This window comes from Corallococcus silvisoli, from assembly GCF_009909145.1.
Classification (GTDB): Bacteria; Myxococcota; Myxococcia; order Myxococcales; family Myxococcaceae; genus Corallococcus; species Corallococcus silvisoli.
On the sequence record NZ_JAAAPJ010000010.1, the window covers coordinates 287,382 to 387,510 of the forward strand.

The 100,129-nt window shown below is 71.1% G+C and carries 88 protein-coding genes and 1 other RNA gene (1 of these 89 running past the window's edge); 57 read left to right on the plus strand and 32 right to left on the minus strand.

Translation table 11 applies throughout. The annotated features are described in order from the left end of the window. Window positions 1–826, plus strand: the 3' portion of a protein-coding gene (locus GTY96_RS21465) for a sigma-54-dependent transcriptional regulator (RefSeq protein WP_161665644.1). Its footprint begins 617 nt before the window's first position; the window shows 826 of its 1,443 coding nt (coding positions 618–1,443); its start codon lies off the left edge, out of view; it ends in the stop codon at window positions 824–826. Between the two features lie 490 nt (window positions 827–1,316). Here the strand turns inward: GTY96_RS21465 and GTY96_RS21470 are convergent, their stop codons facing one another. From GTY96_RS21470 to GTY96_RS21485, 4 genes are all read right to left on the minus strand, one after another. After that, complete coding sequence (locus tag GTY96_RS21470) at window positions 1,317–2,084, minus strand: ABC transporter permease (RefSeq protein ID WP_161665645.1); 768 nt, start codon at window positions 2,082–2,084, stop codon at window positions 1,317–1,319. Next, a complete protein-coding gene (locus GTY96_RS21475) occupies window positions 2,081–3,061 on the minus strand; it encodes an ABC transporter ATP-binding protein (RefSeq protein ID WP_161665646.1) in 981 nt (326 codons plus the stop codon). Before GTY96_RS21475 ends, GTY96_RS21470 begins: the two co-directional genes overlap by 4 nt. Beyond that, window positions 3,042–3,956: a tetratricopeptide repeat protein gene (locus GTY96_RS21480; protein WP_161665647.1), complete on the minus strand. Its 915-nt coding sequence runs from the start codon at window positions 3,954–3,956 to the stop codon at window positions 3,042–3,044. Before GTY96_RS21480 ends, GTY96_RS21475 begins: the two co-directional genes overlap by 20 nt. Window positions 3,957–4,054: 98 nt before the next feature. Then, on the minus strand, window positions 4,055–4,654 hold the full coding sequence (locus tag GTY96_RS21485; RefSeq protein ID WP_328700960.1) for a type IV pilin protein: 600 nt from the start codon (window positions 4,652–4,654) through the stop codon (window positions 4,055–4,057). A 231-nt stretch (window positions 4,655–4,885) separates the two neighbouring features. On the opposite strand from GTY96_RS21485, the gene GTY96_RS21490 reads away from it, so the two are divergent. From GTY96_RS21490 to GTY96_RS21575, 18 genes are all read left to right on the plus strand, one after another. Then, on the plus strand, window positions 4,886–6,055 hold the full coding sequence (locus GTY96_RS21490; RefSeq protein WP_161665648.1) for a prepilin peptidase: 1,170 nt from the start codon (window positions 4,886–4,888) through the stop codon (window positions 6,053–6,055). Window positions 6,056–6,077: 22 nt separating this feature from the next. Further along, entirely contained in the window at window positions 6,078–7,196 is a 1,119-nt protein-coding gene (locus GTY96_RS21495; RefSeq protein ID WP_143900113.1) for a sensor histidine kinase, read from the plus strand. A gap of 34 nt (window positions 7,197–7,230) precedes the next feature. Continuing rightward, window positions 7,231–8,643 carry a sigma-54-dependent transcriptional regulator gene (locus GTY96_RS21500; protein WP_161665649.1) on the plus strand — a complete coding sequence of 471 codons (1,413 nt, stop codon included), beginning with the start codon at window positions 7,231–7,233 and terminating at the stop codon, window positions 8,641–8,643. A 231-nt stretch (window positions 8,644–8,874) separates the two neighbouring features. After that, a complete protein-coding gene (pilM, locus tag GTY96_RS21505) occupies window positions 8,875–9,957 on the plus strand; it encodes a type IV pilus assembly protein PilM (RefSeq protein ID WP_014399064.1) in 1,083 nt (360 codons plus the stop codon). A 29-nt stretch (window positions 9,958–9,986) separates the two neighbouring features. Then, a complete protein-coding gene (locus GTY96_RS21510) occupies window positions 9,987–10,667 on the plus strand; it encodes a PilN domain-containing protein (RefSeq protein WP_161665650.1) in 681 nt (226 codons plus the stop codon). Between the two features lie 22 nt (window positions 10,668–10,689). Then, a complete protein-coding gene (locus GTY96_RS21515) occupies window positions 10,690–11,274 on the plus strand; it encodes a type IV pilus inner membrane component PilO (RefSeq protein ID WP_143900106.1) in 585 nt (194 codons plus the stop codon). Window positions 11,275–11,318: 44 nt separating this feature from the next. Beyond that, entirely contained in the window at window positions 11,319–11,882 is a 564-nt protein-coding gene (locus GTY96_RS21520; RefSeq protein ID WP_186001845.1) for a pilus assembly protein PilP, read from the plus strand. A gap of 58 nt (window positions 11,883–11,940) precedes the next feature. Then, on the plus strand, window positions 11,941–14,733 hold the full coding sequence (gene pilQ, locus GTY96_RS21525; protein WP_161665651.1) for a type IV pilus secretin PilQ: 2,793 nt from the start codon (window positions 11,941–11,943) through the stop codon (window positions 14,731–14,733). Between the two features lie 32 nt (window positions 14,734–14,765). Further along, window positions 14,766–15,422 (plus strand): hypothetical protein, encoded by a 657-nt coding sequence (locus GTY96_RS21530; RefSeq protein ID WP_161665652.1) that lies wholly within the window; start codon window positions 14,766–14,768, stop codon window positions 15,420–15,422. Window positions 15,423–15,454: 32 nt separating this feature from the next. Beyond that, complete coding sequence (locus tag GTY96_RS21535; protein WP_143900098.1) at window positions 15,455–15,817, plus strand: roadblock/LC7 domain-containing protein; 363 nt, start codon at window positions 15,455–15,457, stop codon at window positions 15,815–15,817. A gap of 151 nt (window positions 15,818–15,968) precedes the next feature. Continuing rightward, window positions 15,969–16,550, plus strand: a complete 582-nt coding sequence (gene efp / locus GTY96_RS21540) for an elongation factor P (RefSeq protein ID WP_120602972.1) — start codon at window positions 15,969–15,971, stop codon at window positions 16,548–16,550. 39 nt (window positions 16,551–16,589) lie between these two features. Further along, entirely contained in the window at window positions 16,590–17,177 is a 588-nt protein-coding gene (gene accB, locus GTY96_RS21545; protein WP_143900096.1) for an acetyl-CoA carboxylase biotin carboxyl carrier protein, read from the plus strand. 73 nt (window positions 17,178–17,250) lie between these two features. Further along, window positions 17,251–18,636, plus strand: a complete 1,386-nt coding sequence (gene accC, locus GTY96_RS21550; protein WP_143900094.1) for an acetyl-CoA carboxylase biotin carboxylase subunit — start codon at window positions 17,251–17,253, stop codon at window positions 18,634–18,636. A 192-nt stretch (window positions 18,637–18,828) separates the two neighbouring features. After that, entirely contained in the window at window positions 18,829–22,002 is a 3,174-nt protein-coding gene (gene sgmX, locus GTY96_RS21555; protein WP_161665653.1) for a type IV pili formation protein SgmX, read from the plus strand. A 27-nt stretch (window positions 22,003–22,029) separates the two neighbouring features. Further along, window positions 22,030–22,971, plus strand: coding sequence for an ExeA family protein (locus GTY96_RS21560; RefSeq protein WP_143900091.1), 942 nt, complete (start codon window positions 22,030–22,032; stop codon window positions 22,969–22,971). Between the two features lie 49 nt (window positions 22,972–23,020). Next, a complete protein-coding gene (locus GTY96_RS21565; RefSeq protein ID WP_201756285.1) occupies window positions 23,021–26,896 on the plus strand; it encodes a translocation/assembly module TamB domain-containing protein in 3,876 nt (1,291 codons plus the stop codon). A 14-nt stretch (window positions 26,897–26,910) separates the two neighbouring features. Further along, entirely contained in the window at window positions 26,911–29,973 is a 3,063-nt protein-coding gene (locus tag GTY96_RS21570; protein ID WP_161665655.1) for a POTRA domain-containing protein, read from the plus strand. Between the two features lie 14 nt (window positions 29,974–29,987). After that, on the plus strand, window positions 29,988–30,518 hold the full coding sequence (locus GTY96_RS21575) for a hypothetical protein (protein WP_143900085.1): 531 nt from the start codon (window positions 29,988–29,990) through the stop codon (window positions 30,516–30,518). Between the two features lie 19 nt (window positions 30,519–30,537). Here GTY96_RS21575 and GTY96_RS21580 read toward each other — a convergent pair whose 3' ends face one another. The 3 genes from GTY96_RS21580 to GTY96_RS38305 are packed head-to-tail and all read right to left on the minus strand — an operon-like array spanning window position 30,538 to window position 33,613. After that, a complete protein-coding gene (locus GTY96_RS21580; RefSeq protein ID WP_143900082.1) occupies window positions 30,538–31,641 on the minus strand; it encodes an Ig domain-containing protein in 1,104 nt (367 codons plus the stop codon). Further along, window positions 31,638–32,393: a hypothetical protein gene (locus GTY96_RS21585; protein WP_161665656.1), complete on the minus strand. Its 756-nt coding sequence runs from the start codon at window positions 32,391–32,393 to the stop codon at window positions 31,638–31,640. Before GTY96_RS21585 ends, GTY96_RS21580 begins: the two co-directional genes overlap by 4 nt. Then, on the minus strand, window positions 32,390–33,613 hold the full coding sequence (locus GTY96_RS38305; protein WP_328700961.1) for a hypothetical protein: 1,224 nt from the start codon (window positions 33,611–33,613) through the stop codon (window positions 32,390–32,392). The genes GTY96_RS21585 and GTY96_RS38305 overlap by 4 nt, the downstream gene beginning before the upstream one ends. Window positions 33,614–33,771: 158 nt before the next feature. On the opposite strand from GTY96_RS38305, the gene GTY96_RS21595 reads away from it, so the two are divergent. Then, complete coding sequence (locus GTY96_RS21595; RefSeq protein WP_143900076.1) at window positions 33,772–34,401, plus strand: RNA polymerase sigma factor; 630 nt, start codon at window positions 33,772–33,774, stop codon at window positions 34,399–34,401. 32 nt (window positions 34,402–34,433) lie between these two features. Further along, window positions 34,434–35,165: a hypothetical protein gene (locus tag GTY96_RS21600; protein WP_235685761.1), complete on the plus strand. Its 732-nt coding sequence runs from the start codon at window positions 34,434–34,436 to the stop codon at window positions 35,163–35,165. 107 nt (window positions 35,166–35,272) lie between these two features. Here GTY96_RS21600 and GTY96_RS21605 read toward each other — a convergent pair whose 3' ends face one another. After that, window positions 35,273–35,545 (minus strand): hypothetical protein, encoded by a 273-nt coding sequence (locus GTY96_RS21605; RefSeq protein WP_161665659.1) that lies wholly within the window; start codon window positions 35,543–35,545, stop codon window positions 35,273–35,275. A 258-nt stretch (window positions 35,546–35,803) separates the two neighbouring features. On the opposite strand from GTY96_RS21605, the gene GTY96_RS21610 reads away from it, so the two are divergent. Both GTY96_RS21610 and GTY96_RS21615 read left to right on the plus strand, forming a co-directional pair. Then, window positions 35,804–37,135, plus strand: coding sequence for a lysophospholipid acyltransferase family protein (locus tag GTY96_RS21610; RefSeq protein WP_161665660.1), 1,332 nt, complete (start codon window positions 35,804–35,806; stop codon window positions 37,133–37,135). A gap of 123 nt (window positions 37,136–37,258) precedes the next feature. Next, window positions 37,259–38,212: an NAD(P)/FAD-dependent oxidoreductase gene (locus GTY96_RS21615; protein WP_161665661.1), complete on the plus strand. Its 954-nt coding sequence runs from the start codon at window positions 37,259–37,261 to the stop codon at window positions 38,210–38,212. A gap of 317 nt (window positions 38,213–38,529) precedes the next feature. Here the strand turns inward: GTY96_RS21615 and GTY96_RS21620 are convergent, their stop codons facing one another. The 8 genes from GTY96_RS21620 to GTY96_RS21655 form a co-directional block, all read right to left on the minus strand. Then, entirely contained in the window at window positions 38,530–39,357 is an 828-nt protein-coding gene (locus tag GTY96_RS21620; protein ID WP_143900067.1) for an AraC family transcriptional regulator, read from the minus strand. A gap of 114 nt (window positions 39,358–39,471) precedes the next feature. After that, the gene (locus tag GTY96_RS21625; protein ID WP_143900065.1) at window positions 39,472–40,749 is read right to left on the minus strand and encodes a spinster family MFS transporter; all 1,278 of its coding nucleotides are present in this window, start codon (window positions 40,747–40,749) and stop codon (window positions 39,472–39,474) included. Further along, on the minus strand, window positions 40,746–41,681 hold the full coding sequence (locus GTY96_RS21630) for a Ppx/GppA phosphatase family protein (RefSeq protein ID WP_161665662.1): 936 nt from the start codon (window positions 41,679–41,681) through the stop codon (window positions 40,746–40,748). The genes GTY96_RS21625 and GTY96_RS21630 overlap by 4 nt, the downstream gene beginning before the upstream one ends. A gap of 14 nt (window positions 41,682–41,695) precedes the next feature. After that, entirely contained in the window at window positions 41,696–42,883 is a 1,188-nt protein-coding gene (locus GTY96_RS21635; protein WP_161665663.1) for an aminotransferase class V-fold PLP-dependent enzyme, read from the minus strand. Window positions 42,884–42,941: 58 nt separating this feature from the next. Then, window positions 42,942–44,231 (minus strand): DPP IV N-terminal domain-containing protein, encoded by a 1,290-nt coding sequence (locus GTY96_RS21640; RefSeq protein WP_161665664.1) that lies wholly within the window; start codon window positions 44,229–44,231, stop codon window positions 42,942–42,944. Then, a complete protein-coding gene (locus GTY96_RS21645; protein WP_161665665.1) occupies window positions 44,228–44,998 on the minus strand; it encodes a cell envelope integrity protein TolA in 771 nt (256 codons plus the stop codon). The genes GTY96_RS21640 and GTY96_RS21645 overlap by 4 nt, the downstream gene beginning before the upstream one ends. Before the next feature lie 3 nt (window positions 44,999–45,001). Then, window positions 45,002–45,493 carry a protein TolR gene (tolR, locus tag GTY96_RS21650; RefSeq protein WP_143900056.1) on the minus strand — a complete coding sequence of 164 codons (492 nt, stop codon included), beginning with the start codon at window positions 45,491–45,493 and terminating at the stop codon, window positions 45,002–45,004. Between the two features lie 12 nt (window positions 45,494–45,505). Continuing rightward, window positions 45,506–46,222 (minus strand): MotA/TolQ/ExbB proton channel family protein, encoded by a 717-nt coding sequence (locus GTY96_RS21655; protein ID WP_143900054.1) that lies wholly within the window; start codon window positions 46,220–46,222, stop codon window positions 45,506–45,508. A gap of 153 nt (window positions 46,223–46,375) precedes the next feature. Between GTY96_RS21655 and GTY96_RS21660 the strand changes: the two genes are divergently transcribed. Further along, window positions 46,376–47,389, plus strand: a complete 1,014-nt coding sequence (locus tag GTY96_RS21660; protein ID WP_143900052.1) for a hypothetical protein — start codon at window positions 46,376–46,378, stop codon at window positions 47,387–47,389. Window positions 47,390–47,517: 128 nt separating this feature from the next. Beyond that, window positions 47,518–48,333, plus strand: a complete 816-nt coding sequence (gene murI / locus GTY96_RS21665; RefSeq protein WP_143900050.1) for a glutamate racemase — start codon at window positions 47,518–47,520, stop codon at window positions 48,331–48,333. A 28-nt stretch (window positions 48,334–48,361) separates the two neighbouring features. Here murI and carF read toward each other — a convergent pair whose 3' ends face one another. Next, a complete protein-coding gene (carF, locus tag GTY96_RS21670; RefSeq protein WP_143900048.1) occupies window positions 48,362–49,219 on the minus strand; it encodes a plasmanylethanolamine desaturase in 858 nt (285 codons plus the stop codon). A 256-nt stretch (window positions 49,220–49,475) separates the two neighbouring features. On the opposite strand from carF, the gene GTY96_RS21675 reads away from it, so the two are divergent. The 10 genes from GTY96_RS21675 (at window position 49,476) to GTY96_RS21720 (ending at window position 60,717) form a co-directional block, all read left to right on the plus strand. Further along, window positions 49,476–50,048 (plus strand): nickel-dependent hydrogenase large subunit, encoded by a 573-nt coding sequence (locus tag GTY96_RS21675; protein WP_143900046.1) that lies wholly within the window; start codon window positions 49,476–49,478, stop codon window positions 50,046–50,048. Window positions 50,049–50,142: 94 nt separating this feature from the next. Then, on the plus strand, window positions 50,143–50,835 hold the full coding sequence (gene ftsE / locus GTY96_RS21680) for a cell division ATP-binding protein FtsE (protein WP_143900045.1): 693 nt from the start codon (window positions 50,143–50,145) through the stop codon (window positions 50,833–50,835). Next, the gene (locus GTY96_RS21685; protein ID WP_143900043.1) at window positions 50,832–51,734 is read left to right on the plus strand and encodes a cell division protein FtsX; all 903 of its coding nucleotides are present in this window, start codon (window positions 50,832–50,834) and stop codon (window positions 51,732–51,734) included. The genes ftsE and GTY96_RS21685 overlap by 4 nt, the downstream gene beginning before the upstream one ends. Beyond that, window positions 51,731–52,867 carry a murein hydrolase activator EnvC family protein gene (locus GTY96_RS21690; RefSeq protein ID WP_201756264.1) on the plus strand — a complete coding sequence of 379 codons (1,137 nt, stop codon included), beginning with the start codon at window positions 51,731–51,733 and terminating at the stop codon, window positions 52,865–52,867. The genes GTY96_RS21685 and GTY96_RS21690 overlap by 4 nt, the downstream gene beginning before the upstream one ends. A gap of 88 nt (window positions 52,868–52,955) precedes the next feature. Further along, a complete protein-coding gene (locus tag GTY96_RS21695) occupies window positions 52,956–53,816 on the plus strand; it encodes an alpha/beta fold hydrolase (protein ID WP_161665667.1) in 861 nt (286 codons plus the stop codon). Between the two features lie 86 nt (window positions 53,817–53,902). Next, window positions 53,903–55,249 (plus strand): S41 family peptidase, encoded by a 1,347-nt coding sequence (locus GTY96_RS21700; RefSeq protein ID WP_186001843.1) that lies wholly within the window; start codon window positions 53,903–53,905, stop codon window positions 55,247–55,249. A gap of 67 nt (window positions 55,250–55,316) precedes the next feature. Continuing rightward, window positions 55,317–57,203 carry a PEGA domain-containing protein gene (locus tag GTY96_RS21705; RefSeq protein ID WP_161665668.1) on the plus strand — a complete coding sequence of 629 codons (1,887 nt, stop codon included), beginning with the start codon at window positions 55,317–55,319 and terminating at the stop codon, window positions 57,201–57,203. 2 nt (window positions 57,204–57,205) lie between these two features. Beyond that, window positions 57,206–57,493 (plus strand): hypothetical protein, encoded by a 288-nt coding sequence (locus GTY96_RS21710; protein ID WP_143900035.1) that lies wholly within the window; start codon window positions 57,206–57,208, stop codon window positions 57,491–57,493. A gap of 385 nt (window positions 57,494–57,878) precedes the next feature. Next, window positions 57,879–58,850: a D-alanine--D-alanine ligase gene (locus tag GTY96_RS21715; protein ID WP_143900033.1), complete on the plus strand. Its 972-nt coding sequence runs from the start codon at window positions 57,879–57,881 to the stop codon at window positions 58,848–58,850. A 343-nt stretch (window positions 58,851–59,193) separates the two neighbouring features. Then, a complete protein-coding gene (locus GTY96_RS21720) occupies window positions 59,194–60,717 on the plus strand; it encodes a cellulose synthase family protein (protein ID WP_143900031.1) in 1,524 nt (507 codons plus the stop codon). An 89-nt stretch (window positions 60,718–60,806) separates the two neighbouring features. On the opposite strand, the gene GTY96_RS21725 is transcribed toward GTY96_RS21720, so the two are convergent. Further along, complete coding sequence (locus tag GTY96_RS21725; RefSeq protein ID WP_186001842.1) at window positions 60,807–61,331, minus strand: hypothetical protein; 525 nt, start codon at window positions 61,329–61,331, stop codon at window positions 60,807–60,809. Window positions 61,332–61,414: 83 nt separating this feature from the next. On the opposite strand from GTY96_RS21725, the gene GTY96_RS21730 reads away from it, so the two are divergent. After that, window positions 61,415–62,422, plus strand: a complete 1,008-nt coding sequence (locus tag GTY96_RS21730; RefSeq protein WP_143900028.1) for a PEGA domain-containing protein — start codon at window positions 61,415–61,417, stop codon at window positions 62,420–62,422. A 36-nt stretch (window positions 62,423–62,458) separates the two neighbouring features. Here GTY96_RS21730 and GTY96_RS21735 read toward each other — a convergent pair whose 3' ends face one another. Next, window positions 62,459–63,052 carry a hypothetical protein gene (locus GTY96_RS21735; protein ID WP_328700962.1) on the minus strand — a complete coding sequence of 198 codons (594 nt, stop codon included), beginning with the start codon at window positions 63,050–63,052 and terminating at the stop codon, window positions 62,459–62,461. 51 nt (window positions 63,053–63,103) lie between these two features. Between GTY96_RS21735 and GTY96_RS21740 the strand changes: the two genes are divergently transcribed. Then, complete coding sequence (locus tag GTY96_RS21740; protein ID WP_161665669.1) at window positions 63,104–64,945, plus strand: M1 family aminopeptidase; 1,842 nt, start codon at window positions 63,104–63,106, stop codon at window positions 64,943–64,945. A gap of 15 nt (window positions 64,946–64,960) precedes the next feature. On the opposite strand, the gene ftsY is transcribed toward GTY96_RS21740, so the two are convergent. Continuing rightward, entirely contained in the window at window positions 64,961–66,520 is a 1,560-nt protein-coding gene (ftsY, locus tag GTY96_RS21745) for a signal recognition particle-docking protein FtsY (protein ID WP_143900024.1), read from the minus strand. 68 nt (window positions 66,521–66,588) lie between these two features. On the opposite strand from ftsY, the gene GTY96_RS21750 reads away from it, so the two are divergent. After that, window positions 66,589–67,152 carry a hypothetical protein gene (locus tag GTY96_RS21750; protein WP_143900022.1) on the plus strand — a complete coding sequence of 188 codons (564 nt, stop codon included), beginning with the start codon at window positions 66,589–66,591 and terminating at the stop codon, window positions 67,150–67,152. A 10-nt stretch (window positions 67,153–67,162) separates the two neighbouring features. On the opposite strand, the gene rnpB is transcribed toward GTY96_RS21750, so the two are convergent. Next, window positions 67,163–67,556, minus strand: an RNA gene (gene rnpB / locus GTY96_RS21755) — RNase P RNA component class A. Window positions 67,557–67,728: 172 nt separating this feature from the next. On the opposite strand from rnpB, the gene GTY96_RS21760 reads away from it, so the two are divergent. From GTY96_RS21760 to GTY96_RS21790, 7 genes are all read left to right on the plus strand, one after another. Further along, entirely contained in the window at window positions 67,729–68,178 is a 450-nt protein-coding gene (locus GTY96_RS21760) for an AAA family ATPase (RefSeq protein ID WP_161665670.1), read from the plus strand. Then, a complete protein-coding gene (locus GTY96_RS21765; protein ID WP_161665671.1) occupies window positions 68,165–68,932 on the plus strand; it encodes a tRNA(His) guanylyltransferase Thg1 family protein in 768 nt (255 codons plus the stop codon). Before GTY96_RS21760 ends, GTY96_RS21765 begins: the two co-directional genes overlap by 14 nt. A gap of 265 nt (window positions 68,933–69,197) precedes the next feature. Then, window positions 69,198–69,695, plus strand: a complete 498-nt coding sequence (locus GTY96_RS21770) for a hypothetical protein (RefSeq protein WP_143900017.1) — start codon at window positions 69,198–69,200, stop codon at window positions 69,693–69,695. A 45-nt stretch (window positions 69,696–69,740) separates the two neighbouring features. Further along, on the plus strand, window positions 69,741–71,564 hold the full coding sequence (locus GTY96_RS21775) for an Hsp70 family protein (RefSeq protein ID WP_161665672.1): 1,824 nt from the start codon (window positions 69,741–69,743) through the stop codon (window positions 71,562–71,564). 10 nt (window positions 71,565–71,574) lie between these two features. Next, on the plus strand, window positions 71,575–73,089 hold the full coding sequence (locus tag GTY96_RS21780; RefSeq protein WP_161665673.1) for a S16 family serine protease: 1,515 nt from the start codon (window positions 71,575–71,577) through the stop codon (window positions 73,087–73,089). Beyond that, entirely contained in the window at window positions 73,086–75,365 is a 2,280-nt protein-coding gene (locus GTY96_RS21785) for a DnaJ domain-containing protein (protein WP_161665674.1), read from the plus strand. Before GTY96_RS21780 ends, GTY96_RS21785 begins: the two co-directional genes overlap by 4 nt. Next, on the plus strand, window positions 75,362–77,146 hold the full coding sequence (locus GTY96_RS21790) for a tetratricopeptide repeat protein (RefSeq protein ID WP_161665675.1): 1,785 nt from the start codon (window positions 75,362–75,364) through the stop codon (window positions 77,144–77,146). The genes GTY96_RS21785 and GTY96_RS21790 overlap by 4 nt, the downstream gene beginning before the upstream one ends. A gap of 68 nt (window positions 77,147–77,214) precedes the next feature. Here the strand turns inward: GTY96_RS21790 and GTY96_RS21795 are convergent, their stop codons facing one another. Both GTY96_RS21795 and GTY96_RS21800 read right to left on the minus strand, forming a co-directional pair. Then, window positions 77,215–77,862 (minus strand): ribonuclease HI family protein, encoded by a 648-nt coding sequence (locus GTY96_RS21795; protein WP_143900008.1) that lies wholly within the window; start codon window positions 77,860–77,862, stop codon window positions 77,215–77,217. A 30-nt stretch (window positions 77,863–77,892) separates the two neighbouring features. Next, window positions 77,893–78,630 (minus strand): zinc ribbon domain-containing protein, encoded by a 738-nt coding sequence (locus tag GTY96_RS21800; RefSeq protein WP_143900006.1) that lies wholly within the window; start codon window positions 78,628–78,630, stop codon window positions 77,893–77,895. Between the two features lie 299 nt (window positions 78,631–78,929). On the opposite strand from GTY96_RS21800, the gene GTY96_RS21805 reads away from it, so the two are divergent. Together GTY96_RS21805 and GTY96_RS38310 are read left to right on the plus strand one after the other, a co-directional pair. Continuing rightward, complete coding sequence (locus tag GTY96_RS21805) at window positions 78,930–79,595, plus strand: cupredoxin domain-containing protein (protein WP_328700963.1); 666 nt, start codon at window positions 78,930–78,932, stop codon at window positions 79,593–79,595. A 215-nt stretch (window positions 79,596–79,810) separates the two neighbouring features. Next, a complete protein-coding gene (locus GTY96_RS38310; protein WP_268903961.1) occupies window positions 79,811–79,942 on the plus strand; it encodes a hypothetical protein in 132 nt (43 codons plus the stop codon). 157 nt (window positions 79,943–80,099) lie between these two features. Here GTY96_RS38310 and GTY96_RS21810 read toward each other — a convergent pair whose 3' ends face one another. Further along, complete coding sequence (locus GTY96_RS21810) at window positions 80,100–80,396, minus strand: TIGR02300 family protein (RefSeq protein WP_143900004.1); 297 nt, start codon at window positions 80,394–80,396, stop codon at window positions 80,100–80,102. A 139-nt stretch (window positions 80,397–80,535) separates the two neighbouring features. On the opposite strand from GTY96_RS21810, the gene GTY96_RS21815 reads away from it, so the two are divergent. Continuing rightward, the gene (locus tag GTY96_RS21815; protein WP_161665677.1) at window positions 80,536–81,825 is read left to right on the plus strand and encodes a GYF domain-containing protein; all 1,290 of its coding nucleotides are present in this window, start codon (window positions 80,536–80,538) and stop codon (window positions 81,823–81,825) included. A gap of 130 nt (window positions 81,826–81,955) precedes the next feature. Here GTY96_RS21815 and GTY96_RS21820 read toward each other — a convergent pair whose 3' ends face one another. From GTY96_RS21820 to GTY96_RS21830, 3 genes are read right to left on the minus strand one after another with little or no spacing between them, the layout of a single operon-like run. Beyond that, entirely contained in the window at window positions 81,956–82,195 is a 240-nt protein-coding gene (locus GTY96_RS21820; RefSeq protein ID WP_161665687.1) for a DUF3006 domain-containing protein, read from the minus strand. A gap of 17 nt (window positions 82,196–82,212) precedes the next feature. Continuing rightward, window positions 82,213–83,577 carry a ComEC/Rec2 family competence protein gene (locus tag GTY96_RS21825; protein WP_161665678.1) on the minus strand — a complete coding sequence of 455 codons (1,365 nt, stop codon included), beginning with the start codon at window positions 83,575–83,577 and terminating at the stop codon, window positions 82,213–82,215. Next, entirely contained in the window at window positions 83,574–84,833 is a 1,260-nt protein-coding gene (locus tag GTY96_RS21830; protein WP_328700964.1) for a ComEC/Rec2 family competence protein, read from the minus strand. Before GTY96_RS21830 ends, GTY96_RS21825 begins: the two co-directional genes overlap by 4 nt. A gap of 111 nt (window positions 84,834–84,944) precedes the next feature. Between GTY96_RS21830 and deoC the strand changes: the two genes are divergently transcribed. From deoC to GTY96_RS21850, 4 genes are all read left to right on the plus strand, one after another. Then, on the plus strand, window positions 84,945–85,802 hold the full coding sequence (gene deoC / locus GTY96_RS21835) for a deoxyribose-phosphate aldolase (RefSeq protein ID WP_161665679.1): 858 nt from the start codon (window positions 84,945–84,947) through the stop codon (window positions 85,800–85,802). Window positions 85,803–85,822: 20 nt separating this feature from the next. Then, a complete protein-coding gene (locus tag GTY96_RS21840; RefSeq protein WP_143900000.1) occupies window positions 85,823–86,218 on the plus strand; it encodes a TraR/DksA family transcriptional regulator in 396 nt (131 codons plus the stop codon). A gap of 30 nt (window positions 86,219–86,248) precedes the next feature. Beyond that, on the plus strand, window positions 86,249–87,976 hold the full coding sequence (locus GTY96_RS21845) for a phospho-sugar mutase (protein WP_143899998.1): 1,728 nt from the start codon (window positions 86,249–86,251) through the stop codon (window positions 87,974–87,976). Window positions 87,977–88,044: 68 nt separating this feature from the next. Further along, window positions 88,045–88,683 carry a hypothetical protein gene (locus tag GTY96_RS21850; RefSeq protein WP_186001839.1) on the plus strand — a complete coding sequence of 213 codons (639 nt, stop codon included), beginning with the start codon at window positions 88,045–88,047 and terminating at the stop codon, window positions 88,681–88,683. A gap of 46 nt (window positions 88,684–88,729) precedes the next feature. Here the strand turns inward: GTY96_RS21850 and GTY96_RS21855 are convergent, their stop codons facing one another. The 5 genes from GTY96_RS21855 to GTY96_RS21875 form a co-directional block, all read right to left on the minus strand. Continuing rightward, on the minus strand, window positions 88,730–89,902 hold the full coding sequence (locus GTY96_RS21855; RefSeq protein ID WP_161665680.1) for a sensor histidine kinase: 1,173 nt from the start codon (window positions 89,900–89,902) through the stop codon (window positions 88,730–88,732). A gap of 357 nt (window positions 89,903–90,259) precedes the next feature. After that, entirely contained in the window at window positions 90,260–91,189 is a 930-nt protein-coding gene (locus GTY96_RS21860) for an ABC transporter permease (protein WP_143899994.1), read from the minus strand. Then, window positions 91,182–92,309: an ABC transporter permease gene (locus tag GTY96_RS21865; protein ID WP_161665681.1), complete on the minus strand. Its 1,128-nt coding sequence runs from the start codon at window positions 92,307–92,309 to the stop codon at window positions 91,182–91,184. The genes GTY96_RS21860 and GTY96_RS21865 overlap by 8 nt, the downstream gene beginning before the upstream one ends. Beyond that, the gene (locus GTY96_RS21870) at window positions 92,302–93,918 is read right to left on the minus strand and encodes an ABC transporter ATP-binding protein (protein WP_161665682.1); all 1,617 of its coding nucleotides are present in this window, start codon (window positions 93,916–93,918) and stop codon (window positions 92,302–92,304) included. The genes GTY96_RS21865 and GTY96_RS21870 overlap by 8 nt, the downstream gene beginning before the upstream one ends. Window positions 93,919–93,956: 38 nt before the next feature. Beyond that, the gene (locus tag GTY96_RS21875) at window positions 93,957–95,150 is read right to left on the minus strand and encodes a BMP family lipoprotein (RefSeq protein ID WP_143900527.1); all 1,194 of its coding nucleotides are present in this window, start codon (window positions 95,148–95,150) and stop codon (window positions 93,957–93,959) included. Between the two features lie 89 nt (window positions 95,151–95,239). On the opposite strand from GTY96_RS21875, the gene GTY96_RS21880 reads away from it, so the two are divergent. The 5 genes from GTY96_RS21880 to GTY96_RS21900 all read left to right on the plus strand — a co-directional run bounded on the left by GTY96_RS21880 (window position 95,240) and on the right by GTY96_RS21900 (window position 100,056). Beyond that, window positions 95,240–96,544, plus strand: coding sequence for a thymidine phosphorylase (locus GTY96_RS21880; protein WP_161665683.1), 1,305 nt, complete (start codon window positions 95,240–95,242; stop codon window positions 96,542–96,544). A gap of 34 nt (window positions 96,545–96,578) precedes the next feature. Further along, window positions 96,579–97,739, plus strand: coding sequence for a molybdopterin-synthase adenylyltransferase MoeB (moeB, locus tag GTY96_RS21885; RefSeq protein WP_143899987.1), 1,161 nt, complete (start codon window positions 96,579–96,581; stop codon window positions 97,737–97,739). Between the two features lie 136 nt (window positions 97,740–97,875). Then, on the plus strand, window positions 97,876–98,247 hold the full coding sequence (locus GTY96_RS21890) for a PilZ domain-containing protein (protein WP_143899985.1): 372 nt from the start codon (window positions 97,876–97,878) through the stop codon (window positions 98,245–98,247). A gap of 58 nt (window positions 98,248–98,305) precedes the next feature. Beyond that, window positions 98,306–98,710, plus strand: a complete 405-nt coding sequence (locus GTY96_RS21895; protein WP_143899983.1) for a cytidine deaminase — start codon at window positions 98,306–98,308, stop codon at window positions 98,708–98,710. Between the two features lie 11 nt (window positions 98,711–98,721). Beyond that, entirely contained in the window at window positions 98,722–100,056 is a 1,335-nt protein-coding gene (locus tag GTY96_RS21900; protein WP_143899980.1) for a 5'-deoxyadenosine deaminase, read from the plus strand. Window positions 100,057–100,129: the final 73 nt, after the last annotated feature.

Genomic DNA, 100,129 nt, shown 5'->3' on the forward strand with positions numbered 1-100,129 from the left:
CTTCAACTGCGCGGCCCTCAACGAGGGCGTGCTGGAGAGCGAGCTGTTCGGCCACATGAGGGGGGCCTTCACCGGCGCCACCCATGAGCGGCCGGGCCTGCTCGTCTCCGCGGGCGAAGGCACGGTGATGCTGGACGAAGTGGGGGAGATGCCCCTGTCCACGCAGGTGAAGCTGTTGCGCGTGTTGCAGGAGCGCAAGGTGAAGCCGGTGGGCAGCGCGGCGGAGATTCCCTTCCATGCGCGCGTCATCGCCGCCACCAACCGCCGGCTGGAGGCGGAGGTGCAGGCGGGCCGCTTCCGCGAAGACCTCTTCTACCGGCTCAACGTCATCACGCTGGAGCTGCCCCCCCTGCGTGAGCGTGCGGAGGACATCCCGCACCTGGCCACGTTCTTCCTGTCCCGGCTGTCGGAGGAGCTGGGGCGTCCGGGCCTGAGGTTCGCGCCGGAGACGCTGGTGCTGATGGAGCGCTACGCCTTCCCGGGCAACGTGCGCCAGTTGCAGAACATGGTGGAGCGCGCGGCCACGTTGTCGGACTCGGACGTGCTGGGGCCCACGACGCTGCCGCCCTCCGTGCGGGGCGAGACGGAGCCCCAGGTGCGCGCGGGTGACGGCGGCGAACCCATGCTGGGGCAGGGCTTCAACCTGGAGCGGCACCTGGATGACCACGAACGCCGGCACCTGCTGGCCGCGCTCAAGCAGGCGCAAGGGGTGAAGACGCGCGCCGCGGAGCTCCTGGGCCTGTCGTTCCGTTCGTTCCGCTACCGGCTCGCGAAGCACGGGCTCACGGACGAACTGGATGAGCCGAGCGGGACGCGCACCGGTTAGTTCCCTCCGGAAGTCGCGAGCGAAGACGGAGTCCGCGGAGCGCTCCCGCACGTGTGCGGGCCGGTGGGCGCGCGGGAGATGCGAACGCGCCGCTGAAGGATGCGCTCTGGCCGCCAGACGGACCTGATGCCCGCGTGCAAGGCCCTGGCGCGGGCCGATGCCGCGGTCTCCGCCCCACCTCGGGGAGCGCACTCCGCTTCGGTCCGCAGGACCGGCCGGAGGGCTGGGGCGCGACCAGGTGCGCAGGGCAATGTCAGCGACGCGCCTCAACCCGGCTGGAGCGCGCCGCTGGGCGGGCAATCTGTCCCCCTCCTCCCCGCCGATGTGGCGGTGCGTGCGGTGGTGGTGCCCGCCGGCCACTATGTGGTGGCGCTGTGCGACCGCACCCCTGGTCTCACCGCGGGCCTGTCGTTGGGCGCCGCGGCGTGGCTGGGGTTGGCCCTGCCTGTCTGGGGAAGCGCTTCGGCCTTGGGCGGTGTCCCGCGGCGGCTTAGCGGAAGTCGCGCCGCTCGAAGATGAAGATGGCCAGCGTGGTGAGCACCAGCGTCCAGGCCAGGCTGTAGCCCACGCCTGACAGGAACGTGGAAGCGTCCACCGGCAGCGCGTACGTGGCCTGGGGCCGGAAGTTCACCCGCTCCAGGTTGGGCAGCAGGTAGTAGAGCGCCTTGCCAATGCCTCGGACCGCAATGCTCTCCGAGCGGTTTGCGAGCGTGTACAGGTCACCCGTCAGGTGCCCGGTGAAGTACATGCCCGTGGTGGCGATGGCGGACACCGCCGGCCCCGCGAAGCTGGAGAACAGGATGCCCACGCTGCTGATGATCAGCAGCTCGAACCACAGCCCCACGCTCGCGAGCAACTGGGTCGTGGTGACGTCCGCGCCGAAGAGCAGGAGCTCGCCCAGGAAGACAAGCGTCATCGCGACCAGCAGCACCCCCAGCGTCAGCATCGTGCCCGCGAGGCGCGCGAGCAGGAACTGACGGCGCGACACGGGCTTGCTCACCACCAGGAAGATGGTGCGCCGTTCAATCTCCCGGCTGAGCAGGCTGCTGGACAGGAAGATGGTGAGGAAAACGAGGATGATGCTCATCATCCCCAGTCCGAAGTCCGTCAGCACGCGGTCGAAGGTCGCGACCGTGACCTCCGTCACCAGGGAGGAGGACAGCAGCACCACGGCGGCGAACACGCCCACCACCACCGTCACCCGGTTGCGGCGCGCCTCGCGAAAGCCGTTCCACATCATCGCCGAGAAGGCGCTCACGTGTTGATCTCCCCACCCACGCTGGTCGCGCGGCCTGATTCCTTCAGCGCGTTCATGAACAACTGCTCCAGGGAGAACGTCGCCGGCTGCATCCGGTTCACCCGGCCGCCCGCGCCCAGGACGCCACCCAGGAGCCGCTGGCTGTCCACGTCCGCCACCTGCAACATCACGCGCCCGTCGAGCGCCTGCAGCGACTCCAGCGGTACGCCCAGCCCGCGAACCTCGTCGGGCTTCATCCCCTCCACGACGACCTCCACGGTGGGGACCTGCGCGGACACCAGCTCCTGCACGCTGCCCTCGCGCACCCGGCGGCCGCCCACCAGCACCGCCAGCCGGTCGCAGAGCGACTCCACGTCCGGAATGATGTGGCTGCAGAACAGCACCGTGGTGCCCTTGTCCCGCTCCGCCAGGATGAGGTCGCGCATCTGCCGGCGCCCCAGCGGATCCAAGCCGCTCGTGGGCTCATCCAGGATGAGCAGCTTCGGCCGGCCCACCAGCGCCTGCGCCAGGGCCACGCGCTGCACCATGCCCTTGGAGTAGCGGCGGATCTGCAGCTTCTCCGCGCCCGCCATCTCCACCGCGCCCAGCACCTCCGTGACGCGCACGTCCAGGTCGTGGCCGCTGAGGCCCGCGAGCTGCCCCGCCAGCGTCACGAACTCCCGGCCCGTGAGGTACTCGTACGGGGCGGGGTTCTCCGGCAGGAAGCCCACCAGCCGCCGGGTGGCCGCGTCCTCCACCGGCTGTCCGAAGAGCCGCGCGGTGCCGCCGCTGGGGCGCACCAGGTTCATCAGGATCTTGATGGTGGTGGACTTGCCGGCGCCATTGGGGCCGAGCAGGCCGTAGATCTGACCGGTGTCCACCTGCAGATCCAGTGACTGCAGGGCCCGAACGGTGCGGTTGAACCAGAAGCCGACCTTGTACGTCTTCTCGAGTCCCTGCGTCTGGATGGGCGGGGCTTCAGGGCTGGGATTCGTCATGGCTCGTGACTCGGGGCTGGGGCGTCAGATTGTCGCCGTCGTCGGTGCGTTCATCCTGGATGAGTTCCATGCGGAAGCGCACGGCGTCTGAGTAGGCGCGGCCATCCTCGCCCACGAAGAGCTTGCCTCCCAGTGGATCCTCCGGAACCTGGGGAAGGTCTCCGGCGGCGACCAGCGCGGGAAGGTTGTCGGGCAGGTGGCCCTCGCGGGCGCGGTAGCTCGCGATGGCCGTGTCGATGGAGCGCAGCACGCGCTCCTGGAGGATCTCCTGCACGCGGCGAGCGTAGAACTCTCGCGTCTCCTCGTCCGTCGCGCTGTCGCGCAGGGCCATGCTGAGGGACAGGCCGCTGTCGAAGTCACCCGACTGTGCATACAGCCGCGTGGCGAGCGCGGAGTACCACGAGGGGGCGTCAGGACGCTGGGACATCGTTTTGATGATGTCCGCCGCTTCCTTGTACTTCTTCTCGAAGAACATCAGATTGTACGCCAACTGGAAGGAAAGCCGCTGGTTGTCCGGCAGGTGCTGGAACCCCTTTCGGAGGATCGCGCTGGACTCCGTGACGTTGGTGTACTCGCCCTTGCCTCGGTGCACCGGCATCGTGATACCCGAGTAGAAATAAGCCTGCCAGAAGGCGGGATCCAGGTCGGTGACGAGGTCCGCGTAGTCGTAGATATGGCGGTACTCGTCCGGCCGGTTCGCCGCCCCGATGCGATTGAGCATCATGATCCAGAAGTAGTCGGTGACCAAGCCCTGCTGAGACTTGAAGAGCGTCTTGAGCAGTCCGGGGCGGGGCAACAGCGGGCCACCCCCCTGCCTGGAGACGGGCCGGGGGGGCGCGGACAACAGCGCCACGATCAGCACGCCCGGGACGAATCGCAGGTACATCTTGTCCATGGTTGACCCAACGAAAAAGGAGCGCCCGAAATGCCCGGGCGCTCCTTGGATTCTGCCATCACCCGCTTCTGCTGGGGATGGTTTGAAGAATCAAATGACTACGGGCAGCTCACGTCGTTGTACGCGTTGCCCGGCTCGCCGGCGGCCACCAGGGTGGAGTCCACGCCGCAGGTGTTGGCCAGCGTCTCGCCCAGCGGGTTGGAGGTGATGCCCCAGGCGTCGCCCTCGGGGTCGTTGTCGACGTTGCCGACGGCGTTCGCGCTGAACCAGCAGTTGGGGCAGTTGGCGACCGAGGTCTGCACGCCCAGGGCGGCGATCGAGTTAATGGCGGTGGGCGGGGTGAGGAACTTGGCGGAGTCCTGGCCAATGCAGCCCAACTTGGCGCGCGCAGCGCGCCCGTTGGCGGGGGTAGCCTCCGCGCAGCCGGGGATCAGGCCGTAGCTGTAGCGGTTCGCGGGCTCCGGATCGAAGCCGATGACCGTGAAGTCGGAGGAGTACTTGTCCTTCTCACCGAAGAACGACTTCTGGGCCGTGAAGATGGCCTTGAGGTTCGTCTTCGCCTCGGACTGCTTCGACTTCGCCTGGAAGCGGATGAAGTTCGGGATGGCGATGGCGGCCAGGATGCCGATGATGGCGACCACGATCATCAGCTCGATGAGGGTGAAGCCACCCTTCTTCCGGAAGAGACGGTTCATCATGTTTGGGAACTCCGCGGCAGGGGCAGAGGGGGGTTGGACGACGGCGGGAACGTTAGCACGAAGAGTGCCATGCCCAACAATCCCGCAACCCACGGGATTCCCAGGGCAGGCAGGGGAGGGTGGGGATGGATCGGCGGGATGCCTGCCAAAAATTGTCACCAGCGCTGACGGTTTTCGTCTTCCACCGCGAAGTCGCCAGGTTCGGAGGGCGCGGGTAGGATTCCGGGCTCCGTGACGTTCACCTACGCGCCGGGCTGGGCCGAGCCCCTCTTCATCCTCTTCCTGTTCTTCCTCGGCCTGTGTATCGGCTCCTTCCTCAATGTCGTCATCGCGCGGGTGCCCGAAGGCCTGAGCATCGTGCGGCCGGGGTCGCGCTGCCCGAAGTGCGGGCACGTGCTCTCCTGGTACGAGAACATCCCCGTGCTGTCGTGGCTGGGGCTGCGCGGGAGATGTCGCGGCTGCGCCATGCCCATCTCCCCGCGCTACGTGCTGGTGGAGCTGCTCACGGGCCTGTTGTTCCTCGCGTGCCTCAAGCGCTTCGACTGGACGTACGCGCTGGTGCCCGCGCTGGTGCTGGTGTTCCTGCTGGTGCCCCTCACCTTCATTGATCTGGAGCATTGGATCCTCCCGTTCTCGCTCACCCTGCCGGGCATCGCCGCGGGCGTGTTGCTGGCGATTCCCCGGGGCTCGGGCGCGGTGGTGCAGGCCGTGGTGGGAGCGGCGGTGGGCTTCGGGGCCTTCCGGTTGATGGAGTACGTGGGCTGGCGCCTGTTCAAGCGCGAGGCGCTGGGCGGTGGGGACAAGTTCCTCGTCGCGCTCTTGGGCGCGTTCCTGGGCTGGCACTCGCTCCTGGGCATCCTCTTCTTCTCGTCGCTGCAGGGCTCCATCGTCGGCGTGGCGCTCCTGGCCCTCACGGGCCGGGCGGGTCCACGAGGCGCGGCCGAACAGACCGGGGAGAAGGGGGCTGAGTCCGCGCCGCCGGAGGTCCACGCCGAGGCGCGGGCGGCGGAAGCCCCTCCACCTGGGTCCGGGATCGGCGACGCGCAGCGGGCCCACCCTCCCCAGGGACCGGATGCCGACGCCCCCGTCACCCCGACCGTCGCCGCGACACCCGAGGGCGAGGAGGAGGAGCCCGAGTCCACGATGACGTGGGACTTCACGAAGCCCGGGCTTCCCCTGTGGAAGCGGGTGTTGCTGGTGCCCTGGTGCCTGCTCTTCCAGCCCATCCCGGACGCACCGCTCGACGAAACCGGCGAAGAGGAGGAGTGGGTCCCCGGTCCCACCAACATCCCCTTCGGCCCATGGCTCGCGCTTGCGGGGCTGGAGGTGATGCTGCTGGGACCGTGGCTCGCGCGCGTGCTGCCGTTGGATGTGGCGCTGATGCTCGGTGGGACCCGGTGAGGGGCCCGCCGCCGGTGCAGGGATGAAGTGGCGCATCGCCAGCGTGGCCTTCCTCCTGGGCTCGCTGTCCACGGGGCTGTCGTGGCTGACCCTGCAGCCGGTGTTGATCCGCCTGCTGGACATGGCGCGCCGACTGGCACTGCCGGGGTCCCTGGACATGGAGGCGCTGTCGCGGATCCGCGCCTTCCTTCCGCTGGCGTTGGGTCTGGACCTGCTGGTGCTGACCGTCCTCGCGTACGGGGTCCTGGACCTCGCGGTGGGCCGCCCGCTGCGCGCCACCGAGAAGGCCGTCGCGCAGCTGGGCCGGCTCCAACTGGATGTGCCGCTGACGGGGCAGGGCGGCCCGCTCGTGGCGCGCATCCAAAGTGAACTCCAGCGCATGGCGGAGGCGCTGCGCCAGGAGCAGGCACTCACCCGCTCCCAATTGGAAGCGCTGCGCGAGGCGAACGCGCGGCTCGCGAGGGCGCAGACGGAGCTGGTCGCCTCCGAGCGGCTGGCCACGGTGGGAAAGCTGGCGGCGGGGGTCGCGCACGAGGTGGGCAACCCGCTGGCGGGCATCCTCGGCTATCTCTCCCTGGCGCGCTCCAGGGCGCGGGAGCCCGAGCTGAAGGACTTTCTTGAGCGCATCGACCACGAGGTGCTGCGCATCGACCGCATCGTGCGAGGGCTCCTGGACCTGGGCCGTCCCGCCAGCACCCAGCCCGGGCCGGTGGACGTGGGGCAGGTGGTGGAGACCTGCGTGCGCCTGGTCCGGGCCGGGCCGGAGCTGGACCGGGTCGACGTGATGTTGGACGTGACGCCCGGCCTGCTGGCCCGCGCGGATCCAGGCCCGCTGTCGCAGATCCTCATCAACCTGCTGCTCAACGCGGCCCAGGCCATGGGGGGCGAGGGCCGGGTGCGCGTCTCCGCCCGGCGCGAGGACGCGCTCCTCCACATGGAGGTGGAGGACAGTGGCCCGGGCTTGTCGCCCGAGGCGAGGGCGCGCCTCTTCGAGCCGTTCTTCACCACCAAGGGGCGGCAGGGCACGGGCCTGGGGCTCGCGGTGTCCCTGAACCTGGCCCAGGGCATGGGGGGACGGCTGGACGCGCGCGACGGCGCGGGTGGCGGCGCGTGCTTCCGGTTGTCCCTGCCGGCCGCCTGAAGGCGCATCCGGGCGTATGATGGGCGGCACCCCCATGCCCCTCTTCCGCACCATCCTCGTCGCTGACGACGAGCCGTCCATCCGCCACATCCTCACCCTGGTGCTCACCGACAAGGGTTACGACGTGCGCGCCGTCGCGGACAGCGATGAGGCCCTGCGCGAATTGTCCGCCCGCGCCTACGACGTCCTCCTGACCGACGTGCGCATGCCCCGGCGCGACGGGCTGTCGGTGTTGCGGGCGGCGCTCGCGGACCATCCCGGCCTCACCGTGGTGGTGATGAGCGCGTATGGCTCCCAGGAGCAGGCGCTGGAGGCGGTGCAGGCGGGGGCGTACGACTACGTCCAGAAGCCCTTCAAGCCAGAGGAGATCGTCCTCGTCCTGCGCAAGGCGGAGGAGCGCGAACGGCTGGTCCGCGAGAACCGGCGCCTGCACGAAGCGCAGCTGCCTGGCGCGTCCGGGGGGCACATCCTGGGCCATAGCGCCGCGCTCCAGACGGTGCTCAAGCAGGTGGCGCGCGTGGCGCCGGTGGACACCACGGTGCTCATCTCCGGGGAGAGCGGCACCGGCAAGGAGCTCATCGCGCGCGAACTGCACGGCAAGAGTCGCCGCTCCGCCATGCCCTTCGTCGCGGTCAACTGCGGCGCGATCCCCCACGGACTCCTGGAGAGCGAGCTGTTCGGCCATGCGAAGGGCGCGTTCACCGACGCGCGCACCGCCCGCCGGGGCCTGTTCGCGGAGGCCGACGGCGGCACGCTCTTCCTTGATGAGGTGGGCGAGCTGCCCCTGGGCGCGCAGGTGAAGCTCCTGCGCGTGCTCCAGGAGGGGGAGATCCGCCCGGTGGGCGAGAGCCGCGTGGAGCGCGTGGACGTGCGCGTGGTCGCCGCCACGCTGCGCGACCTGGGCAAGCTGGTGGAGAAGGGCGAGTTTCGCGAGGACCTCTACTACCGCCTCAACGTCGTGAACCTCACCCTGCCGCCCCTGCGCGAGCGCCGCGAGGACGTTCCCGTGCTCGCCAGGGCCTTCCTCCACCGCTTCAACCGCGACCTCAACCGTGATCCGCCCGTGGAGGGCTTCACCCCGGAGGCGGAGGCCCTGCTCACGGCCTACGCCTGGCCGGGCAATGTGCGCGAACTGGAGAACGCCATGGAGCGCGCGGTGCTCCTCGCGGAGGGCACGCACATCGCGCCCGGCAGCCTGCCGGAGAAGCTGTGGGCGGCTTCCGCACCCGCGGCCGCCGGGACGGCGCCACCGCTACAGGTCGGGAGCGACCTGTCGCTCAAGCGCGCCATCCGAGAGCTGGAGGAGTCCTACATCCGGGCGGCCCTCCGCCGCACGAAGGGCAACCGCACCCGGGCGGCCGAGGTGCTGGACATCAGCCACCGGGCGCTCCTCTACAAGATCAAGGAGTACGGCATCGATCCAGACGCGGAAGGCTCCCGGAGCTGAGGGCCGGAGCGAGGTCCTTCGGGAGGCCGTCGCAGGAATTCTCCGTCGCTATTTGACGGAACGCGTCCGGAGCCGGAAAATCGGGCCTCCGCGAAGGCAGGTCCCGGGGGCGCGGTCGTGGTGTCGGTCTTCACGGCGCTCCCCCGTCCGATGGGCGGCCGGGCGCCAAGCACTTTTTAGGAGGGGTATCAAGCCGGTGCTACGCTGGCCGCCTCTCCGATGGAGTTACGCATGGCGAAGGGCAAACTGGCACTCGGGCTGGATATCGGGTCGACGTCGATCAAGATGATCATGCTCAAGGAGCAGCGCAAGCGCGGCGAAGTCGGCTACGCGCTCCAGAGCTTCGGAATGAAGCCGCTGCCTCCCGAGGCCATCGTTGACGGTGCGCTGATGAACTCCACGGCCATCGTCCAGGCCGTCCAGGAGCTGATGTCCGAGCTGAAGGTGAAGGGCAAGGACGTCGCCATTGGCGTGTCCGGCCACTCGGTCATCATCAAGAAGATCCAGATGCCCCGCATGAGCCAGGAGGAGCTCGAGGAGAGCATCCAGTGGGAGGCGGAGCAGTACATCCCCTTCGACGTGAAGGACGTGAACATCGACACGCAGATCCTCGACGGCGGCGGCAACGACGCCACCGGTCAGATGGACGTGCTGCTGGTGGCCGCCAAGAAGGACATGATCAACGACTACACCACCGTGGTCTCCGAGGCGGGCCTCGCGCCGGTGGTGGTGGACGTGGACGCGTTCGCCGTCCAGAACATGTTCTCCACGAACTACGAGCTGCCGGACAAGGAGACCGTCGTCCTCATCAACGCCGGCGCCTCCGTGGTGAACATCAACATCATCGCCAACGGCGTGACGGTGTTCACCCGCGACGTGACCATCGGCGGCAACCAGTTCACCGAAGAAATCCAGAAGCAGCTCAACGTCTCCTACGAGGAGGCGGAGGCGCTGAAGATCGGCGGCAACCGCGCGGACGCGGACGCCGTCGTTCCCCAGGACGTCGAGCGCGTCCTCTCCAGCGTGGCGGAGCAGGTGGCGGGCGAAATCCAGCGCTCGCTGGACTTCTACGCGGGCACCGCGGCGGACTCGAACTTCACCAAGGTCTACCTGTCTGGTGGCACCGCGAAGATTCCCGCCCTGTTCAAGACCATCGAGGCGCGGACCGGCGTGCCGGTGGAGATCCTCAACCCGTTCCGGAAGATTGAAGTGGACAACCGCAAGTTCGACCCTGCGTTCATCATGGACGTGGCGCCCATGGCCGCGGTGGCAGTGGGACTGGCGCTCCGGCGCCCGGGCGACAAGCTGGGCTGAACCGCTCTGGCCGCGAGGAGATGACGCACATGATGATTCGAATCAATCTGCTGCCCGTCCGGGCGGTGAAGAAGCGCGAGATGGGCCGGCAGGTGCTGGCCCTCTACGCCGCGGTCCTGATCGCCGCGGTGGTGGGTAACTACTTCTGGTTCGCGGACCGCGACAACGAGCTGAAGCGGGCCAACCAGGGCATCGCCCAGACGCGCGCGAAGATCGCGGAGCTGGAGAAGGTCATCGGCGAGGTGACCAACATCAACGCCCGCAAGGCGGAGGTGGAGAAGAAGCTCGCGGTGCTGGACACGCTGCGCAAGGGCCGCAACGGTCCGGTGCGCATGCTGGACGCGCTGTCCTCGGCCATGCCCAAGAAGGTCTGGCTCAAGGACTTCGTGGAGGCCTCCAACAGCGTCACCATCAACGGCTCGGCCGTCAGTCACGACGAGGTCGCGGAGCTGATGCGCGGCCTGGGTGGCATGGTGTGGACGCCCAAGGGCATGGGGCGCCTGGTGGATCAGCGCCGCGACGCCAAGACCTCTCGCGTGGAGCTCTTCAACACGGAGACCGCCAGCGTGGAGGAGTTCTCCGTGAGCGACATCAAGCCCTTCTTCGGCAACATCGAACTGACGAACGCGGTGCAGACCAAGCCCAGCCTGGCCGGCGCCCCGTCGTTCGTCGAGTTCAAGCTCACCCTCACCGCCAACTACGCCATCTGATTGGCGGCGAAGGACCCCTGTCATGGACAAATACCTGGATCAACTCGCGAAGGCCCCCCCCGCGGCGAAGTTCGGCGGGCTCGCGGCCATCGTCGTCCTCCTGACCGTGGCCAACTTCTTCCTGGCCATCCAGCCCACGGACGAGGACATCGCCCGTCGAGGCGCGGAGCGCCGGAAGCTGGACCTGGAGCTCGCGGAGAAGAGCGAGATCGCCCAGAACCTCAACGAGCGCCGCCGCGAGATGGACGTGTTGGAGCAGAAGCTGGCGGAGGCCCTCACGGAGCTTCCGGAGCGGCGCGACATGGAAGAGCTGCTCGCGCAGATCAACGACATCGGCAAGAAGTCCGGCCTGGAGATCTCCCGCGTGGAGCCCGACAAGGAGTTCGTCCAGAGCGGCGAGTTCTTCGCGCGCATCCCCATCAAGATGACGGTGAGCGGCAACTACCATGAGATCGCCATGTTCCTGCAGGAGATGGCGAACATGCGCCGCATCGTGAACGTCAACAACATCAAGCTCGATGGCGCGGCCCTGAAGAACGAGAAGGTCGTCCTCCAGAGCAGCTTCCTGGCGACGACGTTCCGTTTCATCGAGACGAAGAAAAACTAGAAACTTGATCCGCCCGGCAACTGGGGCGACAAGGGATGACGCGGATGAAGACGTTCAAATCCACGATGACCGCCGCGGTGCTTGCGCTGACGTTGTCTGCCTGTGAGGAGACCCCCAAGGCCAGCCCCGCTCCCGCTCCCCCCAAGGTCGCTGCCCCCGCGGCGGCCCCGGTGGAGGAGAAGACCGAGGCGTCGGCGGCGCCAGCGTTCGTCTACACGTACAGCCCGGTGGGCAAGCGGGATCCGTTCCGCAGTCCGCTGGAGGAGCTGGGGCCGGTGGCGCGTGACGCACCGGAGCGGGCATGCAACGAGCCCCTGTGCGTGTTCGACCTCGACCAGCTCAAGCTGGTGGCGGTCGTGACGGGGGATGCCAGTCCGCTGGCGATGGTCGAGGATCCGCTGGGCCGCGGCCACATCGTCCGACGCAACACCCGCGTGGGGCGTCAGGGCGGCAAGGTGACACAGATTCTCCGGGACTCGGTCACCGTCACCGAGGTCTTCACGGGAGCCAAGGGCGAGCTCATCAGCAATCCGGTGAGTCTGCAGCTCAAGGCGGATGGCGTGAAGGACCCCGCCTACAACCTGATGACGGGCAAGAACTGGGAGTAGCGCCCCACGGCGCGCCCGCGGGCAGTCGCAGCCCGCTTCCAACTTGTTGAGGGGACGCATGCTCGAGCAGAGCGCTGTGACGAGGGGCAAGTGGATCATGGCGACCGCATGGGCGGTCGTCCTGGCAAGCGCCAAGGTGTACGGCGCGGATCTCAATACGCTGAAGGACCTGCAGGTGTCCCGGACGGGAGCCGGTGCGCAGGTCGTGGTGACCGGGAACCGGCCGCCCACCTTCACCGTCTTCAGGCTCAGTGGGCCGGAGCGGCTGGTGGTGGACCTGTCGTCCGCGGATGCCACCGGCATCAAGGGGCACCATGACGGCACCGGTCCGGTGTCCGGCGTGGTGGCCGCTCAGTTCTCCGACGCGAGGGCCAGCGTGGGCCGCGTGCTGGTGGCGCTCGATCAGGCCTCTCAGTACGACGTGCGCGCGGAAGGCAACCGCGTCGTCATCTCCGTGGACGGTTCGCCGGTGGCCCCCGCCGCCGCGGTCGCCCAGGCCCCCGCCGAGCCGAAGCCGGCGGAGCCCGTCGCCACGCCGAAGCCCGCGCCCGCCCCGGTGGTCGCCGCCGCGGCGGTGAAGGCCGCCCCCGTGGCCGCCCCGGCCCCGGTCGAGGCGATGGTCGCCGTGGTGCCGGAGGAGGGTGCCTCCTCCAAGTCCGCCGCGTCCCAGACCCCGGGCCGCGAGAACGTGGTCGCCACGGAGGCGGATGAGCGCGAGGTGGCCCACCCGGCCCAGCGCATCACCCGGCTGTCCCTGGACGGCGACGCCCTGCGCGTGGGCGCCGACGGCGACATCGCTCGCTACGAGGTCCTGGAGCTGGTGGATCCGCCTCGCCTGGCCGTGGACGTTTACGGTGTGGGCCTGAGCGCGAAGGCCCCCAAGGTTAAGGGCAACCTGCTCAAGGATGTGCGCGTGGGCGCCCATGAGGACAAGGTGCGCCTGGTCCTGGTTGCGAAGGGCGACATGCCCGCCTACCGCGTGGACCGCTCCGACCGTGGCCTGGAGGTGGTGCTGGGCGGCGCGGTGGCGCGCAAGCCGAAGCCCTCCCAGCCCCGCGACGCGGTGGCGGAGACCGAACCGCTGCGCCCGCAGCCGCTGCCGGCGCAGGAGGCGGCGAAGCCTGCCGCGGCCCCGTCCGCCCCGCAGCTCGCGGTGGTGGAGGTCAAGGACCTGTCCTTCGACGAGAGCCCCTCGGGTGGCCGTGTGCAGCTGAAGCTGTCCGGCGCGACCGCGTGGAAGGTGGACCGCCCGGATCCTCGCAGCGCGGTGCTGACGCTGGAGAACGCGCGGCTGCCCAAGAAGCTGGAGCGCAGCCTGGACACCAGCGCGCTGGACACGCCGGTGAAGATGATCAGCGCCTTCAGCGTGCCGGGTGAGGGCCGCAAGGTGCGCCTGGTGGTCGCCGCCGACGGCGCCATCGAGGAGAACGTCACCCAGGGCGCCAACAGCCTGAGCTGGCGGCTGGACGTGCAGGGCGTGAAGACGGAGGAGGTGGCTCTCACGCAGCGCACCGCCGGCTTCACCGCGGAGGCCCCGGCGTACGCGGCGGAGGGCGCGCCCCAGCAGGCGCGCTACCGTGGCAAGCGCGTGTCCTTCGAGTTCAAGGACATCGACATCCAGAACCTGCTGCGCGTCATCGCGGAGATCTCCAAGCGCAACATCGTCGTGGCCGACGACGTGTCGGGCCGCGTGACCATCCGCCTGCGCAACGTGCCCTGGGACCAGGCGCTGGACCTCATCCTGCGCACCAAGCAGCTGGGTCAGGAGCAGGTGGGCAACATCATCCGCATCGCGCCCCTGAAGACCCTGGAAGAGGAGGCGCGGCTGCGCCAGGAGCGCAAGAAGTCGCTGCAGCAGCAGGAGGACCTGCTGGTCAGCCTGGTGCCGGTGAACTACGCGGTGGCCGCGGACATGTCGTCGCGGGTCAAGGACGTGCTCAGCGACCGTGGCTCGGTGACGGTGGACACGCGCACCAACGTGCTCATCGTGAAGGACATCCGCTCCAACACGGAGAAGGCGCGCGCCCTGGTGCGCAGCCTGGACACGCAGACGCCGCAGGTGCTCATCGAGAGCCGCATCGTGGAGGCGAGCACTACCTTCAGCCGCGCCCTGGGCGTGCAGTGGGGCGGGCAGGCTCGCTTGTCGCAAGCGTCCGGCAACCCCACCGGCCTCATCTTCCCCAGCACCGTCGGCGTGACCGGCGGCGCGTCTGGCTCCGCGCCGGGTGTGCCGACCGCGCCCAACTTCGCGGTGAACCTGCCGGCGGCCGTGGGTGAAGGCCTCGGTGGCGCCATGGGCTTCGCCTTCGGCTCCGCGGGCGGCGCCCTGCAGCTCAACCTGCGCCTGTCCGCGGCGGAGACGGAGGGCACGGTGAAGACCATCTCGTCGCCCAAGGTCACGACGCTCGACAACAACACGGCCCGCATCAGCCAGGGTCTGTCCATCCCGTTCAGCCAGACGTCTGCCGGCGGTGTGAACACGACCTTCGTCGAAGCGCGCCTGTCCCTGGAAGTCACGCCGCACATCACCCAGGACGGCAGCATCCTCATGTCCATCGCGGCGCAGAACAACCAGCCGGATCCGTCCAACACGGGCGCGAATGGTCAGCCGTCCATCCAGCGCAAGGAGGCCAACACCCAGGTCCTGGTGAAGGATGGCGATACCACCGTCATCGGTGGCATCTACGTGCGCCGGGGCAGCACCTCGCGTGACTCGGTGCCCTTCCTGTCGCGGATCCCCGTGCTGGGCTTCTTCTTCAAGAGCACTTTGGAGACGGATGAGCGTCAGGAACTGCTCATCTTCATCACGCCCCGTATCCTCAACCGGCAGACCATCGCGCAGAGCCTCTAGGCTCGGCGCCCTGATTGGGAGACCCCATTCCAATGAAGCCCTTCTTCGCTGCCGCGACCCTGGCGCTGGGTCTGTGCTCGTGCTCTGAAAGCGCCAACGTCGTCCAGATCCTCCAGACCATCCAGCCGAGCGATGCCTGCGCCTTCACCGCCACGGCTCCCGGCATTGCGAGTGGCTCGCTCAACCTCCAGTTCAGGAGTTCCTATCTGGTCGGGCTCGTCGTCCGGTCGGCCTACACCAACACGCCCATCGACGTGAACGGCGTCCCGCTGGATCCAGGGGGGGACGTCGGTGGTTCCGCCACTGCCTTCGTGGAAACGCTGAAGCTTTCCTACGCTTCGACGCCCAGCGTCTCCATCCCCGACCAGGAAGTTCCCTACGCGGCGGCGCTCAACCCGGGATCGGATGAGAACCTGCTGCTGGCAAACTTGATGACCACGGATGCCGCGCAGGCCCTGGCCGCGGCGACCGCGGGAGGCACGACGGTCCAGGTGCTCGTCACGGCGCAGCTCACGGGCAAGTACGCGTCAGGCAAGAAGTCGTTCGAGTCCAACGAACTCGTCTACGGCATCGACGTCTCCCAGCGGGCCGTGGCCATTCCCGCCTGCGCGGTTGGAACGGCTCCCACGCCCGTGGCCCCTTGCGGGTCGCTGGGTGGACAGGACGGCCAGTACCCCACGTGTCTGTAGCGCTCGGGCGCTGATGCCCGGCCGGGATGACCATGTCCTTTCGCACGCACCTTGAAGCGGTGGTGAACCAGGTGGACGGAGCCCTCGCGTGCAGCGTGATGGGCTTCGACGGCATCTCCGTGGACACGTTCCAGAAGGACGAGGCCACGGAGCTGGACGTCTCCGGCACCTGGGTGGAGTACGCCAACCTGCTCACGCAGCTGAAGAACGCGGCCGAGTCGCTGAAGACGGGCACCGTCACCGAGGTGAGTGTCAACAGCGAGAAGGTTCTCACCGTGATGCGCCTGCTGACGCCGGACTACTTCCTGGTGCTGGCCCTGCGCGCGGACGGGAACTTCGGCAAGGGGCGCTACGTCCTGCGCGTCACCGCGCCACAGGTGAAGGCGGAGCTGTAGCCTCGCGCGCCCGCCCGGGCAGGGGCTTGTCGAGCCTGCCCGGCGACGCAGCGTGCCGCCTGTTTCCCCTTTGCAGGAAACAGGGCATGGGCTAGACACCCCCGACTTTCGTCTTTACGTCAGTCAGGTCAGGCTGAAGGAGTCGGTCCCCATGGCCGGTTTTGTCGACACGTCCGAGTTCCGCAATGGTTTGAAGATCGAGATCGACGGCGAGCCGTTCGTGATCGAGTACTTCCAGCACGTCAAGCCGGGCAAGGGCTCCGCGTTCGTGCGGACCAAGATTCGCAGCCTGCTCAGCGGTCGCATGCTGGAGCCCACCATGAAGTCCGGCGACAAGGTGGGCATCCCCGACATCGAGCAGAAGGACATGGAGTACCTCTACTCGTCCGGCGACGAGTACTACTTCATGGAGAAGAAGACCTTCGAGCAGACCTTCATCACGGAGAAGGTCCTGGGCGAGGCGAAGAACTTCCTCAAGGAGAACACCCCGGTGGAAGTCCTCTACTGGAATGGCAAGGCCATCTCCGTGGGGTTGCCGAACTCCGTGGACCTCAAGGTCACCAAGTGCGACCCGGGCGTGCGCGGCGACACCGTGTCCGGCGCGATGAAGCCCGCGACGATGGAGACCGGCTTCACGGTCAACGTTCCCCTGTTCATCAACGAGGGTGACGTGCTGAAGATCGACACGCGTGAAGGTGGCAAGTACCTCACCCGCGTGGCCACCGCGGGCTAGAGCCGTCCCCTTCACCTGGCGACTCCTGGAGGGGTCTGAATGGCAACGAAGCGCAAGGCAACCCGGCCGGCTGAGTCCTCGGGAGCGGCTTCCGGGCGAGACTCGGGAACCACGTCCCTGGACGTGGAGGCCCTCCGGCAGATCGTCGAAATCCTGGAGGCCTCGGACGTCACCCGCCTGGTGTGGACGCGGGGCCCGGAGAAGCTCTACATCCGCCGTGGTCACGCGCCGGAGACGACCATCGTGCACCACACGGCGCCTTCCGGCCCCGGGGTGACGGTGTCGCCGCCGGTCGAGTACGCCGCCCCCGTCGCGCAACGTGCGGTCCCCGCCGTGGCGTCCGCGGCTCCCGCCGCCGCGCAGGCGGAGAAGCCCGCGGAGAAGCCGGGTCACCTGGTGACGAGCCCCTTCGTGGGGACGTTCTACCGGACCCCCGCGCCCGACCAGCCCGCGTTCGTGGACGTGGGCACGGTGGTGCGCAAGGGGCAGGTGCTCTGCATCGTCGAAGCGATGAAGTTGATGAATGAAATCGAGTCCGAGGTCTCCGGCAAGATCGCCGAGGTCCTCGTGGAGAACGGTCGCCCGGTGGAGTTCGGCCAGGCGCTGTTCCGCATCGAGCCGGCCTGAGTCACCTCGCAAGGCGCGTCCGGTCCATTCCCTGGACGGGACGCGCCCCAGGCCCTCGCGAAGGAGCACGGCCGTGTTCAAGAAGGTACTGGTCGCCAACCGCGGGGAGATCGCCCTTCGGGTCATCCGCGCATGCCGTGAACTGGGTATCGCCACCGTGGCGGTGCACTCCACCGCCGACGCCAACGCGCTGCACGTGCGCTTCGCGGACGAGGCGGTCTGCATCGGGCCGCCCCCGTCCAAGGAGAGCTACCTCAACGTGCCGCAGCTGCTCTCCGCGGCGGAGATCACCCGCGCGGACGCCATCCACCCGGGCTACGGCTTCCTGTCGGAGAACGCCGAGTTCGCGGAGGTTTGCGAGAACTGCAAGATCCGCTTCATCGGGCCGCGTCCGGAGATGCTGCGGCTGATGGGCAACAAGGTGCGCGCGCGCGCCGCGGCCCGCGAGGCGGGCATGCCGCTCTTGCCCGGCAGCCCCGGCACGGTGAAGGATCCGCGCGAGGCGGAGGCGTTCGCCAAGGAGATTGGCTTCCCGGTCATCCTCAAGGCGGCGGCGGGGGGTGGCGGCAAGGGCATGAAGATCGTCCGCGAGCCGGGTGTGCTCGCGCAGGCGTTCTCCACCGCGCAGGCGGAGGCCCTGGCCAGCTTCTCCAACGGCGACCTCTACATCGAGCGGTACGTGGAGAAGCCGCGCCACATCGAGATTCAGATCGTCGCGGACGAGCACGGGAACATCATCCACCTCAACGAGCGTGAGTGTTCGGTGCAGCGCCGGCACCAGAAGCTCATCGAGGAGAGCCCGTCCCCCGCGCTCACGCCGGAGCTTCGCCAGCGCATGGGCGAGGTGTCCGTCGCCGCGATGAAGAAGCTCCGTTACAACAACGTGGGCACCATCGAGTACCTGCTCGACGAGCGCGGCGAGTTCTACTTCATGGAGATGAACACGCGCATCCAGGTGGAGCACCCCGTGACGGAGCTGGTCATGGGCGTGGACTTGGTGCGCGAGCAGATCCGCATGGCCTATGGACACCCGCTGCGCTTCAAGCAGGAGGACGTCCAGATCCGCGGGCACGCCATCGAGTGCCGGGTGAACGCGGAGGATCCCGTCACCTTCGCGCCGTGGCCGGGGAAGATCACCGGCTACAGCGTGCCGGGTGGTTACGGCGTGCGCGTGGATTCCGCCGCGTATGAGAACTACACGGTGCTGCCGTACTACGACAGCCTGCTGTCGAAGCTCATCGTGCACGCGGAGGACCGCGAGACGGCCATCCGCCGCATGCAGCGCGCGCTCTCCGAGTACGTGGTGGAGGGCATCCGCACCAACATCCCCTTCCACCGGGCGGCGTTGGCGGAGGAGTCGTTCCAGGAGGGCAACTACGACACGCGGTTCGTGGAGCGCCTGCTGGCGAGCGAGACCGGTTCCCGCCGGCTGAAGAAGGCCGTGGAAGAGACGCCGTAGCGCTGTCGGCCGAAGTCGTGGAAAGCCCGCTGGGCGGACGAGCGTCCAAGCGGGTGATCCAGCCCCAGGGGAGGGCAGGCTGTTTCTTGACCCGCATCGGAGGATTCCGTTAGCCTCCGAACCTCCCCCACAGAGAAGGACTGAAACCCGCGAAGTTCCTCGGGGTTTCTGCCTGCCGGAAGCGCACGCTCGATGGACAAGAACAAGATCATCGAAGCCGCCGCGAAGCTGGTCGCGAAGGGCGCGTACGACAAAGCCATCAAGGAGTACCAGAAGGTCCTGGAGGTCGACCCGAAGGACATCCGGGTCCTCCAGAAGATGGGGGAGCTGTACCAGAAGAAGAATGACAACGCGCAGGCGGCGCACTTCTTCACCAAGGTCGCGGAGAGCTACTCCTCGGACGGCTTCTTCCTCAAGGCCGTCGCCCTCTACAAGCAGGTCCTCAAGCTCAACCCGAACCTGCTCGAGGTGAACCTCAAGCTGGCGGAGCTGCACCAGCAGCTGGGGTTGATGTCGGAGGCGATGGCGTACTTCCAGATCGTCGCCAATCACTACGACAAGGCGGGCGACACCAAGTCGAGCCTCGACACCCTCAAGAAGATGGTGGATCTCGACCCGGAGAACGTGGCGTCGAAGATCAAGCTCGCGGAGCTGTACGCGCGCGAGAACATGACGAAGGAGGCGGCGCAGGAGTTCAAGCGCGCCGCGGAGTACCTGAAGCGCAACAGCCGCGCGGACGACTGGCTCCGCGTCGCGGAGCGCCTCTCCGCGCTGGAGCCTGAGAACCTGCAGCTCGCGAAGGAGCTGGCGGCGTCGTACCTGCAGCGCGGCGACCAGAAGCGCGCGCTCGCCAAGCTCCAGGTGTGCTTCAAGGCGGATGGCCGCGACGTGGAGACGCTGACGCTGCTGGCCCAGGCGTTCCAGGGGCTGGGCCAAGTCTCCAAGACGGTGTCCGTCTACAAGGAGCTCGCGAAGATCCACCAGGAGCGCGGCCGCACCGCCGAGTCCGACGGGGTGTGGACGCAGATTGAGCTGTTGGATCCGCAGGACCCGGATCTGCTCGCGCGCCGGGGGCCCGTCGCCGAACCGGAGCCCGAGCCCGCGCCGATGGCCGCGGAGCCGCATGAGGAGGCGCCCGCGTGGAGCGCTCCCGCCGCCGCGGCAGCGCCGTCCCGTCCCGCGCCCGCCGCGCCGCCCGCGGCCGTGGTACCGGCCGCGCCCGCGGGGATGAGCCGCGAGCAACTGGCCAAGCTGCTCACGGAGACGGACGTCTACGTGAAGTACGGGCTCCACGACAAAGCGCTCGAACACCTCCGCAAGGTGTTCTCGGTGGATCCGGAGAACCTGGACGCGCACGAGAAGGCGTACCACATCTACGTGGCCGCCAATAACGACGCGCAGGCGTCCGAGCAGCTGCTCAACGTGCTGCGCCTGTGCACGCGTCGCGCGGACGTGCAGCGCGCGCAGCCGTACCTGGCGACCATCCTCCAGGAGAACCCGGCGCATCCCGAGGTGCCCGCCTTCCTGTCCGTGCTGCGCGCGGTCGGGGGCATGGTGGCGCCGGTGGCGACGCCGGGCGTGGAGTCGCTGGAGGAGGACGCCATCCTGGTGGACTCCAACGAGGATGAGATCCTCGTCGCGGAGCCACCGGACGACGCGCTCGCGCAGCCCGAAGGCGACGAGCTGGCGCTGGCGGCGCTGAGCCACGGCACGGACTCGGACGAGATCGTCGACGACGAGGTCGCGGAGGCCACGCTCAGCGGCGAGGAAGCGGTGATGGGCGAGCCCATCAGCTCCTCCGAGAACACCGTCTACGACCTGCCCCCGCAGGATGACCTGGTGACGGGGTCCGACGAGGACTCGCTGGTGCTGGCGGACGAGCCGGGCCTGGACGGCGCCGGTCTGGACGACGAGCCGCTGGTCGCCCCGGACGACTCGCTGGCGTACCCGGCGGACTCCTTCGGGGACACGGGCGGCGACGAGCCCATGGTGCTCGCGGATGACGCGGGCGGCATGTCGCTGGGCGACGAGGACGAGCCGTCACCCACGCGCGTGCTGTCTCCGTCGCGGGCGCTGCTGGATGAAGCCGCGCCGGATACGCGGCAGCTGCCGACCCTGGGCGGGGGCGACGACGAGTCGCTTGGCGATGCCGGCATGGGGCTGGGCGAGGACGATGACGCGCCCACGCGTGTGGGCCTCGCGCCCCTGGACGTGTCCTCGCTGGACGACGCCGGGCTGGACGAGGAGTTCGCGCCCCCGGAGGACGCCCCGTACTCGGGCGGCATGGGGCTGGGCGACGAGGACGACGACGAGCCCACCGCCGCGCATCTGGTGCTCGCGCCGCTGGAGGGCCTGTCCTACGACGAGCCGGAGCCGGAGCCCGAGGCGCTGGCGGACGCGCCGGAACCCGAGCCGGAGCCGGAGCCCGAGGCGCTGGCGGACGCGCCGGAGCCCGAGGCCGAACCCGAGGAGGAGCCCGCCGCCGAGGAGTGCGACGAGGCGTCGTTCTTCCTGGACCAGGGGCTGCTGGAAGAGGCGCGGGAGATCCTGGAGACGGTGGTCATCGCGTTCCCGGGCCACGTGCGCGCCGGGGAGTTGATGGCGCGCCTGGAGGAGATGGAGGCCGGCGGTGGCGCGGCCCCCGAGGACGACGCTCCTTCGGAGCCCGTGTCGGTGCCCTCCGTGCAGCCGGTGACGGAGGCGTCGCTCGACGACGGCGGTGGCGGTGACGCGTTCGACCTCGCGGCGCAGCTGGCTGGCGAGCTGGACGACCTGGGCGGCGAGTCGCTGGCGGCGGTGCCCCCTGCCGAGGAGGACTTCCAGTACTCGGTGGACGAGGTCTTCGCCGAGTTCAAGAAGGGCCTGGCCAAGGTGGTGAAGCCCGAGGACGTGGACACGCACTACGACCTGGGCATCGCGTACAAGGAAATGGGCCTGCTGGACGACGCCGTCCACGAGTTCGACGTGGCCCGCCAGGGCTGCGTGGGCACTGCGCGCGAGCTGGACTGCCTGACGATGATTGGCATGCTGCACACACTGCGCGGCCGTCCGGACGAATCCGTGCAGGTGTTCAAGGAAGGGCTTTCCAACGCGCTCGCGGTGGGCGAGGTGGCCAAGGCGCTGGGCTTCGAGCTGGCGAGCGCCTACGACGCGCTCAACGAGCCGGGCAAGGCGCTCTTCCACTTCCAGCGTGTGGCCTCCATGGACGCGAAGTACCGCGACGTGGGGTCGCAGGTGACGCGGCTGTCGGCGGTGACCGCGCCGGAAGAGGACCCGCTGCCCCGTGCCGGAGGCAAGGCCCCCGTCACGCCCGCACCGGTTCCCGCGGCAGGCGCGCCGAAGGCTCGTAAAGTAGGGTACGTGTAGCGCGTCCCCGCGAGGCCCGGCGAGCCCATGACGACCTACCTCGATTTCTTCGAACTCACCCAGGAGCCGTTCTCCAACGCTCCGGTGAGCCGCTTCTATTACAACTCCGCGCAGCACTCGCAGGCCCTCACCCGGCTGATGCACGCCGTGGGCTACATGAAGGGCCTGTCCATCCTCGTGGGCGACATCGGCGCGGGGAAGACGACGCTCGCGCGGCGCATGCTCGACTCGCTGCCAGAGTCCGAGTACGAGGCCGCGCTGCTCGTCATCATCCACTCGGGCATCACCGCCCAGTGGCTGCTGCGCCGCATCGCGCTCCAGCTGGGGGTGGAGAACCCCGCGCAGGAGAAGCTGGCGCTCCTGTCCCAGCTCTACCAGCGCCTGCTGCAAATCTATGAGTCCGGCAAGAAGGCCGTCGTCCTCATCGACGAGGCGCAGATGCTGGAGACGCGGGAGATCATGGAGGAGTTCCGGGGGCTGCTGAACCTGGAGGTCCCCGAGCGCAAGCTCATCTCCTTCGTCTTCTTCGGCCTGCCGGAGATTGAAAAGAACCTGAAGCTGGACCCGCCGCTCGCCCAGCGCGTGGCCCTCCGCTACAAGCTGGAGCCCTTCACGGCGGAGTCCACCGAGGCGTACGTGAAGCACCGGCTGAGGCTCGCCGGCTGCCCGCGCATGCCCTTCACGCCTGAGGCGCTGCTGGCGGTGCACGAGCACTCCGGCGGTACGCCGCGCGTCATCAACACCCTGTGCGACAACGCCCTCTTCGAGGCGTTCCTCGCGCGCCAGGAGTCCATCGACGCGGCGTTGGTGCACCGCATCGGGACGAACCTGGGGCTCCAGGGCGGCTCGGCCGCCTCCCAGGCAGCCGAGCGGGCGAGCGCGCCCGCCACGTCGCTGCCCCGGACGGCGAACACGAAAATCGACCTGGCGGAGATCGACCGCTACCTCGAGGGACTCGGTAAGCTCTAGCGGCTTGTCTCCCCCCGGCCGCAACGGTGCGCGCAAGGCGCTCTTGTGGATGCTCCTCGTGGTGTCGGGGAGCATCCTGCTCTTGCGCCAGCCGTTCACCTGGGACGCCGCCTGCACGGCGGCGCGCAGGCACCTGCCGGACCTGCTGGGCGTGGACGTGGGCATTGGCCGGTGCGAGTTGGATCCGCTCGGCTCGCGCGTGGTGCTGCACGGCGTGTCGGTGTTCGCGCCGGGAAGCGATACGCCGCTGTTCGCCGCGGACGAAGCGGAGGTGGGGCTGGGCTTCCTGTCGCCCCTGTCCCGGCGCTTCATGCTGGGCCACGTGCGCGTGCGCCATCCGCGCGTGACGTTGGACCTGTCGCGGCCCTCCACGCGCCCGCCCTCCAAGGACGCGGCGTGCCCGCTCACGCCGCTGGCGCGCGTGGGCGTGGGGCGCATGGACATCACCGGCGCGGAGGTGCGGCTGGCCCTTCCGGAGGGCCGGAGCGTGGAGGTGGAGAACCTCGACGTGGGGTGGGTGGAGCACTGGGGCGTGATGGAGCTGGAGGTGGGCGCCCGGCAGGGGCTGGTGCGCCTGGGCGCGAGCGGCGGCGAGCTGACGCTGGGGCGGCTGGCCTTCACCGGCGCGTTGGATCCGGACGAGGGGCTGCTGGACGTGGAGCGCGCGGAGGTGGCGCTCGACGACATCACCGCCACGGTGTCCGGTCGCGTGGAGACGCTGTGCCACCCGGTGCTCGCGCTGGACGCGCAGGTGTTCCTGCCGCTGCGCACGCTGTCGCAGGCGAAGCTGCTGCCCAGGCCCGCCACCGGGCACCTGTGGACGCGGCTGTCCGTCACCGGGAAGCCCGCCGCGCTGGTGGTGGGCGCGGACCTGTCCGCGAGCAACCTGGCCTATGAGCGCTACGGTCCGCTGAGCCTCAACGCGCGCCTGTCGTACGCGGGGGACCGCGTGCGCGTGGAGTCGCTGGAGGCTCCCGTGGGCGCGGGCAAGGTGAAGCTCTCCGGCTCGCTCCAGCTCAAGCCGGACCTGCCGGTGGAGCTGTCGCTCCAGACGGAGGACGCGTCGTTCGGGCGCATCCTGGAGCGCGCGGGCGTGGCGGGCTCCTGGGTGGACTTCCCCGCGACCGCGACCGCGCACCTCACCGGGACGCTGCTGCCCCGGCCGTCCCTGTCCGGGCCGTTGGATTTGCGCACCGGCCGCTTCGTGCTGGCGACGCGCGCGTTCGACGCGCCGGCGCGCGCGGGCAAGACGCTGCTGACCTTCGAGCGGGGCCGCGCGCAGACGGCGGTGAAGCTCCAGGGGGACCGCGTGTCCTTCACCCGCCTCACGGTGGAGTCCGGCCGCTCGCGCGTGCACGGCGAGGTGACGCTCTACTTCGACACCGCGCGCGGGCTGGACATCCAGGGCAACGGCGAGCTGGAGCTGTCGGACTTCGGCCACATCGCGGAGCTGCCGTGGTCCGGACGCGGCTCGGCGAACTACTCCATCGTGGGGCCGTATTCGGACGTGAAGGTGGACGCGAGCCTGTCCCTGCGCGACTTCGTCTTCTGGGGCTTCGGCCTGGGCGTGACGCAGGCGAAGCTGTCGTATTCGGACGGGCTGCTGTCGTTCCCGTCGCTCACCGGCCAGAAGGGGCGCACGCAGTACTTCGGCAAGGCGGCGCTCACCTTCGCGCGCCTCTTGCACCTGCGCCTGGACGTGAACGTGCCCCAGGGCCGCACCGAGGACCTGGTGGACCTGGTGGCGGGCCTGAGTCCGTCCATCGCCGTCATCCAGGGCCAGTTCGGCGGCGCGGCGTCCGGGCGCGTGGAGATCGACAGCCCGCTGGAGAAGCTGGAGGGGCTGGTGGCCTTCGACTTGCGCGACACCACGTACCTGGGGCGCCGGCTGGGCGCGGGCTCCGCGCGGATGCGCTTCGTGGACGGCAAGGCGATGGTGCTGGAGCGCACCGTGTTGGACGGCCGGCTGGGGCGCACCTGGGCGGAGGGCACCTTCACCTTCGCGGGCGGGCTGGACTACCGCTTCGGCGGCGAGAACCTGTCGCTGGGCGAGGCCGTGGGCCCCGAGACGGCGGAGGAGATGGGCATCCAGGGCACGCTGGCGCTCGCGGGGACGGTGGCGGGCACGGCGGACAAGCCCGACATCCAGGCCACGCTGAAGGGGCCGCGCATCACGTTCGCCTCGCGCGACCTGGGCGCCATGGACCTGGCGCTGCACCAGCAGGGCAAGGCGCTGCGAATCACCGGGCGGCCGTTCCGCGACGCTCAGGGCTCCCTGTCGATGACGGTGAAGGAGCCCTATCTCTTCGAGTCGACGCTCGACCTGATGCTGCCGGAGATCAAGCCGCTGCTGCCGCAGGTCCCGGTGCTGGCCGGCGTCACCGGCATGCTCGCGGGCCGCGTGACGCTCCAGGGCCCGCTGTTGCAGCCCGACGCGTACACGGTGGCGGCCACGGTGCGGGAGCTGTCGCTCGCGCGGGGGGACCTGCGCGGCCGGAACCAGGGCCCGCTCGTGCTGGTGTACGCCGGGGGACGGCTGGACGTGCAGCCCTTCCGCTTCAGCGGCGCGTCCGTGGACGTGACCCTGGGCGGCTGGGTGGGCAAGCGCGGGATGAACATGAGCCTGCGCGAGGGCCGCATGGACGTACGCCTCCTGGAGCCGCTGTTGCCGGGCATGGAGCGCGTGGGCGGCCAGCTGCGCGTGGACGCGGAGGCCACCGGGACCCTGGATGCGCCCTCGGTGGTGGGCACCGCGGAGCTGTCCGACGTGCGGATGTCCATGCGCGACCTGCCGCTCACCGTGCGCGGCATGTCCGGCCGCCTGGAGATGACGGGCCAGCGCGTGCTCCTGGAGCACCTGCAGGCGCAGGTGAACGAGGGGCAGGTGTCCGCGCGCGGCGACATCCGGCTGGAGCGCTTCGTGCCCAAGCGGCTGGCGCTGACGCTGCAACTGGACGCGGTGCCGTACCGGATGACGGAGGACCTGCCGCTCACCGTGTCCGGCCTGCTGCAGGTGGTGGGTCCGCCCACCGGGCCCACCGTCACGGGGGGGCTGGACATCATCAAGCTGCGCTACCAGAAGCCGCTCGACATCGAATCGCTGCTCAAGACGATGCAGAAGAAGCCGCAGCTGGCGGTGGGCGGAGGGGGCGACCGGGCGAGGGACCCGTTCTTCACCTGGGACGTCAACGTGCACTTCGGCGACGTGCGCGTGGACAACAACCTGGCGAAGGCGCGGCTCTTGGGCGACGTGCGGCTCACCGGCACGGACGTGAGGCCGGGGCTGCTGGGCCGCGTGGAGGCGGCGGAGGGCAGCCAGGCGTTCTTCCGCAACAACCTCTTCACCATCGAGCAGGGGCAGCTGGAGTTCCGCGACGCGTCCGGCATCGACCCGGTCTTCGAGGTCCAGGCGCAGACGTCGGTGCGGGAGTTCGTGGTGAAGCTGCACGCGTTCGGCCGGCCGGCCAACCCCCTCATCGTGCTGTCCTCGGAGCCGGTGCTCACGGAGGGTGACATCCTCTCGCTGCTCACACTGGGCGTGACGAGCGCGGACAAGGACACGGCGGCGTCGGCGAGCTACGGTCTGGCCGCGGAGGCCCTCTTCAACGTGTCGGGCCTGGACCGGCAGGTGCGCCGCTTCCTGCCCAGCAACCCTGTTCTCAGGGACTTGTCCCTGCAGATCGCCACCACCTACAACGACGCCACCCGGCAGGCGGAGCCCACCGCACAACTGGAGTCGAAGTTCCTCTCCGAGCAGCTTAAAATCGGCATGACCCAGCCGGTGAGTGGGCGTGGCACCCGGGCACGCGCCGAGTACCGCTTCGACGACCGACTTTCCGCACAGGCCCAGTGGGACAACGAGAACAGCCAGGCGTCGTTCGGAAACCTCGGGCTCGAGCTCAAGCTGGGCTGGGAGGTCGAATAACCGCGCTGACCGCGGTGCTGCTGCTCGTGTGCGCGTTTCCCGCGCTCGCGGCCCCCCGCGATGACGACGCCCCTGACGTGGTGGCGGTGGAGCTGCATCTCCCGGAGGGCAGGTCCACCGAGGGGTTGGCGGGGCTGGTCACGGTGCGCAAGGGCCAGGCGCTGACGCCCGGCGCGGTGCGCAAGTCCGTGGAGCAGCTGTTCGCCACGGGGCGGTTCGCGGACGTGGTGGCCCTGACGCAGGACGTGCCCGGGGGCGTGCGGCTGGTGTTCCAGCTCACGCCGCTGCCGCTGTTGTCGCACGTCGCGGTGCGGGGCAACCACGTGCTGACGTCCGGTGAGCTGCTGGAGGCGAGCGGCTTGTTGCAGGGCGGTCCGTTGGATCCCGAGGAGCTGGACACGGCGGCGGCCTCCGTGCGCGAGGCCTACCAGCGCAAGGGCTACGACGCCGTCGACATCCAGGTGGAGCAGCGGCCCGTGCCCGCGGGCGGCGTGGCGGTGACGCTGGTGGTGGAGGAGGGCAAGCCGACCCGCGTGCGGCAGGTGACGTTCTCTGGCAGTCCCGCGCTGCCCCTGCCGCGTCTGGTGGCGGCGCTGGGGATGAAGCCCGGCGAGGTCTTCGACCGAGCGCGACTGGATGGCGGCCTGGAGCGGCTGCGGGCGCTGCTGCGCGAGGGTCAGCACTGGCAGGCCTGGGTGGGGACGCCCACCATTGTCGTCGAGGACAGCGAGGCGTCCGTGGCGGTGCCGGTGGCGGCGGGGCCCGCGTTCCACCTGCGCTTCACGGGCAACCACCGCTTCCCGGACGCGGTGCTGGCGCGCGTGGTGGCCTACGACGGCGAGGAGGCGATGGACGAGGCCGTGGCGGCGCGGCTCGCTCGGCGGCTGGAGGCCTTCTACCGGCGGCGGGGCTTTCATGACGCGCGCGTGCGGGCCTCCGAAGCCGTGCGGCCGGACGGCGACGCGGCCGTGCTGGGCTTCCAGGTGGACGAGGGCGCCCTGCTGCGCGTGACGGACGTGCGCTTCCACGGCAACGCGGCGCTGTCGTCAGGCGCGCTGCGCTCCATGCTGACCAATCAGGTGGCGGTGCTGGAGACGTGGCCGGAGCTGGACCTGCCCATGCGCGAGGACCCGCTGGAGACGGAGGGCCGCGAGCGGCGCCAGGCCATGGGGGCGGTGCCGCCGCCGGATCCCTCCACGGTCTACGTGGAGGACGCGTGGCTTGACGCGGCGGACGCGATGACCGCGACCTACCGGGAGCAGGGCTTCGCCTCCGCGCAGGTCACCTTCCGGGGCCTCACGGTGGACGCCATCCACCACACGGCCGAGGCGGACTTCGACGTGGAGGAGGGCCCCCGGGCGCTGATGCGCGCGCCGCGCTTCGAGGGCATGCCCCCGGAGGTGGACCCCACGTGGGTGAAGCTGCTGCTCCCCGTGGGACAGCCGCTGAGCTTCGAGCGGGTGGAGCAAGCGCAGGCCTCGCTGGAGCGGGGGCTGGGCCGGGAGGGCTTCCTCTTCGCGCGCGTGAGCAACGCGGTGTCGGTGGATGGAGAGGGCACGGCCGCGCAGGTGGTGTTCCGCGTGGACGCGGGGCCGCGCGTGCGCGTGGGGCAGGTGCTGCTCCAGGGGCTGACGCGCACGGATCCGGACGTGGTGCTGGCGCTGCTGGGCCTGAAGCCCGGCGCGCCGCTGTCGGTGGAGGGCCTGGCGGAAGCGCAGCGCCGGCTGTCGCGGCTGGGCCTGTTCCGCCAGGCGGAGGTGTCGCTGGCGGACCCCAACCGGCGCGAGGCGTCCAAGGACGTGCTGGTGACGGTGCAGGAGCGCCCGCGCATCGACGGCGAGGTGTCCGGCGGCTACTTCCTGGTGGACGGTCCGCGCATCACGCTGGACACGGCATGGCGCAACCTGGATGGCCGGGGGCTGAACCTGCTGGCGCGTGGCAAGGTGAACTACGCGGGCGCGAGCGCGGAGGCCCTGTCGTCGTCGCGCCAGCCAGCCGGGTGCTCCACCGGAGAGCTGTCGGGAGAGGCGTGCGAGTCCGACCTGGAGGGCCTCAGCGGCCTGGGCGGGCGCGGCAACCTGGCGCTGTCACAGCCGCGCCTGTCCTTCCTCGCGCCCCAGGAGATTGGCGCGCGGCTGGACCTCATTGGCGAGCGCGCGCACCGGCCCTCGTACCTGTCCACGCGGTTCGCCGCGGTGGCGGGCGTGGACTGGGCGCTGGCGTCGTGGGTGAACGTGTCGCTCCAGTACGAACTGGAGAACAACCGGCTGCGCTCGCGCGCGGGCGTGCTGGAGCTGGTGAACCGCGCGGACCAGGAGCGCCTGCGCTATCCGTACGGCGACTTCGCGCTGCACTCGCTGCGGCCGTCGATGACGCTGGACTTCCGCGACGACCCGGCGAATCCGCGGCGGGGCATGGTGCTCAGCACCAGCGTGGAGTTCATGCGCGGCATCCGCGTGCGCCCCACGGACGTCGCGGGCAGCCGCGTGCCGGAGTTCCCCATCGACGGGGTGAAGCTGTCGGGCAGCGTGAGCGCGTACGCGCCGCTGGGCCGCCGCGCGAGCGTGGCGGTGAGCGCGCGGGCGGGCACCATCGTGCCCCTGACGCAGGGGTCGCAGAACATCGGCTCCAAGCTCTTCTACCTGGGCGGTTCGTCCAGCCTCCGGGGCTTCCGCGAGGACGGCGTGCTGCCGCAGGACGTGCGCGAGGGGCTGCACCAGCGGCTGGCCGCGTGCCGCGCGGTCATCACGCCCGCGGGGTGCCCGGACGACCTGAAGGCGGTGCTCGCCGGGCAGGTGCCCGCGAGCCAGGGCGGCGAGCTCTACACGCTGGGCAAGGCGGAGCTGCGCGTCCCGGCGGTGGCGGCGGTGGACCTGGGCCTGTTCTTCGAGGTGGGCAACCTGTGGCAGGACCGGACGCTCTTCGACCTGGGCGTGCTGCGCTATACGGCGGGAGTGGGGCTGCGCTACGTGACGCCCGTCGGTCCGCTCGCCTTCGACGTGGGCTTCAACCTGGACCGCGACGAGGCCCTCAACGAGGCGCCCACGCAGTTCCACTTCAGCATCGGGACGTTCTGACCGGAGGCCTGCGCTTGCGACCCGACCGTCCGCGCCGTGGAAGCCCTGGAGGGTGGGCCCTGCTGGGCCTGCTGCTGCTCGCGTGTCAGCACGGGCCGGACGCGGACGCGAAGCCTCCGCGCCCCGCGTGGATGCCTCCGGAGGGGAGCTGTCCTCGCGGCGCGCGGCTCCAGATGGAGCGATTGGGGCTGAAGGTGGGGGACCGCATCCCCGTCATCGTGGACAGCATCCAGGACCATCCGGGACCGGCCCGTTACAACTACAGCTTCGTCATCGCGCTGCCGCAGGCGGAAGGGGAGACGAAGCTGCCGGGGGCGCGCATCGGCGGGCGGCTCTACGTGACGAAGCACCGCGTGTTCGGCCGGTACGATCGCATCTTCACGCCCGAGAGCGGCGCCACGTCGGTGCCGTTCTGTGGCGTGCTGCTGGACTCGCGGTGGGACCGGGATGGGGAGGGACTCATCGCGTACCCCAGCCCGATGAAGGGCTTCTCCGTGGTGCAGGACAACACCGGCGTCATCCAGGTAGTGGACGCCTACCCGTGAGGCCCGGGGCCGCGGGGGCTCAGTCGATCTTGAGCGAATAGCCCAGCTGGGTGCTGCTCAAGAGGTCGACGACGCTCAGCTCGAAGGTGTAGGTGCCCGAGCTCGTGGGGGTGCCGTAGAGGATGCCCTGTTGGGTGTCCAGGATGAGGCCCGGAGGCAGCTCCCCCTTCTTCACGCTCCAGGTGAACGAGCCGGTGCCGCCGGTCCACTTGAACGCATAGCTGTAGTCGGTGTCCACGCGGCCGTCCGGCACCGCGCGCGACAGCAGCTTGACGAACCCGGTGGCGTCCACCGTGGTGAGCGTGAGCTGGCGGGTGCGGCTCTGCGGCGGCACCTGGCTGTCCGTGACCTCCACCGTGAAGGTCTGCGTGCCCTGCTGCGTCGTCGTGCCGGTGACGCTGCCGTCCGAGGCCAGGGAGACGCCCGCGGGCAGCGACTGCCCCTCGACGAGGCTGAAGAAGTACGGCGCCTGTCCCCCCGTGGCGGAGAGGCGCTCCGCGTAGGGCTTCTTCTGGGGAATGTCCGCGAGCGGCGCCGGGCCGGCGAGGCGCAGCACGGGCCGCACGCGCAGCAGCAGGTTGCCACTGGCGCGCTTCATCGGCGTGCCCTGGTCGGTCACCTCCACGGGAAGGAACGCATCCCCCGCGCGAGTGGGCGTGCCGGTGATTTGGCCGTCCGTGCTCAGCGCGAAGCCCGCGGGAAGCTGACCGGTGGTGTTGAACGTGTACGGGGGCGTTCCGCCACGGGCCTGGAGCTGCGCCACGTAGGGGATCGTCTCGATGCCCTCCACCAGGATGTTGGACTCCAGCGCGAGCGCGGAGGGCCCCGCGTCCGGGGTGCCCGCATCCGTGCCGCCGTCGTCCACCGCGCCCGCGTCCTCGGCGCTCGCGTCCGTGCCGCTGTCCGCGCCCGCATCCTGCGTCTCCGCGGGTTCGGACTTGTCGCAAGGACCGCCCTCGCCACAGGTCGGCAGGCAGCGGTTCTCCGATGCCAGGCACTTGCTGCCGGAAGGACAGCCTCCGGCCGCGTCACACGCGGCGAAGCGCGACAGGTCCGGTGCGAACGTGCAGGCGCCCATCGTGAGCAGGGCGGCGCCCATCAGCGCGGTCAGCGCTCTTCTCATGGCAGCTCCCAGATGAAGGACACCGCGCCGCCCAGACCGAGCAGCGCGCCCACGCCCAGCAGCACGTTGGACGTTCGCGCCTGACGGCGCCCGGCGCCGAGCCGTGAGGAGAAGCACTCCTCGAAGGTCTCCCCGGCCGCGGCGCACTCGCCCCCATGCCTCGACACCTTCGACTCCGTGCTCCGGGCCGCGAGTCCGAAGCCCACGCCCGCCGCGAGCGCCACGCCGCCCGCGCCCAGGAGCACCTTCGGCAGCACGCGCGAGCCCCGCGGTTCGCGCACCACTCGCGCCGTCCCCAGCGGGGCCCAGACCTGCTGGAGCGCCTGGCGCGCCCGCGCATCCGCTTCGCCCGGCGTCGTGGCGGGGGCCTCGAACTGCGCGCGCGTCTCCGTGCCGCGTGAGTCCGTCACCGTGAGCGCGACGCTGCGGATGCCTCCCACGCCCAGCGCCACGCCCCGCACGAGCCTGCGCGCGCTCAACGCCGTGGCTTGCGCGCTCCGGCACTCCGCGTTGCCACACGCGGCCAGTGCCTCGCCAGAGCCGCGCAACCGCTCCAGCGTGTCCTCGCGGGACTCCAGGCACGCGTCGGGGAGGGCGGCCACCGCGCGCCGCGTGGCGTCCTCCAGCGCGCGGGCCTCCGTGGAGGGCAGGGCCAGCCGCTCGAAGGGCACGAGCATCACGCGCGTGTCCGCGTCGCAGGGCGCGGCGCCTGACAGCGTCATCAGCAGCAGGGACGTGGCGGTCAGGCTCATGGCGTGAGGGCCGCGTCGGCCTCCTCCGACGGGGGCGTGATGCCGAGGCTCGCCATGTAGCCCCGGTAGAAGCGCGGCCCGAAGGGCACGGAGAAGAGCCTGTCCCGGAGCGCGTCCTCCACGGCGCCCCGGGCCGCCATGGTGGACTCGGTCCAACGCAGGCCACCCGCGTCCACCACCTCTCCCGCGCGGGTGACGGCGAAGGGCGCCTCGCGGCCGGTCGTCCGCAGGAAGTAGCCCCGGCCCGGCGGCAGCGACACCACCAGCGGGCGCTCCCGCTCCTTGTGCAGCTCCACCACCCGGATGCCGCGGGCATCCTCCACCCACAGCCGGCCCGAGAGGCCCGTGGGCACCAGCAGGTAGCCCAGCGACGCGGCGCTGCCCAGGTCCGTCAGCGCGAACGAGCGGTCCAGCGCGGGCGGCTGGATGAACACGCGCGGCTGCCCGCGCACATCGTCCATGCCCTGGCTCGCGGCGGCCACGAAGGCCCGCAGCTCCGCGTAGTCCACCTTGCCATCGCCGTTGACGTCTCCCGCGCCCGACAGCGCCGAGCGCACCATGTGGCTGAAGACGCCGGAGCGGATGGCGCTCCACTCGTGGCTCTCCTGCTCCGACGACGTGGACAGCACCACGCCCACCTGGGGGAAGCGCTCCAGCTCGCGGTTGCCGAGCAGTCCCTTCACCGCGTCCACGTACGCGGGGCCCACGGGCAGCGCGCCGCGCGAGTGGACGAAGAAGTACGAATCACACGCGTCCACGATGAGCTGGATGAACGCCGCCTTGCTCGGCGCGAGCACCCGCGCGTACAGCTGCGTCCGCGTCAGCGGCCCGTCCAGCAGGCTCACCGCCCCTTCGCCCGCGGCGCCGCGCTTGCCGTGGCCCACGAAGACGAAGGACAGCACCGGCACCGCGCCCCGGGCCCGGTCCTCGGCCATGCGGTCGTTCAAGCGGGCGAGCGCCTCCTCCAGGGCGGGGTGCGTGGGCGGGCGCGTCTTCGCGGCGAGCCCCGGGTGCAGGGCCTGCGTGTCGCTGTCCAACACACTCAGGAGCACCACCTCGCGCGAGCGTGGGGCGAACAGCTCGTAGTACCGGGCCCCGTCGTCGTCCGCGTAGCGCAGGGGGGCCTGTGATGGCTCGGTGCCCGTGTTGCTGGCCACGATGAGGGCGTAGTGCACCTGCTCGGGCGCCGCGCTCGCCGCGGTTCCGAGCAGGAGGAGCACACCCAGGGCCAGGGTCCTGTGGGACGGCGATCGCATGGGGAGTGGCGCGGTGCGCTGTGAGAAAGGATGCCATGGGGCGCGTCCGACAATCCACCGGAGGCCGCTCGCGACAACATGCGGATGACGGGACCGCGACGGTCGCGGTAAGCCCTTGAGGGATGGAGTGGGATGACGACACGCTGCGCCGTTTTCGCGAAGGCACCCCGGAGGTGTTGGCGGAGGTGTATCGCGCGCACGCGGAGCCGCTCGCCCGCCTGCTCAAGGCGGCCGCATGGCGGGGAGCCTTCACCCGCTTGAGGAGCGCGATGGAGCTGGAGAACACGCTGCTGGAGACCTTCGCCCGCGCGTTCGAGCCCCGCACGCGCGCGGCCTACAACGGCACGCGCCCCTATGCCCACTTCCTGATGGGCATCGCGCGCAACGTGCTCCTGGAGCAGTCGCGCGAGCGCGAGATGGTGGGGCGTGACGAGCCCTTCGAGGGCCTCACCGACGCGTCCGCCGAGGATGGCGGCCTCGCGGAGCTCCTGGAGGACCGCGAGGTGGAGGCGCTGCTCGCGGCGTTCAAGGAGGGGCTGTCGCGTGAAGAACACCGGCTGTTCGAGCTGCGCTTCGGCGAGGGCGTGGCCCAGGAAGAAGCGGCCACGGCGCTGGGCCTCACGCGCATCCAGGTAAGGCGGCGCGAGTTCGGTTTGAAGTCGAGGCTGCTGGGGTTCCTCCAGGCGAAGGGATACCTCCAGGATCTGCGGACGCAGGGCTGGAGCTTCTTCACGCGGCGGGGTGCGCGATGAGCGGATGTGACGACCGCCAGGCGAAGCAGCGGATGTCTGCCCTCTTCGAGAAGGGCCGGGACGCGCTGGACGCGGAAGACTTCGAGCGCCTGCGCGCGCACCTGACGACGTGCCCCGGATGTCAGGAGGCCTACAACCGGCTCTCGCGCGTGGAGTCGGTGCTGGAGCAGCGAGTGCTCCCCCAGGCCCGGAGCGCGCTCCTGGAGCAGGCGCTGTTCGCGCGGATGGCGAAGGCTGGGGGGCCCGCGACGCGTCCGGTGGCGGAGAAGCGGAAGTGGTTCGCCTCGCCCCTGTTCATGCCCCTGTCGCTGGGGGCGGCCGCGGTCGCGGTGGCGTTGGTCGCGGTGGCGCCATCGCTCGAGCGTCGTGAGACGCCGGAGTGGCAGGCGCGCTCGGCGGCTCCGGGAGAAGGCGCCTGGGGCGTGCGGGCCTTCTGCATCGCGCCCACGGGCGCGGTGCTCGCGGAGGCCGGTCCTGGTGGAACGCTGGCGTGCGCGGAGGGCAACGCGGTGCAGTTCAGCTACACCGCGCCAGAGCGCGTGCGCCTGTCGGTGGAAGGCACGTCCCAGGCGGGAGAGCCGCTGCGCTTCTTCCCCGGTGAAGGCGCGGCCCCGGAAGTCGCCGCGGGCGTGGACGTTCCGCTGTCCTTCAGCACGCCGGTGCGGGGCGGATGGCTGACGGGCCCCGTGCCGGTGCGCGCGCGCTTCACCGACGCGCAGGGCCGCACGCTCGCGGACACGCAGGTGACGCTGACGCCGCGCTGAGCCCCGGGGCTCGGCGCGGGAACGCCGCGGCTCCCGCAACGAACAACCCCTCCCCCGTGTGGACACGGGAGAGGGGCGGGGACCGCCGTGCCTTGTGGGGTCCGTGACTACGGACGCGGGACACGGCGCTCCACTGCCGCGGTGCCGGTGTCCTGGGGGGAGCGTTTGAAGAAGCCCTTCATCTTCACGCTCCAGGTGCCGGCGGTGGGGTTCGAGATGGGGACGGATTCGGCGACGGAGGTGCCTTCACCGAGGGATGCGACGAGCTCGTCCGTGGGGTCGTAGACCTCCAGGTCCAGGTCCGGGTCCAGGTCATGGGCGGGGTTGCCCCAGGTGGGGGGGATGCGCGGGGCGCCCGCGGGCACCGCGAGCGCATGCATGTGTTCGGCGGCGCGCGGCCCTGCCCCGCGACAGCCAACGCTTCATGGGGTTGCTCTCCGAGGGGTGACGCGGCTTCCAGCCCGCGCACGAAAAAGAGGTGTCGCGGGCAAGGCGCCCTGGATCGCGGTCTCCTCGGATTGTTCCGTTTGGGTTGAAGCTGACCGGCTGCCTCGGAAGAGGGTCCTTCCGGCCCCTCAGGGTGACAGTGTCCGGAGTGGGGCGGGTCCGAGGTGGGTCGCCGGTATACAGTCCGTCCTGTGTTCTATGCGTGTGTGCGGGCGGTGATGGCGCTGGCCCTGAGGCTCTTCTACCGGGTGAAGGTGAACACCCCGGGGGAGGCGCCGTCGGGTCCGGTGCTCTTCGTAGGCAACCATCCGAACGGGCTCATCGACCCGGCGCTGGTGTTCATCCTCACGCGTCGCCAGGTGACGTTCATGGCGAAGGCGCCGCTCTTCAAGCTGCCCGTCATCGGGTGGCTCCTGCGGGGGTTGGACGCGTTGCCGGTGTACCGCAAGCAGGACGACCCGACGCAGATGGGGCGCAATGAAGGGACGCTGGACGCGGCGAAGGGCGCGCTCGTGCAGGGGCGGGCCATCACCATCTTTCCGGAGGGCAAGAGCCATTCGGAGCCCGCGCTCGCGGAGCTGAAGACGGGCGCGGCGCGCATCGCGCTCAACGCCGCGCGCGAGGGCGCTCCGGTGCGCATCGTCCCGGTGGGGCTCACCTACGCGGAGAAGAACGTCTTCCGCAGCGAGGTGCTCATCGACCAGGGGGCGCCCATCGACGTGGCGGCCTTCCTGCCGAAGGACGCCGCGTCGGAGCAGGACGCGGTGCGCGCGCTGACGGAGCGGGTGGCGGAGGGGCTGCGCTCGGTGACGCTCAACCTGGAGCAGTGGGCGGACCTTCCGGTGGTCCACGTGGCGGAGCAGCTCTATGCGTTCCGCCAGGGTGGCACTCTGGCGCCGGAGCGGCTGCGGCTGTGGGCGCGCGGAGTGCGGCTGTTCCGAGCGGAGGAGCCGGAGCGCTATGAGCGGCTGCGGCAGCACCTGTCCTCCTTCGGCCATCGGATGTCGCTGGTGCAGGCCACGCGTCCGGAGGAGCTGTCCGTGGAGTACCGCCCGGCCAACGTGGTGCCCTTCGTGGTGAAGACGCTGCTGCGGCTGGTGTTCGGGCTGCCGTTGTTCGCGGTGGGGCTCGCGCTGTTCGCGATTCCGTATCCGCTGCCCCGGATGGCGGCGCGGCGCGCGGAGCTGGACATCCAGGCCACGGTGAAGTTCCTCACCGCGGTGGTGGTGTCGCTGGTGTGGTGGTGGGGCCTCACCGCGGTCGCGGCGGTGGGGGGCGGGTGGGGCTGGGGGCTTGGGACCTTCGTGGGGGTGCCGTCGCTGGCGCTCTTCACGTTGTCGTTCGCGGAGCGCTGGGATGCCATCCGTCACGACCTGGAGCTGTTCTTCACGCTGGGCAACCGGAAGCGGCTGAAGGCCCGGCTGCTCGCGGAAGGGGAGCGGCTTGCGGGGGAGGTGGAGCGGGTGGCGGAGGAGTACCGGCCGAGGATCGAGGTGCCCGAGGCCTCGCCCGTCGTGCGGTAGACGCGCGGGCCGTGGCGGCCCGGAAGATCCGCCGATGCCGTCGAAAAACCCGCCCTGCTGGGGGCCTTGGGCCGGTCGTTAGATTTCCTCCAGGAATCAACGACAGCTCAAGGGAGCAGGGCAATGGCGACATACGACGTGGTCATCGTGGGAGGCGGTCCGGGAGGGCTCAACGCCGCGCTGTATCTGGGGCGCGGGCGCAGGGCGGTGCTGTTGTGTGACGCGGGCACGCCCCGCAACGCGGCGGCGGAGCACATGCACGGCTTCGGGTCGCGCGACGGCATCCCGCCCTCGGAGTTCCGGCGCATCAGCCGCGAGCAGCTCCGGGCCTATCCGAACGTGGAGGTGCGCGACACGCGGGTGGGCTCCGTGGAGAAGCATGAAGGGGGCTTCCGCGTGGCGCTGGGCGACGGGAGCACGGTGGACACGCGCCGGCTCCTCCTCGCCGTGGGCATGGTGGACGTCATGCTGGACATCCCCGGCTACAAGGAGCTGTGGGGCCCCAGCATCTTCCAGTGCCCGTACTGTCACGGCTGGGAGGTCCGGGACCAACCCCTGGGCGTGTTGCTCACGGAGCCGCAGTACCTGGACCACGCGGCCGTCATCCAGAACTGGTCACAGGACACGACGGTCTTCACCCATGGCGCGTTCGCCATGACGGCCGAGCAGCGTGAGAGACTCCAGGCCCTGGGCATCGGCCTGGAGGAGCAGCGGATCCGCGCGCTCCACGGGAAGGACGGCCATCTGGAGGCGGTGGAGCTGGAGGACGGGACGCGGGTGGCGCGCAAGGTCATGTTCTCCGCGCCGCCGCAGCGACAGTCGGAGCTCGTGACCCGGCTGGGACTGGCACTGGATGAGCAGGGCTTCGTGAAGGTGGGCCCGGTGGGCGAGACGTCCGTGCCGGGCATCTCCGCCGTGGGGGATATGACGACGCGTCTCCAGGGTGCGCTCATGGCGGCCAGCGCTGGCGCTGTCGCGGCGGCCATGATGAACCACGGCCTCATCCAGGAGGACGCGGACCGTCGCTACACGGCCGTGACGGGGAAGCCTCCGGCCTCGAAGCAGAAGCCGCACTGAGGCCCGCGCACGCGGTCGTGAGGCCACTTTTGCCGGTGTTTGCCGCGTGAGGCCCGGCGTGGCTTCCCGGCCGGTGTTCGCTTCGCGGGGCCATGCGCGAAATCGCCTCTGGCTTCGCGGGGCTCGGCATGGCTTCCCGGTTGGTGTTCGCTTCGCGGCCCTTGCGCGAAATCACCTCTGTCTTCGCGGGGCTCGGCGTGGGCTTCCCGGAAGGTGTTGGCGTCGCGAGGCCATGCGCGGCATCACCTCGGGCGGTGTTCGCTTCGCGAGGCTGCCGCGGCCCGCGGGGCGTTCGCCTCGTGCAGGCGCTGCGTGGCTCAGCTGGCGGACGGCGCGCGGTGCTGCCGGCGCCACGCGGCGGGCGTGAGTCCCTCCGAGCGCCGGAACAAGCGGATGAAGTGCGTGGGGTCCGCGTAGCCCACGCGCTCGGCGATGATGTCCACGCGCTCGTCGGTGGACAGCAGCCGCCGCCGCGCTTCCGCGAGCCGTCCGGAGATGATCCACTCCACCGCGCTCTTGCCCGTGGCCTGTTTGATCGCTGTCGTGACGTGAGAGGGAGAGCGGTTCACGGCGGCGGCCACTTCGCGCAGCGAGATGGGCTCCAGGCAGTGCCGTTCGATGAACGAGAGCGCTTCCCCCGCGAGTGACGCCCGCATGTCCACGGGCGTCCACGCGCTCGCGCGAGCCACCTCCGCCAGCACCAGCGAGAACAGGCTGCGCGTCACCTGCTCCCCCAGCGGACGGTGCTGCGTGAGCGTCTCCTCACGCAGCTCCGACAGCAGGCGCACCAGGTGCTCCTGACGACTGGAAGGAATCGATACGACGGCGGAGGCACCCTGGCGCACGCGCTCGAAGGGCTCCAGCAGCGGAGCTACCTCCGTCCGGGCGAACGCGGACGGATGGAACCCGAGGCCCCAGGCCTCCGCCCGCTCGGCCATCACCATCCGGTGCTTCTCCCCAGAGGGGATGAGCATCACGTCGCCCGGGGACAGGGTGAAGCGGGTGCGTTGATGGATGACGGCCCGGCCGCCCGTGTAGAGGGCGAGGACGGCCTGGGGATGCGACGCGACATGGGCGGAGGGCGTGGGGTGGCTGCGCCCGCATGCCACGAACACAGGGGCCGAGGATGCGTGCAAGGGATGCATGGGTTGCCCGGCAGCCACGAAATGCCTCCGCTTCCTTCCCTGGCGAGCAGCGAACCTGCCCGCACGACCGGATGGGGGCTCGGATGCATTCCGCGCCCCTGCGTTTCTCCCGGCTCAGGCCTGCGCGCGGGGCACGGCCTCCCGGAACAGCTTCGCGCCCAGCAGGAGCGCCAGTCCGCCCAGCAGCACTGGCACCGCGTTGATGGCGATGGCGGTGTGGAGGCTGGCCATGTCGGCGATCTGCCCGATGAGCGTGGGCGAGATGGCGTCCCCCAGCATGTGGATGCACAGCACGTTGAGGCCCATCGCGAAGGCGCGGAACGCGGGCGGCACGCAGTTGACGATGGCGGCGTTGATGGGCCCGCTGTTGAGGAAGATGAGGAACTGCGCCACGCCAATGGCCGCGAACGTGAGCGCCGTGTCCTGCAGGTTCACCGCCAGGTACATGCACGGCGCCGCGAGCAGCAGGCCCACGCCGGACATCCACAGGCCGCCACCCACGCGCTTGCGGTCCAGCCTGTCGCCCAGCCAGCCGCCGGCCACGGTGCCGGTGAGGCCCGCCACGGCGGTGATGGCGCCGAAGACCAGCCCCACGCGGCCCGGATGCTCCAGCCACAGGTGCCGCTCGCGCACCAGGTACGTGGGCATCCAGAACGCCAGCCCGCCAATGGAGAACGTCATCAGCGTGTAGCCGGCCGTCGTCGCCCAGAAGGCCATGTTGCGGCCCAGCCCCTTGAGGCCTTCCATGAAGGGCAGCTTCACCGTCGCTTCCGGCCCGTCCATGGCACCGCGTCGCGGCTCCGGCATGAAGAAGGCCATCGTGCCCAGCACGAGCCCGGGCACGCCGCCCGCGAAGAACGCCGCGTGCCACGAATACGTCTGCGTCAGCCACCCGCCCAGGCCGTAGCCCATCGCGGAGCCCACCGGGATGGCGATGTAGAAGTACGACAGCATCCGCGTGCGCTGCTCGCGCGGGTAGAGGTCGGAGATGATGGACGGAGCCACCGCGCCGTAGCCCGCCTCGCCAATGCCAATCACCGCGCGCGCCAGCAGCAGCGCGGTGAACGAGGCCGCCAGGCCGCTGGCCCCGGTGGCCAGGCTCCACAGGACGACGCCGCCCGCCACCAGCAGCCGGCGCGGTACCCGGTCTCCCAGGAAGCCTCCCAGGGGCGAGGCCAGCATGAACACGATGATGAAGACGGTGCCCAGCAGGCCCGACTGCGCGTCGTTGATGCCGAAGTCCTTCTGAATCTCCGGCAGCGCCACGGCGATGATGTACCGGTCGAGGTAGTTGACCAGGTTGATGAGCGTGAGGATGAACAGCGCGTAGCCCGCGCGCACGGACTGCGTGGCGGACGCGCTGGACGAAGCGGTGGGGGAAGAGGCGTTCATGAGGAGGACGGGGCCGAGCCGAAGCGGTGTGCCAGCAGGCCCCAGCGCAGGCCGCGGTCGCTCACGCGGCACGCATCCAGGCCCAGCGCCTTCACGGCTTCGCGCAGGATGAGGGCCCCCGCGGGGATGACGTCCGCGCGCTTGGGCTGCAGGCCCGGCAGCGCCCGTCGCGCGTCCAGCGGCAGGCCGCACAGCATGTCCGTGAGCGCGTCCAGCTCGCCCCGGGACAGCGTGCCGCCGTGGACCGCCTCCGCGTTGTAGGTCGCCATCCGGTGCTGCACGGCGTACAGCGTCGTCACCGTCCCGGCCACGCCCACCAGCATCGCGGCTGGCGGAGGCGGAGGCAGCGCGGAGAAGGTGTCGCGCAGATGCGCCTCGATGGCGGCGCGCTCGTCCGGGGACAGCGGGTCGGTGCGCACGAAGCGCTCGGTGAGCCGCACCGCGCCCACGTCGAAGCTGTGGCGGAAGGCCACGGTCCCGGCGTCACTGCCGTAGATGAACTCCGTGGACCCGCCGCCAATGTCCACGACGAGCAGCGGACCCGCCGCGTCCCCGGCGAAGTCCTGGGCCACCGCGGCGAAGGACAGCTGCGCCTCCATCTCCCCGGGGATGATCTCCACCGTCACGTCCGCGCGGGCCTTCGCGGCGGCGATGAAGTCCGCGCCGTTCTTCGCGTCGCGCGCGGCGCTGGTGGCGGACACCGCGATGCCCTCGGCGCCCAGCTCGCGGGCCTCGTTCGCGAAGGCGACCAGCACGGACAGCGTGGCCTCCATTCCGTCGGAGGAGAGCACGCGGCTGGTGTCCACGCCCCGGCCCAGCCGGGTGATTTCGGCGCGTTCCACCACGGCCTGGAAGCGCCCGTCCGGCAGGCGGTCCGCGACCAGCAGCAGCACGGAATTGGTCCCGATATCGATGGAGGCGAAGCGCGGCATGCGGCGCACACTACTCAACGCAGCAGCGCTTCCAAAGCGTCCCCCAGGGCCTCGTAGTCCGCCGGGGTGTTGTACAGCTGCGCGGACAGCCGCAAGTGCCGCCGGGGCGCCCGGGGCCACGGGGTGACGGGGACCTCGATGTGGTGTGCATCGAACAGGCGCACATGCAGCGGGTCCAGGTAGAGCGGAGGCTCGGGGCGCTCCGGGAAGCCGTCCGGCAGGGCGACGCACGCCATGCTGCCCACCATTGACTCCGGGCAGAGCGGGGCCGCGTTGCCCAGCCGCGCGTCCAGGCGCTTGCGGGCGGCCAGCACCTTCGCCCGGTTGGACGCCATCACCTCCGGCCACCCGCCCGGCACCAGCCCCCCGATGACGCGCAGCGCGGTGGGGATGCAGAGGAAGGGCGTCGGGTCGTGCGTGCCCGTCCAGTCGAACTCCAGCCGGAAGCGCGAGCGGTCCGTGCGCGGCGAGTTGTGCCCGTGGCTCACCACCAGCGGCTTCAGGGCCGGCTGCAGGTCCCGGCGGACGTAGAGGAACGCGGCGCCCTTGGGCGCGCACAGCCACTTGTGGCAGTTGCCGGTGTAGTACGCCGCGCCCAGCTCCCTCAGCTGGAGGGGCACCATGCCCGGCCCGTGGGCCCCATCCACCAGCGTCTCCACGCCCCGCTCGCGCAGTCGGCGCACCAGCTCCGCGAGCGGCAGCACCAGCGCCGTCTGGCTGGTGATGTGGTCCACCAGGAGCAGCCGCGTGCGCGGCGTGACCTGCGCCATCACCGCGTCCACCACCGCCTCCGGCGAGGTCACGGGCCAGGGCAGCTTCGCCACCACCACCTTCGTGCCCAGCGCGGCGCAGGCCACGTCCAGCGCGTTCTTGGACGCGTTGTATTCGTTGTCGGTGGTGAGCAGCTCGTCACCCGGCTGGAAGCGCAGGCCGCGCAGCACGGTGTTCACGCCCGTGGTGGCGTTGGGCACGAACGCCACGTCGTCCGCGTCCGCGCCCACGAAGGCCGCGAGCGCGGCGCGCGCTTCATCCAGCAGCGCTTCCACCTCGCGGCCCAGGAAGCGCACGGGCTCGGATTCCAGGCGTGCTCGCAGCTCGGACTGGTGCTGGAGCACCGCCGTGGGGCACGCGCCGAACGAGCCGTGGTTGAGGAAGACGACCTGCGGATCCAAGCCCCAATGGGAGCGGAGGGGAGCGCTCATGAAGTGCGCAATGCACTCCGGCGCGTCCCCCCTGTCAACGGCACCCCCGGTGCGACGACTACTTCGCCGCCGGAGCGGAGCCCCAGTCCGGGGTCAGCCAATTCCCCTTCTCCATGGGGAGCGGCAGCTGGTTGTTGCCGTCGGAGGTCATCACGAACAGGTGCGCGCCGCCGATGCGGTTGGAGCTGAACATGATGAGCCGGCCGTTGGGGGAGAAGGTGGGCTCCTCGTTGTTGCCCTGGTCCTGCGTGAGGCGCGTCACCTTGCCCGTGTCCACGTTGACGGTGAACAGGTCGAACGCGTTGCGCTCGTCGCGGGCGGTGAAGGCGATGAGGTCCCCGCGCGGCGACCAGTCCGGCGTCTGGTTGTAGTTGCCCTGGAAGGTGAGCCGCTTCACCCCGGAGCCATCCGCGCCCATGACGTACACCTGCGGGCTGCCGCCCCGGTTGGACACGAAGGCGATGCGCTTGCCGTCCGGCGACCAGGTGGGGCTGGTGTTGAGGCCGTAGGGCGTGTCGGTGATGGCCTTGGCGCCGGAGCCGTCCGCGGCGGCGATGTAGATCTGCGCGCTCTCACCCTCCGCCAGCGCGTACGCGATGCGCTTGCCGTCCGGCGAGTACGCCACGCCCGTGGCCATCTGCCCGTCCGTCACCAGCGGCTTCGCCTCGCTGCCCGGCGTCTGCACGTAGATGTCCGGGCGGTTCTTCCGGTAGGACGTGAAGGCCACCTGGCCGGACGGGCTGAGCGTGGGGAGGATGTGCGTGCCGCCCTTGGTGAGCGCCTGCGCGTTCATGCCGTCCCAGTCCGCCACGAACACGTCGCGGTTGGCGCCCGCCTTGCGCACGTAGGTGATGCGCGACAGGAAGGGGCTCGCCTCGCGGGTGAAGTGCCGGTAGAGCGCGTCCGCCAGCGCGTGCGCCAGCTGCCGGGGCTCGTTGGCCGGCGCGTCCTTGGCCACCTTCAGGTCCTCGTGGCCCGTGGCCACGCTGAACAGGCGCAGCTCCCCGCGCAGCGCGCCGCCGTCCTGCGCGAGAGACACCTTCACCAGCGACTCCGCGCCCACGTCCGCCCAGCGGCTGAAGTTGATGCTGCCCGCGGTCATGCCCTCCTTCGCGTCGGCGGTGAAGCCCGCGCGGTCCAGCACCTGGAAGATGCCGGAGGCGGCCAGGTCGTACGTGAAGGCGGTGTCGAACGTCTGGGCGGTCTTCTTGTCCGCGCCGTCCTGCACCACGGGCGCGGGGGCCGCGAGCGGCAGCGGGCGGAAGTTCGCGCCGGAGATTTCGATGACGGGCGCCTGCGCCAGGACCAGCGCGGGGACGAGGAGGAGCGACAGCAGGAAGGCTTTCATGGGCTGAACACCAGGACGACGCCGTTCTTCTGGAGCGCGTCGCGAAGCGCATCGGGGGGAGGAGAGAAGGGAGAGGCCTTGCGCACGGCGGCCACCACCGCCGCGTCGAACAGCTCGTTGCCACTGGCCTTGGCCAGGCTCACGTCCAGCACTTCACCCGCGCGGCCCAACCGCATGGCCACCTGCGCCTTGAGGTACAGGCGCTCCGCGTCGGGGATGGTGTCCGCCACGTTGTAGTGGCGGCGCACCTGGGACTTCAGCAGCCCGTAGTACCGCTCGCCCTCCGCGGTCGCGGAGTCACCGTCGGGGTCGCCGTCCTCGGCCCCCTCCAGCTCCTCCGGCTCGCTGGGCTTCGCGGACTTGTCGAACGCGCCGAACAGCTTCTTGCGCCGGTCCTCCGCGGTCGCCTCGCCCTTCTGGGGCGCGGGCGCGGGGGCGGGCTTCACGCCGGGCACCGCCACCGCGGTGGGGGAGGGCGCGGGCGCGTCCGTCGGGGGCGTGGGCGTGGGCTTCGCCACGACCTCCTTGGGCGGAGGCTGCGCGACCTCCTTGCGAGGCAGCAGCTTCGGGTCGCGCGGCTTGCCCAGCCGCACCAGCGACGCGTTGATGGGCTTCTGGTCCAGGTTCAGCTTCGGCGCGGACGTGAAGCGCGCGTAGAGCAGCGCCGCCGCGAGCACCGCCACGTGCCCGCCCACGGAGAAGGCCACGAAGCGCGACAGCCGCGTGGGCCGCGTCACCAGCAGGCTGTGATTCACCGCGGAGCTCATGGGCTAGCGCTTCGCCTCCTTGGGCTTGCCCTTGCCGCTGGGGGCGGCGGGCGCCTTCCCGGAGTTGGACGTCTTGCCCCCCGGCGCCGGTTCCGTGATCATCCCCACGTTGGCGATGCCCGCGCGCTGCGCCGCCGCCATCACCTCCACCACCACGCCGTAGGGCACGTCCCGGTCCGCGTGGAGGTAGACCTCCTTGTCCGCCTGCGCCTTGGCGTTGGCGGCGAGCTTCGTCTCCAGCTCCTCCAGCGGCACCTCCGCGTCCCCGATGTAGACCTTGCGCCCCGCGTCGATGGAGAGGACGACCTTCTTCTCCGCCGCCTCCACCGGGGCCGCCTTCGTCTCCGGGAGGTTCACCTTCACGCCCTGCTGGATGAGGGGCGCCGTCACCATGAAGATGATGAGCAGCACCAGCATCACGTCCACCATGGGCGTGACGTTGATCTCGCTCATGGTGGTGCGGCCACCGCCGCCCTTTCCTCCGCCCATGCCCATGTGGTGGGTCCCCTAGCGGAAGAAGTGCCGCTTGATGATGTTGAGGAAGTCCGCGGAGAAGTTGGACATCTCCGTGTCGAACACCTTGATGCGGCTGACGAACGAGTTGTACGCGACCACCGCCGGGATGGCCGCGAACAGCCCCGCCGCCGTGGCGAAGAGCGCGTTGCCCACCGGCGCCGCCACCGTGGCCAGCGTCGCGTTGCCCTGCTCCGCGATGTTGTTGAACGCGCCCAGGATGCCAATCACCGTGCCGAACAGGCCCACGAACGGCGACGCGGCGCCCACGGTGCCCAGGAAGGACACCCGGTTCTCCAGTTCGGTGATCTGCGCCGTGGCCGCGCGGTTGAGCGCGCGCTCCACGTTTTCAATGCCGCCCAGCTTGGCGCTCATCGCGTCCTCGGCGCCGCCGCCCTCCTTGCCCGTCTGCGCCAGCTTGCTCAGCTCCTCGTAGCCCGCGCAGAACACCTTCGACAGCGGCGAGCCCTCCAGCTTCTGGGCGGACTGGTAGATGGCCTCCAGCCGTGACGCCTTCCAGAACGTGTCGAGAAAGGTGAGCGACTGGGCGCGGGCGCGCGACAGCTGGGTGGCCTTCATGGCGATGAGCGCCCAGGAGGCCACGGACACCGTCATGAGGAGCAGGAGCACCGCGAGTTCGATGAACGACGCGTCGCGGATGATCTCCACGTAGTTCATGGCGGCGAGGGCCAGGGGCAGGTGGGCAATCATGGGGTCCAGCGCGTAACATCCCGTGCTCGGGCGGGTCAAACCCGCCGTCGATGCCCGGTTGCTTTGGGCGGGAGTGAATAATTCCCGGACTGAGTCGTCTGGACAGGTGTTACGGGCCGACGACCTCAACTTCCCGAAACACGGATGCCCACCATGAACGCGAGAACGCTCGCCGCATTCCTCTGTCTCTCCGCCGGCGCCACCGGCTGCATCATCGAAGACAACAGCCCGCGCTACCCCGGCGACGTCCGGATGACGTGGAGCTTCGACGGCGCCAGCTGCAGCCAGATGCGAGACATCCAGGGCGTCGACATCTCCATCGGGGGGGAAATCCTGGAGAACGACGGCCGCTATCCCTGCCAGGCCAACGGCTTCGACGGCATCGTCCTGCACGACTTCGCGCCCGGCACCTACGCGTTCGACGCGGTGGCGGTGGACTACAACAACGCGGCGCGTTTCACGTACCACGGCAGCTTCACGGTGGACGGCAACATCTCCGTCCCCATCACCTTCTCGTCGGGCGGCCCGCAGCAGGGCAAGACCTTCGCGTACGTGAACTGGCTGTTTCCCACGGAGGCGGGGTCGGGCTATCCGACCTGCCAGCAGGCGGGGGTCGCCTACGTGGATGCCCGCGTGGATGACGGCTCCTGGGCGCGCTTCGACTGCTACCAGGGGAGCGAGGGCCGGTCGGTGAGCACCCCGGAGCTGGCGCCCGGACAGCACTACCTGGAGGTGGTGGCCATGGACGTCCGCGAGCGCCCCCTCTACTACTTCGGCGGTGGCTTCACGGCGCAAAACGGGGTGCCGGCGTCCGTCACGGCGAACACCTACGCCATCGGCGGGGCCGCGGTGGGCTGGCAGCTCTACGAGGGCAGCGTGAAGCTCAGCTGCAGCCAGGCCGGCGTGAGCGAGGTGGGCATCAACTTCCAGGACACGCACACCGGCGAGTGGGTCTACGGCTCCGAAGGCCAGTGGTTCGGGTGCAACGAGTCCCCGGCCATCTTCGAGTTCCTCCGCCCCGGCGAGTACTTCGTGTCCTTCCGCGCCTCCGGCACCGGCAACCGCGCCTACGAGTCCCGCAGCGACCTGCCTCCCATCCGCGTCTATGCCCACGACTTCCCGGGCGTGCCGGATGCCCTCAACGCGCCGGTGTTCCGCGTGCGGTAGGCCGCACCCTCCGGTCCGGGTGGCACGGGCCAGGGTCGGAAGCCATCCAGGCTTCCGGCCCTTCGTGCGTTCCGGGGCCCGGAGGCCGGCCACGGGCGTTGGCATCAAACGTGATAGGGACTGCCCCCATGCGGCAAGACAGCCACGGTCCCATCGGCGTGTTCGACTCCGGCATCGGAGGGCTCACGGTCCTCAAGGCGCTCATGGCGCGGCTTCCCCACGAGCGCACGCTGTACCTGGGGGACACCGCGCGGGTGCCCTACGGCACCAAGTCCGGCGAGGTGGTGACGCGCTACTCGCTGAAGAACGCGGAGTTCCTGCTGGAGCGTGGCATCAAGCTCCTGGTGGTGGCGTGCAACACGGCCTCCGCCGCGGCGCTGCCCGCGCTCCAGGCCGTGCTGCCGGTGCCGGTGCTGGGCGTCATCGAGCCAGGGGCCCGCACGGCGCTCCAGCGCACGCGGGGCGGCGGGGTGGGCGTCATCGGCACGCCGGGCACCATCCGCTCCGGCGCGTACCAGCGGGCCCTGGAGGCCGGCGACCCGAGCGTCGCGGTGAAGGCGACGGCGTGCCCGCTCTTCGTGCCGCTGGCGGAGGAAGGGTGGACCACGGGGGACGTGCCGCTGCTGGTGGCGAAGGAGTACCTGGCCGGCTTCGCGCGAGACGGCGTGGACACGCTGGTGCTGGGCTGCACCCACTACCCGCTGCTCAAGGGCGTCATCGCCGAGGTCGTGGGGCCGCACGTGTCGCTGGTGGACTCGGCGGAGGCCACCGCGGAGGCGGTGGCGGAGCTCCTGGAGGCGAGGGGACTGCTGGCGCCCGCCTCCGTGGGGACACCGGAGCACGCCTTCTTCGTCACCGACGTGCCGGAGCGCTTCGTGGACGTGGGGGCCCGCTTCCTGGGGCGCCCCATCCCTTCCGCGGAGCAGGTGGACCTGCGCTTCTAGGCGGCGGGGGCGCGGCCCGGGCCCCTCATCAGGGCGCGGAGCGGCTGGACGCGGGGGCCGCGGGGTCCTCGGCGGTGGCCTTGAGCAGCTCCTTGGCCGCCTGGAGCACGGGCACCTCCTGGGCGCCGTCCACGGCGACCAGGGCCTGGGCGGCCTCGGTGCCGATGTCGTCCTGGCGGGGCAGCTGGCCGGTGGCCCAGGTGATGAGCCGCTCCATCAGCGGGAAGAAGTGGATCATCTTCAGCGGCCGGTTCATCCAGCCCACGGTGATGCAGTAGTACTGGTTGAAGGGCGCGGTGTGGTGGATGCGGTGGTGGTCCGGCGGCAGGATGAGGTGCACGCGCTGGAGGAAGTGGATGAGCGCGGGCGGCGAGTCCAGGTGCGACCACTTGTGGAACTGGTTGGTCGCCATCACCCAGAAGATCATCGCGCCCAGGAACGCGGCCAGGAACACCCAGCCCGGCCCGTTCAGCGGCACCGCCACCGCGAGCGCGGCCACCGGCAGCGACACGAGGCAGTTGTTGCCGTTGGTCTCCACGAAGTCGTGGCGGGTGATGGCCTTCTCGTCGACGTGGTGCTCACGGAAGGGGCGGATGAAGGCCTTGCCCAGCACGGGCATCTCCGTGGAGCCCCACGTGTCACCCATCCAGTGGACCAGGCCGGATACGAAGTCCGCGGCCAGGTAGCCCAGCACCACCGCCAGGATGAGCAGCCACGGCCCGGTGTGGTGGGTGCTCCAGAGCTTGTAGATGAGCGCGCCCTCCAGCGTCACGAACGCGAGGATGGAGGCGATCTCCATCGCGCGGATGGCCGGGGAATAGCCCTGCGCGAGCGCCTGGGCATCCTGCAGGCGGACCTTGTCGGCGATGGTGTCCGGCTTCTTCATCGGTGGCTTTTCCGCCCGCGGCAGGGAAGGTGGGTCCGACGGCGCGATCGTCAGAGGGGTTTACGTACCCCAGGGCGTTTCGGCTTTTCAACAGAGGTGGCCATGCCCGCCAGGCTGGTGTCCCCGTGTGGATCCGCACACGGAAGGTGGCGGACGCACACGGACCTGGAGCGCGCGGACGCGGGGTTCGGAGCGGGGTGCGTGACGCTTACCTTGTGAAGCCCGGACCCCGCTGGTACGGTGCCCGACCTCGGCAATGGCGAAAACCTTCGAAAAAGCCGTCACTGGCTTCAATCACAACATCAAGCACAAGGGGAAGGTCTACCACGTCCAGACCGAGGACTCGGGCGTCAACAACCCCCACATCATCACCCACCTGTTCGTGGGCGGGAACATCCTCGCGTCCAAGAAGACGTCCTACGCGGACATCCTCAACGCGGAGAACCTGGCGGAGGTTGTTCGCGAGTTGATGGAGGAGCAGCACAAGGAGATGCTGCGCAACCTCATCAACGGCGTGTACGACAACTACGAGTCCACGGTCCGTTCGTACCAGCCGGGCCAGCTCGCCACGGACGCGGAGGTCGCCGCGCAGCCCAAGCTGCAGCCGGTGCCCACGCAGCAGCCGCGTCCCCCCACGCCGCCTCCGCCGCCCGTCGCGGCCACGGGCTCGCAGCTCCCTCCGGAAGTGGCCGCCGCGCGCGCCCTCAAGGAGAAGCCCCGCATCAACGAGGTGGGCGTGGAGACGCTCTTCGGCGAGGACCTCATCTCCGAGAAGAGCCTGGACGAGGTCATCCTCAGCTACCTGGCCAGCGAGGGCGAGCCCTCGTAGCACCCGCCGTGCGTCGTGGCGCCGCGCCCGGGCCCGTTCCTGGGCGGGCTCCAGGGCCGTGGTAGGCTCGCCGGAGGCGCCCCCGCTTCCGGTCATGATCCAGTTCTTCCACGTCTACAAGGCGTATCCCGGCGATCCGCCGGTGCTGCAGGACATCAACCTGAACGTGGAGAAGGGCGAGTTCGTCTTCCTCACCGGCCCTTCCGGCGCGGGGAAGACGACGCTGCTCAAGCTCATCTTCTGCGGGGAGAAGGCCACCAAGGGGCAGATACTGGTGGGCGGCAAGAACATCGCGCGCATCCGCGAGTCGGCGGTGCCGTACCTGCGGCGCAACATCGGCGTGGTGTTCCAGGACTTCAAGCTGCTGCCCCACCGCAGCGTCGCGGACAACGTGGGCTTCACGCTGGACGTGCTGGGCGTGCCCCGCGCGGAGGCGCGCGACAAGGTGTACCGGATGCTCAAGCAGGTGGGCCTGGAGCACAAGGCGCACTCGCTGCCGCTGCGGCTTTCGGGTGGAGAGCAGCAGCGCGTGGTCATCGCGCGCGCGCTGGTGAACGACCCCACCATCCTCCTGGCGGACGAGCCCACGGGCAACCTGGACCCGGCGCTCACCGTGGAGATCATGGACCTGCTCACGGACATCAACATCCGCGGCACCACGGTGATGGTGGCCACGCACGACGCCACGCTCCTGTCGCGCTACCAGAAGCGCACGGTGCGCCTGGAGCGCGGGCTCATCGTCTCCGACGAGGACGGCGTCAAGGCGGCGCGGCGGATGCTGGTATGAGCGTGTTGTCGAAGGCGGCCTACTTCTGGCGCTCGGCGGCCGGGGGCTTGAAGCACGCGCCCTTCGTGCACTTCATCGCCGTGTCCACCATCGCCATCGCGCTGTTCGCCGCGGGGCTGGCGCGCGGCGCGTCGCACGTGGTGGACAACCTGCTCGCGTCGCTGGGCGGCGAGGTGGAGGTGACGCTCTACCTGGCGCCGCAGCTGGGCGAGGACGAGGTGCACGGCGTGCACACGCGCGTGGTGGAGCTGAGCCACGGCGAGGTGACGGTGGTGCCGCCGGAAGCGGCGCTGAAGCGCCTCAAGCGCGAGCTGGGAGACCTGGGCGAGGCCTTGTCGGAGCTGCCGGAGAACCCGTTGCCCGCGACGCTGGAGCTGCGCGTGCCGGAGGCCAGGAGGTCTCCCGCGGCGCTCCAGGCCCTGGCGAAGGAGCTGCGCGCGCTGCCTGGCGTCACCGGCGTGGACTACGGCGAGGCCGCGGTGGAGCGGCTGTCCGCCATCGCCCGGGCGCTGAGCTTCGGGGCGCTGGTGGCGCTGGTGGTGGTGCTGGGGACGACCGTCGTCATCGTCGCGGCGACGCTCCAACTGGCCATCTATTCGCGGCGCGAGGAGATTGAAATCCAGAAGCTGGTGGGCGCCACCGACCGCTTCGTGAAGACGCCCTTCCTCCTGGAGGGGCTGCTCCAGGGGCTGTTGGGCGCGCTGGTGGCGGTGGGCGGGCTGTGGCTGTTCGGCCGGCTCCTGGGGCCCACGCTGGGCTCGCTCTTCGCGTTCCTCCTGGGGCCGGGCGTGGCCGCGCCCTGGGTGGAGACGCGCACCGCGCTGGAGCTGCTGGCGGCCGGGTGCGCCCTGGGGCTGGGCGGCAGCTTCGTCGCGGTGGGGCGCTTCCTGCGCGTATGAGACGGCTCGTCTGGCTCATGGTGCTGCTGGGCGCGGCGACCGCGTCCGGTCAGCAGGACGAGGCGGCGGAGCGCGCGGCCATCCGCGAGAAGCTGGCCGCGCAGCGGGCCACGCTCGCGCTGGTGGAGGCGAAGAAGCTCTCCGTGCTGGAGGGCATGGAGCTGATGGAGGACATGGCCGCCTTCTCCCGCCGCCGCGTGCGCGCGCTGGAGGGGGACTTGAACCTCTTCCGCCGCCGCGTCGCCCTGGCCGAACGCGAGGAGGCCGTGCTGCGAGAGGCCCTGCGCGCCCAGCTGCGCCGGCTGTCCCCGCGCCTGCGCACCCTGTACCGGCTCCAGCGCCGCCGGCCCCTGGAGGTGCTGCTGTCCGCGGAGGACTTCGCCGCGCTCATGTGGCGCTCCCGCGCGCTGGAGGCCAGCATGGCGGGGGACCTGGAATTGCTCCGCACCGTGCAGCACGTCGCGGGGCTCCAGCGGCAGGCGACGCTGGAGCTGAAGCGGCTGCACACCTCGCTGTCCGAACGCGTGGCCTTCCTCCAGCAGCAGTCGAAGCAGGCCCAGGCCCAGCAGGAGGCGCTGGAGGAGGTGGTGGGGAAGCTGGCCGGCGAGGCGGAGCTGGCGAAGCGCGCAGTGCGCGAGCTGGAGGGCGCGGACGCGGAGCTCACCCGCATGCTGTCGGACCTGCACGAGGCCCCCGCGACGAGCGGCTTCGGCGCGCTGAAGGGCAAGCTGCCCCGACCCGTGGCGGGCATCGTGGAGGTGGGCTTCGGCCGCGTGGTGAACCCGCGCTTCAACACCGTCACCGTGCAGAAGGGCGTCGACATCCGCGTGCCCGCCGGCACCCCCGTGCACGCGGTGGCGGAAGGCACCGTCGTCTACGCCGGCTGGCTGCGCGGCTACGGCAACCTGCTCATCGTCGACCACGGCGATGACTTCCACACCCTGGTGGCCCACCTGTCCACCATCGCCGTCGCCGTGGGAGCCCGCGTGGCCCCCGGTGACGTGGTGGGGGAGGTGGGCGACACCGGCTCCCTCAAGGGCGCCTACCTGTACTTCGAGGTCCGGCGCGCGGGGCAGGCCGTCGACCCCGCCCCGTGGCTCGCCCCCGCCTCCGCCTCGGTGAGCACCCCCTGACATTGTCATCTTGATGCGCTGCGTCTGAGATGCGGGGGCGTTAGAAGGTGCCGGCCAGCGGCGGTCGCTGGAAGAGGGAGGCCCGCGCGTGGACCTGATGGGTGGGATGCAGAAGGCGATGCGCCGCGTGCTGGTGGCGCGGGGCGTGGCGTCGGAGACGGTGGACGTGGGTGGGCAGAAGGTGCACCACTACGCGCTCGAGGGGCAGGGCAAGGGGCCGCCGGTGGTGCTGGTGCACGGGCTGGGCGGTTCGGCCAACGGCTTCGGGCGGACGTTCTTCGGGCTCGCGCGGCGCTTCTCGCGGGTGCTGGCGCCGGACCTGCCGGGCCACGGCTTCTCCGGCGAGTACTGCGGCGGTCCCACCTGCGTGCGCGGCCAGTTCGACGTGCTGCGCGCCTATTGCGAGGACGTGGTGAAGGCGCCCGCGCTGGTGGTGGGCAATTCGCTGGGCGGGGCCATGGCCGTCAACCTGGCCTCCGAACAGCCGGCCCTGGTGAAGGCGCTGGCGCTGGTGGCCCCCGCGGGCGCGGAGCTGACGCCGGAGGCGCTGACGGCGCTGCTGGGCGCGTTCGCGGTGAAGTCCAACGCGGACGTGCGGGCGCTGACGAAGCGGCTCTTCCACCGTCCGCCATGGGCCGCGATGCTGCTCGCGTCGGAGCTGCGGAAGTTCTACACGACGCCCACCGTGCGGGCCCTGTCGGATGACGCCCTCGCCACGCAGGCGAGCATCGCGCCCCAGGCGGTGCGGGACCTCAAGATGCCGGTGCTCCTGCTGTGGGGCGGCAGCGAGCGGCTCCTGCCTCCGGAGATCCTCTCCTGGTACCGTCAGCACCTGCCGCCCCAGGCGGAGGTGCGTGTGGTGGAGGGCTTCGGCCACGTGCCGCAGATGGAGCGGCCGGACGCGTTCGTGTCCCACCTGGTGGGCTTCGCGGACCGGGCCGGCCTCTAAGGGCGGGAATCGTGCGGCGGGCCGGGTGTAGACTCGGGGCCTTGCGAAGGCCCCTTGCTCCCCGCAGCCCCAAAGGACGCGCTCCCGTGACCCGTTTCCCGAAGCCGTGGCGCATGGGACTCGCCGCGCTCCTGCTGTGGGGCGCGCCCGCGCTCGCGCAGAAGCCGGCGGACGCGGCCGGCCGGGACGAATCCGCGTACCGCCAGCTGGAGCTGTTCGCGCGGGTGCTCTCCTACGTTGAGAACAACTACGTGGAGTCGGTGGACCGCAAGACGCTCATCCAGGGCGCCATCCAGGGAATGCTCGAGACGCTGGATCCCCACACGCTCTTCATGCCCCCGGAGGTGTTCCGGGAGATGAAGATCGACACGTCGGGTGAGTTCGGGGGCCTGGGCATCGAGATCGCGCGCAAGGGCGACCGGCTGGTGGTGGTGGCGCCCATCGACGACACGCCGGCGGCGCGCGCGGGCATCAAGGCCGGGGACGAGCTGCTGGCCATCGACGGGGAGAGCACCCTGGGCATGGACCTGGGCCGCGCGCTGCAGAAGATGCGCGGGCCCGCCGGTGGCCGCGTGCTGCTCACGCTGATGCGCGCGGGCTTCAACGCCCCGCAGGAGCTGGCCATCCTGCGCGACCACATCCGCATCGTGTCGGTGGAGGGCGCGCTCTACGACGGCATCGGCCACGTGAAGGTGAAGAACTTCCAGGACCGCACGGACCTGTCGCTGAAGAAGGAGCTGGACCGGCTGCGCGCGCTCAACGGCGGCCGGGAGCTGGACGGCCTGGTGCTGGACCTGCGCAACAACCCCGGGGGCCTGCTGGATCAAGCCGTGGCGATGAGCGACCGCTTCCTGCCGGGCAACCTGACCATCGTGTCCACGCGCGGGCGCGACGGCCGCAACGCCTCCGAGGAGCGCAGCCGCGACCGCGACACGGAGAAGGACTACCCGCTGGTGGTGCTCGTCAACGCGGGCAGCGCCTCCGCGTCCGAAATCGTCGCCGGGGCGCTCCAGGACCACGGCCGCGCGGTCATCATGGGGACGCAGACCTTCGGCAAGGGCAGCGTGCAGACCATCATCGAGCTGGAGGACGGCTCCGGGCTGAAGCTCACCATCGCGCGCTACTACACGCCCAAGGGCCGCAGCATCCAGGAGAAGGGCATCACCCCGGACTTCCTCGTGCCAGAGGACGCGTCCGGGAAGCCGGGGAGTGACGCGCCCCGGGAGAAGGACCTGCGGCGCCACTTCAAGGCGGAGCCGTCCCAGGCGACGTCGGAGGTCGCGGCCGCGCCGCGTGCACTGCCCGCGAACCTGAAGGACTGGGCGGTGACGGCGAAACTCGCGGATCCACAACTCAAGGTGGCGCTCAACTACCTCCACGGGTTGGCGCCAGGGCCCGCGTCCCGGGGCTCCGGGAGCACCGCGGGTCGCTGAAACCCCTTTCGAGGCTGGCGTTCCGCCGCGCAGTGCGTGTAATGCGCACAGCAACGAGGGAGACCGGATGCGACGTCCTTTCAATCGCGCGCTGCACGCGACGCTCAGTGGCTGGCTGGTGGGAATGCTGGCCATGGGTCCCGCGGCGGCGCAGCAGCAACACGTACCGCTGCGGCTGATGCCGCGCACGCTGCCGGCGGCGGCGGGCCCCCGCGTGGCGGTGGTGGCCATTCCCGTGGATGCCTCGCTCGAGGGTGAGGCGCTGGCGCTGGCGCATTGGGCCGAACAGGCCGTGGCGCGCTCCGGAAGGCTGGAGCTGGTGCGGCTGACGGACGCGCTGGACGCCCAGGGCGCGAGCGCTCGCCAGACGAAGGCCGTGGAGGGCAACGCCGCATTCAAGGACGGCGCCAAGGCCTACGACGAGCTGGACACGGTGAAGGCGCTCCAGAGCTTCGACAAGGCGGTGCGGGCCTATGAGCAGGCGGACCTGTCGCGTGCGTTCGGGCTCTTGAGCCGCGCGCGGGTGATGAAGGCCGCGACGCAGGTGGCCAACGGAGAGAACAAGGCCGCGGAGCTGGAGATGCGCGCGGTGCTGGCGGTGGACCCCCGCGCCACCTTCAACCCCAACTTCTTCCCTCCCGAAGAGGTCGCGTTCGTGGAGAAGGAGCGCAAGGCGCAGCTGTCCTCGGCGGAGGCCGCGCTGTCGGTGCGCACGCTGCCAGGGCCCGCGCAGGTGTTCGTGGACGGGGCCTACCGGGGCGTGTCCCCGTTGGCGCTCACCGGCCTGACGCGCGCGGACCACTACGTGACGCTGGTGGCGCCGGGCTACGCCGTCACGGAAGGGCGGGCCCGCGAAGGCGAGGCCTCCTTCACGCTCGCGCGCCTGCCGGTGCAGCAGCGGTACGCGGCGCTGGTGGAGCGCATCGCGAAGAACCCCGACGAAGAGGACCGTGACAAGGCGCTCCAGGAGCTGGGCGTGCTCGCGGACGTGCCGCAGGTGCTGGCGCTGCTGGTGCGCGGCGGTCCGGGCAACACGCCCCTGACCGTGACGGGCCTGCGCATGGACGTGGCGGACGGCCACAACCTGGCGTACGCGCTGGGGCAGGTCCCGCGCGGCGACGCGATGGCCACGGGCTCCGAGGCGCTCCTGACGGGGCTGGTCTCCGAGGACGCGGCGCGCGTGGGCGGCAAGCCGGTGAAGCACTTCTCCGGTGGCGGAAGCGTGAGCCGCCGCACGGCGGGCTACGTGCTGCTGGCGACGGGCGTGGCGCTCCTCGCGGGCGGCATCTACTTCGGGCTGGAGGCCTCCTCGAAGTCGGATGCCTTCAAGACGGCGCCCCAGGGCAGCTCACGGGCGGAGGACCTGAAGAACACGGGCAAGACGTACGCGCTGGTGGCGGACATCGGCGTGCTGGCGGGCCTCGTGTCCGCGGGCGCGGGCAGCTACCTGGCCTTCTACAAGAAGGGGGGCGGGTCGTCGTCCAGCGCTCCCCCGGCCAAGAGCGCTCCGCGCGCCGAGCCGGTTCGTGAAGTGAAGCCGATGGAGAAGGCGCTGCCCATGCCTCCGCCTCCGCCGGCGGCTCACACGGAGCCCGCGGCTCCGAAGGCGAACCCCGCGTCCACGCCGGCCCCGGAGAAGCCCGTGGCCCCGCCGCCTCCGCCGCCGGCCTTCGAGCCGCCCCCGCAGGCCCCGCCGCCCCCTCCGCCCGCGAAGAAGCTGACGCGCAAGGAGCGCGAGGCCGAGGCGAAGCGCCAGCGGGAGGAGGAGGCCCGCCTCAAGCGCGAAGAGGAGCAGCGCAAGAAGGAAGAGGAGGCGAAGCGCAAGCAGGAGGAGGAGGCGAAGCACAAGCGAGAGGAAGAGGAGAAGCGCCAGCGCGAGGAAGAGGCGAAGCGCAAGCGCGAGGAAGAGAAGAAGCGCCCCAAGCTCGACGACGACGATCTCCGGAACTACTAGCCATGCGCCGCCTTTCATCGCTCATTGTTCCCTCGGCCCTGGTCCTGGGACTGTCCGCCTGCAGCCTGCTCGTCGACTTCGACCCGGAAGGGCAGCCCTGCGACCGGGGCCAGTGCATCGAGGGCTACGTCTGCCGGAACGAGGTCTGCGTCTCCGGTGACAGCATCCCTCCGGACGGAGGCCCGTCCGACGCGGGTTCCTCCGATGCCGGTGACGCGGGGGATGCGGACGCCGGCACGACTGACGGCGGGCTGCTGCCCGACGGCGGCGTCCGCGGCGACGCGGGCTGAAGCATCCGGTCCGTGGCGGGGGCCTGAACGGGCCCCCGGCATGTCTGGACGGGCCCGCGCCCCCACGCGGCGCGGCCCCTGCGTGTCCCGGTTCGAGCGACGGCCTCGTGGCTCGCGCCGCCCCGGCTCGAACCGCTCGGGGCGGGGTCCGACGCTGCCCGAGCCGAGCGCTGGAGTGGGCCCCTCGTGGCTCGCGCCGCAGGACCCGTGTCCGCACGTGTCCGCCGGGCCGCGCCGTGTCCCCCCGGACACGGCTGCTTGGTCACGGGTATCACCCTGAAGCCCTGTCATTCCGGAGGCTTGCACGCGTGGTCCGCGCCGGGGAGGACCGCTGGTGCGTGGCATCATCCGTGCTCTGGCGTGGGCCCAAGGAGGCATCAAGGACATGGGCAAGCGCGTGGGAGTGCTGATGGGCGGGTGGGGCGAGGAGCGGGAGATTTCGCTCAAGACGGGGGAGGCCGTGGTGGCGGCCCTGGAGACGCTGGGCCACGCCGTCACGCGCGTCTTCGCGGGTCCGGGGCTGGACCGGGCGCTGCGCTCGGCGGAGCTCGACGTGGCCTTCCTCGCGCTGCATGGCCGCATGGGGGAGGACGGCCGCGTGCAGGGCCTGCTGGAGCTGTTGGAGCTGCCGTACACCGGCTCCGGCGTGCTGGCCTCCGCGCTGGCCATGGACAAGCCCATGGCGAAGAAGCTCTTCCAACTGCACAACCTGGCCACCCCTCGGGGCTACCGGGTGGGCCGCGCGGACGTGGAGCGCGCGCTGGAGCTTCACGGCGACAGCGGCTTCCCTTGCGTGGTGAAGCCCGCGAAGGGCGGCTCGTCCGTGGGCCTGTCCGTGGTGCACGACGCCGGGGCCCTGGTGCCCGCGGTGGCCCAGGCCTGCCGCTTCGGGGGCGAGGCCCTGGTGGAGCGCTTCGTCCGGGGGCAGGAGGTGACGGTGGGCATCCTCGGCGACGCGGTGCTGGGCAGCTGCGAGGTGTCCTTCCCGCGCGAGGGCTTCGACTACGAGGCCAAGTACAAGGGCGGCTCCCAGTACTTCCTCCCCCCCCGCCTGTCCGACACGCGCCGCGTCAACGTGGAGTCGCTCGCGCTGGCCGCGTACCGCGCCCTGGGCTGCCGGGGGTACGGCCGCGTGGACCTGTTGTGCTCGGACACGGAGAATGACGTGGTGCTGGAGGTGAACACCCTCCCGGGCTTCACCCCCACCAGCCTCCTGCCGAAGATCGCCGCCCACGCCGGCCTGGACTTCCCGGAGCTGGTGCAGGGGGTCCTCGACCGCGCCACCCGCGACGAGGCCCAGGTCGCGGAGGCGGCCCCCCTCCCGGTGACCCCGGCGCCCCTGCGTGTCGCCCGCTAGGTCCTACGCCGCTTGAAGCACCCGGGACGTCCTCCCCGGGTGTGGCCATCAGGCCCTTCCAGACCGCCCCGACGCAGGGAAAAAACGGGGGTGACACCCTGCGTCAATGTCGTCCTTCCAGATCTCTCGAATCCGGGGAATAGTTTGACACGACCCGGGTGGCTCCCTATTGTCCGCCGGCATCAGTAACCGGAAGGTCAAAGCCCTGTCTTTTCGGGCACATACGGGGCGGGGCTCAGCGGACCCAGGAGGCGGCGGTCAGCGTGAGCGGTCGGTCGGGCATGCCGCCACGTCTGGTAGGACCGCTAGCAACAGGGCCGGCGGGAGGGGCTGAGCGTCACCGATGACCACCGTCGAGATCATCTTCCTGGCTGTCTACTTCAGCCTGCTAAGCGTACTGGGGGTCTACGGATCCCACCGGTATCGCATGGCGTTCCTGTACTACCGCCACAAGTTCAAGTTGCCCACGCCCAACGGCACGCTGACGGCGCTGCCCCGGGTGACCATCCAGCTGCCCATCTTCAATGAGATGTACGTGGTGGAGCGCCTGGTGGAGTCGGTGTGCCGCATCGACTATCCGCGCGAGCTGCTGGAGATCCAGGTGCTGGACGACTCCACGGACGAGACGTGCGCCATCGCGCGCGCGTGCGTGGAGCGCCACCGTCAGAAGGGCCACGACATCGTCTACATCCACCGCGTCAACCGCCAGGGCTTCAAGGCGGGCGCGCTGGAGAACGGCCTGAAGCTGGCCACGGGCGAGTACGTGGCGGTGTTCGACGCGGACTTCGTCCCCAGCCCCGACTTCCTGATGCGCACGGTGCCCTTCTTCGCGGACGCGAAGGTGGGCATGGTGCAGGTGCGCTGGGGCCACCTGAACCGTGAGTTCTCCATCCTCACGCAGGCCCAGAGCATCTTCCTGGACGGGCACTTCATCATCGAGCACACCGCGCGCAACCGCGCCGGCTGCTTCTTCAACTTCAACGGCACGGCGGGCATCTGGCGCCGCTCCACCATCTCCGACGCGGGCGGCTGGCAGCACGACACGCTCACGGAGGACCTGGACCTGTCCTACCGCGCCCAGCTGAAGGGCTGGCAGTTCGTGTTCCTCCCGGAGGTCATCTCCCCGGCGGAGGTGCCGGTGGACATGAACGCCTTCAAGAGCCAGCAGCACCGCTGGGCCAAGGGCTCCATCCAGACGGCGAAGAAGCTGCTGCCCACCATCCTCAAGAGCGACCTGCCGCTCCTGGTGAAGCGCGAGGCCTTCTTCCACCTCACCAACAACATGGCCTACCTGTTGATGGTGCTCCTGTCCGTGCTGATGCCCATCAGCATGGTGGTGCGCTTCCAGCACGGCCTGTACGGCACGCTGTTCCTGGACCTGCCCTTCTTCATCACCGCGACGGCCAGCGTCTGCGTCTTCTACGTGGCCGCCCAGCGCGAGCGCGGCGCGAAGGGCTGGGAGCGCTTCAAGTACCTGCCCTTCCTGATGAGCCTGGGCATCGGCCTGGCCATCAACAACGCCAAGGCCGTGGGCGAGGCGCTGCTCAACCAGCAGTCGGGGTTCGCGCGCACGCCGAAGACGGGCGCCGAGGGCAAGAGCGTCAAGGCCGTGAAGAAGAGCTACCGGGGCAGCAAGACGCTGATGCCGGTGGTGGAGCTGCTCTTCGCCGCCTACTTCACCGGGGCGCTGTGGTTCGCCATCGACGCGCGCATCTACACGTCGGTGCCCTTCATCGTCCTGTTCCAGGCGGGCTTCCTCTACGTCGGCGTGTCCAGCCTGCTGCAGGGGCTGGCGGGCCGGGTGAAGGTGGCGGACGCCGCCCCCGCCGTGACGTCCCCCGAGGAGCAGCCGCGCCAGGCGGCCTGAGCCGCGCTCCTGCCTCCTCTGGCTGACTCGCGCCGCCGCTTCCCACCGGGCTTCCCGGGCGGGGACGGCGGCGCGGTGCTTCGAGGGGACTACCGGCCGGCGTCGGGTGCGCCGCGCAGCAGCACCTGCTCCTGGCGCACCGGGGCGGGGCCGGAGGTCGCGGAGCGGCAGCCCTCGTCAATGGAGGTGCTGGACGCGGCCCGCAGGGTGATGCCGGCGTCGGTGCAGGCCACCGCCTCGGTGGGGAAGCTGACGGGGCAGGGCGTTCCGGAGGCGGTGAAGCCGGTGGCGCGGGTCTCGCCCACGAAGCCGTCCGGGGTGCGGTGGAGGATGATTCCCACGGAGCCCGCGTCCGGGGACTCCACGCCGCCGTCCGCCCAGGCCCGCACCACCGCGAGCGACAGGGTGCCGCCGTCGTCCTGGCCCAGGTAGCGGAAGGCCGGGTTCTGCGCGTGGCGGTAGTCGCCGGATTGATCCTTCTCGCAGCCAGCGGGCACGTGGATGGCGGGGGGCGCGGAGGAGGGCGTCTCCACCCGGGGCGGGGCCTTGCCGGGACACGCCGTCAGCGAGAGGACACAGAGGCCAAACGGGAGGGCGACGAGGGTGCGGTGCATGGGGCGCGGAGTTTCGCCCAACCCACGGTTCGGTGGGACGGTGTTTGCTTCCCCTGGGATGACTCTCTAACCTTCGGTCCGTCATGAGTCTTCGCCGCTTCGCCATCCTGTCGCTTGTTGCCTCCCTGGCGCTGCCCTCCGCGGTGTTCGCCCAGGAGGATGATCTCCTCGCCCCCACGGAGGAAACCAAGCCCTCGAAGTCCAAGGGCAAGACGACCAAGACGGCGAAGCCGAAGGCGACGGTGAAGCGCAAGGCTCCGCCCAAGAAGGAGCGGGTGAGCACGCGCAAGGGCAAGCCCGCCGTGACGCCCACGGTCGACGACGCTCCCCCAGCGAAGGCCACCCTGGCGCTCAAGCTGGGCAGCAACGCGCGCGGCGCGAAGGTCACCGTGGATGGCCAGGAGGTGAACCCCCAGACGCCGCTGGAGCTGACGCCGGGTGAGCACACCGTCGTGGCCCGCCGTCAGAACTACCTGGACTTCACCCAGCAGGTCACGCTGGCGCCGGGCCTCGCGACGGAGCTGACCGTGTCCCTGGACGCGGCGACGGGCTTCGCCACCCTGCGCGCGGACGTGCTCCGCTCCGTGGTGTTCGTGGACGGCACGCGCGTGGGCGTCGCCCCCATCGAGAACTACGCCCTGTCCCAGGGGCCGCACGAAATCGAGTTCCGCGGGCCGGGCCTCAAGGACGTGAAGAACATCAACGTGCGCGCCGGCCAGCTCTACGTGGTCGAGGGCCGCCTGCGTCCGTCGGCCAACACGACGACGGCTGTGGCGCGGGGGGATGACACGCCGCGCACGCCCGTGCTGGAGCCGACGACGTCCACGGCGCAGGTGGAGCAGCCGGGCCTGGCGCTGGGCACCGAGCAGCCTCCCGAGCTGAAGGAGAGCACCAGCAAGTCCTGGTACCAGCGCTGGTACGTCTGGGTAGGCGTGGGCGTGGTGGCCGCCGCGGCGGGCGCGGGCGCCTACGCGGCGACCCGGAGCCCCGCGGCGCTGACCCCGGGCCAGGTGTGCGGCGGGGAGTGCGACGGCTCCATCGGCTTCTCGGGCCTGCGCCCGGCGCCGGCCGCGAACGCCCTGCGGTTCTGACGCGCGGGGCGGAGGGGTCGCTCTCGGGGACCCGGGTCAGTGTCCCCGGAGGTCGTCCTCGGCGCGGCCCGTGCCCGGCTCCAGCCTCAGGAAGACGTCCGTCACCCGGCCCACGCCCCAGTAGTCCAGCGCGGTGGCGCGGAGGCGGAACGGGCCGGATTCCGGCAGCAGGCTGGTGACGTCCACCTCGTTCGGCTCGAAGGTGAAGGCGCGCCGGCCCAGGTTGTCCACCTGCTCGTTGCCCATGAAGATGCTGTCCGCGAAGCCCACGGCGGCGCGGCGTGACACGTGCCCCTTCGCGTCCAGCACCTCCAGCAGGAGGAAGTTGTCCACGGCGAAGCCTCGCGTGCAGGCCGCGTCCCCGCAGAGGTGGGCCTGGGCGCCGTCCAGCTGGAGCGGCGGCGTCTCCGCGGTGGCGACGACGCGGGGCGTGCGCTCGCCCTCGCGCGTGTCCACCTCCACGTCCTCGCGCCGCTTCTCCAGGCGCGCCGTCTCGCGCTCCGGCGTGGCGGACAGCAGCTGGACCGAACGCGGCTGAGGCGGCGCGGCGGCGGTGCTCGGAGGAACCTGCTTCGCACAGGCCACCAGGCCCAGGGCGGCGGTGAGGGTCATCGTTCGCGGAAGTCGCACCCGGAGGCTTGTAGCGAGCAGCCCTGGACGGGGTCAATTAGCATGCCCTCCATGCGGACCCTCCCCGGATGGTGGCTGCTGTGTGTGCTGGTCGCGAGCCCCGTGGGCGCGGCGCCTCCCGCCGCGGCGCCTCCCGCCATCCCGGGCGCGGGCAGCGTGGCGCCAGAGGTGCAGCTGTGCCTCCAGCACCTGAAGCCCTCGGAGCGGGACCGGGCCGCGAAGGCGCTGGGGCCGCTGGAGTCCGTGCCGCTCTACCGCGTGCAGCTGGAGGTGTCGCCGAAGGAGCGACGGGTGTGGGGCAAGGTGCAGGTGGAGCTGGTGGCGAAGGGCCCCAGGCCCCTCACGGAGCTGTACCTCCGGCTGACGCCCAACACCCGCTCCCGCCAGGTGACGCTCTCCGGCGCGAAGGTCAACGGGAAGGCCGTGGCGCTGGAGCTGGGGCCGGAGCCCACCCTGCAACGCGTGGTGGTGGAGCCGCCGGTGGCCCCGGGAGGCACGGTGTCGCTGGAGGTCGCGGTGAAGGGCACGGTGCCGAAGGCGGCTCCAGGCGCGGAGTCGCTGCTGGGCGCGGGCGGGCTGCTGGGGGGCGCCGGCGCGAAGGGCGGCGCGGACGACCACGGGGCCTTCTCCGCCACGGCGGACGTACTGAGCCTGGTGGGCGTGGTGCCGCAGGTGCCCCCGGTGGATGACCAGGGCCAGCCGTGGGCCGGCCCGCAGGGGATGGGGGACCTGGCGCTGTACGAGCCCGCGCACGTGCTGGCCACGCTCACCGTGCCCTCGGGCTGGGCGGCGCACGCCACCGGGACGCCCCTGGGGGAGGTGCCCGAGCGCGACGGCCGGGTGCGCTACAGCTTCGCGGCGGCGGCGGTGCGCGACTTCCCGGTGCTGGTGACGCGCGGCTACACCGCCGCCACCGCCACGGTGAACGGCGTCACGGTGGAGAGCCACTTCGCGCCCCAGGACGCGGCGTCCGGCAAGCGCGTGCTCAAGTACGCGTCGCAGGCCCTGACGGAGTTCGAGAAGCGCCTGGGCCCGCTGCCCTACACCCACTTCCGCGTGGTGCAGGCGCCCTTGAGCGGGGGCGCGGGAGGGATGGAGTTCCCCGGGCTCGTCACGGTGGCGACGTCGCTCTACCGCGCGAAGCAGGACCCCCTGAAGATGCTGGCGGGCATGCCCGGCATGGAGGCCTTCGAGGACCTGCTGGACGCGCAGGGCGCGGGGCTGCTGGCCCAGATGGGCGCCCAGGTGGGCGAGTCGCTGGAGCGCACGCTGGAGTTCACCGTGGCGCACGAGGTGGCGCACCAGTACTTCGCGGGGCTCGTGGGCTCGGACCCCATCCGAGAGCCGGTGGTGGACGAGTCCCTGGCGCAGTACGCCGCGCTCCTCTACATGGAATGGGCCCACGGCCCGGAGGTCGCCGAGTCCCTGCGCAACGAGGCCCTGGTGATGCCCTACCAGTTCTTCCGGATGACCGGAGGCCGCGACGGCCGCGCGGACCGCCCCACGGGCGACTTCGACGGGGGCGAGCTGGAGTACGGCGCGCTCGTGTACGGCAAGGCGCCGCTGCTGCATCACGCGTCGCGCGAGCTCGTGGGGGACGCCGCCTTCTTCAAGGCCCTGCGCGCGTACGTGGACACGTACCGCTTCAAGTGGGCGTGCAAGGCGTGCTTCACGCAGGAGCTGGCGAAGGCGAGCCCCGTGAACGCGAAGGCGCTGGGGCGGCTGCGCGTGCGCTGGTGGGAGGAGGCCCACGGCGACGAGGACCTGGGCGCGGCGGACCTCCAGGGGCTGATGGAGGCCATGGGAGGCTCGGGCGGCCTGGGCGGCGTGAAGCTGGACGCCCAGACGCAGGCGCTGCTGGAGCAGCTGCTGCCCCAGCTCATGGGGCCCTGACGGACCGCGGGGCCCTCAGTCGAACAGCGCCCGCACGAACTCACGCGGCTCGAAGCGGCGCAGGTCGGCGATCTTCTCGCCCACGCCCACCCAGACCACGGGCAGCTTCAGCTCGTCGCAGATGCCGATGATGACGCCGCCCTTGGCGGTGCCGTCCAGCTTGGTGAGCGCGATGGCGGTGACGCCCACGTCCTCGTGGAACTGCTTGGCCTGCTGGATGGCGTTCTGCCCGTTGGTGGCGTCCAGCACGAGGAGCACCTCATGGGGCGCGCCGGGCAGCGCCTTGCCCAGCACGCGCTTGACCTTCTTGAGCTCCTCCATGAGCCCGGCCTTGTTGTGCATGCGGCCCGCGGTGTCCGCGATGAGGACGTCGGCGCCCTCCGCCTGGGCCTTCTTCACCGCCTCGAAGACGACGCCGCCAGGGTCGCCGCCATCCACACCCTTGACGAGCTGCGCCCCGGCGCGCTCGGCCCACACGTCCAGCTGTTCGGTGGCGGCGGCGCGGAAGGTGTCACCCGCGGCGAGCACCACCTTCTGCCCCTTGCCGGTGAGCTGCGCGGCCAGCTTGCCGATGGTCGTCGTCTTCCCGGCGCCGTTGACGCCCACCACCATCACCACGTGCGGCGGGCCCCCGCCCTCCAGCGAGCGCGGCACGGGCAGGTCCACCATCCGCGCCACCTCCTCGCGGATGGCGTCCTTGATGCGCTCCGGGTCCTTCAGCTCCGAACGCTTGAGCTTGTCGCGGGCCACCGAGACCAGGTGGTCGGCGGTGCGCACGCCGATGTCGGCGGTGAAGAGGATGTCCTCCAGCTCCGCCAGCACGGACTCGTCCATCGCGCGCTGCTGGCCGAACAGCCCGTTGAGCCGCGCCATGAAGCCCTGGGTCTTCGTGCGGTCCAGGCCCTGCGCCAGCGTGTGGCCGCCCTCCGCCTCCACCTTGGCGCGCTGGGCCGCGGCCTCCGCCTGACGGGCGGCCTCCGCCTGGGCGGCCTCCTGGGCCACGGCCTCCTCGCGCAGGCGCACCGCCTCCACCTGCTCCCGCTTCCGGCGCTCGCGCGTCTCGTCGTCGACGGCCTTCTTCGCGCGGTACTCGACGCGCTTGGCCTCTTCTTCGCGCTCCTTGAGGGCGCGGACCTCGGCCTCCAGGCGGGTGCGCTCGGCGCCGTCCTTCGCGTCGTGGGCGGCGAACGAGGCCGTCTCCCGCTGGCGGCGGAGGTCCTCCGTGTGGGCGTGGGCGGTGTCCAGCTCCCGGCGCAGGGCCAGCTCCGCCTCCGAGGGCGGCAGCTCCACGCGCAGCTCGGGGCGCTCGGCGGGCAGCTGGGGAGGGGCCTCCTCCTGGGGCTTGCGGGGGGCCTCCGGCGCGCGCTTGCGGCCGAACAGCTTGCGCGCCGCCACGACCACCAGGACCAGCAGGACGGCCGCGCCGCCAATGCCCACCACGTCGCCGCCGGTGAGCCCGGTCTGGGGCGGGGTGCCCGTGCCCGGCTGCGTCGTCCCGCCGCCGGGAGTGGGGGCAGGGGAGGGGGCGGGAGGCACCTGCGCCAGGAGCGCGTCGAGGGCGTTCGGGGTCTTCATCGCCGCTCCGCATACACCAACGCGCAGTTGGATGCAGCGCCCGTGGCCGGATAGAACTGCCCTCCGCCATGCGCCTTCCGCCCCTGAACGTCCTGTTGTCCGCCTCCGTCCTCCTGGGCACCTCCAGCGCCTGCATCGTGGAGGCGCCAGGAGGGGCCAGCCCCGAGGAGCGCCGGGCGGCCACCGTCAGCCAGGTCCCCCCGCTGTCCATCCGCAGCGGCGCCAACCTGGGCGGCAAGGTGGAGGTGGTGGGCGCGTCGGTGCAGCCGGGCCGCATCCCCGCGGGGGACCAGGCCCGCGTCACGGTCTTCTTCAAGGTGCTCCAGCCGCTGGAGGACGACTACCTCGTCTTCGTCCACGTGGAGGACGCGGACGGGCGCATGGAGCGCCTCAACGTGGACCACAAGCCCGCGGGCGGCCTCTACCCCACGACGCAGTGGAAGGTGGGGGAGACGGTGAAGGACGAGTTCGTCGTCGCCCTGCCGCCGGGCGCGGCGCCGCGCGCGGTGAACGTGTGGATGGGGCTGTGGGAGCCGCGCAACGACAGCCGCCTGCCCATCACCAACCCGCAGGCGGTGCGCAACGACGGCCGGGGGCGCCTGCTGCTGGCGCAGGTCCCCGTGGGCGGATGACAGGGAAAAAAACCGGAGCGGCCCTGTAAGCCGGGTTTTGTCACCACCCCTTTCGGGATGGGCAGCGAACATTCATCTAGGGCCCTGGTTGCCCAGGGGCCTCATCAGCGAGCAACCCGAGCGCGTAGGACGGGCCATCCCTGTCCCCTTTCGGGGACGCGCTCCTATTGGCTCTTGCTCCAGGTGGGGTTTACCGTGCCGTCCGAGTCACCCCGGACGCGGTGCGCTCTTACCGCACCGTTTCACCCTTACCCGCCCCCTCGCGAGGACAGGCGGTCTGTTTTCTGTGGCACTTTCCTGCGAGTCGCCTCGACTGGCCGTTAGCCAGCACCCTGCCCTGTGGAGCCCGGACTTTCCTCCCGCCATCCATGCCTGCGATGGCCGGCGTTCACCCGGACCGCTCCGGCACCTGGGGGATACAACAGCCGCCCCTCGCGGGTCCACCTTGGGGATGGGGACACCGTTCGAAGGTCGCTGACCCCCGGGTCCGGCTGAGCGTCCGGAGGCTTGTCGGGTCCGCGTGGGTCCGGCCGTCCAGCAGTCCCCGCGGGTGACCTCGCGGCAGGGGAGGGACGGGTGGAAGCGATCATCTTCACGGGCATCCAGGGAACGGGGAAGAGCACCTTCTACCGGGAGCGCTACTTCACCACCCACGTCCGCCTGAGCCTGGACATGCTCAAGACGCGGCACCGGGAGAAGGTGCTGCTCCGCGCGTGCCTGGAAGCGAAGCAGCCCTTCGTGGTGGACAACACCAACCCCACGGTGGCGGAGCGCTCGCGGTACATCGCTGCCGCGAAGGACGCCGGCTTCCGCGTGGTGGGCTGCTACTTCCAGTCGAAGGTCGCGGACGCGCTCCTTCGCAATGAGCAGCGCCCCCTGGAGCAGCGCGTGCCGGTGGTGGGCGTGCTCGGCACCTACCGGCGCTTGCAGGTCCCCAGCCCCGAGGAGGGGTTCGACGCGCTGTTCTTCATCCGGCTGTCTCAGGACGGCTTTGTCGTGGAGGAGTGGCAACGTGAAGTTCGATGAGCTGGACGAGCGGATGCGCGTCTTCGAGACCGCGCACGACCTGTGCGTGCTTCCCGGCGTGTTCATGGTGGCCCGAATCGATGGGCGCGGCTTCACGCGCCTGACGAAGGAGGTGCACGCATTCGAGAGCCCCTTCGACGTGCGCGTCCGGGACATGATGGTCGCGACGACCGAGCACCTGATGAACTGCGGGTTCCGGATCCTCTACGGCTACACGCAGAGCGATGAGATCTCGCTGCTCTTCCACCCGGACGAGGACACGTTCGGGAGGAAGACGCGCAAGCTCAACTCCATCCTCGCGGGCGAGGCGAGCGCGAAGTTCTCCCTGCTCCTGGGCGGCCTGGCCGCGTTCGACTGCCGCATCTGCGAGCTGCCGAACGCGGAGCTCGTGCGCGACTACTTCCGCTGGCGCAACGAGGACGCGCACCGCAACGCGCTGAACGGGCACTGCTACTGGAGCCTGCGCCGGGAAGGCAAGGGCGTGGACGAGGCCACGAACACGCTCGTGGGCCTGTCGGTGGCGCAGAAGAACGAGCTGCTGTTCCAGCGAGGCATCCAGTTCAACGACCTGCCGAACTGGCAGAAGCGGGGGACGGGGCTCTACCGGGAGGCGTACGAGAAGGAGGCTCGCAACCCGAGGACAGGAGCGGCGGTCCGCGTGGAGCGCCGTCGCCTCAAGGTCGACTTCGAGCTGCCGATGAAGGACGCGTACGGTGCCTTCATCCTGTCCCTGCTGGAGGGACAGGACCGATGAGCATGGACGCCGGCCGGCGGATGCGGCGGTTCGGGGGCCGGCGTCGTCGTTCTGGAGTTGAAGGGCTGTCTGCTTTTGGCGTGGCAGGGCATCGCCAGGCCGCGACCAGAGAGAGGCGGTCCTGCCGTATCTCCCTCCGTGGGGTGCGCGGCGGCGCCCCGACTGTCATTGGGGATTGCAAGCATTCACCCGGGTGCCGCAGGATTCGCGCCCGCGCGGCGTGGGGCCTCCGGGGCACGGCGCGCCCGTTTCGAGGGGGAATCACATGATCATTTTCGGTTCGAGGCTCTACGGCAAGGTCGACGAGGTTCCAGGGCTGGGCTACGTGGCGACCAAGTTCGGCCACCTCTACTACGTGCCGCTCCTTCCCCTGGAAGGGTGGCTCGTCGTGGGCGAGGACGGCAATGGATGGCGAGGGCAGGCCATCCCCATGAGCGGCAAGTCCGTGCTCGTGGCGTGGGCGCGCGTGGTGTTCCTCTTCGTGGGCCTCGGTGCTCTCTTCGGGGGGCTCACCATGCTCTCCGGCCAGGTTTCGGGGCTCACGATCTCGCTGGCCCTGGTCTCGGTGCTCTGCATCGCGGGGCTCATCGCCTCGTACACCTGGAGGCCGTTCACTCACGCGTCGCCAGAGCGCGCGCTGGAGATCGCCGCGCAGGCGGGCATCAGTGAAGAGGGGCTGGAGCAGCTGCGCCGGATGTACGCGAGCCCCGTGGCCTCGATGGCCGCCGCGCCCGCCCAGCGCTGGACGCCCCCGGAGTCGTAGCCCGTCGCTCGCAGTCCTTCGTTGAACGGCCCCGAGTCCCATTCCATGAGTCATGTTGTCGGCATCGATCTGGGCACCACCCACTCGCTGGTGGCCTCGCTCGACGGCGCGGGTCGCCCCACCCTCCTGGCCAACCGGCTGGGGCAGCGCCTCACGCCCTCCGTCGTCGGCCTGGACGCGGAGGGCCGCCTCCACGTGGGGGAGTCCGCGCGCGCGCAGCTGCTCGTGCATCCCGAGCGCACCGTGGCCGAGGTGAAGCGGCGCATGGGCCGCGACCTGCCGGTGATGCTCGGTGAGCGGCGCTACAGCCCCACGGAGATCTCCGCGCTCATCCTGCGCGCGCTGCGCGAGGACGCCGAGCGGGCCCTGGGCGGGACCGTGACGGAGGCGGTCGTCACGGTGCCCGCTTACTTCAGCGATGCGCAGCGCCAGGCCACCAAGGATGCTGGCGAACTCGCTGGACTCAAGGTGGAGCGGCTGCTCAACGAGCCCACGGCCGCGGCGCTCGCCTACGGCGTGAACCACCTGGACGCCGAGCAGTACGTGCTGGTGTACGACCTGGGCGGCGGCACGTTCGACGTGTCGGTGCTGGAGATGTTCCAGGGCGTGCTGGACGTGAAGGCCTCCGCGGGCAACAACCAGCTGGGGGGCAGCGACTTCGACCAAGCGCTGGCCGCCTGGCTGGGCGCGGAGTTCGAGCGCCTCCACGGCGTGTCCCTGGCGGGCAACCTCGCGGCGCGGGTGCGGCTCAAGGCCGCGGCGGAGGCCGCGAAGATCGCGCTCACGTCGGTGGACGCGACCCCCGTCATCGTGCCGTTCCTCGCGTCTGGCAGGGGTGGTGCGCTCGCGTCGCTGGAGGTGGAGGTGACGCGCGCCCGGTTCGAGGCGCTGGTGACGGACCTGGTCCGCGCCACGCTCGAGCCGATGGAGAGCGCGCTTCGAGACGCGAAGCTGTCGAAGAAGTCCATCGCGGAGGTGGTGCTGGTGGGCGGCAGCTCGCGCGTGCCGCTGGTGCGCCAGCTGGTCGCCGAATACTTCGGGCGCGAGCCGCGCGAAGGCGTGCACCCCGACGAGGCGGTGGCGCTGGGGGCCGCGTTGCAGGCGGGCCTGAAGACGGGCGCGATGAGCGCCGCGCACGGCATCATGATCACCGACGTGTGCCCCTTCACGCTCGGGGTGGAGGTCCAGGCGTCGGTGGGGCGCGAGCGGGTGGGGGGCGTCTTCTCTCCGCTCATCCCGCGCAACACGACGGTGCCGGTGTCGCGGACGGAGACCTTCGCCACCACGGCGGACAACCAGCGCGCGGTGGAGATCCGCGTGTTCCAGGGCGAAGCGAGGCTGGTGAAGGACAACCTGCTGCTCGACGCGTACACGGTGGAAGGCGTGCCGCCCGGGCGCGCGGGCGCGGAGAAGGTCGCGGTGACCTTCACGTACGACATCAACGGCATCCTCGACGTCACCACGCGCGTGGTCTCCACCGGCAAGGAGGCCACGCTGGTGGTGGACAAGCGCTCGCAGCGCCTGGGGCCAGAGCAGCGGGTGGAGGCGAGGGATCGGCTGGCGCGTGAATGGGGTGCCGCACCCGCCCCGAGCGTGTCCGCGCCCGGAGCCGCGTCCATGGCTTCGTCCATGGCCGGGGCCGCATCCGCGCCGGCGTCCACGGCCGTGCCCGCCGCCGCGTCCGCGGTGAGCGATGCGGACGCGCTGCTGGCCGCCGCGACCGAACGGATCGCGACCGCCCCGGCGAACGTGCGTCCCCGGCTCGAGTCGCTGTGCGCCGACTTGCGGGACGCCCGTGCGCGAGGCGACCGCGTCGCGGCGGCCCGGCTCGATGCCGAGCTGACCGACCTGTTGTTCGACCTGGGCTGAGAGTGACCGCGTGCTGCTGACCCAACTCAAGCGCGCGGTGGTGTTGCGTCCCAGCGAGCCATCGGCCCGGCTGGCCCTGGCCGAAGCGCTCTTCCAGGAGCGGGACTTCAGCGGCGCGGCGGAGCACGCGCGGCGGGCCCTGGACCTGGGCGGGGGAGGGGCCGCGCGCCGCCTCCTGTGTGGCGCCTGGGCGCGTGACGGACGGCGGGAGGAGGCCCTCAAGCTGCTGGAGACCTGCGCGCGGGAGACTCCCGGTGACGCGGCCCTGCGCGCCGAGTTGATCACCCTGTTGGAGGAAGCGCGGCCGGACGACGCGCTGGTGCATGCGCTCCTGGCCACGGAGGCCGCCCCCGGGGAGCTGGAGGCCTGGCGCGCCGTCATCCGCCTCTGTGAGCGCACGAACCGGCCCTCTGAAGCCATGCCCGCGCTCAGGCGGGCCCGGCTGCTCGCGCCAGAGGACCCGCGCCTCGCGGAGTCGGTGCTCGAAGCGCGCGCGGCGCTCGGGCTCCCGGCCACCACCGCCATGCTGGACGCGCCACCGCTGGAGCAGGCCGCGCAGGCACTCGCGCTGCCCACGGCGCGAGCCGCGCTCTCCCAGGCGAAGCTCGACGCGGCGGTGGAGGCCCTGGCCCGGGGAGCGCTCGGGGAGGCGAAGCGGCAGCTCGTGACCGCACCCGCATCCAGCCGCTCGGGGGCCGCCGCGGCCTTGCTGCGCGCGGAGTTGGTGTGGCTGGAGGGACGGCCCCTGGCTCAGGTCGAGGCGGCCCGCCGCGCCGCGCTGGAGGCGCCCGGAGCGCCAGGGGCCGCCGCGCTGCGCCTGGGAGATTATCAGCTCGAAGCCGGAGCCCTGGACGAGGCGCGGGCGCTCTATGCCCAGGCGGCCGCGAATGGCGAGTCGCTGGCGGCGGCGGGGCGCGAGGCGGAGGTCTCCGAGCGCCGTCGGCTCCTGGCGCGCGATGTCCCCTCGGTCGGACGGTTGGGCGTGCTCGGATGGCATCCGAACGGCGGGCATGTCTCGCCACTGGAAGCGGTGGCGGTGCCAGGACGAGGCGTGCTGCGGTGCAGTGGCCGCGTGGGACCGGAGGGGCAGGAGGCCGCGGACATCGCCTTCAGCGCGGTGCGTGCACGCGCGCCCGCGCTGGGGCTGGGCGCGCTGGTCACCCGCTACGATCTGCACCTGCACTTCATCGACACGGAGGTGGGCAAGGACGGCTTGTCATGCGGCCTCGCGCTCGCGCTCGCGGGCCTCTCCGCCTACACGCAGCGCCCGTTGCCGGCGCGGCTGGCCGTCACCGGCGAGCTGACGCTCTCCGGCGACGTGCGGCAGATCGGCGGCGTGCACGAGAAGCTGGTGGCTGCCCACCTCGAAGGCATGCGCGTGGTGCTGCATCCGCGCCGGAACCTGCAGGAAGTAGCGGCGTTGCCGCCTGACGTGGCCGGGCGTCTGCGTCTGGTCGCGGTGGACAGCTTGGACGAGGCATGGCGGGTCGTGACCGCGACCGCGCCAGGAGTGGAGCGACGGTGAACAACGAACCCCGGCCGAACCCCTACGAGGTCCTGGGCATCGAGAGGGACGCGGACACCCGCGCCATCAAGAAGGCCTACTTCGAGCGTGTCCGGCAGAACCCGCCGGAGACGCACCCAGAGGTGTTCAAGCGCCTGCGCGAGGCGTACGAGCTGCTCTCCGACCCTGAAGCGCGTCAGGCCTTCGACGCCAGCTCCGACGCGCCGGTGGATGGACCGGAGGCGGTGAAGAACGCACAGCTCCAGGAGGCCATCGACCTCTTCGATGCGGACGACAAGGCCGGGGGGCGCAAGGTCCTCAAGGCCCTGCTCACGGAGCAGCCGGACTTCCACGAGGCGCGCCTGCTGCTGGGCCGCAACCTCCTCTTCGAGAACGAGGCCAAGGAGGCGCTGGAGGAGTTCGACGCCCTCATCGCGCGGGCGCCCGGGCATTGGCAGGCACACCTGTACCGAGGCTGGGCGCTGAACCGCCTGGACCGGCTGAAGGAGGCCGCGGATTCCTTCTGGCGTGCGGGCAAGCATGGCCCGTCGGAGGTGAGCCCGCGCGTGGCGCTGGCGGACTGCCTGGAGGCGATGGGGCAGGTGCCGGACGCGCTCGACGTGCTCGCGCAGGCCCAGGCGCTGCCTGGCGTGTCGCGCATGGACGTGCTCGCGCTCAAGGTGCGGCGGATCGCGACGATGCTGGAGTACGGCCAGGAGGCCGACGCGGCGAAGGAGCTGGAGCAGCTCGACGCGGAGCTGCCGGAGGACGCGGACCCCGAGCTGCGCCGGTGGGCCGGAGGCCAGCTCTCCGCCGCCGCGGCGCACCTGTTCTCCCAGCAGAAGTCGCAGGGCGCGAACCGCCTGCTCGAGTTCGGCCGGCGCTTCAACCCGGAGAGCGCCACCGAGGTCTCATACCCGACCCGTGTCACCGTGGACATGGACGCGCTGCCGGCCATCACGCGCGAGTGGTTGCACTCGGAGGCCGAGCGCGTCGGGGGCTGGCGCACCCTGTGGACCGGCTTGAAGTCGGCGGCCGTGACCCTGGCGCTCGTCACGGCCACCTGCTTCCTCCTGGCGCACATCTCCTTCGGAACCTCCGCGCGCGGCGTCTCGGACTGGGTCTGGTGCGCGCTCTACGCGGCCGTCTTCTGTGGCGTCACCTACGCTTGGGCCCGCCACTTCCTGAGGGTGATGGCGAGCCCCTATGCGCGCTTCAACACCATCCATCCGCTGCACCTGGTGCAGATCGACATCGACCACATCACCGTGTGGCCGCTCGTGCACCTGCAGGACTTGAAGCTGGTGAACCACCAGCGCAACGGCGTCTATCAGCACACCGCCCTCGAGCTGCGCTTCAACAACGAGCGCATGGTCCTGACGGTGCACGGCAAGGACAAGGCGGAAGCGCAGGCCCAGGAGTTGATTGCGCGGCGCCGCCGGGTCCTGGAGCTGCTCGGCCGCGGGATGCTGGATGCGGAGAGCGGTGTGGAGCACCTGCCTCCGGCGCTGCTGGCTCAAGCGGACAAGCGGGGGCATGTGCGCGCGCAGCGCGCGCGTTCGCCGTGGCCCGGCGTGTTCGCGGCCGCGGGGGTCGGGGTGTTGCTGGCGGGCGGAGCCGTGTGGCAGCAGACGCGTTCTGTGCAGGCCCACGCCTGGATGCGCGTCGCGGCGCGGTCGGACCTGGGCTCCATGCTCGAGTATCTGCGCGACTCGCCGGACAGCCGCTTCGCACCGCGGATCCAGGCCCTCGTGGATGCACAGCTGGCCCAGGCCCGAGCGCGGCTGGATGCCCGGTTGGATCCAGACAGCGCCGCGGCTCCGTCCCGTCCGTTCTTCGAGAGCCTGCTGGACGCGGTGTCGCGAGACCACCGCCGGCGCATCACGGTGGTGTGGAAGGCGCCCGCCGAGGACGACGCGTTGCCCGTGCGGGACGACCCTTCGGAGTCGCTGGTGGTGGCGTGGCAACGGACGGTGGATGAAGTGCTGGGGACAGGGGTCCTGGTCGTGGACGGAGGCTGGGGGCGCTCTCGGGAGGAGCCGCCCCTGCTCACCCTCCACGTGCGGGATGAGTCACGGGGCGCTTCGGGGACCCAGCGCGTCTGGTCTGTGACCCAGGAGGGCCTTGCTCCGGATGGGCCCGCGCGGGCCTTGGAGCTCGTGGCGGACGCCGCGGATCCGCGCGCTTCGGAAGTCCTCTTCCATGCCTGGGTGGACGCCTGGCACCTTCCCGGTGCGCGCCAGCGCCACCCCCTGCTGCTCACCACGTCGACGCTTGCCCAGGAGGCCCAGCCGTGAGTGCTCCTTCGACTTCTCCTCGCCTGGGGCTGCTGTTGCTCGGTGGAATCGGTCTCTGCTCGCTCGCGTTCGTGGCGGTGGTCCGGCTCGCCATGGCGTACGAGAAGGTGCTCTTCGTCAACGGGCTGGACAGCGAGGTCACGGTCTCCGCGGGCGGCAAGCGGTTCACGCTCGATGCGAATGGTCACCGTCTGCGCAGGCTGCCCGTGGGGCCGCTGGAGGTGGACGTGCGCAACGCGACGGGCCCGCTGGCGCACGAGACGGTGTTCGTGACCGACGAAGGGGGCCTCTTCATCTACAACCTCCTGGGCGCCGCGCCGCTGTATTCGACGACGGTCCGCTACTCGCGGACGCAGGACTCCAACGGCGCGCCGGACTCCCAGCCGCTGTCCCTGGGAGGCAAGGTCTTCCAGCGGGTGGGGCAGTTCGACTACGTGCTCACCGACCCTCCGGAGAGCATGTCGGTCCGCCGTGAGAATGGCCGTTCGACCACGCGCACCCACCTGGGGCGGTTTCCCGGCGGTTGGGCGACGACCTTCGGGATGTTGATGGACTCCCGGCAGACCGCCGAGGCGAACCAGCTGGCGGAGGCCTTGTGGCGCGCCCTGCCGGAAACCCGGAGCGCGGAGGAGGCTGCCTTCGTTTCGCGGTTGTCGCTCGCGCGCAAGGAAGGGCCGCTCGCGTCCGTCGCGGTCGCGCGCGCATGGCGGGACGCGCATCGGGACGACCTGACCGCGCACCGGCTCTGGGCGAGCGAGATGCGTCGTGCGGAGCGCAACGACGAGGTCCGCGCCTACTACGTCGCGGCGCTGGAGCGTGAGCCCGGGGCTGTTGTCATGGCCATCATGCTCTCGCGCTACGAGCCCGCCGGGGAAGGGACGAAGCGGCTGGAGGCCTTGATGCGCGACCATCCGGGTGAGCCGCTCCCCCGAAAGGCGCTGGCGCTGCGTTACGTGCGTCAGCAGCGCTGGGCGGACGCGCTCCCGCTGCTGGAGGCGATGGAGCAGCAGGACTCCGATTACGCCCTGCTCCTGGACACACATGCGGAGACGCTGGTGGCGCTGGGCCGCCGCGAAGAAGCCGCGCGCAAGGTGTCCGAGCGGTTGCTCAAGGCCGGCGCCAAGGACGACACCGTGAACCCGGACGACGTGCTGCTCTACGCGAAGCTCGTCGGGAGCTCCTCTCAGAAGGGAAAGAAGAACGCCGTGATGCGGCAGCTCATCACCTGGGCGTCGAAGAAGCCGGCGGACGCCGTGGTGAGCGAGTGGGTCGCGGCCTCGCTTGGTGAACCCGTGGTCTCCCCGGAGTCGAGCAATGCTCCCTCGGACAACGTGCTCGCCGCCGCGACGCGGGTGTTGATGGCGCTCGCGGAGGAGCCCAAGGTCGCCGCGAGGGATTGCGCCGACATCGAGTTCAGTGTGTTCCGCCGCATGGGCACGGATGCGACCCTGCTGCTCGCGGCGGAGTTCGAACGGCTCGGGGACTCCGCGCTCGCGGCCAGGATCTTGGACGTATCCGCCGTGGAGATGGGCTTCGGCGAACTGCAGGACGTGGTGCACGGCAAGCTGCCGCTGGAGTCCCTGCCCACGCTGGACTGGGGCGAGCGCGCCGCGCTCTCCCTGGTCGTCGCGCGCCGGCTGGACGCCGAAGGTGTGGACTCCAAGGCGGCCTATGCGCGCGCGAAGCGGGAAGCGCTGCTGCCCGGCCCGGTGACGGCCGCGCTCGAGCACTGGGCCCGGCCCAAGCCGTCCAGCGCCGTGGCGGGGGACACCGAGCCCTGAGCGGGGTCCATGCCATCCGGGCCCACCCGCCTCCCGTGGCTCAGGAGGTGGAAGGCCCGGAGGTGCGGCTACATCCGCTCGTCGATGGCGCGGTTGCTCATCTCATCCGCTTCCGCGTTCTGCGCGCGGGGGACGTGGGCGAGCTTCACCTTGCCGAAGCCGGCGAGCAGCTTCTGGGCTTCCAGGAACAGGGGCTTCAGGGTGGGGCTCTTCACCTGGTAGCGCCCGCCCAACTGCCGGATGAGCAGCTCGCTGTCGGCGAACACCTCCACCTCGCGCGCGCCCAGGCTCTTCGCGTGCTGGAGGCCGATGAGCAGGCCCATGTACTCGGCGTAGTTGTTCGTCTGGGTGCCCAGGAACTTGCCCAGGCGCGCCACCACCGCGCCGTGCGTGTCCATCAGCACCGCGCCCGCGCCCGCGGGGCCCGGGTTGCCGCGCGCGGCCCCGTCCGAATAGACGCGGACACGGGTCAGCGAGCCCCCCGCGGCGGGCACCACGACCTCGACACCGGGGGCCTCCGACTGCAGCGCGACGGCCTGTTCGGTGGCGGACACCGGCACGGGCTCTCGCGGAGCGCCGCCCAGCTGGTCGGCGGCCTCGTCCAGCAGCTGGCCCAGGTGCTCCCGGGTGAGCCCGCGAAAGGCTCGCACCGTCGCCGTCAACGGCTCCTCACGGGCGATGTGACGGAGGAGGTCGACGAGCGAGGGGGGCGGCATGGAGGGAGGGGAGCGTGGGGCTCGCCGCCGCTACTTCTCGGCGGAGTCCTTCGGCTTCTCCTGCAGCGCTTCAATGGCGAAGATGATGCGGTTGCACGAGGGGCACACGTCGGTGCCCAGCGTGGTGCGCAGCATGTTGTACATCTGCGGGGGCAGGTTCATGTTGCAGCCCTGGCAGGTCCCCGCCACCACGCCCACCATCGCGGGCAGCTTCTTCTTGCGGATGACCTCGTAGCGACGGAGCAGGGTGGCGTCCACGTTCGCGGCGACTTCCGCGCGGCGCCCCTCCAGCTCCTTCACCTGGGACTCGGACTCGCCCAGCTTCCCGCGCAGCTCCGTCATCCGGGCCGACAGGCCCTGCTGCTTGGTGGCGTAGTCCGCCTCCTTGCCCTTGATGGCGTCGCGTGCGCCGCCCAGCTCCTTCACCTTCTCCGTGAGCGCCTCGGACTGGGTGAGGATGCCCTTCTTCGCGATGTCGATTTCGCGAGCGAGCGCCGAGTACTCACGCGTGGAGCGCTGGTCGGACAGGCGCGCTTCCCACTTCTTCACCTTGTCCTTCTCGTCCGTGATGTTCTGCTCGAGCAGGGCCTTCTGCTTCTCCAGGTCGGCCACGCGTGTCCGCTCGGCTTCGATGCCATTGCGTGCGCCGCCCAGCTCCCGCTCCAGCTCGGAAATCTGGCGGGGATGCACGTCCGCCGCCTTCCGGAGCGAGGCGACCTCGAGGTCAACCTTCTGCAGCTCCGCCAGGGCCTTCAGTTTCTCCCGCAAGTTTGCTGCCTCCCACACGGCCGCACCGACGCACGGCTCGGCTCTTGTACCAACAAGGATGCTGGGGTTCCAACGCCCAAATGGGCAGCCTTCCATCCCCGTGTTCCCCGCCCGCCCGTTGGGCGTTTGAATCCGCTTCACGCACCCGTTAGACGGGGCACGTGTCCAGCCACCGCCTCCGACCCCTCCTGGCCCCCGCGCTCCTCCTCGCCGCCGGGGCCTGCCGCGACGCCCCCGCGCCTCCGCCGCCTCCGGCGACGCCCCCTCCCGCCGCCGTGGCCCCCCGTCCGGCAGGACCCGTGAAGTGGGGTGAAATCGAGGGCCGGGTCCTGCTGACGGGGACTCCACCCCCACCCCCCAGCGCGCCGACCTCCGCCACCGTCGCCAGCGTCTGCGGCGACCAGGCGCTGGACCGCTCGCTCGTGGTGGGCGCGCAGGGCGCCCTGGCCTTCGCCGTCGTCTCGCTCCAGGACGGCGCCGCGCTGCCCGAGCCGGAGACGCCCGCGCCCCCGCCCGTGCTGGACCAGAAGCAGTGCCACTACGAGCCCCCGGCCCTCGCGGCGAAGGCCGGCGGCGAGCTGCTGCTGCGCAACTCCGACCCGCTGGTGCACAACGTCCGCGCCCAGGCGGGGACGAACCGCTCCGTCTTCAACGTGGCCATGCCCCTGGAGGGGATGACGCTGCGCCGCCCCCTGCCCGCCGAACCCGGCACCGTCCAGGTCCGCTGCGACGTCCACCCTTGGATGCACGCGGTGGTGCGCACCTTCAACCACCCCTATTTCGTCGCCACCACCCCGGACGGCCGCTTCCGGCTCCGCGTCCCCGAAGGCGCGCACACCCTCACCTTCTGGCACGCGCGGCTTCCGGAAGCCTCCCGCCCGGTCACGGTCCGCGCGGGGGAGACCGTCCAGCTCGAGCAGACCTGGGACGTGGGTGCCCTGCTTCAGGAGGGCCCGGGGAAGTAGCGCCCCCCTGACATCGCTGTCAGGGCCGACCCGCCTCTGGAGGAGTTGTCTGATGGGGAGCCCCTCCAAGTGCCGGAAAACACGGCCCTTGTTCGGGCTTCTGTCTTGGTGGCAAAATTGCTTTGTCGGAAGCCAACACTTCCGCGCGAGGGGGACTCGTCATGCATCAGTCCAGGAAGCAACCCGCAGTGTCCGCCGCTGGGGAGCGGTCGCCCATGGGGGTCCGCCGCAAGGGGACCCGCCCCGTGGGCATGCAGGAGATGGGACCCAACCTCTACGAGGAGATCCGCAGCGCGCTGACCGAGCTGTCGCTGGTCTCGTCCCATGAGCGCCTGAGCGGCACCTGAGCCGACGCCCGGGTGGAGCGGGCCCCTTTTTGGGGCTCCCTCCCGGGGAAGCGGCGTTCCCGGCTTGGCCCTGGGGAGGGCGGGCAGGGAAATGACAACGGGGCCCGCCCGAGCAGTTCGGGGGGCCCCGGTAGGATGCGAGCGTAAGGGGAAGGCGCTAGATGTCGTCGTCCTCGGCGGGCTCGGCGCCCGCCTCGGCGTCCTCATCATCCCCGAAGGAGTCGAGGTTCTCCTCGTCATCCTCGGAGGCGGGCGTCTCCTCGGGCTCGGCCGGTTCAATGACCTTCGGCGCGGCCGCCAGACGGCCACGGCGGCCCTCGGCGGGCTTGGCGACCACGTTCTCCCGCTGATCCGCCCCGCACTTGGGGCAGATGGGGTCCGGCTTCTTCATGTCGTAGAACTTCGTCCCGCACTTGAAGCACGAGTGCTTGGTCCCGAGATCCTTCGCCGGCATGCGCCACCCTCGTCGAGCCTGGAGTGAAAGGGAGGGCGGCTGAATAGTTGGGCCGACGAACGGAGTCAACCGTGTGTTTGCGCGGGAGATTTCTGGCGGTAGCATCCCCGGCGGTTTCCCCCGAGAGCCGGACGCCCCTTTGAACTTCACCTGCGACAATTGCCAGAAGCGGTACTCCATTGCGGACGAGAAAGTCCGCGGCAAGACGGTCAAGGTCCGTTGCAAGAACTGCCAGAACGTCATCACCGTGGAAGGGCCCGCCGAGGAGGAGAGCACCCGCGTGGTGTCCCTCGCCGACGTGGAGCGCATCCGGGCCCAGGAGCGTTCGCTCGCGGGCGGCGGTGCCGCGGCCGCGCCCGCCCCGGTGGCCGCCGTCGCAGCGCCTGCACCCCTGGCCCGACCTCCTGCGTCGGCTCCCCAGCAGCCCTGGGACGATGAGCCCACGCGCACCGCGCCGCCCCGCCAGACGGCCGGGGCGCCCTGGTTCGTGATGGTGCGCAACAAGCAGGAGGGCCCGCTCGACGAGGCGGCCGTGGCCGAGTGGATGGCCGCCGGCAGCATCAGCGCGCGCAGTTTCTTCTGGCGCCAGGGCATGCCGGACTGGAAGCGGGGCTCGGACATCCCGGAGCTGGCGGCGCTGCTCGCGCCCGCCGCGCCGGAGCCGCCGCCCGCGCCTCCGGAGCCGCCGCCCGTGGCCGTCGCGCCGCCTCCGCGCGCCGCGCCTCCGGCTCGCCGCGAGCCGGAGCCCCAGCAGCCCTTCTACGCGGAGTCCGAATCCGGGTCGTCCGAGGACGGTGACGACGGCGGGTTCGAGCGCGACGGCGACGAGGACGAGGGCACGCTCTTCGGCAACAACCGAGAGGCGCCCGCCCCCGCGGCGGCTCCCGCCGGGCGCCGCGCCGCGCACGTGGAGCAGGCCCCCGCCGCCAGCGGCGCGCCCCTCAACGAGCTGTTCTCCGACCTGGATCTGCCCGGCAACCGGGGCGACTCCCAGGACGACGAGGACGCCTACCCGGACGAACAGCGCGACGACGGCCGCGACGACGAGGAAGAGGACGCGCGGCAGGCCGTGGAGGACTCGAAGGCCGCTCGCAAGCGCCCGGTCGTGGCGAAGAAGAGCGGCGGCGGCGCGCTGAAGGTCGTGGCGCTGGTGCTGGTGCTGCTCATCGTCCTGCCGTTGGCGGTCGTGTTCGGCCTGTCGGCGGCGGGGATGTTGCCGCCCGCCCTCGCGGACATCGTCAACAAGGCGACCGGCAAGGCGCCCGCGCCCGCCGCGCCGGCGCCGCGTCAGGCCGCGCCGGCGACGGAAGGCACCCAGCCCGTGGCGCCTCCGGAAGGTTCGGCCGCGGGGGGCGAAGCCAAGGCCCCGGCGGAAGGTTCGGCCGCGGGGGGCGAAGCCAAGGCCCCGGCGGAAGGCTCCACGCCGTAGTCATCCCCTGATGGGTGGGCCCGCTCCCGCGCCTCGCGCAGGAGCGGGCCCTGCCCGGTGCATCCCGTTCCACCGGGAGGACCTGGCACGTCGAGCCGGACGCTCCAGCGGGCCACGCGCCCCGAACTCCTCAGAGGTCGAAGTCTCCGGACGGCGGCTTCTTGCCGCGCAGGGCCTGCTCCCTCGCGGCGCGGACCTCGGCCCGAAGGGTTTCGGTGGCTTCGGGGTCCACCGTCCCTGTTACGAGGTCCACGACGTCGCCCTCGCGCACGCCGGGGGGCAGGGTGCTCAGGGCTCGAGTCACCTGGCGGCCATCCACGACCAGCACGGCGACGTCTTCTTCGATGCGGTCCACCGTGGCCCTGGGCATGGCCTTCGCTTTCTTCGTCACGGGTGGCAATCCCCGGCGGGCTCGCGATCCGTCTTCATGGCTTCCTCGCGCGTCTTGAAGATGAGGAGGTTCTCCTGCTTGATGAGCCGTACGCTCTGGCACGTGGACTTGTGGAAGATGCGCTTGTGCCGGCTGGCCCGGTAGTCGACGCCCATGGAAGCAGGCGCGCTGGTGGACGAGCGCACCGACTCCGTCCGGTTGCCCTGGCGCGTGGCGGGCAGGTCATCCACGTCCGTCATGTTGCCGACGCGCGAGGAGGTGGCGCGAGTCGCCTCCGCGCGCGCGGGCTCCGTCCGCCCGGCGGGCGTCGGCTCGGGAGGGGCCGGCTTCACCACCGGCGGCGGGGGCCTGGCCGTGCGCACCAGGGCGGGGCGGGGATCCAGCCCCGGGAAGACGCGGCGCACGGAGGGGGGCTCGCCCGGGGAGGGGCGCTGGAGCGCGAGCTCGAACTGCTTGCCGTCGCTCACCGCGTGCACCTCGCCGTTCACGTCCGTGCGGAACGCCCGCGCGTCCATGGCCCGCAGCCGCCCGAGCAGCTCCTTCACCTTCGCGCTCCGGCCCAGGCCGTCGTCCCCGCTGAACACCGCGGCCTGGGGATGCACCTCCTCCAGGAACGCCTGCGTGTTGGCCCCGTCCACACCCGGTGAGCCGACCTTCAGCAGCGTGGCGGGCGCCAGGAGGCCGCCCTCCAGGAGCCGGGCCTCCGTCTCTCCCCGGGCGGCGCCCGCGAAGATGATCGAGGTGTCGTCGTACGTGAGGCGCAGCACGATGGAGTTCGCCGCGTTCCGGCCCTCCGCGTCCGGTGCCCCCTTGAGCAGCGGCTCCGCGGGCGCGCGCGGCCAGAGCACCGTGAGGTTCACCCGGTCCTCCAGCGTCAACCGGACCAGCTCCCGGGGCGCGGCGGAGGACGGCGCGGGGGAGAAGACCTGCACCCCTCGCGACCCCACCGCCGTCAGGAGCGCGTCGTAGGCCTTCGACGTGTCGGGGAGCTGCGACTCCATCAGCCGCCGCGCGCCCACGCGCTTGAGCACCGCGTCCAGCGCGCCGTGGTGCCTTGGATCCGGCTGGGTGAGGACGACGAGGTCCAGCTCCCGCCGCAGCAGCTCTGGCAGCCGGTTCACCAGGTGCGATTCCGCCGACGCGGGCCCCGAGTCCACCAGCACCGTGTTGCCGCGCGGCGTGACGATGAGCGCGGCGTCGCCCGCGCCCACGTCGAAGAAGTACACGTGGAGCTTCCCGTCCGGCGCCCCGCCGAAGTAGCGCGACTTCTCCGGGGCCTTCTGGGCGGGGGGCGCGGACGGCTGCTGGCAGGCCAGGGAGGCGAACAACAGCCCCACTCCGAGCGCGATGCGGGCACTCATGGATGGCAATCCTCGGCGGGGCGGCGCTCACGCAGGGCGTCGGCGCGGCTGGAGTAGACGGTGCGCTCGTTCTTGGAGCGCTTCAGGGTCGAGCAGTCCTCGCGGTGGAACACCTTGCTGCCCTTCAGGGACACGTAGCGCTGGCCCGCGGCCTCGTCGGACGTGTCCCGGGACACGGGGGCCGTGCGCTCCGCGGGCGCGCGCGTCCGGGAGCCTCCCGGCTCGGGTTCCTTCTCCACCGCGCGGCCGGTGCGGCGCTGCGGCGTGGGCTCGATGGGGCCGAGCGCCACGGGATTTCCCGCGGGCTGGGTGCCGGGCAGGCTCACGGACCGGGTGTCGCCCCTGGCTGAACGCAGGGTGACGGTCGCGCCGTCGCTCACCGCCATCACCTCGCCGTCCTGGTCGGTGCGGAAGGTCCGGGCGCTCACGCCGCGAAGGCGGCCCAGGACCTCCGGGCTCGGGTGGCCGTAGTCGTTGCCCACGCCGCAGGAGATGACCGCCGCCCGCGGCTTCACGCGCTCCAGGAAGGCCGCGGTGGAGGAGTGCTTGCCGCCGTGGTGCGCCACCTTCAGCACCGTGGCCGTGAGGTCCAACGGCTTCTGCAGCAGCAGCTCCTCCGTGGGCGGCTCCGAGTCGCCGGTGAAGAGGAACGCCGTCTTCCCATAGGTGAGCTTGGCGACGATGGAGTTCGCGTTCGCGTCCGAGCGCGTGTTCGCGAGGAACCCTTCCTGGGGGACGCGCGGCCACAGCACGGTGAGCGCGACGCCCTCGCCCAGGCCCACGGTGAGCAGCGTCTGGGGCGTGGCGGGGTTCGGCTCCGGGCTCATCACCTGGCCCACCTCACGGCCCACGAAGTCCAGCAGGTCGCGGTACGCCTCGCTCGGGTGGTCGAAGCCCGGGTCCATGAAGCGCTTCGCGCCCACCGCCTTGAGGGCGGCGCGCAGCCCGCCCAGGTGGTCCAGGTGTGGGTGGGTGAGGATGACCAGGTCCAGGGGCTGCTTCACCAGCTCCCGCAGCCGGGCCGCCAGCCGCGTCCCGGCCTCCGGTGGCCCGCCGTCGATGAGCACCGTCTTCCCCGTGGGGGACACGATGAGCGCCGCGTCCCCCTGGCCCACGTCGAGGAAGTAGACCGTGAGCCGCCCCGGGACGGGGGCAGGGAAGGCCCCGGGGGTGGGAGCCGCCGGAGCCGCCGCGTGGCCCGGCACCGCCGCGAACAGGAGGAAGAGGAGACCCAGGAACCGCGCGAAGACCTTCACGGGATGGAACTCTACAGCCCCGCTCCCCTCCACGGCACCCCGTGCGTTGCCCGGGGCCTGGGCCCCCCGCGAGCGCTTCCCCGGGACCCGGGACTGGGTTATGGGGCCCCCATGCCGTCCGACGCCGATGCCGTCATCCCCGTCCTGGAAGCGCTGCTCGACCAGGCCCGTCTCCGTCTGAACGCCTGGAAGGTCCCGCAGGAGTCGGTGCCCGCGCCCGCCGCCGCGCTGAACGCCGAACCGCCGCGCACGCCCGGGGTGCAGACCGCCACCGCGCGCGTCGACCCCGCGTCCATCCTGAAGGCCACGGACCTGGCGCGGTACATCGACCACACCCTGCTCAAGCCCGAGGCGCGCGCGGAGGACGTGGTGCGCGTGGCCGAGGAGGCCCGCCAGTACGGCTTCGCCACCGTGTGCGTGAACAGCTGCCACGTCGCCACCGCGGCGCGGGTGCTGGCCGGCGCGTCCGCCGTCCCCATCGCCGTGGTGGGCTTCCCCCTGGGCGCCATGCTGCCGTCCGCGAAGGCCTTCGAGGCGCGCGAGGCCATCCGCGCCGGGGCGCGCGAAATCGACATGGTGCTCAACCTGGGGGCGCTCAAGGCGCACGACTACCAGCGCGTGCACCAGGACATCGCCGCGGTGGTGGAGGCCAGCCACCCCATCCCGGTGAAGGTCATCCTGGAGACGGGCCACCTCACCGACGAGGAGAAGGTCGTCGCCTGCGCGCTGTCCAAGGCCGCGGGCGCGGCGTTCGTGAAGACGTCCACCGGCTTCGGGCCCGGCGGCGCCACGGTGAAGGACATCGAGCTGATGCGCGCGGTGGTGGGGGACGAGGTGGGCGTGAAGGCCTCTGGCGGGGTGCGCTCGGCGGAGGACGCCATCAAGCTGCTGCGCGCGGGGGCCAACCGCCTGGGCGCGTCCGCGTCCGTGGCCATCGTCACCGGGCAGATCTCCACCGCGCAGTACTGACCCCTCCTGGAGCACGCACCGTGACCCCGAAGCAGCGAGAGGACTTCCTCCAGCAGTTGCTCGCGCTCCACGCGGAGCTGACCGGGAAGACGCCCCTGCGCATCGAGCCCAACCGCACCGACGAGACGCGCGTCGGCGGCGACGAGGACGAGCAGCCTCTCAATGAAATGATGCAGGCCATCGCCTCCAGCCGGAACCGCAACACCGACGGCACGCTGGCGCGCGTGGTGAAGGCCCTGGGCAAGCTGCGCGAGGACCCGGACTCCTTCGGCGAGTGCGAGGAGTGCGGCGACGACATTCCCATGGGCCGCCTGAAGGCCATGCCCTACGCGGAGTTCTGCGTCGCGTGCCAGAACAACAAGGACGGGCCCAAAGGCCCGGTGCGCCGCAAGCACCTCACGGATTACAAAGGCTGAACCCCCCTTTTCAAGACGAGGCAACGCGCGATGGACACCACCGGACTCAGGGAGCGGGCGGAGGCCTGGCGCAGGGCGGATCCAGACCCGGAGACGCAGGCGGAGCTGGCCCAGGTGCTCGCGACGTCGGACTGGGCGGACCTGGCGGACCGCTTCGCCCAGGACCTGGAGTTTGGCACCGCGGGCCTGCGAGGCGTGCTGGGCGCCGGCCCCAACCGGATGAACCGCGCCGTCGTGCGCCGCACCACGGCGGGCCTCGCGCGCTACCTCAAGGCCACCGTGCCGGACGTCACCACGCGCGGCGTGGTGGTGGGCCGTGACGCGCGCCGGCTGAGCCGTGAGCTGGCGGAGGACACCGCCGCCGTGTTCGTGGCGGAGGGCATCCCCGCGCACGTCTTCCCGGAGCCGGTGCCCACGCCCGTCACCGCCTTCGCCGTGCTGCACCTCAACGCCGCCGCCGCGGTGATGGTGACCGCCAGCCACAACCCGCCGGAGTACAACGGCTACAAGGTCTACTGGGGCAACGGCGCGCAGATCGTCCCGCCGCAGGACGTGGGCATCGCGGACGCCATCGCGAAGGTGGAGCCCGCGAACCAGGTCCCGCTGCTGACGCCCGCGGAGGGCCGCGCGAAGGGGCTGTGGCGCGACCTGCCGGAGGACGTGGGCAACGCCTACCTGCGCGCCATCCTGGACCTGCGCCTGTACCGCAAGGGCAGCGACACGCTGTCCGTCGTCTACACCGCGATGCACGGCGTGGGCGGCGCGTGGGCGGTGCTGGCGCTCAAGGAGGCGGGCTTCCCCCGCGTGACGCCGGTGGCCGAGCAGCAGGAGCCGGACGGCCGCTTCCCCACGGTGCGCTTCCCCAACCCGGAGGAGCCGGGCGCCATGGACCTGTCGCTCGCCACCGCCGAGCGCGTGAAGGCGGACCTGGTGCTCGCCAACGACCCGGACGCGGACCGGCTGGCCGTGATGGCGCGCGATGCGTCCGGCAAGCTGCGCCTGCTCACCGGCAACGAGGTGGGCGTGCTCCTGGGCCACTACGTGCTCACGCAGGGGACGAAGCGCGCGCGTCCGCACGTCGTCACCACCATCGTGTCGTCCACGCAGTTGGGTGAAATCGCGCGCGGGCTGGACGCCGCGTACGACGAGGTCCTCACCGGCTTCAAGTGGATCGCCAACCGCGCGCTGGAGCGCACGCGGAGCGAAGGCACGCAGTTCGTCTTCGGCTACGAGGAGGCGCTGGGCTACACCGTGGGCACCGCCACGCGCGACAAGGACGGCGTGGGCGCGGCGCTGGTCGTCGCGGACATGGCCGCGTGGTGCGAGTCGCGCGGCACCACCGTGCTGGGCTACCTGGAGGAGATCCAGCGCCGCTTCGGCCTGCACGTGGGCGCCCAGCGCAACGTGACGCTCCCCGGCGCCGCCGGCGCGCAGACCATCCGCGCCATCATGGAGGCCTTCCGCGCCTCGCCGCCCCCGCGGATTGGCGGCACCCCCGTGAGCGCCGTGCGCGACTACCAGAAGGGCGAGGGCGGCCTGCCTCCCTCCAACGTCGTCGCCTTCGCGCTGGAGGGCGGCGGGCGCGTCACCCTGCGCCCCTCCGGCACCGAGCCGAAGATCAAATACTACTTCGAGCACAAGGAGACGCCCGCCCCCGGGGAGCCGCTCCCCCAGGCCCGCCAGCGCGCCGAGGCCCGGCTGTCCGCCCTCATCGACGCCTTCCTCGCCCTGGCCCGCGAGCGCGGTCAGCCCGCCTGAGTCCTGAATCACCCTTCAACCCCGGGCCGCGTCTCCTCCCGTCGTGGCCCATCGCAGAAAGGAACCGCGTGAAGCGCTTCATTCCTGGTTTCCTCCTGGCCGTCCTGCTGGCCGTTCCCGGCACCGCGATGGCGCGTGGCCAGGGCTGGTCCCTGCTGGCCGCGGACACGCTGGGCTCCGGCCGCAACATGTTCAGCGCGCAGATTGGCTTCCCGGGCCTGACGCTGGGCCTGCTGCACGGGGGCTCGGACAACGTCGATATCGGCGGCAAGTTCAGCTTCAACTGGGGCCGCGAGGGCCTGGTGGACGCCTCCGACGAGGGCATCAAGCTCCAGGGCTGGCTGCGGGTGATGATCGCCCGGACGGACAAGGTGGCCATGGCCATCACCTTCCAGCCCGGTCCGTTCCTCTACTTCCCCCGCGGCAACACCCTCTTCGGCATGGCGCTGCCGGTGGCGTTCGTGGTGGGCATCCCCGTGGGCAGCGCGCTGATGATCAACGCGGGCCTCGACGTGCCGTTCAACGTCTACATCGGCGAGGGCATCGGGCCGGTCATCCCCATCCTCTTCGGAGGCGGCCTGGAGTACTTCGTGAGCAACAACTTCAACGTGAACTTCAACCTGCGGCTGGGGCCCTCCATCGTCCCGCGCTTCGACGACAGCTACTTCACGATGGAAGCCCTGGCGGGCGTGGCCTACCGCTTCTAGCGCTCCGGCGCGGGCGGGGAGTCGCCTCCCGCCCGTGCCCCCGGCTTCACCAGGAGGACGTCTGCTCGGGCAGCTCCACCGTGAAGGTGCTGCCCAGGTTGACGCGGCTCTTCACCGTCAGCTTGCCGCCCAGGCTCTCCACCAGGGTGCGCGCCACCGTGAGGCCCAGGCCCACGCTCTTCTCCGGGGCCTTCGTCGTGTAGTACGGCGCGAAGATGGCCTGCAGCTCGCCCTCGAAGATGCCGATGCCGGTGTCCTTCACGAACAGCTGCGGCCCGAAGTCACCGAACATGTCCGGCAGCTCCACGCCCACCTGCACCACGCGCGGCCGGTCCTGCACGTCCTCCACCGCGTCCACCGCGTTGCAGACGAGCTCCGCCACCACCTGCTCCAGCTGACGGCGGTTGAACACCACCGCGATGGGGTCCTCCGGCAGCACCACGCGCACGTCCGCGCGGCCCAGGCGGTGGTTGGCGCGCAGCCGCGCCACCACCTCCGGCACCACCTCGCGCAGGTCGAAGCGCTGGATGTCCTTGGGGTTGGTGGGGCCCAGGGACAGCAGGTGCTGGCCGTGCAGGCGCATCTGCTCCCCGGCCACGCCCAGCTTGAGCAGCTCCTCCGGATCCGGCGGCAGGCCCAGGGCCGCGCGGGCGCGCACGTGCTCCAGCGCCCGCTGGAGGCCCACGCCCAGCTGGTCCATCTGCGTCGCCAGGTCCGCGGCGAGCGTGCCCACGCGCGCCAGGCGCTCCATGCGCACCCAGCGCGTGCGCGGATCCTGGAGCACTTCCGAGAGGCCGCCCTGCTCGCGGTGCGCCTTGAGCTCCAGCAGCGTGTGGACGCGCACCTTCAGCTCCAGCGGGTCCAGCGGTTCGGTCGTCAGCAAGTCGTCCACACCTGCCTCCATCACCTCGCGGCGCGTCTGCCGGTCCGCGGAGGGCGTGAGCATGAGGATGGGGAGCTGCGGCGGGGCCAGCTCCTCGCGGAAGCGCCGGTACGCGGCGAGGCCCACCGTGCGGGCCCGCTCCACGTCCAGCAGCACCAGGTCCGCGGAGTGGCGCGACACCGCCTCCAGCGCGGCCGTCGTCCCGCGCGCGGGCAGCACGTCGTAGCCCGCGGGCGTCAGGATGGAGCGCACCCGCTCCACGCTGCCGGATTCCACGTCCACCGCGAGCACGCGCGGACGAGCGTGGGACGTCGAGCCTGTTCCCGTCGTCTCCATGTCACCCCACCCCGGCCTGGAAACCGGGACCGCCCACGCCCGGAGGCGTCAGCGGGTGCCCGGGGGAGTGCGCCGCCCAACCGCGGAGGCCCACGTGCTGCGCCTGCTCGCTGTCCGGTACGCAATCCGACATGGGCGCACTCTCTTGCCAGCGGCATGCCGGACGTCCACCAGACGGCAGATCAGCCCACACTGGAAATACCGGAAATGCGATCCAATAAGGTCAGGGGGTTGGCGGCCCCCTTCGCCATGACCTGACGCATCAGGACAGGTGGACGCTTCAGATTTGACGAGTCGGTCTTGACCAAAAGTGGATCCAGACCCGGGTGTTTATCTACCCACTCGCTCTGAAAGCGCTCAGCGGGACTCCTGCTCGTAGGGGGTGCCGAGCGCGGCGGGGGCGTGGCCGCGCTGGCCCTGGAGCGCCAGGACGAGGAGGGTCAGCAGGTAGGGCAGGGCGAGGAGGAAGCCCTGGGGTACCAGGTCGAGGAGCCAGGGCGCGCTGGAGGCCAGTCCGATCCTCAGGGCGTTGCCGAAGGCGAAGAAGAGGGCGGCGGCGAAGGCGCCCAGGGGCGTCCAGCGGCCGAACACCATGGCGGCCAGGGCCATGAAGCCCAGGCCCGCGGGGGTGTGCTGCTCGAAGCGGTCCAGGACGGCGGTGGAGAGCACCGCGCCTCCCAGGCCCGCCATCAGCCCGCCGCCCAGCACCGCGCCCCAGCGCAGGGCTGCCACGGACAGGCCCAGGGTGGCCACCGCGTGCGGCTTGTCGCCCACGGCGCGCAGCCGCAGGCCCAGGGGCGTGCGCGACAGGAGCAGGTGGAAGAGGAAGGGCAGGGTGAGCGCCAGGTACGTGGGCGCCGCGTGGCCCGACAGCGCGCCCAGGAGCGGCACGTGGGACAGGCCCGGGACGTTCCAGCGGGACAGCTGGGTGATGGCGGGCGTGCCGTTGGGGCCGAAGAGGGACTCCAGGAGGAAGGTGCCTCCCGCCATGGCCACCAGGTTGAGCGCCATGCTGGAGACGACCTGGTCGGAGCGCCAGCGGATGCTGAGGAAGCCGTGCACCGCCGCGATCGCCGCGCCCGCGGCCATGCCCACGAGCACCGCGAGCGGCGTGGGCATGGCGAGCGCCGCCACGGCCGCGCAGAAGGCGCCCGTGCGCATCATGCCCTCCACGCCCACGCTCACCACGCCGGCGCGCTCGGAGAGCATGGCGCCCAGCGCGGCGAACACCAGCGCGGGGGCCGCGTCCAGGGTGGAGAAGAGGAGCGAGTGCAGGACCTCAAGCACGGGGCACCTCCACCTGGGGTCGCGCCTGGGCCAGGGCGCGCTTCTGGCGCCGCTCCAGCAGCGCGAGCCACACCATGCGGCCCGCGACGAAGAGCAGCGCGAAGCCCTGGATGAGCTCCGGGAAGCTCTTGTGCACGCCCAGCAGCTGCATACGGGTGCCCCCCGCGCGCAGGATGCCGAAGAAGGCCGCGGCCAGGGCCGTGCCCAGCGGGTGACTGTTGCCGATGAGCGCGATGGCGATGCCGTCGAAGCCGTAGGGCGCGCCCAGCGAGCCCGGATAGCGTCCCTCCGTGCCCAGCACCAGCACCGCGCCGGCGAGCCCCGCCATCGCGCCGGCGAGCGCCATGGCCCCACCCGCGCGCCACAGCGTGGGGATGCCCGCCGCGCGGGCCGCCTCTGGCGTGAGGCCCACCGCGCGCGTCTCGTAGCCGGAGCGCGTGCGCGCGAGCCACACCCAGACGCCCAGGGCGGCGGCCAGGGCCAGCGGGAAGCCCAGGTTGAGGCGCGAGCCGTCGCCCAGCAGCCGGGGCAGCTGCGCGGTGGGGAGGATCTCCGCGGTGCCGGTGATGGACGACGCGCCCTCGGCCACGGCGCGCAGCGGCCCGATGACGAGCCAGTTGTCCACCAGGCTCACCGCCACCCAGTTGAGCATGATGGTGGAGATGACCTCGTGCACGCCGCGCTTGAGCTTGAGCACGCCGGCGATGCTCGACCAGACCGCGCCCGCCGCGGCGGCGGCGAGGAGCGCCAGCGGCACGTGCAGCACGGCGGGCAGCGACACGTGCGCGCCGACGAGCGCCGCGGCCAGCGCGCCCCAGATCATCTGCCCCTGCGCGCCGATGTTGAACAGCCCCACCTTGAAGGCCACCGCCACGGACAGGCCGGTGAGGGTGAGCAGCGCCGCCTTCATCGCGGCCTCGCCCAGGGGGCGCAGCACGGTGTTGGCGCTGCCTCCGTCCAGGAAGGCGGGCCAGTTGCCCACGCCGCCCCAGAGCATCTGGAGGTAGGCGCGCGTGGCGGTGTCCGCGTCGCGCGTGAGGGCGATGGCCAGCCAGCACACCGCGAGCGCCAGCAGCACGGAGAGCACCGACGGCAGCGCCTGCCGCGCCCGCTCACCCATGGCTCGACTCCGCGCCCAGCATGCGGCGGCCCAGCTCGCGCTCGTCCAGGTCCTGGCGCGGGAAGTGTCCCGTCACGCGCCCCTCGTAGAGGACGTAGACGCGGTCCGACAGGGCCAGCACCTCCTCCAGGTCCAGCGACACCATCACCACTCCCGCGCCCCGGGCCTTCGCCTCGCGAAGGCGCTCGTGCACCTGGGCCACCGCGCCAATGTCCAGCCCGCGCGTGGGCTGCACCACGACGAGCAGCCGGGGATCCGCGTCCAGCTCGCGCGCCACCACGACCTTCTGCTGGTTGCCGCCGGACAACCGCTGGAGCGCCAGGGTCGGGTCGGGCGGACGCACGTCGTAGGCCGCCAGCAGCTCGTCCGTGCGCTCGCGGCGGCCCTGGAAGTCCACCCAGGGCCCTCGCGCGAAGGGCGGCTGGCGGTGCCGGCCCAGCGCCACGTTCTCCTCCACCGTCATCGCCTTCACCACGGCGCGCGCCAACCGGTCCTCCGGAACGTGGCCCACGCCTCGCGCCTTCGCCAGCGCCGGGGTGAGCCCCGCGAGGGGCGCGCCCAGCAGCGTGCCCTCTCCGCCCTCCAGGGCGCGCAGCCCGGTGAGCACCTCGGCCAGCTCGCGCTGCCCGTTGCCGTCCACGCCGGCGATGCCGACGATCTCGCCTGCCCGCACGGTGAGGCTCACGCCCTGGAGCGCGGGCCGGCCGTTGCCGCCCTTCGCCCGCAGGTCCTTCACGTCCAGCACGACGGGGCCCACCCCCGCGTCCTTCGGCGCGGGGGCGGCGGCCAGGGCCGCGCCGGGGGCGTGGCTCGCGGTGGGGGCCCGCATGTCCATCGCGCCCAGGGACCCCGTTCCCGCCAGGTGCGCGCCCGCGCCCGCGGCGTCCAGCACGGCGGGGACCTGCGTGGCGGGCACGCCGGTCAGCGCGGCGCTTCGCGCTCCCTCGCCCACCATCAGCGCGGCCAGCGCGGAGACGGTGGTGTCGGCGGCCCGGACCTCCGCCACGGTGCGGCCCCGGCGCATCACCACCACGCGGTCCGCCACGCCCAGCACCTCCTTGAGCTTGTGGCTGATCAACACCACCGTGCGCCCCTGGGCGACCAGCCCGCGCATCACCTGCGACAGCTCGTCGGACTCCTGCGGGGTGAGCACGGCGGTGGGTTCATCCAGGATGAGCACCTGCGCGCCCCGGTGCAGCGCCTTGATGATCTCCACCTTCTGCTGGGAGCCCACCGTGAGCGTGTCCACGCGCGCCCGGGGCTCCAACTGGAAGCCGAAGCGCTTCGCCGTGGCCGCCACCTCGTCACAGGCCCGGTCCAGGTCCAAGAGGCCGTGCTTCGTGGGCTCGCGGCCCAGCACCACGTTCTCCGCCACGGTCAGCGTGGGCACCAGCATGAAGTGCTGGTGCACCATGCCGATGCCGCGCGCGATGGCGTCGCGCGGGCTCTTGAAGCGCACCGGCTGCCCGTCCATCCGGAACGTGCCCGCGTCCGGATGGTAGAGCCCGTAGAGCACGTTCATCAGGCTGGACTTGCCCGCGCCGTTCTCGCCCACCACGGCGAGCAGTTCCCCCGGGGCGATGTCCAGCGACGCGTCCTCCAGGGACACGCACGACCCGAAGCGCTTCGCGATGTGTTGGAGGGAGATCAGGGCCGCGCGACCTGGAAGGAGGCCAGCTCCGCCTGCGTCCCCGGCACCGTGAGCTTCCCGGCCAGGATGTCCTGGCGCAGCGCCTCCACCTTCTGGAGCACCTCCGCCTTGCCGGGGAACTCCACGCGCACGTCCGCCATGCCCACGCCGCTCTCCTTGAGGCCCAGCACCTGCTCGCCCGCCGTCAGCTTGCCGTCCACCAGGTCCTTCGCCGCCTGGTACACCGCCAGGTCGCTGTGCTTCACCATCGACGTGAGGATCGCCTCCGGCGCCAGGTGGGACTGATCCGAATCCACGCCAATGGCGAACACCGACTTGCCCGCCGCGCGCGCCTCCTTCACCGCCTGGATGACGCCCAGGCCGTCCGTGCCCGCCGCGTGGAAGATGACGTCCGCGCCCTTGGCGATGAGGTCCTGCGCCACTTCCTTCCCCGCCGACACGCTGTTGAAGCTGCCGGTGTAGACGCCCATCAGCGCGTCCGCCGCCTTCGGGTTGGTGGTGCGCACGCCCGCGCGGTAGCCCACGTCGAAGCGCTTGATGAGGGGCACCTCGATGCCGCCCACGAAGCCCACCTTGTTCGTCTTCGTCACCAGCCCCGCCAGCGCGCCCACGAGGAAGCTGCCCTCCTGCTCCTTGAAGAGCACCGTGCGCACGTTGGGCAGCGACTTCGGCTTGCCCTGCGCGTCCAGTAGCTGACTGTCGATGAGCAGGAACTTCGCCTCCGGGTTCTCCGTGGCCACGTCGCGCACCGCGTTGGCCAGCAGGTACCCGTTGCCGATGGTCAGCTTCGCCCCTTGCTCCACGAGCAACTGGAGATTGGGGGCGTAGTCCTCCTGCGCCTTGCTCTGGAGCACCAGCGGCTGCACCGGCAGCGGCTTCACTTCAGGTGCGAGCGACGCCAGGTCGGAGGAGATGGACTGACGCACTTCGCCAGAAGGGGCGTCCACGTAGCGGCCCCCCTCGTAGCGCTTGCCCGCGGCCCACAGCTCCAGGCCCCGCAGGGAGGCGTCGTTGAAGGAGTGGTCCCCCCGGCCCCCCACGTCGATGACGAGCCCCACGACGACCGGCTTTCCCTCGGGCGGCTTCGCGGCGGTGGCCGCTGGAGTCGGGGCCTTGGGGACTTCCTCGGACTTCTTGGAACAGGCGCACAGCAACGCGGCGAGTGCGAGCACGTGGAGTCGGTGGAGCATCATGGGCCCTGCTATCTATCAGATGCGGCTGGGGCTTTCCCTTTCCTGGGAGTGCATCAGGAGGGGACTTCCTGCTATGGCCTTGTCCCGTGCAACCCTACGAGCTCATCAAGGCCAAGCGCGACGGCGGCAGGCTGGACCCGTCGGACATCGAGGCGTTCATCCAGGCGTACACCGCCGGCACCGTGGCGGACTACCAGATGGCCGCCATGTGCATGGCCATCTTCTTCAAGGGGCTGGACTCGCGGGAGCTGGGGGCGTGGGCGCGCGCCATGCTCAACTCCGGCGAGGTCCTGGACCTCTCCGACACGCCGGCCATCAAGGTGGACAAGCACTCCACGGGCGGCGTGGGCGACAAGGTGTCGCTGAGCCTGGCGCCCCTGGCGGCGGCCTGCGGCGTGCCGGTGCCCATGATTTCCGGACGGGGCCTGGGTCACACCGGCGGCACCCTGGACAAGCTGGAGTCCATCCCCGGCTTCCGCGTGGACCTGTCCACGGAGCGCTACCGCCAGCTGGTGCGCGAGGTGGGCTGCTGCCTCATCGGCCAGACGGCCCAGGTGGCCCCGGCGGACAAGAAGCTCTACGCGCTGCGCGACGTGACGGCGACGGTGGACTGCATCCCGCTCATCGCGTCGTCCATCATGAGCAAGAAGCTGGCGGAGGGCATCGACGCGCTGGTGCTCGACGTGAAGGTCGGCAGCGGCGCCTTCATGAAGACGGCGGACGACGCGCGCGTGCTCGCCCGGACCATGATTGGCCTGGGCGCGGAGATGAACCGCAAGGTCGTGGCCCTGCTCACGGACATGGACCAGCCCCTGGGCCGCCAGGTGGGCAACGCCCTGGAGGTCCGCGAGGCCGTGGACATGCTCCGCGGCGAGGCGCCCGACGACTACACGGAGATCACCTACGCGCTGACCGCGGAGATGCTGGTGCTGGGCAAGAAGGCCGCCACCGTGGAGGAGGCGCGCGGGATGCTGCGCCGCTCCGTGGAGGACGGCAGCGCGCTCAAGAAGCTCAAGGAGATCGTCCGCTCGCAGGGCGGCGACCCGCGCTCCATCGACGACTACTCGCTGTTGCCCACCGCGAAGGCCACCACGGAGGTGGTCGCGCCGCGCGACGGCTTCGTCACCGGCATCCACACCGAGGGCGTGGGGCTGGCGGCGGTGGCGCTGGGCGCGGGGCGGCAGCGGGTGGACAGCCAGATCGACCCCGCCGTGGGCTTCACGCTGCTCAAGAAGGTGGGCGACGTGGTCAGGGAGGGCGAGCCCGTGGTGCAGGTGCACTACAACGACGCCGGCCCCGTGGACGACGTGCGGGCGCGGCTGCTCGCGGCCTACCGGTTTGGCGACCAGGCTCCCGCGGTCCGTCCCCTCGTGCTGGACCGGCTGGAGTAGTCGCGAGCGCCGCGTCCCGGCCCCCCTGCGCACCATGGCCCCCTCGTTCCGCGAGCTGCTGTCGGAGGTGAAGAAGGAGATCCACGAGGTCTCCCTCGAGCACGTCCGAGGCCTGTTGGACTCGGGCGCGAAGGTGAAGCTCATCGACGTGCGCGAGGCGGACGAATACGCCGGGGGCCGGCTCCCCGGCGCGGTGCACATCCCCCGGGGGTTCCTGGAGCTGCGCATCGAGGAGAAGGCGGACCGCGACGAGGAGCTCGTCCTCTACTGCGCGGGCGGCACCCGGTCCGCGCTCGCGGCCCGGACGCTGCGGGAGCTGGGCTACACGCGGGTGGCGTCGCTCGCGGGCGGCTACAACCGCTGGAGCGACGCGGCCCTCCCGGTGGAGAAGCCGGTCGTGCTCTCCCCGGACCAGAAGGAGCGCTACCGCCGCCACCTCATCCTCCCGGAGGTGGGCGAGGAGGGGCAGGCGCGGCTCCTGAAGTCGAAGGTGCTGCTGCTGGGCGCGGGCGGGCTGGGCTCTCCCGCGGCGCTCTACCTGGCCGCCGCGGGCGTGGGCACGCTGGGCGTGGTGGACGCGGACGTGGTGGACCTGAGCAACCTCCAGCGGCAGGTGCTGCACACGCTGGAGCGCCGGGGCCAGCCGAAGGTCCAGAGCGCGAAGGCCGCCCTCGAGGCGCTCAACCCGGACGTGAACGTGGTGCCCTTCCAGGAGCGGCTGACCTCCGCCAACGTGGAGCGCATCCTCGGGGACTTCGACCTGGTGCTGGACGGCGGGGACAACTTCCCCACGCGCTACCTGCTCAACGACGCGTGCGTGCTCCTGGGCAAGCCGAACGTCCATGGCTCCGTGTTCCGCTTCGAGGGACAGGTGACGACCTTCCTCCCGGGACAGGGGCCGTGCTACCGCTGCCTCTACCCCGCGCCTCCCCCTCCGGAGCTGGCGCCCTCGTGCGCGGAGGCCGGCGTGCTGGGCGTGCTGCCCGGGCTCATCGGGATGCTCCAGGCGACGGAGGCCCTCAAGCTGCTGCTGGGCGTGGGGGAGTCCCTGGCGGGGCGGCTGCTCACCTTCGACGCGCTGGGCACGCGCTTCCAGGAGCTCAAGCTGCGCAGGGATCCAGCGTGCCCGGTGTGCGCCCCAGGCGCGAAGGTGGAGCTCATCGACTACGAGCGGTTCTGCGCCACGGGGGCCTGAGGTCTCCCGGGATGCATTTTCAGGGGCAACGGTCTAGATGAGGCCGCGTATGATGCCGCCAGCCCAGACCCGGGGCGGTGGTGGAGCGCGACCCGGGGTCGGGCCTGAGAGCGGAAGCGGCAGGGAGACGACGGCGATGTCCGAGCAGAACGAGAACCAGGACACCAGGACGGGGGAGGACCGGCGTGACTCGCCCCGCGTCCCCATGCGTCTGAAGGTCCGGCGGCAGGGGGAAGAAAGCTACCTGGACCGCGCGGGGGACCTGTCCCTGGGCGGCGTGGGGTGGGTGGGTGAGGCGCTGGAGGCGGGCCAGGTCGTGGAGGTGCGCTTCGCGCTGCCTTCGCCCCTGGACGAGGTGCAGGTGCAGGGCGAGGTGCTGCCTCCCAAGCCCGGCATGACGGGCCCGGTGGTGCGCGTGCGGTTCCTGGATCTGCCGGTGGAGGTGGAGCTGGGCATCGCCCGGCACCTGGAGGCGCAGGTCAAGGACGAGCCCCGGAGCGCCTCCTAAGGCACGGGCTCCCGGATGGGACGGGCGCCCCCTGGGGCGTCCCGCGAAGGAGGGTGTCATGGCGGAGGAGATTCCCTGGGAGCGGCTGTTCGAGGAGGCCCTGCGGGTGCGTCAGCGCGCGCACGTGCCGTACTCGCGCTTTCCGGTGGGGGCCGCCGTGCTGTACGCGGACGGCTCGGTGGTGGCCGGCTGCAACGTGGAGAACGCCACCTACGGCCTCACGGTGTGCGCGGAGCGCGGCGCGTTCGTCGCGGGCGTGGCGCAGGGCCGTGAGAGGCCGGTGGCCGTGGCCATCGTCGTGGATACCCCGGAGCCCTGTCCCCCGTGCGGCATGTGCCGCCAGGTGATGGCGGAGTTCTCCGGGTCTGACCTTCCGGTGCGCAGCCGCACCCTCCGCGGGGAGGAGGCGCGCTACACGCTCGGTGAGCTGCTGCCGCACGCCTTCACCCGCGCCTTCCTCTAGGAATCTCTCGCGTGGACTTGCTCCTCACTGGCGCCACTGTCGTCACCATGAACCGCGACCGCGAGGTGCTGCCTCGCGCGGACGTGCTCGTGCAGGACGGGCGCATCGCGAAGGTGGGCCGGGGCCTGAAGGTGAAGGGCGCTCGCCGCGTCCTGGACCTCACCGGGCAGGTGGTGATGCCCGGCCTCATCCACGGCCACCTGCACGCCTGCCAGACGCTGTTCCGCGGCCACGCGGACAAGCGGGAGCTGCTGGACTGGCTGCGCGAGCGCATCTGGCCCATGGAGGCGGCGCACGACGCGGCGTCCCTGCGCGCCAGCGCGGACCTCACCTTCGCGGAGCTGATCCGCTCCGGCTCCACGGCGGCGCTCGACATGGGCACCGTGCACCACTACGACGCCGTCTTCGAGTCCGCGCGCGACAGCGGCTACCGGCTCGTCGGTGGCAAGGCGATGATGGACTCCGGCGCGGAGGTGCCCGCGGGCCTGCGGGAGACCACGGCGGACTCGCTGTCGGAGAGCCTGGCGCTGATGGCGCGCTGGCACGGCACCCACGACGACCGCCTCCGCTACGCGTTCGCGCCCCGCTTCGCCCTGTCCTGCACGCCGGAGCTCCTGCGCGAGGTGGGGCGGCTGTCGCGCGAGAAGGGCGTGCGGATCCACTCGCACGCCAGCGAGAACCGGACGGAGACGGACGTGGTCCGCCAGGTCACCGGCGAGGACAACGTCGCCTTCTTCCACGGGCTGGGCCTGACCGGGAAGCACGTCACGCTGGCCCACTGCGTCTGGGTGGAGGGCCGGGAGCAGGCGCTGCTGCGCGAGTCGGGCACGGTGGTGTGCCACTGCCCGGGCTCCAACCTGAAGCTCGCGTCGGGCTACGCGCGCGTGCCGGAGCTGCTGGCGGACGGCATCCCCGTGGCGCTGGGGGCGGACGGCGCCCCGTGCAACAACACGCTGGACCTGTTCCACGAGATGCGGCTCGCGTCCGTGCTGCACAACCCGCGCGTGGGCCCGGTGGCGATGACGCCCATGCACGTCCTGGAGATGGCCACGCTGCACGGCGCCCGCGCGCTGGGCCTGGAGGACGAGGTGGGGTCGGTGGAGGTCGGCAAGCGCGCGGACCTGACGGTGGTGGACACGCGCGGCTTCCACTTCTGCCCGCTGCCGGAGGACGTGACGGGGCCGCTGGTGTACTCGGCGCGCTCCACGGACGTGTCGCACGTGCTCATCGACGGCAAGCTGGTGCTGCGCGAGGGCGAGCTCACCACGATGGACGCCTCCGCGGTGCTCGCCAACGCCCAGACGCAGGCGCGCAAGCTCTTCGCCCGCGCGAAGCTGAAGGCCTAGGCCGTGTCTGATGGATGCAGGTGGCGCAGGTAGGAGAAGATGAGCGCCACCTGCACCAGGGCCAGGTAGTTGA

What these genes read in the sequence shown, in the direction of transcription:
- tolR (WP_143900056.1), bottom strand. Translation starts at nt 45,493, where the DNA reads ATGGGCATGGGCGGAGGAAAGGGCGGCGGTGGCCGCACCACCATGAGC.
- GTY96_RS21615 (WP_161665661.1), top strand. Translation starts at nt 37,259, where the DNA reads ATGGCGACATACGACGTGGTCATCGTGGGAGGCGGTCCGGGAGGGCTC.
- GTY96_RS21475 (WP_161665646.1), bottom strand. Translation starts at nt 3,061, where the DNA reads ATGACGAATCCCAGCCCTGAAGCCCCGCCCATCCAGACGCAGGGACTC.
- GTY96_RS21895 (WP_143899983.1), top strand. Translation starts at nt 98,306, where the DNA reads ATGGCGGAGGAGATTCCCTGGGAGCGGCTGTTCGAGGAGGCCCTGCGG.
- murI (WP_143900050.1), top strand. Translation starts at nt 47,518, where the DNA reads ATGCGGCAAGACAGCCACGGTCCCATCGGCGTGTTCGACTCCGGCATC.
- GTY96_RS21825 (WP_161665678.1), bottom strand. Translation starts at nt 83,577, where the DNA reads ATGAGTGCCCGCATCGCGCTCGGAGTGGGGCTGTTGTTCGCCTCCCTG.
- GTY96_RS38310 (WP_268903961.1), top strand. Translation starts at nt 79,811, where the DNA reads ATGGGGGTCCGCCGCAAGGGGACCCGCCCCGTGGGCATGCAGGAGATG.
- GTY96_RS21715 (WP_143900033.1), top strand. Translation starts at nt 57,879, where the DNA reads ATGGGCAAGCGCGTGGGAGTGCTGATGGGCGGGTGGGGCGAGGAGCGG.
- moeB (WP_143899987.1), top strand. Translation starts at nt 96,579, where the DNA reads ATGGCCCCCTCGTTCCGCGAGCTGCTGTCGGAGGTGAAGAAGGAGATC.
- pilQ (WP_161665651.1), top strand. Translation starts at nt 11,941, where the DNA reads ATGCTCGAGCAGAGCGCTGTGACGAGGGGCAAGTGGATCATGGCGACC.
- GTY96_RS21685 (WP_143900043.1), top strand. Translation starts at nt 50,832, where the DNA reads ATGAGCGTGTTGTCGAAGGCGGCCTACTTCTGGCGCTCGGCGGCCGGG.
- GTY96_RS21495 (WP_143900113.1), top strand. Translation starts at nt 6,078, where the DNA reads ATGAAGTGGCGCATCGCCAGCGTGGCCTTCCTCCTGGGCTCGCTGTCC.
- deoC (WP_161665679.1), top strand. Translation starts at nt 84,945, where the DNA reads ATGCCGTCCGACGCCGATGCCGTCATCCCCGTCCTGGAAGCGCTGCTC.
- GTY96_RS21515 (WP_143900106.1), top strand. Translation starts at nt 10,690, where the DNA reads ATGGACAAATACCTGGATCAACTCGCGAAGGCCCCCCCCGCGGCGAAG.
- GTY96_RS21750 (WP_143900022.1), top strand. Translation starts at nt 66,589, where the DNA reads ATGCGCCTTCCGCCCCTGAACGTCCTGTTGTCCGCCTCCGTCCTCCTG.
- GTY96_RS21585 (WP_161665656.1), bottom strand. Translation starts at nt 32,393, where the DNA reads ATGAGCCTGACCGCCACGTCCCTGCTGCTGATGACGCTGTCAGGCGCC.
- GTY96_RS21890 (WP_143899985.1), top strand. Translation starts at nt 97,876, where the DNA reads ATGTCCGAGCAGAACGAGAACCAGGACACCAGGACGGGGGAGGACCGG.
- GTY96_RS21500 (WP_161665649.1), top strand. Translation starts at nt 7,231, where the DNA reads ATGCCCCTCTTCCGCACCATCCTCGTCGCTGACGACGAGCCGTCCATC.
- GTY96_RS21705 (WP_161665668.1), top strand. Translation starts at nt 55,317, where the DNA reads ATGCGACGTCCTTTCAATCGCGCGCTGCACGCGACGCTCAGTGGCTGG.
- GTY96_RS21625 (WP_143900065.1), bottom strand. Translation starts at nt 40,749, where the DNA reads ATGAACGCCTCTTCCCCCACCGCTTCGTCCAGCGCGTCCGCCACGCAG.
- efp (WP_120602972.1), top strand. Translation starts at nt 15,969, where the DNA reads ATGGCCGGTTTTGTCGACACGTCCGAGTTCCGCAATGGTTTGAAGATC.
- GTY96_RS21675 (WP_143900046.1), top strand. Translation starts at nt 49,476, where the DNA reads ATGGCGAAAACCTTCGAAAAAGCCGTCACTGGCTTCAATCACAACATC.
- GTY96_RS21730 (WP_143900028.1), top strand. Translation starts at nt 61,415, where the DNA reads ATGAGTCTTCGCCGCTTCGCCATCCTGTCGCTTGTTGCCTCCCTGGCG.
- GTY96_RS21865 (WP_161665681.1), bottom strand. Translation starts at nt 92,309, where the DNA reads ATGGGTGAGCGGGCGCGGCAGGCGCTGCCGTCGGTGCTCTCCGTGCTG.
- GTY96_RS21530 (WP_161665652.1), top strand. Translation starts at nt 14,766, where the DNA reads ATGAAGCCCTTCTTCGCTGCCGCGACCCTGGCGCTGGGTCTGTGCTCG.
- GTY96_RS21660 (WP_143900052.1), top strand. Translation starts at nt 46,376, where the DNA reads ATGAACGCGAGAACGCTCGCCGCATTCCTCTGTCTCTCCGCCGGCGCC.
- GTY96_RS21725 (WP_186001842.1), bottom strand. Translation starts at nt 61,331, where the DNA reads ATGCACCGCACCCTCGTCGCCCTCCCGTTTGGCCTCTGTGTCCTCTCG.
- GTY96_RS21775 (WP_161665672.1), top strand. Translation starts at nt 69,741, where the DNA reads ATGAGTCATGTTGTCGGCATCGATCTGGGCACCACCCACTCGCTGGTG.
- GTY96_RS21855 (WP_161665680.1), bottom strand. Translation starts at nt 89,902, where the DNA reads ATGGAGACGACGGGAACAGGCTCGACGTCCCACGCTCGTCCGCGCGTG.
- GTY96_RS21535 (WP_143900098.1), top strand. Translation starts at nt 15,455, where the DNA reads ATGTCCTTTCGCACGCACCTTGAAGCGGTGGTGAACCAGGTGGACGGA.
- ftsY (WP_143900024.1), bottom strand. Translation starts at nt 66,520, where the DNA reads ATGAAGACCCCGAACGCCCTCGACGCGCTCCTGGCGCAGGTGCCTCCC.
- GTY96_RS21820 (WP_161665687.1), bottom strand. Translation starts at nt 82,195, where the DNA reads ATGCCCAGGGCCACGGTGGACCGCATCGAAGAAGACGTCGCCGTGCTG.
- GTY96_RS21605 (WP_161665659.1), bottom strand. Translation starts at nt 35,545, where the DNA reads ATGCATGCGCTCGCGGTGCCCGCGGGCGCCCCGCGCATCCCCCCCACC.
- ftsE (WP_143900045.1), top strand. Translation starts at nt 50,143, where the DNA reads ATGATCCAGTTCTTCCACGTCTACAAGGCGTATCCCGGCGATCCGCCG.
- GTY96_RS21560 (WP_143900091.1), top strand. Translation starts at nt 22,030, where the DNA reads ATGACGACCTACCTCGATTTCTTCGAACTCACCCAGGAGCCGTTCTCC.
- GTY96_RS21710 (WP_143900035.1), top strand. Translation starts at nt 57,206, where the DNA reads ATGCGCCGCCTTTCATCGCTCATTGTTCCCTCGGCCCTGGTCCTGGGA.
- GTY96_RS21740 (WP_161665669.1), top strand. Translation starts at nt 63,104, where the DNA reads ATGCGGACCCTCCCCGGATGGTGGCTGCTGTGTGTGCTGGTCGCGAGC.
- GTY96_RS21845 (WP_143899998.1), top strand. Translation starts at nt 86,249, where the DNA reads ATGGACACCACCGGACTCAGGGAGCGGGCGGAGGCCTGGCGCAGGGCG.
- GTY96_RS21645 (WP_161665665.1), bottom strand. Translation starts at nt 44,998, where the DNA reads ATGAGCTCCGCGGTGAATCACAGCCTGCTGGTGACGCGGCCCACGCGG.
- GTY96_RS21635 (WP_161665663.1), bottom strand. Translation starts at nt 42,883, where the DNA reads ATGAGCGCTCCCCTCCGCTCCCATTGGGGCTTGGATCCGCAGGTCGTC.
- GTY96_RS21600 (WP_235685761.1), top strand. Translation starts at nt 34,434, where the DNA reads ATGTCTGCCCTCTTCGAGAAGGGCCGGGACGCGCTGGACGCGGAAGAC.
- GTY96_RS21690 (WP_201756264.1), top strand. Translation starts at nt 51,731, where the DNA reads ATGAGACGGCTCGTCTGGCTCATGGTGCTGCTGGGCGCGGCGACCGCG.
- carF (WP_143900048.1), bottom strand. Translation starts at nt 49,219, where the DNA reads ATGAAGAAGCCGGACACCATCGCCGACAAGGTCCGCCTGCAGGATGCC.
- GTY96_RS21565 (WP_201756285.1), top strand. Translation starts at nt 23,021, where the DNA reads ATGCTCCTCGTGGTGTCGGGGAGCATCCTGCTCTTGCGCCAGCCGTTC.
- accB (WP_143900096.1), top strand. Translation starts at nt 16,590, where the DNA reads ATGGCAACGAAGCGCAAGGCAACCCGGCCGGCTGAGTCCTCGGGAGCG.
- GTY96_RS21770 (WP_143900017.1), top strand. Translation starts at nt 69,198, where the DNA reads ATGATCATTTTCGGTTCGAGGCTCTACGGCAAGGTCGACGAGGTTCCA.
- pilM (WP_014399064.1), top strand. Translation starts at nt 8,875, where the DNA reads ATGGCGAAGGGCAAACTGGCACTCGGGCTGGATATCGGGTCGACGTCG.
- GTY96_RS21485 (WP_328700960.1), bottom strand. Translation starts at nt 4,654, where the DNA reads ATGATGAACCGTCTCTTCCGGAAGAAGGGTGGCTTCACCCTCATCGAG.
- GTY96_RS21640 (WP_161665664.1), bottom strand. Translation starts at nt 44,231, where the DNA reads ATGAAAGCCTTCCTGCTGTCGCTCCTCCTCGTCCCCGCGCTGGTCCTG.
- GTY96_RS21630 (WP_161665662.1), bottom strand. Translation starts at nt 41,681, where the DNA reads ATGCCGCGCTTCGCCTCCATCGATATCGGGACCAATTCCGTGCTGCTG.
- GTY96_RS21595 (WP_143900076.1), top strand. Translation starts at nt 33,772, where the DNA reads ATGGAGTGGGATGACGACACGCTGCGCCGTTTTCGCGAAGGCACCCCG.
- GTY96_RS21520 (WP_186001845.1), top strand. Translation starts at nt 11,319, where the DNA reads ATGAAGACGTTCAAATCCACGATGACCGCCGCGGTGCTTGCGCTGACG.
- GTY96_RS21655 (WP_143900054.1), bottom strand. Translation starts at nt 46,222, where the DNA reads ATGATTGCCCACCTGCCCCTGGCCCTCGCCGCCATGAACTACGTGGAG.
- GTY96_RS21580 (WP_143900082.1), bottom strand. Translation starts at nt 31,641, where the DNA reads ATGAGAAGAGCGCTGACCGCGCTGATGGGCGCCGCCCTGCTCACGATG.
- GTY96_RS21480 (WP_161665647.1), bottom strand. Translation starts at nt 3,956, where the DNA reads ATGGACAAGATGTACCTGCGATTCGTCCCGGGCGTGCTGATCGTGGCG.
- GTY96_RS21795 (WP_143900008.1), bottom strand. Translation starts at nt 77,862, where the DNA reads ATGCCGCCCCCCTCGCTCGTCGACCTCCTCCGTCACATCGCCCGTGAG.
- GTY96_RS21810 (WP_143900004.1), bottom strand. Translation starts at nt 80,396, where the DNA reads ATGCCGGCGAAGGATCTCGGGACCAAGCACTCGTGCTTCAAGTGCGGG.
- GTY96_RS21720 (WP_143900031.1), top strand. Translation starts at nt 59,194, where the DNA reads ATGACCACCGTCGAGATCATCTTCCTGGCTGTCTACTTCAGCCTGCTA.
- GTY96_RS21875 (WP_143900527.1), bottom strand. Translation starts at nt 95,150, where the DNA reads ATGCTCCACCGACTCCACGTGCTCGCACTCGCCGCGTTGCTGTGCGCC.
- GTY96_RS21620 (WP_143900067.1), bottom strand. Translation starts at nt 39,357, where the DNA reads ATGCATCCCTTGCACGCATCCTCGGCCCCTGTGTTCGTGGCATGCGGG.
- sgmX (WP_161665653.1), top strand. Translation starts at nt 18,829, where the DNA reads ATGGACAAGAACAAGATCATCGAAGCCGCCGCGAAGCTGGTCGCGAAG.
- GTY96_RS21510 (WP_161665650.1), top strand. Translation starts at nt 9,987, where the DNA reads ATGATGATTCGAATCAATCTGCTGCCCGTCCGGGCGGTGAAGAAGCGC.